General features: G+C 63.7%; 116 protein-coding genes, 2 tRNA genes and 1 pseudogene (1 of these 119 running past the window's edge). 34 read left to right on the forward strand and 85 right to left on the reverse strand.

Features of this window, described 5'->3' with window-relative positions; all coding sequences use genetic code 11:
- A protein-coding gene (locus FNB15_RS20305; protein WP_246068741.1) for an MBL fold metallo-hydrolase crosses the window boundary here: on the reverse strand, positions 1-582 show its 5' portion. The gene continues 252 nt to the left of window position 1, outside the view; the window shows 582 of its 834 coding nt (coding positions 1-582); its start codon is at positions 580-582; its stop codon lies off the left edge, out of view.
- A gap of 200 nt (positions 583-782) precedes the next feature.
- Here FNB15_RS20305 and FNB15_RS20310 point away from each other — a divergent pair, with 200 nt between their 5' ends.
- The gene (locus tag FNB15_RS20310; RefSeq protein WP_246068742.1) at positions 783-1,460 is read left to right on the forward strand and encodes an enoyl-CoA hydratase/isomerase family protein; all 678 of its coding nucleotides are present in this window, start codon (positions 783-785) and stop codon (positions 1,458-1,460) included.
- Positions 1,461-1,506: 46 nt separating this feature from the next.
- Here the strand turns inward: FNB15_RS20310 and FNB15_RS20315 are convergent, their stop codons facing one another.
- Genes FNB15_RS20315 through carA form a run of 5 tightly spaced genes read right to left on the reverse strand, consistent with a single transcriptional unit; the run spans position 1,507 to position 8,013 of the window.
- Positions 1,507-2,190 carry a response regulator transcription factor gene (locus FNB15_RS20315; RefSeq protein WP_425460274.1) on the reverse strand — a complete coding sequence of 228 codons (684 nt, stop codon included), beginning with the start codon at positions 2,188-2,190 and terminating at the stop codon, positions 1,507-1,509.
- A gap of 2 nt (positions 2,191-2,192) precedes the next feature.
- Complete coding sequence (locus FNB15_RS20320) at positions 2,193-3,053, reverse strand: alpha/beta hydrolase (RefSeq protein WP_144258467.1); 861 nt, start codon at positions 3,051-3,053, stop codon at positions 2,193-2,195.
- Between the two features lie 23 nt (positions 3,054-3,076).
- On the reverse strand, positions 3,077-3,550 hold the full coding sequence (gene greA, locus FNB15_RS20325) for a transcription elongation factor GreA (protein WP_144258852.1): 474 nt from the start codon (positions 3,548-3,550) through the stop codon (positions 3,077-3,079).
- A 21-nt stretch (positions 3,551-3,571) separates the two neighbouring features.
- A complete protein-coding gene (gene carB, locus FNB15_RS20330; RefSeq protein ID WP_144258468.1) occupies positions 3,572-6,805 on the reverse strand; it encodes a carbamoyl-phosphate synthase large subunit in 3,234 nt (1,077 codons plus the stop codon).
- A gap of 32 nt (positions 6,806-6,837) precedes the next feature.
- A complete protein-coding gene (gene carA, locus FNB15_RS20335; RefSeq protein ID WP_144258469.1) occupies positions 6,838-8,013 on the reverse strand; it encodes a glutamine-hydrolyzing carbamoyl-phosphate synthase small subunit in 1,176 nt (391 codons plus the stop codon).
- Between the two features lie 306 nt (positions 8,014-8,319).
- Here carA and FNB15_RS20340 point away from each other — a divergent pair, with 306 nt between their 5' ends.
- The 4 genes from FNB15_RS20340 to FNB15_RS20355 all read left to right on the forward strand — a co-directional run bounded on the left by FNB15_RS20340 (position 8,320) and on the right by FNB15_RS20355 (position 12,998).
- Positions 8,320-8,778 carry a GatB/YqeY domain-containing protein gene (locus FNB15_RS20340; protein WP_144258470.1) on the forward strand — a complete coding sequence of 153 codons (459 nt, stop codon included), beginning with the start codon at positions 8,320-8,322 and terminating at the stop codon, positions 8,776-8,778.
- 51 nt (positions 8,779-8,829) lie between these two features.
- Complete coding sequence (gene dnaG, locus FNB15_RS20345; protein WP_144258471.1) at positions 8,830-10,677, forward strand: DNA primase; 1,848 nt, start codon at positions 8,830-8,832, stop codon at positions 10,675-10,677.
- A gap of 60 nt (positions 10,678-10,737) precedes the next feature.
- Positions 10,738-12,837 carry an RNA polymerase sigma factor RpoD gene (gene rpoD / locus FNB15_RS20350; RefSeq protein ID WP_144258472.1) on the forward strand — a complete coding sequence of 700 codons (2,100 nt, stop codon included), beginning with the start codon at positions 10,738-10,740 and terminating at the stop codon, positions 12,835-12,837.
- A gap of 84 nt (positions 12,838-12,921) precedes the next feature.
- Positions 12,922-12,998: transfer RNA gene (locus tag FNB15_RS20355), tRNA-Ile, on the forward strand.
- Positions 12,999-13,106: 108 nt separating this feature from the next.
- On the opposite strand, the gene FNB15_RS20360 is transcribed toward FNB15_RS20355, so the two are convergent.
- The 8 genes from FNB15_RS20360 to FNB15_RS20395 form a co-directional block, all read right to left on the reverse strand.
- Positions 13,107-13,958, reverse strand: coding sequence for an amidohydrolase family protein (locus tag FNB15_RS20360; protein WP_144258473.1), 852 nt, complete (start codon positions 13,956-13,958; stop codon positions 13,107-13,109).
- Between the two features lie 2 nt (positions 13,959-13,960).
- Positions 13,961-15,022: an aldo/keto reductase gene (locus FNB15_RS20365; protein WP_246068743.1), complete on the reverse strand. Its 1,062-nt coding sequence runs from the start codon at positions 15,020-15,022 to the stop codon at positions 13,961-13,963.
- The gene (locus FNB15_RS20370) at positions 15,000-15,440 is read right to left on the reverse strand and encodes an RbsD/FucU family protein (RefSeq protein WP_144258474.1); all 441 of its coding nucleotides are present in this window, start codon (positions 15,438-15,440) and stop codon (positions 15,000-15,002) included. Before FNB15_RS20370 ends, FNB15_RS20365 begins: the two co-directional genes overlap by 23 nt.
- A 66-nt stretch (positions 15,441-15,506) precedes the next feature.
- Positions 15,507-17,084, reverse strand: a complete 1,578-nt coding sequence (locus tag FNB15_RS20375; protein WP_144258475.1) for an ABC transporter substrate-binding protein — start codon at positions 17,082-17,084, stop codon at positions 15,507-15,509.
- Between the two features lie 30 nt (positions 17,085-17,114).
- Positions 17,115-18,095, reverse strand: coding sequence for an ABC transporter ATP-binding protein (locus FNB15_RS20380; RefSeq protein WP_185973638.1), 981 nt, complete (start codon positions 18,093-18,095; stop codon positions 17,115-17,117).
- Positions 18,092-19,102, reverse strand: a complete 1,011-nt coding sequence (locus FNB15_RS20385; RefSeq protein ID WP_425460275.1) for an ABC transporter ATP-binding protein — start codon at positions 19,100-19,102, stop codon at positions 18,092-18,094. The genes FNB15_RS20380 and FNB15_RS20385 overlap by 4 nt, the downstream gene beginning before the upstream one ends.
- An 8-nt stretch (positions 19,103-19,110) precedes the next feature.
- Positions 19,111-20,007, reverse strand: a complete 897-nt coding sequence (locus FNB15_RS20390; RefSeq protein WP_144258477.1) for an ABC transporter permease — start codon at positions 20,005-20,007, stop codon at positions 19,111-19,113.
- 4 nt (positions 20,008-20,011) lie between these two features.
- A complete protein-coding gene (locus tag FNB15_RS20395) occupies positions 20,012-20,953 on the reverse strand; it encodes an ABC transporter permease (RefSeq protein ID WP_144258478.1) in 942 nt (313 codons plus the stop codon).
- Between the two features lie 248 nt (positions 20,954-21,201).
- Here FNB15_RS20395 and FNB15_RS20400 point away from each other — a divergent pair, with 248 nt between their 5' ends.
- Together FNB15_RS20400 and FNB15_RS20405 are read left to right on the forward strand one after the other, a co-directional pair.
- Positions 21,202-22,245, forward strand: coding sequence for a LacI family DNA-binding transcriptional regulator (locus FNB15_RS20400; protein ID WP_185973639.1), 1,044 nt, complete (start codon positions 21,202-21,204; stop codon positions 22,243-22,245).
- Positions 22,246-22,249: 4 nt separating this feature from the next.
- Positions 22,250-23,653 (forward strand): amidase, encoded by a 1,404-nt coding sequence (locus FNB15_RS20405; protein WP_185973640.1) that lies wholly within the window; start codon positions 22,250-22,252, stop codon positions 23,651-23,653.
- A 35-nt stretch (positions 23,654-23,688) separates the two neighbouring features.
- On the opposite strand, the gene FNB15_RS20410 is transcribed toward FNB15_RS20405, so the two are convergent.
- The 3 genes from FNB15_RS20410 to FNB15_RS20420 are packed head-to-tail and all read right to left on the reverse strand — an operon-like array spanning position 23,689 to position 27,513.
- The gene (locus FNB15_RS20410) at positions 23,689-24,957 is read right to left on the reverse strand and encodes a molybdopterin molybdotransferase MoeA (protein ID WP_144258481.1); all 1,269 of its coding nucleotides are present in this window, start codon (positions 24,955-24,957) and stop codon (positions 23,689-23,691) included.
- On the reverse strand, positions 24,941-25,468 hold the full coding sequence (gene mobB / locus FNB15_RS20415; protein WP_144258482.1) for a molybdopterin-guanine dinucleotide biosynthesis protein B: 528 nt from the start codon (positions 25,466-25,468) through the stop codon (positions 24,941-24,943). Before mobB ends, FNB15_RS20410 begins: the two co-directional genes overlap by 17 nt.
- Positions 25,465-27,513, reverse strand: a complete 2,049-nt coding sequence (locus tag FNB15_RS20420) for a 4Fe-4S binding protein (protein WP_221932697.1) — start codon at positions 27,511-27,513, stop codon at positions 25,465-25,467. Before FNB15_RS20420 ends, mobB begins: the two co-directional genes overlap by 4 nt.
- 94 nt (positions 27,514-27,607) lie before the next feature.
- Here FNB15_RS20420 and FNB15_RS20425 point away from each other — a divergent pair, with 94 nt between their 5' ends.
- Together FNB15_RS20425 and FNB15_RS21020 are read left to right on the forward strand one after the other, a co-directional pair.
- The gene (locus FNB15_RS20425; RefSeq protein ID WP_246068887.1) at positions 27,608-28,012 is read left to right on the forward strand and encodes a c-type cytochrome; all 405 of its coding nucleotides are present in this window, start codon (positions 27,608-27,610) and stop codon (positions 28,010-28,012) included.
- A 70-nt stretch (positions 28,013-28,082) separates the two neighbouring features.
- Positions 28,083-28,223: a hypothetical protein gene (locus tag FNB15_RS21020; RefSeq protein ID WP_185973641.1), complete on the forward strand. Its 141-nt coding sequence runs from the start codon at positions 28,083-28,085 to the stop codon at positions 28,221-28,223.
- A gap of 42 nt (positions 28,224-28,265) precedes the next feature.
- Here the strand turns inward: FNB15_RS21020 and FNB15_RS20430 are convergent, their stop codons facing one another.
- The 13 genes from FNB15_RS20430 to FNB15_RS20490 form a co-directional block, all read right to left on the reverse strand.
- On the reverse strand, positions 28,266-29,237 hold the full coding sequence (locus tag FNB15_RS20430) for a WD40 repeat domain-containing protein (protein WP_144258483.1): 972 nt from the start codon (positions 29,235-29,237) through the stop codon (positions 28,266-28,268).
- A gap of 97 nt (positions 29,238-29,334) precedes the next feature.
- Positions 29,335-30,306: a formate dehydrogenase subunit gamma gene (locus FNB15_RS20435; RefSeq protein WP_246068744.1), complete on the reverse strand. Its 972-nt coding sequence runs from the start codon at positions 30,304-30,306 to the stop codon at positions 29,335-29,337.
- Between the two features lie 23 nt (positions 30,307-30,329).
- Complete coding sequence (fdh3B, locus tag FNB15_RS20440) at positions 30,330-30,923, reverse strand: formate dehydrogenase FDH3 subunit beta (RefSeq protein ID WP_144258484.1); 594 nt, start codon at positions 30,921-30,923, stop codon at positions 30,330-30,332.
- A 12-nt stretch (positions 30,924-30,935) separates the two neighbouring features.
- Positions 30,936-33,848, reverse strand: coding sequence for a formate dehydrogenase subunit alpha (locus FNB15_RS20445; RefSeq protein WP_144258485.1), 2,913 nt, complete (start codon positions 33,846-33,848; stop codon positions 30,936-30,938).
- 59 nt (positions 33,849-33,907) lie between these two features.
- Positions 33,908-34,135, reverse strand: coding sequence for a twin-arginine translocation signal domain-containing protein (locus FNB15_RS20450; RefSeq protein WP_144258486.1), 228 nt, complete (start codon positions 34,133-34,135; stop codon positions 33,908-33,910).
- 34 nt (positions 34,136-34,169) lie between these two features.
- Positions 34,170-34,946: a molecular chaperone TorD family protein gene (locus FNB15_RS20455; protein WP_221932699.1), complete on the reverse strand. Its 777-nt coding sequence runs from the start codon at positions 34,944-34,946 to the stop codon at positions 34,170-34,172.
- A 329-nt stretch (positions 34,947-35,275) separates the two neighbouring features.
- Complete coding sequence (locus FNB15_RS20460) at positions 35,276-35,899, reverse strand: DUF3306 domain-containing protein (protein WP_144258488.1); 624 nt, start codon at positions 35,897-35,899, stop codon at positions 35,276-35,278.
- A complete protein-coding gene (locus FNB15_RS20465; protein ID WP_144258489.1) occupies positions 35,896-36,441 on the reverse strand; it encodes a DUF3305 domain-containing protein in 546 nt (181 codons plus the stop codon). The genes FNB15_RS20460 and FNB15_RS20465 overlap by 4 nt, the downstream gene beginning before the upstream one ends.
- A gap of 15 nt (positions 36,442-36,456) precedes the next feature.
- Complete coding sequence (locus FNB15_RS20470; RefSeq protein ID WP_144258490.1) at positions 36,457-37,473, reverse strand: DUF6352 family protein; 1,017 nt, start codon at positions 37,471-37,473, stop codon at positions 36,457-36,459.
- Positions 37,466-37,942 (reverse strand): DUF6505 family protein, encoded by a 477-nt coding sequence (locus FNB15_RS20475; protein ID WP_144258491.1) that lies wholly within the window; start codon positions 37,940-37,942, stop codon positions 37,466-37,468. Before FNB15_RS20475 ends, FNB15_RS20470 begins: the two co-directional genes overlap by 8 nt.
- Positions 37,942-38,664 carry a biotin/lipoate--protein ligase family protein gene (locus FNB15_RS20480; protein WP_144258492.1) on the reverse strand — a complete coding sequence of 241 codons (723 nt, stop codon included), beginning with the start codon at positions 38,662-38,664 and terminating at the stop codon, positions 37,942-37,944. The genes FNB15_RS20475 and FNB15_RS20480 overlap by 1 nt, the downstream gene beginning before the upstream one ends.
- Positions 38,661-39,287, reverse strand: a complete 627-nt coding sequence (gene mobA, locus FNB15_RS20485) for a molybdenum cofactor guanylyltransferase MobA (protein WP_144258493.1) — start codon at positions 39,285-39,287, stop codon at positions 38,661-38,663. Before mobA ends, FNB15_RS20480 begins: the two co-directional genes overlap by 4 nt.
- Positions 39,284-40,183, reverse strand: coding sequence for a formate dehydrogenase accessory sulfurtransferase FdhD (locus FNB15_RS20490; RefSeq protein ID WP_144258494.1), 900 nt, complete (start codon positions 40,181-40,183; stop codon positions 39,284-39,286). The genes mobA and FNB15_RS20490 overlap by 4 nt, the downstream gene beginning before the upstream one ends.
- A 228-nt stretch (positions 40,184-40,411) precedes the next feature.
- Between FNB15_RS20490 and cobF the strand changes: the two genes are divergently transcribed.
- A complete protein-coding gene (gene cobF, locus FNB15_RS20495) occupies positions 40,412-41,188 on the forward strand; it encodes a precorrin-6A synthase (deacetylating) (RefSeq protein WP_144258495.1) in 777 nt (258 codons plus the stop codon).
- Here cobF and FNB15_RS20500 read toward each other — a convergent pair.
- The 5 genes from FNB15_RS20500 to gcvA form a co-directional block, all read right to left on the reverse strand.
- Complete coding sequence (locus tag FNB15_RS20500) at positions 41,185-42,228, reverse strand: sulfate/molybdate ABC transporter ATP-binding protein (RefSeq protein WP_144258496.1); 1,044 nt, start codon at positions 42,226-42,228, stop codon at positions 41,185-41,187. The genes cobF and FNB15_RS20500 overlap by 4 nt on opposite strands.
- Positions 42,229-42,244: 16 nt before the next feature.
- Entirely contained in the window at positions 42,245-43,129 is an 885-nt protein-coding gene (gene cysW, locus FNB15_RS20505) for a sulfate ABC transporter permease subunit CysW (RefSeq protein ID WP_144258497.1), read from the reverse strand.
- Positions 43,130-43,131: 2 nt separating this feature from the next.
- Positions 43,132-43,911 carry a sulfate ABC transporter permease subunit CysT gene (gene cysT / locus FNB15_RS20510; RefSeq protein ID WP_425460276.1) on the reverse strand — a complete coding sequence of 260 codons (780 nt, stop codon included), beginning with the start codon at positions 43,909-43,911 and terminating at the stop codon, positions 43,132-43,134.
- A 124-nt stretch (positions 43,912-44,035) separates the two neighbouring features.
- Complete coding sequence (locus FNB15_RS20515; RefSeq protein ID WP_425460320.1) at positions 44,036-45,079, reverse strand: sulfate ABC transporter substrate-binding protein; 1,044 nt, start codon at positions 45,077-45,079, stop codon at positions 44,036-44,038.
- A gap of 119 nt (positions 45,080-45,198) precedes the next feature.
- Complete coding sequence (gene gcvA, locus FNB15_RS20520; protein ID WP_144258500.1) at positions 45,199-46,188, reverse strand: transcriptional regulator GcvA; 990 nt, start codon at positions 46,186-46,188, stop codon at positions 45,199-45,201.
- A gap of 256 nt (positions 46,189-46,444) precedes the next feature.
- Between gcvA and FNB15_RS20525 the strand changes: the two genes are divergently transcribed.
- Complete coding sequence (locus tag FNB15_RS20525; RefSeq protein WP_144258501.1) at positions 46,445-46,630, forward strand: hypothetical protein; 186 nt, start codon at positions 46,445-46,447, stop codon at positions 46,628-46,630.
- Here the strand turns inward: FNB15_RS20525 and panE are convergent.
- From panE to FNB15_RS20555, 6 genes are all read right to left on the reverse strand, one after another.
- Positions 46,627-47,547, reverse strand: a complete 921-nt coding sequence (panE, locus tag FNB15_RS20530) for a 2-dehydropantoate 2-reductase (protein WP_144258502.1) — start codon at positions 47,545-47,547, stop codon at positions 46,627-46,629. The two genes, FNB15_RS20525 and panE, sit on opposite strands and share 4 nt — an antisense overlap.
- Before the next feature lie 79 nt (positions 47,548-47,626).
- Positions 47,627-48,094 (reverse strand): hypothetical protein, encoded by a 468-nt coding sequence (locus FNB15_RS20535; RefSeq protein WP_144258503.1) that lies wholly within the window; start codon positions 48,092-48,094, stop codon positions 47,627-47,629.
- A gap of 11 nt (positions 48,095-48,105) precedes the next feature.
- A complete protein-coding gene (locus FNB15_RS20540) occupies positions 48,106-48,405 on the reverse strand; it encodes a hypothetical protein (protein ID WP_144258504.1) in 300 nt (99 codons plus the stop codon).
- Positions 48,402-48,725: a YggT family protein gene (locus FNB15_RS20545; protein ID WP_144258505.1), complete on the reverse strand. Its 324-nt coding sequence runs from the start codon at positions 48,723-48,725 to the stop codon at positions 48,402-48,404. The genes FNB15_RS20540 and FNB15_RS20545 overlap by 4 nt, the downstream gene beginning before the upstream one ends.
- Positions 48,726-48,820: 95 nt before the next feature.
- A complete protein-coding gene (locus FNB15_RS20550; RefSeq protein WP_144258506.1) occupies positions 48,821-50,665 on the reverse strand; it encodes a sodium:solute symporter family protein in 1,845 nt (614 codons plus the stop codon).
- A gap of 17 nt (positions 50,666-50,682) precedes the next feature.
- Entirely contained in the window at positions 50,683-50,949 is a 267-nt protein-coding gene (locus tag FNB15_RS20555; protein WP_144258507.1) for a DUF4212 domain-containing protein, read from the reverse strand.
- Between the two features lie 171 nt (positions 50,950-51,120).
- Between FNB15_RS20555 and FNB15_RS20560 the strand changes: the two genes are divergently transcribed.
- From FNB15_RS20560 to FNB15_RS20575, 4 genes are all read left to right on the forward strand, one after another.
- The gene (locus FNB15_RS20560; RefSeq protein ID WP_144258508.1) at positions 51,121-51,720 is read left to right on the forward strand and encodes a hypothetical protein; all 600 of its coding nucleotides are present in this window, start codon (positions 51,121-51,123) and stop codon (positions 51,718-51,720) included.
- 7 nt (positions 51,721-51,727) lie between these two features.
- Positions 51,728-52,459 (forward strand): 3'-5' exonuclease, encoded by a 732-nt coding sequence (locus FNB15_RS20565; protein WP_144258509.1) that lies wholly within the window; start codon positions 51,728-51,730, stop codon positions 52,457-52,459.
- Between the two features lie 4 nt (positions 52,460-52,463).
- Positions 52,464-53,924, forward strand: a complete 1,461-nt coding sequence (locus tag FNB15_RS20570) for a DUF294 nucleotidyltransferase-like domain-containing protein (RefSeq protein ID WP_185973642.1) — start codon at positions 52,464-52,466, stop codon at positions 53,922-53,924.
- A 73-nt stretch (positions 53,925-53,997) separates the two neighbouring features.
- Entirely contained in the window at positions 53,998-54,210 is a 213-nt protein-coding gene (locus FNB15_RS20575) for a hypothetical protein (protein WP_144258511.1), read from the forward strand.
- Positions 54,211-54,222: 12 nt separating this feature from the next.
- On the opposite strand, the gene FNB15_RS20580 is transcribed toward FNB15_RS20575, so the two are convergent.
- The 9 genes from FNB15_RS20580 to FNB15_RS20615 form a co-directional block, all read right to left on the reverse strand.
- On the reverse strand, positions 54,223-54,441 hold the full coding sequence (locus tag FNB15_RS20580; RefSeq protein ID WP_144258512.1) for a hypothetical protein: 219 nt from the start codon (positions 54,439-54,441) through the stop codon (positions 54,223-54,225).
- An 88-nt stretch (positions 54,442-54,529) separates the two neighbouring features.
- Positions 54,530-54,931: an MmcQ/YjbR family DNA-binding protein gene (locus FNB15_RS20585; RefSeq protein ID WP_144258513.1), complete on the reverse strand. Its 402-nt coding sequence runs from the start codon at positions 54,929-54,931 to the stop codon at positions 54,530-54,532.
- Positions 54,931-56,040 (reverse strand): PA0069 family radical SAM protein, encoded by a 1,110-nt coding sequence (locus tag FNB15_RS20590; protein WP_144258514.1) that lies wholly within the window; start codon positions 56,038-56,040, stop codon positions 54,931-54,933. The genes FNB15_RS20585 and FNB15_RS20590 overlap by 1 nt, the downstream gene beginning before the upstream one ends.
- A gap of 57 nt (positions 56,041-56,097) precedes the next feature.
- Positions 56,098-56,220 (reverse strand): hypothetical protein, encoded by a 123-nt coding sequence (locus FNB15_RS21490; protein ID WP_281287789.1) that lies wholly within the window; start codon positions 56,218-56,220, stop codon positions 56,098-56,100.
- Between the two features lie 75 nt (positions 56,221-56,295).
- Entirely contained in the window at positions 56,296-56,742 is a 447-nt protein-coding gene (locus FNB15_RS20595; RefSeq protein WP_144258515.1) for a GNAT family N-acetyltransferase, read from the reverse strand.
- A gap of 106 nt (positions 56,743-56,848) precedes the next feature.
- Complete coding sequence (moaB, locus tag FNB15_RS20600; protein WP_144258516.1) at positions 56,849-57,418, reverse strand: molybdenum cofactor biosynthesis protein B; 570 nt, start codon at positions 57,416-57,418, stop codon at positions 56,849-56,851.
- Between the two features lie 61 nt (positions 57,419-57,479).
- Positions 57,480-59,207, reverse strand: coding sequence for a lytic transglycosylase domain-containing protein (locus FNB15_RS20605; protein ID WP_185973643.1), 1,728 nt, complete (start codon positions 59,205-59,207; stop codon positions 57,480-57,482).
- Between the two features lie 146 nt (positions 59,208-59,353).
- Positions 59,354-60,556 (reverse strand): MFS transporter, encoded by a 1,203-nt coding sequence (locus FNB15_RS20610; protein ID WP_144258518.1) that lies wholly within the window; start codon positions 60,554-60,556, stop codon positions 59,354-59,356.
- Positions 60,556-61,449 (reverse strand): uracil-DNA glycosylase, encoded by an 894-nt coding sequence (locus FNB15_RS20615; protein ID WP_144258519.1) that lies wholly within the window; start codon positions 61,447-61,449, stop codon positions 60,556-60,558. The genes FNB15_RS20610 and FNB15_RS20615 overlap by 1 nt, the downstream gene beginning before the upstream one ends.
- Before the next feature lie 141 nt (positions 61,450-61,590).
- Here FNB15_RS20615 and FNB15_RS20620 point away from each other — a divergent pair, with 141 nt between their 5' ends.
- The 4 genes from FNB15_RS20620 (at position 61,591) to FNB15_RS20635 (ending at position 66,107) form a co-directional block, all read left to right on the forward strand.
- The gene (locus tag FNB15_RS20620) at positions 61,591-63,237 is read left to right on the forward strand and encodes an electron transfer flavoprotein-ubiquinone oxidoreductase (protein ID WP_144258858.1); all 1,647 of its coding nucleotides are present in this window, start codon (positions 61,591-61,593) and stop codon (positions 63,235-63,237) included.
- 5 nt (positions 63,238-63,242) lie between these two features.
- Complete coding sequence (locus FNB15_RS20625; protein WP_144258520.1) at positions 63,243-64,985, forward strand: tetratricopeptide repeat protein; 1,743 nt, start codon at positions 63,243-63,245, stop codon at positions 64,983-64,985.
- Positions 64,986-65,007: 22 nt separating this feature from the next.
- Entirely contained in the window at positions 65,008-65,892 is an 885-nt protein-coding gene (locus tag FNB15_RS20630; RefSeq protein WP_144258859.1) for a 4-(cytidine 5'-diphospho)-2-C-methyl-D-erythritol kinase, read from the forward strand.
- A gap of 140 nt (positions 65,893-66,032) precedes the next feature.
- Positions 66,033-66,107, forward strand: a tRNA-Gln gene (locus FNB15_RS20635).
- A gap of 14 nt (positions 66,108-66,121) precedes the next feature.
- Here FNB15_RS20635 and FNB15_RS20640 read toward each other — a convergent pair.
- The 9 genes from FNB15_RS20640 to FNB15_RS20680 form a co-directional block, all read right to left on the reverse strand.
- Positions 66,122-66,916, reverse strand: coding sequence for an adenylate/guanylate cyclase domain-containing protein (locus FNB15_RS20640; protein ID WP_144258521.1), 795 nt, complete (start codon positions 66,914-66,916; stop codon positions 66,122-66,124).
- A gap of 112 nt (positions 66,917-67,028) precedes the next feature.
- Positions 67,029-67,784 (reverse strand): SDR family NAD(P)-dependent oxidoreductase, encoded by a 756-nt coding sequence (locus FNB15_RS20645; RefSeq protein WP_144258522.1) that lies wholly within the window; start codon positions 67,782-67,784, stop codon positions 67,029-67,031.
- A 138-nt stretch (positions 67,785-67,922) separates the two neighbouring features.
- Positions 67,923-69,131, reverse strand: a complete 1,209-nt coding sequence (locus FNB15_RS20650; protein ID WP_144258523.1) for an ABC transporter substrate-binding protein — start codon at positions 69,129-69,131, stop codon at positions 67,923-67,925.
- Positions 69,132-69,254: 123 nt separating this feature from the next.
- The gene (locus FNB15_RS20655) at positions 69,255-69,917 is read right to left on the reverse strand and encodes a methyltransferase family protein (RefSeq protein ID WP_221932700.1); all 663 of its coding nucleotides are present in this window, start codon (positions 69,915-69,917) and stop codon (positions 69,255-69,257) included.
- Positions 69,918-69,980: 63 nt separating this feature from the next.
- On the reverse strand, positions 69,981-70,793 hold the full coding sequence (locus FNB15_RS20660; RefSeq protein ID WP_185973644.1) for a class I SAM-dependent methyltransferase: 813 nt from the start codon (positions 70,791-70,793) through the stop codon (positions 69,981-69,983).
- Positions 70,794-70,910: 117 nt separating this feature from the next.
- Positions 70,911-71,360 (reverse strand): hypothetical protein, encoded by a 450-nt coding sequence (locus FNB15_RS20665; RefSeq protein ID WP_144258525.1) that lies wholly within the window; start codon positions 71,358-71,360, stop codon positions 70,911-70,913.
- Between the two features lie 182 nt (positions 71,361-71,542).
- Positions 71,543-72,265, reverse strand: coding sequence for an acetoacetyl-CoA reductase (gene phbB, locus FNB15_RS20670; protein ID WP_144258526.1), 723 nt, complete (start codon positions 72,263-72,265; stop codon positions 71,543-71,545).
- 128 nt (positions 72,266-72,393) lie between these two features.
- On the reverse strand, positions 72,394-73,569 hold the full coding sequence (locus FNB15_RS20675) for an acetyl-CoA C-acetyltransferase (RefSeq protein WP_221932701.1): 1,176 nt from the start codon (positions 73,567-73,569) through the stop codon (positions 72,394-72,396).
- 106 nt (positions 73,570-73,675) lie between these two features.
- Positions 73,676-74,998, reverse strand: coding sequence for an alpha/beta fold hydrolase (locus tag FNB15_RS20680; protein WP_246068746.1), 1,323 nt, complete (start codon positions 74,996-74,998; stop codon positions 73,676-73,678).
- Between the two features lie 332 nt (positions 74,999-75,330).
- Here FNB15_RS20680 and phaR point away from each other — a divergent pair, with 332 nt between their 5' ends.
- The 6 genes from phaR to FNB15_RS20710 all read left to right on the forward strand — a co-directional run bounded on the left by phaR (position 75,331) and on the right by FNB15_RS20710 (position 81,833).
- Positions 75,331-75,945, forward strand: a complete 615-nt coding sequence (gene phaR, locus FNB15_RS20685) for a polyhydroxyalkanoate synthesis repressor PhaR (RefSeq protein ID WP_246068747.1) — start codon at positions 75,331-75,333, stop codon at positions 75,943-75,945.
- Positions 75,946-75,972: 27 nt separating this feature from the next.
- Positions 75,973-77,862: an adenylate/guanylate cyclase domain-containing protein gene (locus FNB15_RS20690; protein WP_185973645.1), complete on the forward strand. Its 1,890-nt coding sequence runs from the start codon at positions 75,973-75,975 to the stop codon at positions 77,860-77,862.
- A gap of 68 nt (positions 77,863-77,930) precedes the next feature.
- On the forward strand, positions 77,931-78,392 hold the full coding sequence (locus tag FNB15_RS20695) for a hypothetical protein (RefSeq protein WP_144258530.1): 462 nt from the start codon (positions 77,931-77,933) through the stop codon (positions 78,390-78,392).
- Between the two features lie 54 nt (positions 78,393-78,446).
- Positions 78,447-79,967 carry a glycerol-3-phosphate dehydrogenase gene (glpD, locus tag FNB15_RS20700; RefSeq protein WP_144258531.1) on the forward strand — a complete coding sequence of 507 codons (1,521 nt, stop codon included), beginning with the start codon at positions 78,447-78,449 and terminating at the stop codon, positions 79,965-79,967.
- Positions 79,964-80,962: a 2-dehydropantoate 2-reductase gene (locus FNB15_RS20705; RefSeq protein ID WP_246068748.1), complete on the forward strand. Its 999-nt coding sequence runs from the start codon at positions 79,964-79,966 to the stop codon at positions 80,960-80,962. Before glpD ends, FNB15_RS20705 begins: the two co-directional genes overlap by 4 nt.
- A 7-nt stretch (positions 80,963-80,969) precedes the next feature.
- Complete coding sequence (locus FNB15_RS20710; protein WP_144258532.1) at positions 80,970-81,833, forward strand: alpha/beta hydrolase; 864 nt, start codon at positions 80,970-80,972, stop codon at positions 81,831-81,833.
- On the opposite strand, the gene FNB15_RS20715 is transcribed toward FNB15_RS20710, so the two are convergent.
- The 3 genes from FNB15_RS20715 to FNB15_RS20725 all read right to left on the reverse strand — a co-directional run bounded on the left by FNB15_RS20715 (position 81,830) and on the right by FNB15_RS20725 (position 83,595).
- Positions 81,830-82,600 carry an anti-sigma factor family protein gene (locus FNB15_RS20715; protein ID WP_144258533.1) on the reverse strand — a complete coding sequence of 257 codons (771 nt, stop codon included), beginning with the start codon at positions 82,598-82,600 and terminating at the stop codon, positions 81,830-81,832. The two genes, FNB15_RS20710 and FNB15_RS20715, sit on opposite strands and share 4 nt — an antisense overlap.
- Positions 82,597-83,139, reverse strand: coding sequence for an RNA polymerase sigma factor (locus FNB15_RS20720; protein ID WP_144258534.1), 543 nt, complete (start codon positions 83,137-83,139; stop codon positions 82,597-82,599). Before FNB15_RS20720 ends, FNB15_RS20715 begins: the two co-directional genes overlap by 4 nt.
- 63 nt (positions 83,140-83,202) lie before the next feature.
- Positions 83,203-83,595, reverse strand: a complete 393-nt coding sequence (locus FNB15_RS20725; protein WP_221932702.1) for a COG4315 family predicted lipoprotein — start codon at positions 83,593-83,595, stop codon at positions 83,203-83,205.
- A gap of 141 nt (positions 83,596-83,736) precedes the next feature.
- On the opposite strand from FNB15_RS20725, the gene FNB15_RS20730 reads away from it, so the two are divergent.
- Complete coding sequence (locus FNB15_RS20730; protein WP_144258535.1) at positions 83,737-84,291, forward strand: tetratricopeptide repeat protein; 555 nt, start codon at positions 83,737-83,739, stop codon at positions 84,289-84,291.
- A gap of 3 nt (positions 84,292-84,294) precedes the next feature.
- Here the strand turns inward: FNB15_RS20730 and FNB15_RS20735 are convergent, their stop codons facing one another.
- Together FNB15_RS20735 and pyk are read right to left on the reverse strand one after the other, a co-directional pair.
- Entirely contained in the window at positions 84,295-84,648 is a 354-nt protein-coding gene (locus tag FNB15_RS20735) for a DMT family protein (protein WP_144258536.1), read from the reverse strand.
- Positions 84,645-86,066, reverse strand: coding sequence for a pyruvate kinase (gene pyk, locus FNB15_RS20740; RefSeq protein ID WP_144258864.1), 1,422 nt, complete (start codon positions 86,064-86,066; stop codon positions 84,645-84,647). Before pyk ends, FNB15_RS20735 begins: the two co-directional genes overlap by 4 nt.
- Before the next feature lie 173 nt (positions 86,067-86,239).
- Between pyk and ppa the strand changes: the two genes are divergently transcribed.
- From ppa to FNB15_RS20755, 3 genes are all read left to right on the forward strand, one after another.
- A complete protein-coding gene (gene ppa, locus FNB15_RS20745; protein ID WP_144258537.1) occupies positions 86,240-86,773 on the forward strand; it encodes an inorganic diphosphatase in 534 nt (177 codons plus the stop codon).
- 355 nt (positions 86,774-87,128) lie between these two features.
- A complete protein-coding gene (locus FNB15_RS20750; RefSeq protein ID WP_144258538.1) occupies positions 87,129-87,737 on the forward strand; it encodes a PAS domain-containing protein in 609 nt (202 codons plus the stop codon).
- Between the two features lie 100 nt (positions 87,738-87,837).
- The gene (locus FNB15_RS20755; protein WP_185973646.1) at positions 87,838-88,377 is read left to right on the forward strand and encodes a PAS domain-containing protein; all 540 of its coding nucleotides are present in this window, start codon (positions 87,838-87,840) and stop codon (positions 88,375-88,377) included.
- A gap of 158 nt (positions 88,378-88,535) precedes the next feature.
- Here the strand turns inward: FNB15_RS20755 and FNB15_RS20760 are convergent, their stop codons facing one another.
- Together FNB15_RS20760 and FNB15_RS20765 are read right to left on the reverse strand one after the other, a co-directional pair.
- Positions 88,536-90,188: a GMC family oxidoreductase gene (locus tag FNB15_RS20760; protein WP_144258540.1), complete on the reverse strand. Its 1,653-nt coding sequence runs from the start codon at positions 90,186-90,188 to the stop codon at positions 88,536-88,538.
- 108 nt (positions 90,189-90,296) lie between these two features.
- On the reverse strand, positions 90,297-91,403 hold the full coding sequence (locus tag FNB15_RS20765; protein ID WP_144258541.1) for a hypothetical protein: 1,107 nt from the start codon (positions 91,401-91,403) through the stop codon (positions 90,297-90,299).
- Positions 91,404-91,508: 105 nt separating this feature from the next.
- Between FNB15_RS20765 and FNB15_RS20770 the strand changes: the two genes are divergently transcribed.
- A complete protein-coding gene (locus FNB15_RS20770) occupies positions 91,509-91,844 on the forward strand; it encodes a YciI family protein (RefSeq protein WP_144258542.1) in 336 nt (111 codons plus the stop codon).
- Positions 91,845-91,993: 149 nt separating this feature from the next.
- Here FNB15_RS20770 and FNB15_RS20775 read toward each other — a convergent pair whose 3' ends face one another.
- Entirely contained in the window at positions 91,994-92,521 is a 528-nt protein-coding gene (locus tag FNB15_RS20775) for a hypothetical protein (RefSeq protein ID WP_144258543.1), read from the reverse strand.
- A 189-nt stretch (positions 92,522-92,710) separates the two neighbouring features.
- Between FNB15_RS20775 and FNB15_RS20780 the strand changes: the two genes are divergently transcribed.
- Complete coding sequence (locus FNB15_RS20780; RefSeq protein ID WP_144258544.1) at positions 92,711-92,938, forward strand: hypothetical protein; 228 nt, start codon at positions 92,711-92,713, stop codon at positions 92,936-92,938.
- Between the two features lie 48 nt (positions 92,939-92,986).
- On the opposite strand, the gene FNB15_RS20785 is transcribed toward FNB15_RS20780, so the two are convergent.
- The 3 genes from FNB15_RS20785 to greB are packed head-to-tail and all read right to left on the reverse strand — an operon-like array spanning position 92,987 to position 95,006.
- Positions 92,987-94,186 carry a BaiN/RdsA family NAD(P)/FAD-dependent oxidoreductase gene (locus FNB15_RS20785; protein ID WP_144258545.1) on the reverse strand — a complete coding sequence of 400 codons (1,200 nt, stop codon included), beginning with the start codon at positions 94,184-94,186 and terminating at the stop codon, positions 92,987-92,989.
- Positions 94,183-94,440 carry a ParB N-terminal domain-containing protein gene (locus FNB15_RS20790; RefSeq protein ID WP_221932703.1) on the reverse strand — a complete coding sequence of 86 codons (258 nt, stop codon included), beginning with the start codon at positions 94,438-94,440 and terminating at the stop codon, positions 94,183-94,185. Before FNB15_RS20790 ends, FNB15_RS20785 begins: the two co-directional genes overlap by 4 nt.
- Entirely contained in the window at positions 94,437-95,006 is a 570-nt protein-coding gene (gene greB, locus FNB15_RS20795; protein WP_144258546.1) for a transcription elongation factor GreB, read from the reverse strand. Before greB ends, FNB15_RS20790 begins: the two co-directional genes overlap by 4 nt.
- 36 nt (positions 95,007-95,042) lie before the next feature.
- On the opposite strand from greB, the gene FNB15_RS20800 reads away from it, so the two are divergent.
- A complete protein-coding gene (locus tag FNB15_RS20800) occupies positions 95,043-95,504 on the forward strand; it encodes a YaiI/YqxD family protein (protein ID WP_144258547.1) in 462 nt (153 codons plus the stop codon).
- Between the two features lies 1 nt (position 95,505).
- Here FNB15_RS20800 and FNB15_RS20805 read toward each other — a convergent pair whose 3' ends face one another.
- The 3 genes from FNB15_RS20805 to FNB15_RS20810 form a co-directional block, all read right to left on the reverse strand.
- Positions 95,506-95,730 (reverse strand): hypothetical protein, encoded by a 225-nt coding sequence (locus FNB15_RS20805; RefSeq protein WP_144258548.1) that lies wholly within the window; start codon positions 95,728-95,730, stop codon positions 95,506-95,508.
- A 29-nt stretch (positions 95,731-95,759) separates the two neighbouring features.
- Positions 95,760-95,936 (reverse strand): hypothetical protein, encoded by a 177-nt coding sequence (locus FNB15_RS21025; protein WP_185973647.1) that lies wholly within the window; start codon positions 95,934-95,936, stop codon positions 95,760-95,762.
- Positions 95,937-96,026: 90 nt separating this feature from the next.
- Positions 96,027-96,236 carry a cold-shock protein gene (locus tag FNB15_RS20810; protein WP_144258549.1) on the reverse strand — a complete coding sequence of 70 codons (210 nt, stop codon included), beginning with the start codon at positions 96,234-96,236 and terminating at the stop codon, positions 96,027-96,029.
- 347 nt (positions 96,237-96,583) lie between these two features.
- On the opposite strand from FNB15_RS20810, the gene FNB15_RS20815 reads away from it, so the two are divergent.
- Positions 96,584-97,690, forward strand: coding sequence for a hypothetical protein (locus tag FNB15_RS20815; RefSeq protein ID WP_144258550.1), 1,107 nt, complete (start codon positions 96,584-96,586; stop codon positions 97,688-97,690).
- Here the strand turns inward: FNB15_RS20815 and FNB15_RS20820 are convergent.
- From FNB15_RS20820 to FNB15_RS20850, 7 genes and pseudogenes are all read right to left on the reverse strand, one after another.
- Complete coding sequence (locus FNB15_RS20820) at positions 97,687-98,874, reverse strand: pentapeptide repeat-containing protein (RefSeq protein WP_144258551.1); 1,188 nt, start codon at positions 98,872-98,874, stop codon at positions 97,687-97,689. The two genes, FNB15_RS20815 and FNB15_RS20820, sit on opposite strands and share 4 nt — an antisense overlap.
- A 178-nt stretch (positions 98,875-99,052) precedes the next feature.
- Positions 99,053-100,450: an NAD(P)(+) transhydrogenase (Re/Si-specific) subunit beta gene (locus tag FNB15_RS20825; RefSeq protein ID WP_144258552.1), complete on the reverse strand. Its 1,398-nt coding sequence runs from the start codon at positions 100,448-100,450 to the stop codon at positions 99,053-99,055.
- A 10-nt stretch (positions 100,451-100,460) separates the two neighbouring features.
- Positions 100,461-100,742: pseudogene (locus FNB15_RS20830) on the reverse strand (proton-translocating transhydrogenase family protein); the annotation flags it as partial.
- 20 nt (positions 100,743-100,762) lie between these two features.
- A complete protein-coding gene (locus FNB15_RS20835; protein WP_144258554.1) occupies positions 100,763-101,914 on the reverse strand; it encodes a Re/Si-specific NAD(P)(+) transhydrogenase subunit alpha in 1,152 nt (383 codons plus the stop codon).
- Positions 101,915-101,974: 60 nt separating this feature from the next.
- Entirely contained in the window at positions 101,975-102,112 is a 138-nt protein-coding gene (locus FNB15_RS20840) for an aa3-type cytochrome c oxidase subunit IV (protein WP_144258555.1), read from the reverse strand.
- 157 nt (positions 102,113-102,269) lie between these two features.
- A complete protein-coding gene (locus tag FNB15_RS20845) occupies positions 102,270-103,145 on the reverse strand; it encodes a putative metalloprotease CJM1_0395 family protein (protein WP_246068749.1) in 876 nt (291 codons plus the stop codon).
- 83 nt (positions 103,146-103,228) lie between these two features.
- On the reverse strand, positions 103,229-103,453 hold the full coding sequence (locus FNB15_RS20850) for a hypothetical protein (RefSeq protein WP_144258556.1): 225 nt from the start codon (positions 103,451-103,453) through the stop codon (positions 103,229-103,231).
- A 177-nt stretch (positions 103,454-103,630) separates the two neighbouring features.
- On the opposite strand from FNB15_RS20850, the gene FNB15_RS20855 reads away from it, so the two are divergent.
- Entirely contained in the window at positions 103,631-105,172 is a 1,542-nt protein-coding gene (locus tag FNB15_RS20855) for an ATP-binding protein (RefSeq protein ID WP_185973648.1), read from the forward strand.
- Here the strand turns inward: FNB15_RS20855 and FNB15_RS20860 are convergent.
- The 5 genes from FNB15_RS20860 to FNB15_RS20880 all read right to left on the reverse strand — a co-directional run bounded on the left by FNB15_RS20860 (position 105,169) and on the right by FNB15_RS20880 (position 110,416).
- On the reverse strand, positions 105,169-106,512 hold the full coding sequence (locus FNB15_RS20860) for an ABC1 kinase family protein (RefSeq protein WP_144258558.1): 1,344 nt from the start codon (positions 106,510-106,512) through the stop codon (positions 105,169-105,171). The two genes, FNB15_RS20855 and FNB15_RS20860, sit on opposite strands and share 4 nt — an antisense overlap.
- Complete coding sequence (locus FNB15_RS20865) at positions 106,512-108,329, reverse strand: M3 family oligoendopeptidase (protein WP_144258559.1); 1,818 nt, start codon at positions 108,327-108,329, stop codon at positions 106,512-106,514. The genes FNB15_RS20860 and FNB15_RS20865 overlap by 1 nt, the downstream gene beginning before the upstream one ends.
- A 125-nt stretch (positions 108,330-108,454) precedes the next feature.
- Positions 108,455-108,901, reverse strand: a complete 447-nt coding sequence (locus FNB15_RS20870) for a PaaI family thioesterase (protein WP_221932704.1) — start codon at positions 108,899-108,901, stop codon at positions 108,455-108,457.
- Positions 108,898-109,401, reverse strand: a complete 504-nt coding sequence (locus tag FNB15_RS20875; protein WP_246068889.1) for a PaaI family thioesterase — start codon at positions 109,399-109,401, stop codon at positions 108,898-108,900. The genes FNB15_RS20870 and FNB15_RS20875 overlap by 4 nt, the downstream gene beginning before the upstream one ends.
- A 13-nt stretch (positions 109,402-109,414) precedes the next feature.
- Positions 109,415-110,416 (reverse strand): NAD-dependent epimerase/dehydratase family protein, encoded by a 1,002-nt coding sequence (locus tag FNB15_RS20880; RefSeq protein WP_144258561.1) that lies wholly within the window; start codon positions 110,414-110,416, stop codon positions 109,415-109,417.
- Between the last annotated feature and the right edge of the window lie 202 nt (positions 110,417-110,618).

The raw sequence follows: 110,618 nt of genomic DNA on the forward strand, positions 1-110,618 counted from the left end.
GAGCTTGAGGATATTCTCGTCATGCCCTTCGGCCGGATGCTCGGTATCGGTCAGGTAGCAGATCGACTTGCCCTGGAATTCGACGCGATAGCCGGTGGCGAGATCGGGATGACTCAGCGGCCCGGTGTGCACCTCGATGCCCGGATGCGGCTCCAGCACGGCGCCCTGGTCGAAATCATGGAAGCTGAGATTGGCCTGGAAGATTTCGAGTGGCACCGGAAACAGCGGCGAGCACATCATTTGCTTCAGCACGCCCTTGATACCGCCGTTATCGGTAACATGGCCGGCATGGATGCGGAATGTGTTGCGCGGATCGAAGGCCGGGCAGAAATGCGGCAAGCCGCAGACATGGTCGTAATGGGTGTGGGTGAAGAAAACGTCGGCATCGACCGGCTGCTGCTGGTCAGCCAGCGCCACGCCGAGCGCGCGCACGCCGGTGCCGGTGTCGAAGATAAGCAGATGCGAGCCGCATCGTACCTCGATGGCCGAGGTGTTGCCGCCATAGCGCATCACTTCCGGCGAACCGACGGCAATGCTGCCGCGAACGCCCCAGAAGCGCACGTAAAAATCCTCAACCCCCACCGTGGCCTCCTTTTTCCCGTCAGCGTCGAGGGATGGAGCACCTTGTATGCCGACTGATCCTTGCCGGCTGGCTAGGTCTGTGCGGAAATCTTTCATGAAATAGATTAAGGGCGGACAGTCGGATGTCTCAAGCATTTCTTGCCGAAATCCAAGGTTCTTTGGCGGCCATCACATTTTGCCGGCCGGAAAAGCACAATGCCTTGGAAATCGGCGATCTGGAGGCCCTTGATTCCACCCTGATCGGCCTCGCGGGACGGTCCGATATCCGCACACTCGTCTTATCCGCGCAGGGCAAAAGCTTTTGCGCCGGTGTCGATTTCGGCGCCGTTGCCGGCCATGACTGGCGCGACAATCCGCTGGAGCGCGTCAGCGACCGGTTGGAGACTATGCCCTTCCCCACGCTCTGCGTCTTACAGGGCGGCGTCTATGGCGGCGGCACCGATCTGGCGCTGGCCTGCGATTTCCGCCTCGGAGCGCGCGGCATCCGCAGCTTCATTCCGCCAGCGAAACTGGGCATTCAATATCATCCGCATGGCCTGAAACGCGCTGTCACCAGGCTCGGACTCGGTCCGGCCAAACGCCTATTCCTCGCCACCGAAACCTTCGACGACGCGGAGATGCTGCGGACGGGCTTCCTCGACTGGCTGGTCGAGGCGGAGGCGCTGACCGAGCGTGCGCAGGCGCTGGCGGCAACGCTCAGCGCCCTGGCGCCGCAGGCGGTGCGCGGCATGAAGCAGAGCCTGAACGAGATTGCAGACAGTCTGTTCGACGAGCGCGCCGCCCGTGATCGTGCCGCGGCCAGTTTCCGCACCGAGGATTTTCTGGAAGGCCGCGCGGCGATGACGGAAAAACGGCCGCCGCAGTTCAAAGGAAACTGATTGGCGGCCCTTAGTTACCCTGTCGATATCAGCTATATCGTCGTAATCAGGGCTGCAGGCGGTAGCCACCCGGATCGGTGATCAGCAGCCGGGCAGCGCCGGGATCGCGCTCGATCTTCTGGCGCAAGCGATAGATATGCGTCTCCAGCGTATGGGTGGAAACGCCGGCATTGTAGCCCCACACCTCCGCCAGCAGGGTTTCGCGCGGCACCGGCTTGGTACCGGCGCGCAGCAGGTATTTCAGGATCGCGGTTTCCTTTTCGGTCAGCCGCACCTTCTTGCCCGCCTTCTCGTTGTCGAGCAGCACCTTGTTGGCCGGCCGGAAACTGTAGGGCCCGATGGTGAAGACGGCATCCTCGCTCTGCTCGAACTGACGCAGCTGGGCACGGATGCGCGCCATCAGCACGCCAAGCTTGAACGGCTTGGTGACATAGTCGTTGGCGCCGGCTTCCAGCCCCATGATGGTGTCGGCTTCGCCATCGGCGGCCGTCAGCATGATCACCGGGGCGCGCAGGCCCTGATTGCGCAATTCACGGCAGAGATCCCGGCCATCCATGTCAGGCAGGCCGACATCGAGCAGCACCAGATCGAAATGCTCGCCCGGCGCCGCCTGCAACGCCGCGGCGGCATCATTGACGCAAAGGGTGGAGAATTCGCGTGTGGTTTCCAGCTGTTCGGCCAGCAGCCCCTGCAGGGTCTTGTCGTCGTCAACCAGAAGAACGCGCTTCATCATCATCCCCCTTGGCGCAGCATATCGGTCATCACGGTTTGCAGGACCGCGCCAGACTGCGCCATCTGGTCAACAATATCGAAATGATGCCGCTCCGGTACCGTGATGGCGGTCACGTGTCCGCCATGCGATGCCCATTTGGTCACGAAATCGTGTTGCTGCTGCAGGAAAGCCGGCGTCTCGGCGCCGCCCACCGCGCAGACCAGCGGCGGCAGACCTGCGGTGCTGGCAGGCAGCAGCGCGATCGGCGAGTTGCGCGCCGCCTCGGCCTCATCCATGCCCAGCTTGTCGTTGAGATAGCATTGCCGGATCGGCTGCAGGTCATAGAGGCCCGAGATCGACAGCGCGCCCTTGATCAGGTCGGCCGGAGCAGCAGCATCCAGCGCCGGCCAATCGGTCAGCAGCGCCATGACCGACAGATGACCGCCCGCCGAATGCCCGCTGACATAGATGCGGTCGCGGTCGAAGCCATAGTCGGCGGCGTGCTGCCACAGCCACAGGATGCCGCGGCGGATCGAGGCCACGATCTGGTCCATGCGGGCATCGGGCCCGATCGGATAGTTCAGCAGCGCCACATTGGCCAGGCCGTCGCAGACAAAGCCATTGGCGATCTGCGACGCCTCGCCCTTGCTCATCGCCTGCCAGTAGCCGCCATGGATGAAAACCAGCAGCGGCCGGCCCGGTGCGGCCAATGCAAAGAGATCGAGGATCTCGCGCGGATGCGGGCCATAGGCCAGGTCGGCATGATGCGGCAACTCGGCGCGCGCGCGCGCGCTTTCAGTCGCCCAGCGCGCGATATCCTGCGGATGCGTCGGAACGGCAGCGCGGTTGTTATAGAGCTTGTCGAGAGTCGCGCGATCCATCGGACTCCCTCGCAACAGATGCCTTACTTGAAGGCGACCGAGACGATCTCGTAGCCTTTGGAGCCGCCTGGCGTGGAGACTTCGACATTTTCCCCGGCCGACTTGCCGACCAGCGCCCGCGCGAGCGGCGCAGTGATCGACAGCAGGCCGGCCTTGATGTCGGCCTCGTCCGCGCCAACGATCTGGTAGGTGCTCTCTTCGTCGGTGTCCTCGTCAGCCAGCACAACGGTGGCGCCGAACTTCACCTTGTCTCCCGACAGCTTGGAAACATCGATCACTTCGGCGCGGCTGAGCTTGTCCTCAACCTCAAGGATGCGCGTCTCGATCCAGCCCTGGCGTTCCTTGGCGGCGTGATATTCGGCATTCTCGGACAGGTCGCCGTGCTCGCGTGCTTCCGAGATCGCACGGATCACCGACGGTCGTTCGACCGACTTTAAATTCTTCAGCTCGGCCTCCAGACGCTGGTAGCCGGTCGCGGTCATCGGAATCTTCTGCATCATCGCCTTCCTGTCAGACCGTTAAAAGTAAGCCTGCAGGGGGGTGACCGCAAGGCTCCCTGCCCGCAGCGCCTCGATCGCCCGCACGGCCGCCCTGGCACCTGCCATGGTGGTGAAGTACGGGATTTTATTCATCAAAGCGGTGCGACGAAGGTCGAAACTGTCGCGGATCGATGCAGAACCTTCCGAGGTATTGAACACCAGCTGGATATCGCCGTTCTTCATGGCATCGACGATATGAGGCCGGCCTTCCATCACCTTGTTCACACGCCTGACGGCGATGCCGTGCTCCTCGAAAAAGCGCGCGGTGCCCGTCGTGGCGACGATCTCGAAGCCCATGGCCACCAGCCGGCGGGCTGAATCCACCAGTCCCGGCTTGTCGCCGTCGCGGACCGAGATGAAGACGCTGCCCGTGGCCGGCAGTATCGTGCCGGCGGCGAGCTGCGCTTTGGCAAAGGCGGTGCCAAAATCGTGGTCGATACCCATCACCTCGCCGGTCGACTTCATCTCGGGGCCGAGGATGATGTCGACGCCGGGGAAGCGGGCAAACGGGAAGACCGCTTCCTTGACGGCGATATGGTCGACTTCGTTTTCATGCAGGTTGAAGCTGGCGAGTTTCTCGCCGGCCATCACGCGCGAGGCGATCTTGGCCAGCGGCTGGCCGATCGCCTTGGCAACGAAAGGCACCGTGCGCGAGGCGCGCGGATTGACCTCAAGGATATAGACCACGCCATCCTTGACCGCATATTGCACGTTCATCAGGCCGACAACCTTCAGGGCACGCGCCAGCGCCTCGGTCTGCTGCTTGATGTCGGCGATGATTTCCGGCGCCAGGCTGTAGGGCGGCAAGGTGCAGGCGCTGTCGCCCGAGTGAATGCCGGCCTCTTCGATATGCTCCATCACGCCGGCGACGAACTGCGTCTCGGCATCGGCCAGGCAGTCAACATCGACTTCGATGGCATCCGACAGGTAGCTGTCGATCAGCACCGGCGACGAGCCCGAAACCTTCACGGCTTCGGTCATGTAGCGTTCCAGCTGCGCATTGCTGCGCACGATTTCCATGGCGCGGCCGCCCAGCACATAGGACGGCCGGATCACGACCGGATAGCCGATACGGGCCACCACCTTGCGCGCCTCGTCTTCCGACCGCGCGATGCCGTTTTCCGGCTGCTTCAGCTTGAGCTGCTGCAGCAACTGCTGGAACCGCTCGCGATCTTCGGCCAGGTCGATGGCATCCGGCGAGGTGCCGAGGATCGGCACCCTGGCGGCCTCGAGGCCGGCGGCGAGCTTCAGCGGTGTCTGGCCGCCGAACTGCACGATCACACCGAGCAGCGTGCCCTTCGACATTTCGACGCGCACGATTTCCAGCACGTCTTCCACGGTCAGCGGCTCGAAATACAGGCGATCCGAAGTGTCGTAATCGGTCGATACCGTCTCCGGATTGCAGTTGACCATGATGGTCTCGAAGCCGGCTTCCTTCAGCGCATAGGCCGCATGGACGCAGCAATAGTCGAATTCGATGCCTTGGCCGATCCGGTTCGGGCCGCCGCCGAGGATCATCACCTTGGTGCGGTCCTGCGGCTGGGCCTCGCATTCGGCTTCGGGGCCGAATTCATAGGTCGAATAGAAATACGGCGTGGTGCTGTCGAATTCGGCGGCGCAGGTATCGACGCGCTTGAACACCGGCACGACGCCGAGCTTGCGGCGCGCCGCCGACACGTCGGCTTCCGTGGCCCTGGTCAGTTCGGCCAGACGCGCATCCGAGAAGCCCATGCGCTTCAGCGCCTGCAGCTTGTCGGCATCCTTGGGCAGGCCGTCCTTGCGGACCTGCTCCTCGGTCTGCACGATTTCCTCGATCTGCTCGAGGAACCAGGGATCGTATTTGCAGGCGGCATGGATTTCCGCGCTGGTAAGGCCATGGCGGAAAGCCTGCGCGATCACCAGCAGGCGGTCCGGCGTCGGCCGCGCCAGCGCGGCAACGATGGCTTCCTTGCCGTCCGAATCCTCGGCATTGGCGATCTGCACTTCATTGAAACCGTTCAGGCCGGTTTCCATCGAGCGCAGCACCTTCTGGATGCTCTCCTGGAAGCTGCGGCCCATCGACATCGCCTCGCCGACCGACTTCATCGAGGTGTTCAGCAGGCGGTCGGTGCCGGGGAACTTCTCGAAGGTGAAGCGCGGCATCTTGGTGACGATATAGTCGATGGTCGGCTCGAACGACGCCGGCGTCACGCCGGTGATGTCGTTCATCAGCTCGTCGAGCGTGTAGCCGATCGCCAGCTTGGCGGCGACCTTGGCGATCGGGAAGCCGGTGGCCTTGGAGGCCAGCGCCGACGACCGCGACACGCGCGGATTCATCTCGATCACCACCATGCGGCCATCGGACGGATCGACGGCGAACTGCACGTTCGAACCGCCGGTCTCGACACCGATCTCGCGCAGCACCGCCATCGAGGCGTCGCGCATGATCTGGTATTCCTTGTCGGTCAGCGTCAGCGCCGGCGCGACGGTCACGCTGTCGCCGGTATGCACGCCCATCGGATCGATATTCTCGATCGAGCAGATGATGATGCAGTTGTCCTTGCGGTCGCGGACAACCTCCATCTCGTATTCTTTCCAGCCCAGCACCGATTCATCAATCAGCACTTCGGTGGTGGGCGAGGCATCGAGGCCGCGGGTCACGATCTCGTCGAATTCCTCGCGCGTATAGGCAATGCCGCCGCCGGTGCCGGCCAGCGTGAACGAGGGCCGGATGACGGCGGGCAGGCCGACGGTGGGGAGCAGCGCGCGCGCTTCGTCCAGCGTATGCGCGGTGCCCGAACGCGGCATGTCCAGCTTCAGGCGGTTCATCGCCTGGCGGAACTGCTCGCGGTCTTCCGCCATCTCGATGGCTTCGCGGGTGGCGCCGATCATCTTGACGCCAAATTTCTTCAGGACGCCCATCTCGTCCAGCTTCATCGCGGTGTTCAGCGCGGTCTGGCCGCCCATGGTGGGCAGCAGCGCGTCGGGGCGCTCCTTCTCGATCACCTTGGCGACGATCTCGGGCGTGATCGGCTCGATGTAGGTCGCATCCGCCAGGCCCGGATCGGTCATGATCGTGGCCGGGTTGGAGTTGATCAGGATGACGCGGTAGCCCTCTTCCTTCAGCGCCTTGCAGGCCTGCGTGCCCGAATAGTCGAATTCGCAGGCCTGGCCGATCACGATAGGACCGGCGCCGATGATCAGAATGCTCTTGATGTCAGTACGTTTGGGCATGGTTCACCTGGGAGCGAAGCGCAAGCAACGGATCAACCGCGCTTCTGCTCCATCAATTCTGCAAAGCGTTTGAACAGATAGTGGCTGTCCTGCGGGCCGGGCGAGGCCTCAGGATGGTGCTGCACCGAGAAGACCGGCTTGTCGGTCAGCTTGAGGCCTTCATTCGAGCCGTCGAACAGCGAGACATGCGTGCGCACCACATTCTTCGGCAGGCTTTCCTCGATCACGCAGAAACCGTGGTTCTGGCTGGTGATCTCGACCTTGCTGGTCTCGAGGTCCTTCACCGGATGATTGGCGCCGCGATGACCGCGCTCCATCTTGCCGGTCTTGCCGCCGAGCGCGAGCGCCAGCATCTGGTGGCCGAGGCAGATGCCGAAGACCGGCCTGCCGCTGTCGACCAGCGCCTTGATCGTCGGCACGGCATATGCGCCGGTCGCGGCCGGATCGCCGGGACCGTTGGACAGGAACACGCCATCGGGATTGTGGCGCATCACGTCGTCCGCCGTGGCATTGCCGGGCACGACGGTGACCTTCGCGCCGATATCGGCCAGGCAGCGCAGGATGTTGCGCTTGATGCCGTAGTCGATGGCGACGACGTGGAATTTCGGATTGGTCAGCTTGCCGTAGCCCTTGCCGAGCTGCCAGCGCGTCTCGTCCCAGGTGTAGGTCTGGCGGCAGGTCACCTCGGCGGCGAGGTCCATGCCTTCCAGGCCCGGCCAGGTCTTGGCCTTGGCATGCAGTGCCGCCAGATCGAACTTGCCGTCCCGGCGATGGGCGATCACGCCGTTCGGCGCGCCCCTGTCGCGGATGCGCCGCGTCAGCGCGCGGGTGTCGATGCCCGATATGCCGATCAGGCCGCGCAGCTTCAGCCAGTCGTTGAGGTGGCTGTTGCTGCGGAAATTCGACGGGCTGGTGATCGGCGCGCGCAGGATCAGGCCGCGGGCGGCGATGCCCTGGGTCTCGATATCTTCCGCGTTGGTGCCGACATTGCCGATATGGGGGAAGGTGAAGGTGATGATCTGGCCGGCATAGGAGGGATCGGTGAGGATTTCCTGGTAGCCGGTCATCGAGGTGTTGAAGCAGACCTCGCCGACCGTGTCACCCTCGGCGCCCACGCCATGACCCCAGAACACGCTGCCATCGGCCAGCACCACCACGCCGGTGTAGCCCGGTCCGGGCGGTGCGGCGTATTCGGGGGTGTCGGCCATGGGGGAACTCCATCACGCAGGCGGAAACAGGTCGGCAGGCAGGCAGGCAGCAGGCCGCAAAAAACCACCGGAGGCGGGCGCATCCGGCGGTACGACACAGCTATTCATCGATGATTGCGGCGGCGGCGAACGCCGCTTCAACCGAGGCCGGACCATATCAAAACGCCCGCCCCAGTCAACCCCGGCACAAAGGTTAAAAGCTCAATTAAATCAATAATTTATTCCTTTTGCACCTGCGAGGCGTCTGGGCTATGCTGCGCCCCTTTCAAAAACGACTCCGATTCCGTTACCGCTGGGGGACATGCGATGCTGCGCGAGACGCTCAATCAGGCGCTCAAGGATGCCATGAAGGCCAAGGATGCGCGCCGTCTGGCGACGCTGCGGCTGATCCTGGCTGCCCTGAAAGACCGCGACATTGCCGCGCGGACCTCGGGCGACGACCGCACCGGCATCCCCGACGAGGCCATCCTGGGCCTGCTGCAAACCATGGTGAAGCAGCGCCGCGAGTCGATCACGCTCTACGAACAGGGCAACCGCCCGGAGCTGGCGGCCCAGGAAAAGGAAGAAATCGCGGTGATTGAGAGCTATCTGCCCAAGCAGATGTCGGAGGCCGAGATCGAGGCCGCCGCCAGGGCCGCCATCGCCGAGGTGGGCGCCCAGGGCATCAAGGACATGGGCAAGGCCATGGCGATCCTCAAGGCCAAGTATACCGGCCAGATGGACTCCGCCAAGACGGCCGCTATCCTGAAGGGCCTGCTGAGCTGAGGACGGCCGAGTCGGCCCGAGTCGTCAGCTTTTCCGGGGTCAGGGAGTCCGATGGCGTTTCCCGATTCCTTTCTGGAAGAAATCCGCAACCGGGTACCGCTGTCCGGCGTGGTCGGCCGCTCCGTGCGGCTGATCAAGCGCGGTCGCGAATATACCGGCCTGTGCCCGTTCCATAACGAGAAGTCGCCATCGTTCACCGTTAACGACGACAAGGGTTTCTTCCACTGCTTTGGCTGCGGCGCCCATGGTGACGTGATCGGCTTTGCCATGCGCAATGGCGGCCTCGCCTTCCCCGAGGCCGTCGAGCAGCTGGCGGGTGAAGCAGGCCTGGAGGTGCCGCGCGTGCGGCCCGAGGATCGCGAGAAAGCCGATCAGGTCGCCACGCTGGGCAAGGCGATGGAAGAAGCCGCCAAGTGGTTTCAGGCACAGTTCCATGGCGATGTCGGCCGCGAGGGCCGCGCCTATATCCAGAAGCGCGGCCTGAAGCCCGACACCATCGAGCGTTTCCGCTTAGGCTATGCGCCGCAAAGCCGCACGGCATTGAAGGAAGCACTGCTGGCGCGGGGTCTGCCTGAGCCTCTGCTGATTGAATCCGGCCTGCTGATCAAGCCGGAAGATGGCGGACCGAGTTACGACCGCTTCCGTCATCGCGTGATGTTTCCCATCGGCGACCGCCGTGGCCGCATCATCGCTTTCGGTGGCCGTGCGCTCGATCCCGATGCGAAAGCGAAATACCTGAACTCGCCGGAGACGCCGCTCTTCCACAAGGGCCACAATCTCTACAATCACGCGATTGCCCGCGAAGCCGCCCGCGAGAGCGGCACCGTGATCGTGGTGGAAGGCTATATGGACGTGATCGCGCTGGCGCAGGCCGGCATCGACCATGCCGTGGCCCCGCTGGGTACTGCGCTGACCGAAGAGCAGATCGCGCTGCTTTGGCGGCTCTCGGCCGAGCCGATCCTGTGTTTCGACGGTGACAATGCCGGCATCCGGGCCGCCATGCGCGCCGCCGACCGCGCCCTGCCCCTGCTGGAGCCGGGAAAATCTTTCCGCTTCGCCCTCCTGCCCGGCGGCCAGGACCCGGACGACCTGGTGAAGGCCCAGGGCCGCCGCGGCATGGACGAGGTGCTGGCGGCTGCCCTGCCCATGGTCGACATCCTGTGGCGCAAGGAGACCGAAGGGCGGCAGCTGGATACCCCGGAGCGCCGGGCTGCCCTGGAGGCGGCCCTGATGGGGGGCGTGGCCAGCCAGATCAGGAATCCGGCCGTCCAGAGCCATTATCGGGACCATTTCCGCAGTCGCCTGCGCACGCTGTTTGCACCCCCGGCGCGGACCTGGACCCCGAACCGGCCCGGCTTCGCCGGCCGCCCGGCCTATACGGGACCGGGAGCCCGCCCGCCCGAAGGATATAAAGGCCCGGTGCCGAACGAACGCCTGGAAAGGACCGAAAAGGCACTTTTGGCCGCCGTAGTGGCCCATCCGTGGCTGCTGGAGGAGCATGGTGAGGCCTTTGCAGCGCTGGCCTACCCGCCGGGGCCGCTTGACAGCCTCAAGAGCCGGATTCTAGAAGAAGCCTCCCGCCATCCGGGTCTTGACGGCGAGGCCTTTGGTGCCCATTTGAGGCAGCGAGGACTCGGACCCGCGCTGGACCTCGTAAGTGGCGAGGCCGGAAGGATTTTGGAACCGTTTGCGCGCCCGGATACGGAACCGGACAAGGTCGAGCGAGGGTGGTGGCAGGCCGTGCAACGGTACCGGTTGGCGGAACTGGAACAGGAACTGGCGGCGGCTGAAGCCGATCTTGCCAGTAATACCAACCCCGAGGCATGGCAGCGTTTCGTCGCCCTCAAGGCAGAGGTCGGCTCGGCACGCAGTCTGGTTTCGGTATCAGATACGGATTGAGGCCGTCCTCTCAATAGGGCGGCTTCGCGTTTTTTTAGACAGGAAGAGTTAGGAACCGGCATGGCGAAACAGGCAGCGGCCCCTGACACGACGGAAGCCCCCGAAAAGGAGGAAGCCGTCGATACCCCCTTGATCGATGCATCGATGGCGGCCATCAAGCGCATGTTGGCGAAAGCCAAGGAGCGCGGCTACGTCACCTATGACGAGATCAACGCCGTCCTGCCGCCCGAGCATGTCTCGTCGGAGCAGATCGAAGACACCATGGCGATGCTCTCCGAGATGGGCATCACCATCGTGGAGTCTGAAGATCAGGACGATGCCGCGGCTGCGCCCGGCGAAAAGGAAGACGGCGAGGCCGAAGCCGAGTCTGATGGCGAAGGCAGCGTAGCCACTGCCCCCGCCAAGGCCGAGGTTGATCGCACCGACGATCCGGTGCGCATGTATCTGCGCGAAATGGGTTCGGTCGAGTTGCTGTCGCGCGAGGGCGAGATCGCCATCGCCAAGCGCATCGAAGCCGGTCGCGAGAAGATGATCGGCGCGATCTGCGAAAGCCCGCTGACCATCCAGGCCATCGTGAAATGGCGCGACGACCTGGTCGACGGCAAGATCCTGCTGCGCGATGTGGTCGATCTGGAAGCCACGCTGGGCGGTGGCGCCGAAGAAGCCGCCGGCCTGGCCGAGGGCGAGGAAGGTGAAGACGGCGAACCGAAGATTCCCGAGCCGAAGCTGCCGGTGAAGCTGGACCTCAAGCTCGACGCCAAGTCGGCCAAGGTTCTGGCCGAGGCGACTGGCGCGATCCCCAAGCTGGAAAAGAAGAAGCTTGACGCGCCCGGCGGCGAAGGTGAAATGGTCACCACGCCCGAAGAACTCGACGAGGAAGACGAAGCCAATCTGTCGCTCGCCGCGATGGAAGCCCAGCTCAAGCCGCAGGTGCTTGAGGCCTTCGACGCCATCGCCAAGCATTACAAGAAGCTGCAGAAGACTCAGGAAGAGCGGCTGCAGGCGGCCCTTGTGCATGCCGATATGGATGCCAAGAAGGACAAGACCTACGCCAAGCTGAAGCAGGAGATGGTGCACCTGATGGAATCAGTGCACCTGAACAACACCCGCATCGAGATGCTGGTGGAAAACATGTACGGCCTCAACAAGCGTCTGATGATGCTGGAAGGCCGTCTGCTGCGCTGCGCCGAGAGCTACAAGATTCCGCGCGACGAGTTCCTCAAGAACTACGACGGCCAGGAACTCGATCCGAAGTGGCTGGCCAAGGTCGGCAAACTGAAGTCGCACAAGGGCTGGGTCAAGTTCGGTGAGCTTGGCGCCCGCGAAGTGACTCCGATCCGCGAGCAGGTTGCCGCAATCGCCACCGAATTCGGCCTGCCGATTTCGGAATTCAAGCGCATCTACAAGCAGGTGCGTGAAGGCGAGCGCGAAGCCAGCGTGGCGAAGAAGGAAATGGTGGAGGCCAACCTGCGTCTCGTCATTTCCATTGCCAAGAAATACACCAACCGCGGCCTGCAGTTCCTCGATCTCATTCAGGAAGGCAATATCGGCCTGATGAAAGCGGTCGATAAGTTCGAATACCGCCGCGGTTACAAGTTCTCGACCTATGCCACCTGGTGGATCCGGCAGGCGATCACCCGTTCGATCGCCGACCAGGCCCGCACCATCCGTATTCCTGTGCATATGATCGAGACGATCAACAAGCTGGTGCGCACCAGCCGCCAGATGCTGCACGAGATCGGCCGCGAGCCGACCCCGGAAGAGCTGGCCGCCAAGCTGGGCATGCCGCTGGAGAAAGTGCGCAAGGTCCTGAAGATCGCCAAGGAGCCGATCAGCCTCGAGACGCCCATCGGCGACGAGGAAGACAGCCACCTGGGCGATTTCATCGAGGACAAGAACGCCGTCCTGCCGGTGGATGCCGCGATCAACTCCAACCTGCGCGAGACCACGACGCGTGTACTGGCCACGCTGACGCCGCGTGAAGAGCGCGTGCTGCGCATGCGCTTCGGCATCGGCATGAACACCGATCACACGCTGGAAGAAGTCGGCCAGCAGTTCTCGGTCACGCGCGAACGCATACGTCAGATCGAGGCAAAGGCTCTGCGCAAGTTGAAGCATCCGAGCCGGTCGCGTAAATTGCGCTCGTTCCTGGATACCTGAGCCGGATCCGGAACCACGGAACCAAAAGCCCCGGCCTCATCGCCGGGGCTTTTTCTTAAGCCGGGGGTTTTGTTGGGGGTTAGTGGGCCTGTAGCTCAACTGGTTAGAGCCGGCCGCTCATAACGGTCTGGTTGCAGGTTCAAGTCCTGCCGGGCCCACCAAACCACCAATCTCTGGCGAGTTGTCGGCGCAGCTTCGAGCACACGACATTTACCGCGCGGGGAGCCAGGGGCGGATTTTACATCCGTCAGCAGATTGTCGGACGAATATCAGATCGGCACTTCAAGCTTGTAAAAGCTGATGGCATTCGCTGCACAGACCTGCTGCCTTTCGGCCTGCGTCAAACCTGTCAGCGCGCGATCGCTTAACCTTGCCCAATCAGAATAGTCCCCTGCCAAGGTCATGACAGGCCAATCACTCCCCCAGATCAGCCGCGACGGCCCAAACAGATCCAGCAAAGCATCCATCGCTGGCAACAGATTTTGATCTTGCCAGCCCACGCCCGCCTCGGTCAGAAGACCGGACAGCTTGCAGTAAACCCGGCCATGCTGCGCGAGCTTGCGCATGTCATCGCGCCAGGCATTGAATGCAGCCGCATTGCCGCGCCATGCCTTCAGCTTCGGTTTGGCGCCATGATCGATCACGACCGGCAAATCCGGGTGGCGTCGCACCAGAGTCTCAAGCGCTGGCAGATGTTGCGGATGGACCAGCGCATCGAAGGTCAGCCCGTGCTGCACCATGGCGCGCAGCACCGGTTTAAAATCAGATCGCAGGATCCATTCCGGATCGGGGATGAATTCCAGCATCGGCCGCAGGCCACGCAGCTTGCCCTGCCCTGCCCGATATTCGACCTGTGCAACGGCATCAGCGGCGGTGAAGTCGATCCAGCCGACCACGCCGAGCACATTGGGTGTGCCGGCGGCAATCTCCAGCATGAAATCGGTTTCGCGCGCCGTGGCATCGGCCTGCACCAGCACGGTGCCGTCGACGCCGGCCGCTTTCAGCAGCGGCGCCAGATCAGCGGGCAGGAAATCGCGCCTGATCGCCGCATGCGGCGTCTGCATCCAGGCATAGTCGCTGCGGTCGAGCTGCCAGTAATGCTGATGCGCATCGATCCGCATGATTACGCCCTGCCGGTCGGCACCGGTGCCTCGGCCGGAAGCAGGCCTTCCTCATGCAGCTCCTGCCACAATGCCGGCGGAATGGTGCGGCTGAACAGATCGAGGTTGGCGGCCATCTCGGCTGCGGTGCGCGCGCCAGGTATCACCGACACCACTGCGGGATGGAAGGAGGGAAACTGCAGCGCGGCTGCTGCGAGCGGCACACCATGCCGGCGACAGACCGCATCCAACCGCGCAGCACGCGTCATGATCTCAGAGGATGCCGGCTGATAGTCGTAACGTGCGCCGGATACTGGGCCGGTGGCGAGAATACCGGAATTGAAGGCACCGCCGATCACCACGCCGACACCGCGCTTCGCACAGGATGGCAGGAAACTGACGAGTGCTGATTGATCAAGCAGCGAATAACGGCCGGCCAGAAGGAAGCAGTCCGGATCGGCATCGGCCAGCAGGCGACCACAGACCTGCCACTCGTTGACGCCCAGGCCAATGGCGCCGACCACGCCGTCGTCGCGCAGTCTGGCCAGCGCGCGATAGGCGCCGTTCATTGCCTCCGTGTAGCGTGCGCCCAACGCCTCGCCATGGCCGGCAGTATCCAGATCGTGGATGTAGACGATATCGATATGATCGAGACCCAGCCGCAGCAGGCTGGCCTCCAGTGAACGCAGCGTGCCGTCGTAGCTGTAGTCGCACTGGCGCGGGCCGCTTTCGAGCCCCACATAGGGTCCGTCGCGGCGCACGCCATCGCCCGGTCCGATCAGCCAGCCCACCTTGCTCGACAGCACAAATTCGTCACGCGGCCGGCGCGCCAGCGCGCGGCCCATGCGGCGTTCGCTCAATCCGCTGCCATACAGCGGCGCGGTGTCAAAATAGCGGATACCACCCTGCCAGGCCGCATCGACCACGTGGTCCGCCTCGGCTTCGTCTACGGCCTGATACAGGTTGCCGAGCGGCGCGCCGCCCAGGCCAAGTCCGGTCAGGGTGAGGTTGCCTCGGCCGAGAATCCGGCGTCGTGCGGCGCGGTTGATGGTATCGAGCATCTCAGGCGACATAACCAGGCGCATTCAGTGCGATCACGCCCTTGCGCAGGATCACATTGGCATACGGCCGGGCATCGGCGGTGGCCACAATCGCGAAAGCCTGAGTCGCCCGTTCGTAAAATGCATTGCGCTCGACCTGCTCGATCTTGCCATACGACGCCAGTGCCGCCGAAAGCTCAGCCAGCGCCAGTGCATCTTTATCCTGGGGGCGCGCCGCAGCCATCAGGCCCAGCGGTGCAGCCACGAATTCATCCAGTGGCAGCAGCGTAAGTACAGCTTTGGCCAGCCGCGTGGTGCTGTCGGCGGTCGTCTGCACCAGCCGGCGCGCCAGTTTCGCGGCAGGGAAATTCGCGTCGGCGATCACCAGTTCGTCGCCATGACCCATGCTGGCCAGCACATGCAGCAGATCCGGTGACAGCTGGGCAGAAATTCCGGTCAACATCTGTTGTCTGCTTTCATCATGGGAAAAGTCCCGGGCCGCCGGGAGCGGCCCGGGATGGAAGACAACTCAGTTCGCCTTCTTGATATTCCAGTAGACCGGGATCGCGGCCCTCGGGATATCGGTCAGGCTGGTCGAGACGCCGCGCACCAGATGCAGCTGACCCAGCGGCACATAGGGTACGACTTCGTTGGCGCGGAGCTGCAGCGCCTTGGCGATGTCCTGCCGTTTGGCCAGATCCGGCGTTACCGCGAATTCGCTGCGCATCTTTTCGATCTGCTCGTCGCAGGGCCAGCCGAACCACGAGGAATCGCAGTTCGAACGCAGGCCGAGATGGCCAAGCGGATCCATCATGTCGGCGCCGGTCGGCGCCGAAATGAACAGCGACCAGCCGCCCTCGCTTGTCGGCTTCTTGCTGGTGCGGCGCGCGGTCAGCGTGCCCCAATCCATCGCCTGCGGATCGACCTTGAGGCCGATGTCGCGCATCAGCTGTTCGGCCACCGAGGAGAAGGTATTGGTGATGCCGGCTTCGGTGCCATGCAGCACGACAACCGGCGTGCCGTCATAGCCCGACTCCTTCACCAGCTGGCGCGCCTTGGCCAGATCCTGCTTCACCCACCCCGCATCCGTGTAATACGGCGACGAGCACATGTAGAAGGACGGGCAGTCTTTGTAGAGCGCCGGGATGTCGACATAGGCACGCATGAAGACATTCTGGTCCACCATGTAACGAATGGCTTCGCGGATCTTCGGATTGTTGAACGGCGGCTGGATGCTGTTCATGCGGAATACCACCTGCACGCCGAGCGAATCCTGCGGCGCCACCTTCACCTTCCGGTTCTTCGACAGGAGGGTGAGCATATCCGGCGGCACTTCCTCGAAGATGTCGATCTCGCCGGCCTGCAACGCGTTCAGCGCAGTCTGCGCATCCGGCATGTAGAGCCATTCGACGCGATCGACATTGGCCTGCTTGGCGCCGGCCATGCCCGAAGGCGCATCGCTGCGCGGCTTGTAATCCGGGTTCTTCACATAAACTACCTTCGAACCCGGCACCCATTCATCCTTTTTCATGATGAAGGGACCGGAACCGACCGGATCGGTCAGCGATTCCGTTGCCGGAAGTTTGGCAATGCGTTCCGGCATGATGAAGGGCACGCCCGAGCTGGGCTTGCCCAGCGCGTCCAGCACCAGGCCCCATTTCTGCTTCAGCACCAGCTTGGTGGTCTTGGCATCCACCGCTTCCAGGCTGGCGGTGTTGGCGAACAGCTGCTGGCCCAGGCCATCGCGCTGGCCCCAGCGCTTCAGTGAAGCGACCACGTCGGCTGAGGTCACCGGCTGCTTGTCGTGGAAAACCAGGCCGTCACGCAGGGTGAAGGTCCAGGTCAGGCCATCGGCGCTGGTGTCGTACTTTTCCAGCATCTGCGGCTTGATCTGCAGCTTGTCGTCCATGGCGAACAGCGTGTCGTAAATCATGTAGCCATGATTACGTGCCATGTAATCCGAATTGGTGACCGGATCGATGCCCTTCAGATCGCCGAAGGGACGAATTCGCAGTACATTGCTCTGCGCAGCGGCAATACCAGTCTGCAGCAGCAGCGCTGCGATGGCAGTAACCGCCAGAAGTTTCAAGCTCTTTGTCCTACGCATGGTTTCCTCCGTTGTTTTTTTGATGACTCGTTACGCAGTCTCGATGTGGTGACAGGCGACAAAATGCTGTGGAACGATCTCGCGCGCGGCTGGCGCCACTTCGGCGCAGAGATCGGTGGCTTTCGGGCAACGCGTGCGGAAACGGCAGCCACTGGGCAGGGCACTGGCGCTGGGCACTTCGCCCTGCAGCAGGCTGCGGCGTTTGCGGCGGGCCGGATCGGGCGACGGCACGGCATCCAACAGAGCGCGCGAATAAGGATGTGCGGCGGCACTGAAAAAACGCTGGCGTGGCGCAACTTCGACAATGGCGCCGAGATACATCACCGCCACTGTAGTGCTGACATACTCGACGACGCCAAGATCGTGGCTGATGAAGAGATAGGAGAGACCTAGATCACGCTGCAGGTCGGCCAGCAGGTTGAGAATCTGCGCCTGCACCGAGACATCGAGTGCCGAGACCGGTTCGTCGGCAACCACCACGGAGGGATTGAGCGCAAGGGCGCGGGCAATGCCGAGTCGCTGGCGCTGGCCGCCGGAGAACTGGTGCGGATAACGGTCGCGCTGGTGATGCGCCAGGCCGACACGGTCGAACAGTGCATCGACTTTCGCACTGCGGGCCATGGCAGTGCCATGATCGTAATTGACCAGCGGTTCGCCGACGATATCGGCGGCACTGAGCCGGGGATTGAGCGAGGCGAACGGGTCCTGGAACACCATCTGGATTCGCTGGCGTGCCTGACGCAACGTCTCGCCCTGCATGCCGGCCAGATCCTGGCCATCCAGCAGCACGGTGCCGGCCGTCGGCTCGATCAGACGCAGGATCAGCTTGGCGATAGTGGATTTGCCGCAGCCACTTTCGCCAACCAGCGCCAGCGTTTCTCCGCGTGGCACGGCGAAAGACACGCCATCCACGGCGTGCACGGCGCCCTGCCCGCCCCGACCGAACAGGCCACGGCGGAAGGGGTAATGTTTCACCAGATCACGGACTTCAAGCGCCGGTGCCACCATCATGCACCTACCTTCAACAGAAGGGGCTCCGCCGCATGCCAGCAGGCGACGGCGTGGCCGCCGCCAGAATCCTGTAACGCCGGCACCGCCGCGCAGGCGTCATCGGCCAGCGAACAGCGTGGCGCGAAGGCACAGCCGGGCGGCATGTCGAAGGGCGACGGCACCGTGCCCTTGATTTCCTGCAGCCGCGCAACCGGCTGGCCGCTGCGGTGCAGCGCCATATGCGGGACCGATTCCATCAGGCCGCGTGTATAGGGATGGCGCGGATTGGCAAAAAGCTCGGCCGCGGTCGCCTGTTCGGCGGCGCGGCCGGCATAGAGCACGACCACGCGATCGGCCACTTCGGCCACCACGCCCAGATCATGTGTGATCATGATGACGGCCGTGCCGGTCTCGGCACGGATTTCATCCAGCAGCGCAAGAATCTGCGCCTGAATGGTCACGTCGAGTGCGGTGGTCGGTTCGTCGGCAATGAGAAGCTGCGGACTGCAGGCCAGTGCCATAGCGATCATCACGCGCTGGCGCATGCCGCCGGACAGCTGGTGTGGATACTGGCCCAGGCGCCGCCTGGCATCCGGGATTCGCACGCGCTCCAGCAGGCGGATGGTCTTCTCGTCGGCCTCATGGCGGGTCAGGCCCTGATGCAGCCGCAGCACCTCGCCGATCTGCCGCCCGATGGTCAGTACCGGGTTAAGCGAGGTCATCGGCTCCTGGAAGATCATGGCAATACGGTTGCCGCGAATCTGGCGCATGGCAGGCTCGTCCAGCGTGGCCAGATCGGTGCCGTCGAACAGGATGCGGCCAGCGGCGATGCGTCCGATCCGCCTGGGCAACAGGCGCAGCAGGGCAAGCGCCGTGATGCTCTTGCCGCAGCCGCTTTCACCCACCAGCGCCAGCGTTTCACCGTGATTGACGGTGAAGGACAGGTTGCGCAGGACCTGCATCGTGCCATGCGGCAATGACAGGCTGACGCTGAGATTTTCAACACTGAGAATAGGCGCACTGTTCACAGGGGGACTCATTTCTGCCTCCCCGCCAGGCGCGGATCTATGGCATCGCGCAGGGCATCGCCAACCACATTCACCGTCAGCACCAGAACGGCGAGCAATATCCCCGGAAATGCCGCCATCCAGGGCGCGCGCTGCAGATACTGGCGGCCCTCGGCCATCATGTTGCCCCAGCTGGCCACTTCGGGCGGCGTGCCGGCACCGAGGAAGGACAGCACGGCTTCGAGGATCATGGCCGAGGCAAAGACATAGGTGGCCTGTACCAGCACCGGCGCCATCGTGTTGGGCAATACATGCCGCTCCAGCAGACGCGGCAGTTTCGTGCCATTGGTGATGGCGGCATCGATATAGGGCTGCTCGCGGATGCTGAGCACGGCGCTCCGCACCAGGCGCGCCATGCGCGGGATTTCCGGAATGCTGATGGCGATCACCACATTCTGCAGGCTGGAGCCGAACAGCGACATCAGCGCGATGGCCAGCAACACGCCGGGAATTGCCATGATGCCGTCCATCACGCGCATCACGATGCTGTCCAGCTTGCGCAGGAAACCCGAGATCAGCCCGATGGTGACGCCGGCGAAAGTCACCACCGTTGCCACCAGGATACCGACCGCGAGCGAGACCCGCGTACCGTTCAGGCTGCGCGACAGGATCGAGCGGCCGAGGTGATCGGTGCCGAACCAGAATTCCTCGCCCGGTGGACGCAGGCGGTAGATCGGGTTGATCGCCTTGGGATTCGGCAACAGATACGGCGCCAGCAGGGCAACCGAGATGGCGACCAGCACCACAACCAGCCCGAACAGGATGGTCGGGTGGCGTCGCAGGAAGCCGGCGAAGGCTGCGCCACGCCGAAGCGCAAGCGCTAGCCAGCCGGGAGACAACTCAACAGTCTGATCCGACAGGGCCATGGTGCTACAGCCGGATGCGCGGGTCGAACAGCATGTAGCTGAGATCGACCAGAAGGTTAACGACAACATAGACCGCTGCGAACAGCAGGATCAGTCCCTGCACCACCGGATAGTCGCGCCGCATGATGGCATCGGCGGTCAGGCGTCCGAGGCCCGGGATGTTGAACACCGTTTCGGTCACCACCACGCCACCGAGCAGGGCGGCAATGCCGACACCGACGACGGTGACGATGGGGACTGCGGCATTTTTCAGCGCATGGCCAACCAGCACCGGCTGCGGCGCCAGCCCCTTGGCATGGGCGGTACGGACATAATCCTCGGCCAGCACTTCCAGCATGCTGGCGCGGGTGACGCGGGCGAGCAGCGCGGCATAAAGCAGCGCCAGGGTGATCGCCGGCAGGGTCAGGCTGCGCAGGCTGTCGAACAGGCCCTGCGCCAGCGGCACGTATCCTTGCGTCGGGAACCACTCCAGCCCGAGTGCGAAGACATAGACCAGCAGGAAGCCGATGACGAAGACTGGCGTGGAGAAGCCCAGCACGGCAAAGCCCATGACCGCCCGGTCGATCCAGCTGCCGGCGCGATAGGCCGCCAGCACGCCAAGCGGCAGGGCAAAGGCGATGGAGAGCACGACGGTATAAAGGGTCAGCACCAAGGTCGGCTCGATGCGCTGGGCGATCAGGCTGGTGACCGGCAGTCGCGAGAAAATCGAGGTGCCGAGGTCGCCCTGGGCGAGGCGGCCGAACCAGGAGAAGAGCTGCTCCAGCATCGGCCGGTTGAGGCCAAGCTGCTGCCGGATCGCCTCCACCTGCTGGGTGGTCGCATAATCACCGGCGATCACCACGGCGGGGTCGCCGGGCGTCAGCTGAAGCAGGAAGAAGACGAAAACCGCGACCAGCCCAAGCACCGGGATGGTGGCCAGAATCCGCCGCGCGACATACCCGACCAAAAAATTGCCCTCTGCGTCCCGGAGGTGCCGCCCCTCGGCCAGCCACTCCATTCTCCCATGTAAAACGTTTCAAAGATCAATGCCAGAAGAATGCCTGGCTCGCAAGATATCAAAAAGCATCAAATTACATTCCATGTCCCGCACCTGCGAAGGGTTTACGCGCTTGCAGCAATGCAGCTGTCCTTGATTGGAACGGCGCTCTCTGGCATATCTGGATGAGATTTTTAAACGTTTTAAGTACAGGACAGATGGTCACTATCCGCGATGTCGCCCAACTTGCCGGGGTATCCGTTGCCACGGTGTCGAATACCGTCAACGACCCAAATCGGGTGAGCGATGCGCTACGCGAACGCGTGCTCAAGGCTATTGAAACGCTGAACTACGCCCCCCGGGCCGCCGCCCGCAGCCTGCGTAAACAGTCAAGCGGACTGCTCGGGCTGATCGTCGCCGATATCACCAATCCCTTCTTCACAGAACTGGTACAGGCCGTGGAAGCCATCGCCAGCCAGCACGGTTATTCGGTGCTGCTGTGCAACAGCGACGAAGACGCTGTCCGCGAGGAAAAACATCTGCAGGTGCTGCGGTCGCAGTGGGTCGACGGCATCATCCTCGCTACCACCGGCGAGGCCTCGCTCAGCCGCACCAGCCTGCTGTCGCAAAGCCGCGTCCCCGTGGTGCTGGTCGACCGCGCCTTCGATGGTCTCGGCCTGGACGCCGTGGTGCTGAACAACCGTCTTGCCGCCCATCAGGCCACGCAGCATCTCATCCATCGCGGTCATACCCGCATAGGCCTTCTGTCCGGCCCGACCAGCGTCACCACCGGCGCGGACCGTCTGGCCGGCTATCGCGAAGCGCTGCTGGCCAGCCAGCTGCATTTCGAACCGGGCCTCGTGCGTGAAGCCGGCTTCCGCGAGCAGCAGGCGTATGACGCGACCGTCGAGTTGATGCGTCTGCCGCAGCCGCCGACCGCGGTCTTTGCCGCCAACAACCTGATGGCCATCGGCATGATGCGGGCCCTCAGCGACCTCGGCCTGCGTTGTCCCGACGATGTCTCGGTGATCAGCATCGACGACTTTGCCTGGGCCAACGTGTTTCGCCCCAGACTGACCACCATCGCCCAGCCGGTGCGCGAGATGGGTGAAATGGCAGTAAAACTGCTGACGGACCGGATCGGTGGCAAGCGGACCGGCACCGGCAAGACTCATTTCCTGGAATCGCGGCTGGTGGTGCGCGAATCCTGCGCCGCACCCATGGATGCTCCACTGCCCATCCCCGCCACTTCCTCGCCGTAACAGCATGACTGATCTGATCAGACAGTCTGCCCGGCAGGTGCATGACCTGCTGACCCGCCGCGAGATCACGCCGGCCGATCTGGTCGAGGTTGCGATTTCGCGTATCACCGAGGTCGATGGCGCCGTGAATGCCGTGCCGATCCGCTGCTTCGACCGCGCCCGCCAACAGGCGAAGAATCCTCAGCTGCCGGCGTCGAAGCTCGGCGGTATCCCGTTCGTCATCAAGGACAACGCCGCAGTGGGCGATGTGCGCTGGACTGGCGGCACGCCGATCTTTGCCGACCGCATGGCGACCGAGTCTGATCGCACCATCGCGCTGATCGAGCGCAACGGCGGGATTCCACTTGGCAAAGCGAACCTGTCCGAACTTGGTGGCGCCAATACCACCAATGCCGTGCTGGGTACCACGTGCAATCCCTGGAATACCGCGCTGACCTGCGGCGGCTCCTCGGGCGGTTCGGCCGTGGCGCTCGCCACCGGGCAAGTCTGGCTCGCGCATGGCAACGATGTCGCCGGCAGTCTGCGCATTCCGGCCAGCTTCTGTGGCGTGGCTGGCTTGCGCCCCACGCCCGGTCGTGTGCCCCGCCGCAGCATCCTCAATCCTTTCGACACGATCTTTGTCGACGGGCCGATGGCACGCGATATCGGTGATCTCGCCTTCTTCTTCGATGCCATGACCGGCTTCGATTCCGCCGATCCACTCTCCGCACCCTCCCCTGATGCGCCTTTCCTGCCGATGGCGCTGACGCCGGACCGGCCGCTGCGCGCGGCCTGGTCAGCCGATCTCGGCTGCCTGCCGGTCGATGACGAGGTACGTGCTCTGGGCGAGGCTTTTGTCACGGCACTGCAGAAAGACGGCACGCGGATCGAAGCGGCCTGCCCGGATTTCGCCGGCGCGCTGCCGGCATTGCTGACTCTCCGTGGCGTCAACTACGTGACAAACTGGGAGCCCGTCCTGGAACAGCATCGTCACCGGTTCACGCCCGAAGTCATGGGCGATATCGAGCATGGCTTACGCCAGACACCGTCCAGCATCGGGGCAGCTGAACGCTATCGCGCCGAGATGTATCGTCGCGTGATCGGCTTCCTGAACGAATATGAGGTGCTGATCACACCGTCGACGCCGATCCTGCCCTTCCCGGTCGAAACCATGTGGCCGCAAGAGATCGCCGGCGTGCGGCAGGAGACCTACATCGACTGGATCGCCATCACAGCGATCACCTCGCTCCTGGCCTGTCCGGTCATGGCCATGCCGGTCGGTTTTTCGCGCGGCGGCCTGCCCTTTGGCGTGCAGATCATCGGACGACCGCGTTCGGAGGCCAGGCTGTTTCAGATTGGCGCTGCCATTGAACGCCTGTTTGGCTTGAAGCCGACGATAATTTCGCCAAAACAGGCGGAGATCGGCTGAACTGGGCCGTCTGCTGCCGTTCCTGATCGCGACGATCAGAGACCGAGCGAGTCGTAAGGATAGAAGCGCGCCGTCTCGCCCGGTTCCAGCCGCAGCAGGTCTTCCGGCAGTTCGATCAGTCCGTCGGTGCGCGTCAGCGACGTGAGCACGCCGGCGCCATCAACAGCGTATTTCTCTGCGCGCCAGCCGCCCTTCCCATCCTCCTGCAGCGAAACCCGCACCCATTCGCGACGGTCGGCTTTCTTTTTGTAGGAAAAACCCGCCGTCACCGGGAAGCTGCGCGGCTGTCTGGGCGATGCCCCATTCAGAAGCTGAAGCAGCGGACGGGCGAAGAAGCAGAAGGTGAGCATCGCCGCCACCGGATTGCCCGGCAGGCCGAAGAAGGGCACGCCACCGATCAGGCCCAGCGCGACCGGTCGTCCCGGCTTGATCGCCAGACGCCAGAAATCCAGCCGGCCCTGCATCTCGATGGCAGCTTTTACATGGTCCTCGTCGCCGGTGGAGACACCGCCCGAGGTGATCACCGCATCATGGTCGCGCGCCGCATCGGCAAAGACTTTGGCAAGATGATCGCGGCGATCCGGCTGGATACCAAGATCGCTGACCCTGCAGCCCGCAGAGGCAAGCAAGGCAGCGAGCAGCGGCCGGTTGGCATCGTAAATGCCGCCATCGGGCAGTGTGCTGCCCGGCTCGTGGACTTCGTCGCCGGTGGAGATCAGCGCCACGCGCAGCGGCCGGCGAATGCTGAGCATGGCATGGCCGCCGGCAGCCGCCAGTGCGAGATCCGGTGCCGCCAGGATACACCCAGCCGATAGCACGGTCTCGCCGGCCTGAAGGTCTTCCCCGGCCAGCCTGCGATTGGCGCCGCGCTTGATGCCCGGTTTGACGATCACGGCATCGCCGTCGCGCGTGCAGTCTTCCTGCATCATCACGGTGTCGGGATCGCCGTTTTCACCACGCGGCATAACGGCACCGGTGAGTACGCGCACGGCGGTGCCACGTGGCTGCAATGATGGATAAGGATGCCCGGCGGCAGCGCGGCCGATCACCGGCAGCCGCGTGTCGCCATCCTTAGACAGCTCATCATGATAGACGGCGTAGCCATCGACAGCGGAATTGTCGCTCGGTGGCACGGCCACCTTCGCCACCAGCGGCTCGGCCAGGATGCGGCCATGACACAGCGCCAGCGGCAGGGTTTCAACAGGTGCAATCGGGATCAGGCGTTTCGAAAGCTCTGCCAGCGCGGCATCCAGCCGCAGCAACGCGCCGCCATGCGCGAAACAGTCGTCACTCAGCTGCGCCACGGCGCGCCTCATCCTTGTCGTCTGCCAGCCAGGCCATGATGAAATCAGCCACCTGCTGTGGCCGGTTGGCATCCAGCATCGGAACCTTCAGTCCGGGCACAGAAGTATCGCTGGCCACGGCAATCACGCTCGGATCGTCCGGCTGCAGCATCGGCTTGCCGACCGACGCGCGCCAGACCTCGATCTTGGCATGAGCGGATTTTTTGAATCCTTCCACCAGCACCAGATCGACCGGGCTGAGACGGGTCAGCAGTTCTTCCAGCGTCGGCTCGGCGGCGCCGCGATGCTCGTGCATGATCGCATAACGTTTCACCGAGCTGATCAGCACTTCCGCCGCACCGGCCTCGCGATGGCGATAAGAATCCTTGCCGGGCTTGTCGACATCGAACTCGTGATGCGCGTGTTTTATGGTCGAGACCTTCACCCCGCGCGCCACCAGCAGCGGGATCAGCTCAGCCAGCAGGGTGGTCTTGCCTGCCCCGCTCCAGCCGGAAATGCCCAGGACTTTCATGACGGCTTTTTACCAGCGGCCTTCAGTTCCGCCATTGCCCGCTCCGCTAGATAATCGTCGGTGGTACGCACCTCGGGGCGCGGCGCACCGGCATAGGGGTCGATCTTGTTTTCGCTCTGCGCAATCACGCGGCAATCGGCGCACATGCGCATACGGTCGGCAATGCCGCCGCTCTCGCCATACATCCAATGCTTGCCTTCGAGTTTGGCGATCACCTTTTCGATGGAAGACTTGGTGCCGAACGGCTTGGCGCAGCGAATGCAGTGGAAGGGTTCTTCCTCTTTCACCACACGCTGCTGCGCCGATGCGGCGGTGAAATTCACCCGCGGCTCCAGCGCGATCACCTTCTCCGGACAGGTATTTTTGCACAACCCGCACTGCACGCAGGCGTCCTCGGTGAACATGAGACGCGGCCGCTCAGGATCATCACTCAACGCGCCGGTCGGGCAGGACGAAACGCAGGCCAGGCAGAGGGTGCAGTTCTCAGCATCCACCAGCAGATTTCCGAATGGCGCACCCGGCGCCAGCGCCACGGTATCGACCGGCTGTGGCGCCATGGCATGCAGATGACGGAACGCCAGCCGCGACAAGTCGCGGTTGCGCCCCATCGGCAGATGGCTTGACCCGCTCGGCCCCTCGCGTCGCGGCAGATTGCTGAGCGCTGCGCCAAGCTGATCCGGGTCATCAGTCTCGATCAGCCCGACCCGGCCGCCTTCGTAGCCGAGGCCAACCAGCACGCTTTCGGCCAGCGCCATCTGCTGACCCACCCCCGCGATATCGTCACTGCGTTTGGCCGGCACCAGCATCCGCAGATCAGCGGCGCCGTAAGCGAAAGCCGAAGCGAAGAACGCCACGTTGCATTCGCCGAGCGCATTCACGGCAAAGGGCAGCACGCGGGCCGGCAGACCATCGCCAAAGCGCGCCAGCGCATCGATCAGCGGCGCGCCGTGTTTGGCATCATGCAGCAGAACCACGGCCTGGCGGCCACCGGCCTCGCGATAGGCCAGCAGCAGGGCGCGCAGCTGCTCGGTCAGGCTGGCCGGCGGCGGCAGGCGATATTCCGCCGCGCCAGTGGGGCAGACCGCACCGCAATTGCCGCAACCGCCGCAGATAAAGGGATCGAAGGCAACCTTGTCGCCCGCTGGCGTGATCGCACCGGTGGGGCAGACATCCAGGCAGCGCGTGCAGCCGGTCTTTTTCGACCGCGAATGCGCGCAGATCTCAGCATGATAGGCCACGTAGATCGGCTTCTCGAAACTGCCGGTCAGGTCGCTGGCCTCGAACAGGGCTCTCTGCACGGCGGCCGGATCTTTCGGATCGGGCCGGAAATAGCCATCGCGCTTTTCATGCGCCGGGAACAGCGGGGTGCCGCCGGTCAGGTCGATGATGATGTCGCAGGTGGAACTTGCGCCGTTGCGCGGTGCGCCGAACGCCAGATGCCGGCGCGAGGACGGCAGCGGCAGCGCGTAATTGTCGACCACCAGCTCAAAGGCACCGAGATGCCCGCGTGCCCCAGCAATGTGCCCCTGCACGATCGGCAGATCCATGATCGCCGGCGCAGCCACATCCTTTGGCCGGTCGAGCATAATGGTGACATCAAGCCGGTCACTGAGCTGGCGCGCGGCGGCGATCGCCACCTCGTCGCGGCCGTAGATCAACGCGACGCCTTCGGATTTCATCGTCACGGTCGGCAGCGCCGGCACCGGCACGGCCGCGGCAGCAATCAGCGCGGCGATTTTCGGTGTGGCGCTTGCTGCCTCCGACGACCAACCGGCGGTTTCCCGGATGTTGACATAGGTCACCGGCGTGGCGCTCTGCAGGGCTTCGCGCTGTTCATCGAAGAGCGGGCTCTCTTGCGTACAAGCGACGGTCAGCGGCTCGCCAGCCTTCAGCGCCGTGTGGAATCGCCCGATCTCGGCGCGGCAGAGCTGATTGGAAATCTCAGCGGCGTCGCCCGTGCCACAGACCTTGGCCAGCGCCTTGCCATCCAGCGGCATGGTGCCTTCGCAGTTGCACACCAGCAGGCGTTTTCCGTCGAACCGCATAACCCGTTTTCCACCCGACAATCTGGTATTCTACGCTTCTCAACTATAGTGTTGAGGAGACAGGAAAACCAGCCGGAGGTCCGGGTTGCGCATCGTGATTTGGCTGCTGATTCCGGCCGTTTTCGCACTCTTCATGTTCATGACCGATACGGCGCTGGCGCAAGCTGCGAATGCCGGGCAACTGGAACCACCGAGCCTGGAGCGCGGCAAGGAGCTCTGGGGCAAATGCCGCGCCTGCCACACGCTGGAAGCCCAGGGCCGCAATCTCGTCGGCCCGCGTCTGCATGGCGTGTTCGGCAAGAAGGCCGGCAGCGTACCCGACTATCGCTATTCCGAGGTGATGAAAAACTCGAAGGTGGTCTGGACCGATCAGACCATGGACGCCTATCTGGCCGCCACGCAGGACTTCATGCCGGGCAACAAGATGTATGGCGGACTGGCCATCGCGCAGGACCGGGTCGACCTGATCGCCTGGCTGAAGCAGGCCGCCGCCAAATAGCCACGCCGCTTCCATTTTGCTTGGAAAATCCTGTATAATTCAGGTCTATCAAGACCTTGGAGATGCCCCCATGAAAGCCTTCGTCGCCGGCCTGGTTGCCGCTCTCATCATTGCCATCGGTGCGGCCTTTATCCTGCAGACCGTCAACAAGCCGGCTGACGTCGCCTTCAGCACGGGCGGCGCGCGCGTTACGCACGAGCATCAAAACTAAGTTTCGGAGTCTGTCAGAACCGGCGCAGCTTTGCTGCGCCGTTCAACTTTTGGGGGCCGGAATTTGTGCGCCGGTTTCCAGCGACCAGACTTTGATCACCATGTCGTAGCCGCCCGAGACGGCACGTTTGCCGTCGGGCGTGAAGGCCACTGACCAGACCGGCTTTTCATGGCCGGCAAACTGTTTCAGCTGGCGACCATCCTTCAGGTCCCACAATCGCATCAGCCGGTCGCCGCCGCCCGAAAGCGCAAAGCGGCCGTCCTTCGAGATGGCAATCGAGGTGATGAACGCAGCGTGCCCCGGCAGACTGCCGATCTCGCGCTGCTCAAGCAAATCCCAGCGTTTGATCTGGCCATCCGTGCTGCCAGTCAACGCCGTCTTGCCGTCTGGCGTCACGGCTACTGCATTCACACTGGCGCGATGCCCCGTGAGCGAGAACAGCTCCTTGCCACTCGCCACCGACCACAGCCGCACGGTCTGGTCATAGCCGACTGAGACCAGCTGCGTGTCCTCCAGGGCGAAGGCAACCTGCATCACATTCGCTTGGTGACCTTCGAATGTATGCTCGACGGCGTTGGTCGAGAGATTCCAGAGTTTGATCGTGCGGTCCCAGCTGGCGGTGGCAAGTTTGCGACCATCACGACTGAGCGCCATGCCGGCGATGTTGTTGACGTGACCGGTGAGGCGCGCGGTTTCCTTGCCGCTGTTCAGATCCCAGCGAATCACGGTGTGATCCCAGCTGGCCGACAGCGCGGATTTTCCATCGGGCAGGAAGGCAACCGCATTGACGCTGGCGGTATGGCCGTCGAAGACCTTCAGTTCGCTCTGCTTCGCCAGGTCCCACAGCCGCACGGTATAATCCCAGCTGGCGGAGAGCAGGCGCCTGCCATCGGCAGAGACCGCGACGGCGTTGACCATGGCGCCATGGCCAAGCATCTCGGCACGCACCGGCACGGCATGGCCGGCCAGCCCCAGGATCAAAGCCGTCACGGCTGCCAATCGCTGCATGTTCATCCGTCTATCATGCCGGCGGGCGGCTGCATTGCAAGCAACCAACGAAAAAAGGGCGGGGGAAATCCCCGCCCTTTCGCTTTACCCAGACTTGGCAGGCCTAGTCGTCGCCCGCGCCGCGCGTCGTCACATCTCTGGCCCACAGGCTGTGATGTTCCTTGGCCCAATTGGTATCGACCTGACCGGTGCCCATCGCATCGAAGGCGCCTTCCATGCCGATGGTGCCGATATAGATATGCCCCAGGATCACCGCCACCATCACGATGCCGGCAATCGCATGCACCAGCTGCGCCAGCTGCATGCCGGCGATGTCGGTGACATAGAAGGGGAACATCAGGATATAGCCGCTGACCGCCAGTGCGAGCGAACCGATCACCACCGACCAAAAGATCAGCTTCTGACCTGCGTTGAACTTGCCGGCCGGCGGATGCACGCCCTTCTTGAAGATGCCGCCACCCTGCTTGATCCATTCCACATCGATGGCATTCGGGATGTTGTGGGCAATCCACATCACCGCCATCAGGAAGACACCGAGCACGAACGGGAAGCTGAGAAAATTATGCGACAGCTTGCCGAAGGCGCTGAAGGCCGTGAAGGCTTCGGGGCCGATCACGGGCAGCAGCAGGGTCTTGCCGAAGGAAATGTTGAGACCGCTGATACCGAGGATGACGAAGCAGATCGCCGTCAGCCAGTGCGCGAAGCGCTCGACACCCTTGAAACGCTCGATGGTGCGGCCCGACATGCCATGCTCGACCTTGATGCGGCCGCGGATCGCCAGGAAAGCGGCGAGCGCCACCACCGTCAGGACCAGCAGCCAGCCGCCGACGGACTTGACCGGGCCTTCCAGCGTCTGGCGCCATTCACGGCCCTGCGGCTGGATCAGCACACCGGACTTGGCATCGGGGATCGAGACGCGGCCGGCGACCGGCGCGCCCTTGAGCTGCTGCAGCAAAGCGGCTTCGTCAGCCTGCTGCGTTGCCTGCTGGGCAGCAGCCGGCGCGATGCTGCCGACACTGAGCAGGACACCGAGAGCCAGCGCGGCCCAGATGTTACGCATGTTGAAAAGATTCATGGTGTTTCTCCTTCCAACCGCGATCAGGCCGCAGAGCCCTTGTAGGCTGTTGCCCAGCCCCAGGCACCCGAACCATAACCACGACGGCTGACGCGCTCCTTGTAGATCTGCGCGATCACGTCGCCATCGCCGGCCAGCAGCGCCTTGGTCGAGCACATCTCGGCACAGAGCGGCAGCTTGCCTTCGGCCAGACGGTTGGCACCGTACTTGGCGTATTCTTCCTTGCTGTTATCGGCTTCCGGGCCGCCAGCGCAGAAGGTGCACTTGTCCATCTTGCCGCGGCTGCCGAAGTTGCCGACCTGCGGATACTGCGGCGCGCCGAACGGGCAGGCATAGAAGCAGTAACCGCAGCCGATGCACAGGTCCTTGGAGTGCAGGACCACGCCTTCATCGGTCTTGTAGAAGCAGTCGACCGGGCAGACGGCCATGCAGGGCGCATCCTCGCAATGCATGCAGGCCATCGAGATCGACCGTTCACCCTTCTGGCCGTCATTCAGCGTGACGACGCGGCGGCGGTTGATGCCCCAGGGCACTTCGTTTTCGTTCTTGCAGGCCGTGACGCAGGCGTTGCATTCGATGCAGCGCTCGGAGTCGCAGAGGAATTTCATGCGAGCCATGATGATATCTCCTTACGCGCTCGGCCCGGCCGCTTCGATGCGGCAAAGCGTGGCCTTGTTCTCATGCATGTGGGTGACCGGGTCGTAGCCGTAGGTGGTCACGCCGTTTACGGACTCGCCCAGCACGATCGGATCGGCGCCCGGCGGATAGTTCTTGCGCTGGTCCACACCCTGCCAGAAGCCGGAGAAGTGGAAGGGCATGAAGGCCACGCCCTTGCCGACGCGCGGCGTCACCATCGCCTTGACCTTCGCCTTGGCGTTGTTCTCGGGACCGTAGACCCAGACGTTCTGGCCTTCCTTGATGCCAAGTCGGGCCGCGTCTTCCGGATTGATCTCGACGAACATGTCCTGCTGCAACTCGGCCAGCCACTTGTTCGAGCGGGTTTCTTCGCCGCCGCCCTCGTATTCGACCAGTCGGCCGGAGGTGAGGATGATCGGGAAGTCCTTGCTGACATCCTTGTCCTGGATGCTCTTGCCCAGATGCGGCAGACGATAGTCGCGCCGGTCGGCCATGGCCGGATACTTGGCAACCAGATCGCGCCGCGAGCTGTAGATCGGCTCACGATGCACCGGGATCGGATCGGGCAGGCCGAAGGCATTGGCGCGCGCCTTGGCGTTGCCCATGGCCTGCACACCATGCGCCATCGTCACGCGGATGATGCCGCAGCTGTAGTCGATCGCCCAGCCAACTGCATCCGGATTGTTGCCGCCGATCTTCTCGATCGTGGCGCGTTCCGTGTCGGTCAGTTCCTTGTCCCAGCCCATCTTCTTGAGCAGGCCGTAGGTGAATTCGGGATGACCGTCCTGGATCTCCGAGTCCTTCGGATAGGAACCGTCAGCCAGCAGCGACACACCGTTGCGCTCGACGCCGAAGCGGGCACGGAAGGCGCCGCCGCCGTCCTTCACCGGCAGGTTGGTGTTGTAGAGCACATGGGTGCCCGGATGCTTCATCTCAGGCGTGCCCCAGCACGGCCAGGGCAGGCCGTAGAACTCGCCCTTGAGCGGGCCCTTGGTGGCGCGCAACGTGACGACATCGAAGTCGTCCTGATGTGCCATATGCTCCTTCAGGCGCTCGGGCGACTGGCCCGAATAGCCGATGGAGACGGTGCCGAGGTTGAACTCGCGGGTGATGTCCTCGACATTCGGCTCGTCGCCTTCGTCGATCTTGATCTTCTTGAACATCTCCTGCTCGAAGCCGAGCTTCTTGGCCAACTTGTACAGGATCCAGTGGTCGGGCTTCGATTCGAAGACCGGCTTGACGATCTGCTCGCCCCACTGCAGCGACCGGTTCGACGCCGTGCGCGAACCGCGGGTCTCGAGCTGGGTGCAGGCCGGCAGCAGATAGGTGCCGTTCTTGCGGTCAGGCAGCGCGGCGGCCGTGGTCGGGTGCGGATCGACCACCACCATCAGCTCGACCTTTTCCATGCCGGTGCGCATCTCTGGCATGCGCGGCACGGTGTTGCCGCCATGGCCCCAGAAGAACATCGCCTTCACGTTGTCCTGCTGCTCCAGGTCCTTCTTGTCGACCAGGACGGCATCGAACCAGCGGGTCGACGGAATACCCTTGGTCTCCATCATTTTCTTGTCCTGGAAGCGACCGAGCATCCAGTTGTAGTCGACATCCCAGACGCGGCACCAATGCTTCCAGGCGCCCTCGACCAGGCCGTAATAGGCTGGCAGGGTGGTGACGTCGAGGCCAAGGTCGGTGCAGCCCTGCACGTTACAGTGGCCGCGGAAGATGTTGGCGCCGCCGCCTTCGATGCCGATGTTGCCGAGCGCAAGCTGCAGGATCGACAGCGCACGCACGTTGGCGGTACCGACGGTGTGCTGGGTGACGCCCATGCACCAGATCAGCGTGCCGGGACGGTTCTTGGCGAAGGTCTCGGCAACGCGCTTCATCTGCGCACCGGGCACGCCGGTGACGCGCTCGACCTCTTCCGGATTCCACTTGGCAACTTCGGCGCGGATGTCGTCCATGCCGTAAACGCGCTGACGGATATATTCCTTGTCTTCCCAGCCATTCTCGAAGATGTGCCAGAGCAGGCCGTAGATGGTGGGAATATCGGTGCCCGGGCGGATGCGCACATATTCGGTGGCATGCGCGGCCGTGCGGGTGAAGCGCGGATCGATCACGATCAGCGGCGCCTTGTTCTGCTCCTTGCCGCGCAGCACGTGCTGCAGCGACACCGGATGCGCCTCGGCGGGATTGCCGCCCATGATGATCATCGACTTCGAATTATGGATGTCGTTGTACGAATTCGTCATCGCGCCGTAGCCCCAGGTGTTGGCTACACCGGCAACGGTGGTCGAGTGGCAGATACGCGCCTGGTGGTCGATGTTGTTGGTGCCCCAGAAAGCCGCGAACTTGCGGAACAGGTAACCGCCTTCGTTGGAGAACTTGGCCGAACCGAGCCAGTAGACCGATTCCGGACCAGACTTCTGGCGGATATCGATCAGCTTGTCGCCGATCTCGTTGATCGCGGTATCCCAGCTGATGCGGGTCCATTTCCCGTCGACCAGCTTCATCGGGTATTTCAGGCGGCGGTCGCCATGGGTCAGTTCACGGATCGAGGCGCCCTTGGCGCAGTGGGTGCCGAGATTGATCGGGCTTTCCCAGCTCGGCTCCTGGCCGACCCAGACACCATTCTCGACTTCGGCGGTGACGGTGCAGCCGACCGAGCAATGCGTGCAGATATTCTTCTTCTTGACGAGATTGGCGCTGGCGGAGGGCATCGCCTTGGCCTGCTTCACCATCGCGGGGGTCAGCGCGGATATCGCAGCCAGACCGCCGGCCGCCAGGCCAGACGCTTTCAGGAAACCACGGCGATCCATGGTCTGCAGCGTGGCGCCGGCGAGGATGCCGGACAGTTTCCCGCCGGCCTTCTGGGGCGCGGCACCGGTGGTGGAACTCTTCTTGATCAACATGGGGCTCTCCGTAATGGAGTTTAGTTCTTAAGGGCTGATCGCTCTGGGACGAGGCGGGCTCAGCGCCGGTTGCTGTCGTAGTAGCGCTTCACGTGCTCGGTTTCCTTGTAGCGCTGCTTCTTGCGGGTCTCGGCATTCTCGGGCGCGGCAGCAGCCTGCTCCGGCACGATTGCGACGGCTGCCACGGCAGCAGCGGCAGCGCCGGTGCCGGCGGCGCGCAGGAAGCCGCGACGGTCGAGCGTCTCTTTCTTCTCGGCTGTCTTCTCTGGGGTCTTGTCCTTGCTCATGGCAGGTCCTCCATTCCAATTCGGTGCAGGCCGCTCACGCGGCCATGGCAAATGCCTGGTTTTCGACAGTCATGAACAGCCGGCCGGCGACGCCGAGCGGCCGATAGAGTTTGGCGCCGGACGCCTGTTCGAGATCGGCAAAGAAACGCTCGGCCCAGGGCGCGAGATGCTGGCGGAACAGACGCTCCTGCGTCTTCAGTTCGGCCGGACCACGTCCCTCGCCGCCACGGATCAGCAGCGCCATCAATTCGCACAGCGCGCCCATATGATCCTCGGGTTCGCTGACATGATCGGCGCGGGCATAACCCAGCCGCTCCATATCGACGCGCAGCTTGGCCAGCGGGCGCTCGTAAAGGAAGCCTGTGCGGTAGAAGGAAGCATAGGGCACCAACTCGCCACGCGGCAGGCCGATGAACAGCATGTCGTATTCGTCCTGCGCACGCTCGAGCGACGTGTTGCGCGCGCCGTCTGCCAGCTCGGCCAGCGCGGCACCAATCGGCGTCGTATCACCTTTCAGCTGGGCCAGCGCAGTCAGCAGCGCGGTATCGGGGCGGCGCGCGAGGCTGCGGCCCAGCAAGGCATAGATCTGGGCGCGCCAGATTTCTTCCTCGGCGATTTCGGGCAGGGCATCGGGTGCCTGGGCATCGGGATAGAGGTCAGGGCGCAGATCGTGGCGCGTCACCTGGCTGCCGGTGGCGGTCTCGATGGCCAGGACATATTCGCCGGGCACGCGGTCAGCCTTCTTGAGCCAGTGCCAGACATTGGCCTGTTTGACGCCAAGCAGCCGGGCGAGCTGAGTCTGCCCGCCCACGACGTCTATTGCTCTTTCGAGTGCACTGCCCACGAATCCCTCCCACCGGCTGTTAACTTACAAACTTGTTTGTTGGCCGCCAACCGAAATCCGCGTAACTCGCTGATTTTTCAGGGATTTTGCTGCAGCTGCGAAATTTTGCGAGCGACTCTCAGTCGCAGAATTTTATCAGGATTTTATGCCGCAAAATGAGCACCGCGATTGCACTGCAACCACATGTATTGCTTCGATGGTTCGGGCAGGTGCGTATGGTTCCGCCGCTATACCGGCATTCCGCCCGCTGCCCGCAGACATGCCGCGACTCTTCACAGTCGAGAGTGAAGGCTGCCTTAGCTCGGCAGTGCGCCGCCATGACGGCGGCGTGGCGCGGGCGCCGCCGGCGCATCCGCAACAGGTTCAGCTCTGGCTGGTTCGCCCTGAATCTCGGCGACCGGCTGCTCTTCAGGTGCAGGCAAAGCCTGCTGCGGGTCCTGCGGTTGCTGACCCGGGTCTATCTCGGACTGCTGCGGAGCATCTTCCGGTTTCGGCTCTTGGCTGAAGCCGGAGAAGATGTGCTTCGCCATCTTCGCGACATCGTCGGTCGGCAGCAATTCGCCGTAGCCCGGTGCGGTGAAGTCCCAGTTGTATTCGACCAGCGCCTTGTAATTCACCACGCTGGGCTCGGTCACCCACAACTTGCGCAGCGCCGCGGTACGCAACGCGGTCGGCACGCCTTTTTTCAGGAAGACGCTGAAATCGCTCTCGGCAGTCAGGCTGTCGATGGGGGGCAGCGTGGCGGGATCGAACTCGGCTTCGGCTTCCGGTGCAACAGCAGGCTCAGCCGAGTCTGATGCTGGCGGCTGGACGCGTTCCTGCTCGCGCACTTCCGCCTTGCGGCGCGACCAGCGCGACAGGAAACCGCTGCCCTCGCCTTCGGTCGCCAGATCGTCAGGCTTGTCGCGACCGGCGGTCATTCATCCTCCGGCATCTGGCGCAGCGGATCGGATTCATACAGCCGCGTGCGACGTGCCAGTGCTTCCGGATTGGCGCGATCGCGCTTGCGCTTGTAATGCTCCTTGGTCGGCGGATGACGCCGGACATAATCCTGCATCCAGTCCAGGATTTGACCCGGCATCGGCACGAAATCGACGATGTCGTCGCCGGTGTCGTTATGGGCATGCGCCTCACCCGGATCGACGGAAGCGCCATGTAGGGCAATGCCCTGCTCGGTATCGCTGTTGCGCAGGAAGACCCAGACGGCCGGCTGCGCGCTTTCGATATTATAGGCGTAGGTCTCGCTTTCATGGCGATACAGAGCCAACTCGGCCGGGCCGGCATAGAACTGCACCCAGCCCTCACCCTCGCCCAGCTTGGTCCATGGCGGCACTTCGGGCGCGCCGGGCAGCACCTGCACCGGACGCCAGCTGAACTCCTTCCAGGGATTGTCCAGCTTGCGGCGTTCGAGGATGACCCCGACGGTACGGATTTCTGTTTCTGGCGGCAGGGTATCGGCCATCAGCGGTGTTCCGGTTCAGCTTCCAGCATTCAGCGGCAGATTGACGATCAGGTTCTGCGGCTTCAGCCGCAGCTTACCATGATGATCCATGGCGACGCCGAGATAAACCGGCCGGCCGGCCACACGCGGCAACATCAGTGATGGATCGCGGAATTCCAGGCGAAACAGCGCCAGCACCTGCCGCATGTGATCCTCATCGACCGATTTGCCCTCGTACAGCGCATTCATGATCGCCGTGGAGGTCGTATCCAGCCCGATATGCCAGACCCAGCGTTCGTCGCGGATGGTCTGCACCGGCGACACCTGCACGGCCGCACCGGTCAGCCGTTCGACCCAGGCCTCGATCACGCGGGCGAAGGCATCCTGGCCGGGTCGCGTGAAACCGAAATCCAGCACGAAATCGTGCTTGTCGCTGCGTGCCCAGTAGTCCGGCGCGTTTTCCTTGGTGAGGATATCCATATCGACGTTGCGCAACGCCGTGCCGGACTCGGCGACCAGCGCACCCAGCGAGCCGAATCCCTTGCCGGCCGACAGCATCTCGACGGTTTCGTCGTCGGCCAGCAGCATGCGGCTGTCCTGGATCGTTACTTTCTGCACGCGAAAGAACAGTTCGGCCGCACGCGCCTGGAAGGCATTGTCGCGTCCATCCAGCAAATCGCGCAGTATCGCGGCTGCCAGATGGTCAAGGAACATGGCCGGCACGGCCGGCGCACCGTGCCTGAGCAGGCCAACATAGGCAGTTTCAAGGCTGCCGCTTTTCACCAGGTGATCACGGAAGCGCAGGAAGATCGCATAGTTCTCCTGCGCATCGGCATCGGCCAGTGCAGCCAGTTCGCCCGCCCCGACCGTGCGCAGCGGATCGCCCAGAAGGCCCGCATGCAGCGCGCGTTCGGCAGCGCAGGCCTCATCGGGCGGCGACATTTCGGGACGGCTGAGATAGGCGCGGATGAAATCGCCGCTGACACCAAGCCTGCCGTCAGGGCCGCGATCCAGCAGGTCGTAGCCGCTGCTGATCCAGAAGGCTTCAGGCATCGGGGGTGATCTCCCAAATCTTGGCATGCGGCTTTTCGCCGGGTGGCGACACGATGCGGAACTGCTCGCGGATCGCATCGCCTTCGATGAAGCGGCTTAAGCTGAGCAGCGTGTTGATGGGATGCTCGCAGAGCGACGCGGCATAGTCGATCTCTTCCTTGGCAGCCGCCTTGGCAGTAGCGAAATCCGGCGCGCCGAATTCCTGCTGCAGGTGGCGTGCGAGAGCTTCGATCACGACCTCGTAGTCTTCACGTTCGATGGAGGCAACCGTCACCAGTGTCGACCAGCCAAAACTGTCCAGCCCGAGGAAGCCGTTGGCGAAGGCCTGGCGTTCCTGCCGGTTCAGCTGTTCCGGATCGGCATCGGCGAACACAAACGTGCCCGGCACGGCCCATTCGCCCGGATCGGCCGCTTCGGCGAAGACGCGGGTGTCGGATTCGTCAAAGCGTATGGTGCGCAGCAGTTTCATCAGACAACTCTCGTCACTTCCGGCAGGCTCCAGGTCGGTCGCCGCAGCCGTTCGCGCAACGGATAGACCGTTTTCGCGCCACCAGTCTCGAGCCAAGCATCGCCATTGGCCTCGATCTTCAGCGCCTTGTCGTCCAGATCATGCAGCGCGGCGCGGCGCAGCGGCTCGAAACCCTCTTCCTGCCAGCGGTCAAGCCAATGCAGCAGATGCCGGGCGAAAGATTCCACCAGCCGCGGCACGGTGATCTCCCCGCAGCCCTCTTCCTGCAGGTTGGTATAGGCCAGTTCCAGACCCGGATCGTCGTCGTCCTCATCACCGACCATCTGGACGGCAATGCCGATCACCAGCCAGTCGGGCACATCGCTCATGCCTTCCTTCTCGACCAGCGGGCCGTGTTCGACACGCACGCCGCCAACGCAGGCGGCATTGACCAGCAAGCGATCCGGCCAGCCGATGCTGGCCGGCGTTTCCGCCGGCGCAAGTGCTGCAAAACCGTCATGCAGGCCGAGCAGCGCGGCATAGGCCAGCGTCAGCGACGGCTGAATCGGATCGAGCGGCCGCAGCACCAGGGCAGCCTCGCAGCGATCGCCGCGTTCCACCATCAGCATGAAGCCGTCTTCGGCACCCGACTGCGCCGCCTGGCAGGCAGTGGCGAAAGCATCCGAGGCACAGAGCTTCAGGCTATAGCCGGGTGGCAGATCGGGCCATTCGGCGGGATTCATGCGACATCTCCAAACTTCGCCAGCAGGTCTTCCGCAGCGGCCAGGTCTTCCGGCGCATTGGCGTTGAAAAACGGATCGACCGGCTGCGCGGCGAACTCCACCTGCACCAGTTTATGCCGCGCCGTCCAGCGGTCCACCTTGCGGATATCTTCCTCCACCACGGCGCGGCGCAGATCGTCATACAGCCGCACGGGCCAGAGGCCCACCACCGGATAGGCCTGTCCTGCCGACACCGCGCAGGCGAGATCGGCCTGCGCCTCTGCTCGCGCCGCCGCCATACGGGCGACCAGATCGCGCGGCAGGAAGGGGCCATCGCCCGGCACGGTGACTATATCGGTGACATCGGGACGGTTGGCGCGCGCCCAGGAAAGACCCGCCAGCACGCCGGCGAGCGGCCCGACGAAACCTTCGACGGCATCGCCCGTCACCGGCAGATTCCATTCGGCAAAACGCGTCACATCGCCATTGGCATTAAGGATCACGCCCTCGACCTGCGGCGTCAGCCGATCGAGGATATGCTGCAGGATCGGCTTGCCGCCGAGCTGCTGCAGCCCCTTGTCGCCGCCACCCATGCGGCGCGCAAGCCCACCGGCCAGCACTACACCGAGAATCGTCTCACTCATTCTGCGGCAGCCTCGTCGTCGCTGCCGCCCTTGCGCTGGCTGCGTTTGTCTTCATCGCCAACCGTCGAGGGATCGGCATCGAAACGCAACCGCTCGGCGCCGCTCAACGCGACGAAACGCTTGCCCTTGGCGCGGCCGATCAGGGTCATACCGATCTGGCGCGCCAGCTGCACGCCCCAGGCGGTGAAGCCCGAGCGACTGATCAGGATGGCAATGCCCATCTGCGCCGTCTTGATCACCATCTCCGAGGTCAGGCGCCCGGTGGTGTACATGAGCTTCCCGGTCGCCGGAATGCCGTGCACGCGCATATAGCCGGCGATCTTGTCGATCGCGTTATGCCGGCCAACATCTTCCATATAGATCAGCGGCCGCTCGCCCTCGCACAGCACGCAGCCATGGATTGCACCAGCTTCGAGATACAGCGACGGCGTCAGGTTGATCTGCTTCGACAGGCTGTAGATCCACGAGGTCTTCAGCTCGGCCTGCGGATCGAGCGCCACGCTTTCTACCGCATCCATCATGTTACCGAACACCGTGCCCTGGGCGCAGCCCGAGGTCTGGGTCTTTTTCTTCAGCCGCTCTTCGTAATCGGTGCGCCGCGCGGTGCGCACCACGATGGTTTCGATCTCGGCATCGAAATCGATACCGGTCACTTCGTCCTCAGGCAGCAGCATGCGCTGGTTGACCAGGTAGCCCAGCGCCAGATAGTCGGGATAGTCGCCGATCGTCATCATGGTGACGATTTCCTGCCCGTTGAGGAACAGGGTGAGCGGACGCTCGACGGGCACCCTGGTATCGACAGCACGGCCGTCCTGGTCGATCCCCTGCACGGCTTCGGTGAGCGCAGGATCGAGCGGATTCGGCTGGACAAGATAGTCGGATGGCAGCGGCTTCATGCACCCTATATAGGACAGAACTCGGCCCGTGGCGACGTGCTGCCGCCGCACCCGTTTGCGCCCCCCCGATTCCGGCGGCGCTTTGCAGAGATATGGCCTCTTGCTGGCAGGAAGAGGCGATTTATGCTCAAGTCGATATCAGGTTATGCTGCCGTCATGGACGGCATAACGCTTTGATTTCTTTTAGGCGCCGGCGTCACTCTCTGAGCCGTCGGCAACCAAGGTGCGATGAAGACCATCCTGATCATCGGCATTGGTGCCGGCAACCCCGAGCACATCACCATTCAGGCGGTGAATGCGCTGAACCGGGTCGATGTCTTTTTTATTATGGACAAAGGTGAAGCGAAAGGCTCGATGATCGACCTGCGGCGGGACATCTGCGCGCGCTTCATTACTGCCAACCGCAAATACCGCTTCGCCACGGCGCAGAGCCCGCAATGGGATCGCCACAGCGGTGAATATAACGCCGTGATCGGCGGCCTGAACAGTGACAAGCAGGCGGTGTTCGAACAGATGATCGCCGGTGAGATGCAGGACGGCGAAACCGCCGGCGTGCTGGTCTGGGGCGATCCTTCGCTCTACGACAGCACCATCCGCATCATGACGGATATCGCAGCCGCAGGACGGCAGGCCATCACGTATGACGTGATCCCCGGTATCAGCAGTCTGCATGCCCTCACCGCGCAGCATCGCACCACACTGAACACGGTGGGACAGCCGGTTGAGATCACCACCGGCCGCCGCCTGACCGAGGGTGGCTTCCCGCCCCGCACCGACAGCGTCTTTGTCATGCTGGATGGCGACGAGACCTACCGGCATTTTGCCGAGGACGACAGCCTCGACATCTACTGGGGCGCCTATGTCGGCACGCCGGATGAGATCCTGATCGCAGGCCGGCTGAAAGATGTCGCCGGGCAGATCGCACAGGCCAGAGCGGCGGCAAAGAAAACGCACGGCTGGATCATGGACAGCTACCTGCTGCGTCGCAGGCGCCAGAAGGATTAAGCGGCGAAGACCTGCGCGCGGTAAAGCTTCAGGGCGACTTTCACGCCGATGGCCAGCGGCTCTTCGTTCTGCTCTTCGCGCGTGCGCGTCAGCTCGACGATCCTTCCATCCGGCAGTTCAGCTTCGAGGCGCACGAAAGCGCCCACCGTTGAGACGAAACGGATCGACGCCTCGCCGTTTTCATCGGGCATCACCGCGAGGTCATGCGGCCGGACATAGATCCGGGCCGGGCCGTTCGGCACCTCGACGCGCTCCAGCGCCGTGGTGTCGATGCCAGGCAACAGCACCGAACCGGCCGCCACATGGCCGTCCAGCGCATTGTTGTCGCCGAGGAAGCCGCTGACGAAGGGCGTGGCCGGATTGTCATAGAGCTGGGCCGGCGTATCGATCTGTTCGATACGGCCCTTGTTCATCACCACGACGCGGTCGGCCAATTCAAGCGCCTCTTCCTGGTCATGCGTGACGAAGACCGAGGTCATGCCGAGTTGTTCGTGCAGGCGGCGCAGCCAGCGGCGCAATTCCTTGCGCACCTTGGCATCCAGCGCGCCGAAAGGTTCGTCCAGCAGCAGCACGCTGGGCTCGATGGCCAGTGCGCGTGCCAGGGCGACGCGCTGGCGCTGACCACCGGACAGCTGCGCCGGCATACGATCAGCCAGCCAGTCGATCTGCACCAGCTGCAACAGGCGGTTGACGCGTTCGCGGATCACCGGCTCGGGCAGCCGCTGCTGACGCGGACGCACGCGCAGGCCGAAGGCCACATTCTCGAACACCGTCATATGGCGGAACAGCGCGTAATGCTGGAAAACGAAACCGACCTGGCGGTCGCCCACCGAACGGTCGTTGGCGGTGACGCCGTTGAATTTGATGTCACCACTGTCGGCCCAGTCCAGTCCGGCGATGATGCGCAGCAAGGTGGTCTTGCCCGAACCGGACGGACCCAGCAGGGCGACAAGCTCGCCCGTTTTGATCGTCAGATCGACATTGCGCAGGGCGTAGAAATCGCCAAAGACGCGGGTGAGGTTGTTCACATCTATACGCATATGTCGGTATCCGTAATCATTCGCCGGCCGGTGCGGACTCTGGCGCGCGCTCGCGGCTCAGCTTCCATTCCAGCAGTGTTTTCAAGGCAAGGGTGATGATGGCGAGCATCGCCAGCAGCGACGCCACCGCGAAGGCTGCAACGAAGTTGTATTCGTTATAGAGAATTTCGACATGCAGCGGCATCGTATTGGTCAGGCCGCGCACATGGCCCGACACCACCGACACGGCCCCGAACTCGCCCATCGCACGGGCATTGCACAGCAGCACGCCATACAGCAGCGCCCATTTCACGTTGGGCAGTGTGACATACCAGAAGGTCTGCAGGCCCGAGGCATTGAGCGTGAAGGCCGCCTCCTCTTCCAGCGTGCCTTGCTCCTGCATGATCGGGATCAGTTCGCGCGCCACGAATGGGAATGTGACGAAGATGGTGGCCAGCACGATGCCCGGCACGGCGAAGATGATCTGCAGGTCGTTGTCGCGCAGCCATGGCCCGAACCAGCCCTGCAGGCCGAACATCAGCACAAAGACCAGGCCGGAGATCACCGGCGATACCGAGAACGGCAAATCAATCAGGGTGATCAGGAAGCTCTTGCCGCGGAATTCAAACTTGGTGATGGCCCAGGAGGCCACCAGGCCGAAGACCAGGTTGAGCGGCACCGATATGGCTGCCGTGATCAGCGTCAGCTGGATGGCCGAGACCGCATCCGGTTCGGTCAGCGCCTCGATATAGGCTTCCCAGCCACGGGCGAAGGCCTGCAGAAAGACCAGCAGCAGCGGCAGCACGATGAACAGGCCGAGGAAGGCCAGCGCAATGGTGATCAGAGCCGCGCGGCCAGTCCTGCGTCGCGCGCTGATGATTTCCCGGCGCTGGTTGGCGGCGATCGAAAAGAGCGTGCTCATCGCTATCTCCGCCGCTCACGTCGTTCCGCCCAGCGCTGCAGGATATTGATGCAGAGCAGGAGGAGGAAGGCGGCCAGCAGCATCGTCACGGCGATCGCCGTGGCCTGGGCGTAGGCGAATTCTTCCAGCTTGATCACGATCAGCAACGGCGCAATCTCGGATTTCAGCGGCAGGTTACCGGCGATGAAGATGACCGAACCGTATTCGCCAAGCGCACGGGCAAAGGCCAGTGCCATGCCGGTGAGCGTGGCGGGCATGATGCTGGGCCAGATCACTTTCGAGAAAACCTGCCACGGATTGGCGCCGAGGCTTTCGGCTGCGTCTTCCGACTCGCGCTCAAAGTCCTCCAGCACCGGCTGCACCGTGCGTACCACGAAAGGCAGGCCGATGAAAATCAGTGCGACCACGATGCCGGCCGGTGTGAACGCGACCTTGATGCCGAACGGCGCCAGCAATGCACCCAGCCAGCCATTCTCGGCCCAGAGCGTGGTCAGCGCGATGCCGGCAATGGCGGTCGGCAGCGCGAAGGGAATATCGACCAGCGCATCAACGATACGCCGGCCGGGAAACCGATACCGCACCAGCACCCATGCAACGATCAGGCCGAAGACCGTGTTGATACCGGCGGCAATCGCTGCAGTGCTGAAGCTGATCTTCAGCGCCTGCAGGACTCTGGGTGTCGAGATCGCCGTCCAGAATGCATCCCAGCCCAGCGTCGCCGATTTCAGGAACAGGCTGGACAGCGGGATCAGCACGATCAGGCTGAGCCAGAAAATCGTCAAGCCCAGCGTGAGCCCGAAACCGGGGATCACACTGGGCTGAGCGCGGAATGGTATACGCGATATGCTTTGTGTCACTTCAATCCGTCATTCATCGTATGCCATCCAAATCCGTCGATAGGTCGGCTCAGTTGCTCGGCTTGTAGATCTGGTCGAACACGCCGCCGTCGCCGAAATGCGCCTTCTGCGCCTTGGTCCAGCCACCGAACTGCTCGTCGATCGTGAACAACTTCACGTTCGGGAAGATCTCGGCATACTTCCGGGCCACTTCTGGATCGCGCGGGCGATAGTAATGCCTGGCAGCGATCTCCTGCCCTTCCTTGCCATACAGGCCCTTCAGATAGGCTTCGGCCACCTGGCGAGTGCCCTTGCGGTCCACCACCTTGTCGACGACGGCCACCGGCGGCTCGGCCAGGATCGAAATGCTCGGCACCACGATCTCGAACTTGTCCTTGCCGAGTTCGTTGATCGCGAGGAAGGCTTCGTTTTCCCAGCTCAGGAACACATCGCCCAGATTGCGCTGGGTGAAGGTGATCAGCGAGCCGCGCGCGCCGGTATCCAGCACCGGTACGTTCTTGAACAGCTGCTCGACGAATTTGCGGCCATCGTCGGCCTTGCCGTTCTTGCGTTCCGCATAGCCCCAGGCCGCCAGGTAATTCCAGCGCGCACCGCCCGAGGTCTTCGGGTTCGGCGTGATCACCGAAACACCGGGCTTCACGACATCGTCCCAGTCTTTGATACCCTTGGGATTGCCCTTGCGCACCAGGAACACAATGGTCGAGGTATAGGGCGAGGCGTTATCGGGCAGGCGCTTCAGGTAGTCCTGCACGATCAGGCCGCGCTCCGCGATCTCGTCGATGTCATAGGCCAGCGCCAGCGTGACCACATCGGCCTCCAGGCCATCGATCACCGAGCGTGCCTGCTTGCCCGAGCCGCCATGGCTCTGGCGCACGGTCAGCTTGCCGCCGGATTGCGCTTCCCACAGCTTGGCGAAGGCCTTGTTGTAGTCGTTATAGAGTTCGCGCGTCGGATCATACGAGACGTTGAGCAGCGTGACATTTTTGCCCTGCGCAAAGGCAGCGCCCGCTGCGAGCGGAACAGCCAATGCCGCAACTGCGACAGCCAGCACTGCGCGGCGGCCGATGGCATTTCGAGACAGGAATTTCAGCATGGCACCCTCTTTCGTGGATTTGGTCATGCTCAATCTTGTCATTGGTTCCACAAACGACAATTGAAAGGAATTTGCCGCATCCGTAAACCGCGCTGTTCCGGCTGCAGTATACAACATTCTCAGCGCACCGCCGCCACATGCGGCAGGTTTTCGTTTCCGGCCTTGTTAGTCTCGTTGGAGGCTTCGCTGCGTAACCAGGCGGCAAATGCCGCTACCTTGGGCAGTGACAGCAGGCGATGCGGCGCCACGATATAGTAGGCGAAATCCACCGGCTGCGGAGCTTCGAACAGCTTCACCAGCCGCCCTTCACGCAGATCGTTTTCCACCAGCGTCGCCTTTGCCAGCGCCACGCCGCTGCCCTGGATCGCCGCATCCAGCACCAGGCTGGACTGCGTGAACCGTGGACCGCGCGCCACATCCACGCTCGTCGCACCGCGGGCGCGCAACCAGGCTTGCCAGCTTGGGCAGGTCGGATCGCTGTCGGGACTGTCGTCATGCAGCAAGGTAGTGGTCGAGAGATCCTTGGGCTGCTGCAACCGCTTTTCCTTCAGCAACACCGGGCTGCAGACCGGGATCACGGCTTCGGACAGCAGATGCTCCACGGCGAGATCGGGGTAGCTGCCTTTGCCATAGCGGACGGCGATATCAACATTGTCGCTGGTGAAGTTGCTGAGCTGCGTGGTGGCCGCCACGCGCACGTCGATATTGGGATGCAGTTTCTGGAAGCGATCCAGCCGCGGCATCAGCCATTTCACCGCAAAGGATGGCGCCACACTCACGGTCAGCACGCTGGCCTGGTTCAGGCCTTCGAGTTGCCCCACGGCTTCGCTCATCATCTCGAAGCCACCACGGATGCCCGGCAGGAATGTCTGGCCGGCATCGGTCAGTGCGATGCTACGGCCGGCGCGGCGGAACAGCGGCACACCCAGATGCGCCTCGAGTGTCCGGATCTGGTGGCTGACCGCCGCCGGCGTCACGCAGAGCTCGTCGGCCGCCTGCACGAGGCTGAGATGGCGCGCCACGACCTCGAAGGTGCGCAGCGCCACCAGCGGCGGCAAACGGCGCCTGGAAGGCCGGCCGGCAGCAATCCCGTCTGGGGCGAATGTCATAACCTGAACTTGGCGCATGTTCCGATCCGAACGTCGCAAGGCGCCAAAGATAGCAAATCAGTAGTCTAAGTGTATATCATAATGATATACATATAATTTTAGTTATTATATTTTCCCGATATTCCGGCCTTCCAAAACCCGGATGTGCCGATCCGCAAAAGACATTCAATCGACAGCGGGGCCGAATCCGCCGACTTTGTCGACGCGCGTCGATATCGCGCCGCCTGCATCACGCCCGTCAGATCCGGAGGATGCCATGACCAAGCCCCCTGTTACGGACCGGCTCCGCGCCGAACATATGAACGGTTGTTGCGATAACCACAGTGACCTGTCGCTGCCGCGCCCCATTTCATGCCTGGGCGAACCTGACGACATCGCAAACGACAACACGCAGCGCTGTCGCCGCTCCGGTGTCGCGATCGACCCGATGTTTCTGAACTAGGCTGCCCGACGGCTCTGATAGACACAGAGATTGGCGTAGGCGAGTGATAGCAGTGGCATGGCAATACCGGCCTGCTGCGCCCGCCTGAGCAGGTCGCCGACAATCTGGTCGGCTTCCACGGCTGCGCCCTTCTGCAGGTCGCGATACATCGACGAGGTATGCGTCGAGCCGACCTTGGTCAGCGCCTCACGCGTGCTGGCTACGAAGCTCTCGCTCGGGGCCTTGCCGACCGCGCGGACGGCACCAACCACTTCATCGACGATGGCGGCAGAGAAGTCGCCTCCGCCCGGCGCGGCCGCCACTTCGCCCACCGTGCCGCGCATCAGGCAGCAAATGCCGCCCAGCGCCGCCAGCAGAGTCCACTTCTCCCACATCTCGCGTTCGATCTCCGACGTCAGCTTGGCGTCGAAGCCGGCATTTTTCAGCGCGGCATCCAGTGCGGTGATGCGCGACGACGTGCTGCCATCCATCTCGCCATAGGCCAGATCGTGGAACTTGCCCATCTGGATCACACGGCCGGCGTCATCCAGTTGCGCCGGGATGCGGCATAGCCCGCCAACCAGCGTCTGCGCACCGAAGCGCGCCCGGATTGCCTCGACATGCCGCATGCCGTTCAACACCGGCAGGATCATGGTCTGCGGGCCGATGGCGGGCGCCAGATCTTCCAGCGCGGCCTCAAGCGAATAGGCTTTCACCGTCAGGATCACAGCGTCATAGGGGCCCCTGATCTGCCCCGCGGTCACCAGCTTCGGTGTGCAGGTGAAATCGCCATAGGGGCTGACGATCTGCAGGCCATTCTCCTGCAGCTGCGCCGCGCGGCCGGGCCGCACCAGAAAGGTGACATCGCGGCCGGCCTGGGCCAGACGACCGCCATAATAGCCGCCGGTCGAGCCGGCACCGACAACCAACAGACGCATATTTCCCCCACATCCTTGTCACTGACACTCACCTACCGCATTGGCAGAGCGGATCAAGTGTCGCAGGGCGACCATCCGGCTAGGGACCGGCCCACCAGCCGATCAGGCTGCCCACTGCGCGCCCGGCCCACGAGGGTACACCGCTCGCGCTGCCCCACCAGCCTCTTGCGCCGGACAGCCAGAACAGCAGCGCGCAGAGCCAGAAACCGCCCGCAGCGACAGCGGCGTAAAGCGCGTAACGCAGATAGACGTCGCGCAGCGTCACCGTGATGATGCGCTGCGCCACTTCCGGACTGAGGTCGATCCGGCGGTCAAGCAGGATCCATACCTCGGTTTTCTTGTACGACGCACGCGTTACGTGCCCCGCCTTGAGCAGGAGCACACAGGCAGTGATCATGGTGAGGATGGCGCCGGACTTGAGCGACTGGAACGGCTCCGAGATCAGCCCGATCATCACGCACCAGATTGCCAGGGCCGCGAAGAAGCAGCCGCGTCCGACCGACTGAACCGCCAATGCCCGCACCCTTTGCTCGACGGGCTCGGCCATGGCGACTCCCGTCAGAGCAGTCCGGGCAGCGTCAGCAGGATAGCTGCGCCCAGCCAGATGAACATGGAGGTCTGATCAGTCTCTTCGCGGCCGGTCAGACGTTCGAAAATACCCGCCGGCACTGCCGACAGCATCAAAGTGGTGACCGAGACGATCAGAGAGGTGCCATAGAGCAGCACGATGCGGGTTGGCGGAACAAATTCCGGCAGCCAGACCGGCGCCATGATGAAGACCAGCGGCACCATGGGCGAGATGAACCCGTTGAGCAGCGTTACGCCCAGGATACCAACAAAGATGGTTTGCGGAGTCATGAGGCGGCCTGCACGAGGCTGGGCGCCATGCCGTTGGCGGCAAAGATGAAGTGCGCAACATAGCGCAGGGCGAATGCCCAGAAGGCCGTGACCAGCGGCACAAACCGCAGGCCGATGAAACGCGGCGTGATCCAGTCGGTCAGCCAGACCGCCCAGTTGGTCAGCAGACGAAAGAACTTGAAAATGTAATTCGGATGATCCGGCGGCAGGAAACCCGTCATCAGGAAGCGGCCGATGCAGGTCCAGCCGATCAGTGCAAGGCCGTAGCTGACTGCCCAGTACGGCAGGTAACTCCAGAAGAAATCAGGCTGGGCGGTCATTGGAATCCAAGAAAAAAGCTGACTACGGAGAGCACCCTACAAAAGAAAACGGCGGGGGCCAATGGCCCCCGCCGCTCTTACCGTTAAGCCACGACTTAGTGACTGATGGCGTCCGAGGCATTCGCCAGCTTCACGTCACCCTTCGGCACGCGGATGCTGTCGATGAAGTCCTGCATCTCCTTCGACGGGGCCGCGGTCATCAGACTGACGACATAGGTCACGATGAAGGCCGCCGGAATACCGAACAGGCCACAGGAGATGTTCTTGACCCCGAACCACAGCGGCATGCCATAGAACTGGGTCATCACCAGGTAGTACACGCAGACGCCGTAACCCGCGATCATACCGGCAACGGCGCCGGTATTGCTGGTCCGCTTCCACCAGATACCCATCACCAGCGCCGGGAACAGGCCCGAAGCAGCGATCGAGAAGGCCCAGGCCACCATCGCAAGGATGGTCGAAGGCTTCGTCGATGCCACATAGGCCGAGGCGATAGCCACGATGATCAGCAGCACACGGCTGATGATCAGGCGCTTCTTCGTCGCGGCATGCGGGTCGATCATGCGGTAGTAGACGTCGTGGCTGAGGGCGTTGGCGATGGCGAGCAGCAGGCCATCGGCCGTGCTGAGCGCTGCCGCCAGACCGCCGGCCGCAACCAGGCCCGCGATGACATAAGGCAGACCGGCGATTTCCGGCGTGGCGAGCACGATGGCATCCGCCGCGATACGGAACTCGCTCAGTTGCAGGATGCCGTCCGCGTTACCCTTCACGCCCTTGCAGAGGGCGAAAATGGTGTCCGCGTTGGCCGCATCGCAGGCGCCGACCAGACCGATCGCCCCCCACGACTGCACCCAGCTCGGCAGGGCCGTGATCTGCTGGCCGATCACGTTCTGGTACACTTCCAGCTTGGCGAAGGCAGCATAGGACGGCGCGGTGAAGTAGAGCAGGAAGATGAAGAGCAGGCTCCATGCCACCGACTTGCGGGCATCACGCACGCTGGGCGTGGTGAAGTAGCGCATCAGGATGTGCGGCAAAGCGGCCGTACCCACCATCAAGCACAGGATCAGCGCGAAGAAGTTCATGCCGTCCGTGAAGTTCATCACGCCCTTGGCGTCGGCAAAGGCGGAGGTGTGTACCTTCACCACCCCCAGGGCCGGCTCCAGCGCCGCGATCTTCTCCAGCGCCTGACCATACATCAGCTGCGGGATCGGAACGCCCGTCACCTTGGCCGACATGATCACAACCGGGATCAGGTAGGCGATGATCAGGATGATGTACTGCGCCACCTGGGTCCAGGTGACCGCGCGCATACCGCCCAGCATCGAGCAGACCAGGATGCCCGCCAGACCGACGAAGACCGCCAGTTCGAAGGAGATACCCAGGAAGCGCGAGGCGATGATGCCGACGCCGAAGATCTGCGCCGTCACGTAGGTGAACGAAGCCGAGATCAGCACGATGACGCCGGCAAACCGGGCAAGGTTGCCGCCGTAACGGGCGCCGAGGAAGTCGGGCACCGTGTACTGGCCGAACTTGCGCAGGTACGGCGCCAGCAGGATCGACACCAGCAGGTAACCGCCGGTCCAGCCGAGCACGAAGGCGAGACCGTCGTAGCCGAGCAGGTAGAGCGAACCGGCCATGCCGATGAACGACGCTGCCGACATCCAGTCGGAACCGGTGGCCATGCCGTTGTAGAAGGCAGGCACCTTGCGGCCGGCGACATAGTATTCGCCCATTTCCGCCGTGCGCGAGATCACGCCGATCAGCGCGTAGACACCGATGGTCAGGAACACGAACAGGTAGCCGATGACCTGGTTGGAGACGCCCATCTGTTCAAGGATGGCGAGGAAAATCACGAAAGCGGCAAAGCCGCCCGTGTAAATTCCGTAAATCTTGCCGAGGTTGTTAATAAAACCCCCGCCGCTTTCACTATTGTTTGCCATGGTGGCGTTCCCCCTCTTTATTCGTCTTCGGCGACGCCGAACTCTTCATCGATGCTGTTCTGTTTCGAAGCGAACCAGAAGAGCGATACGACGAAGGCGATCAGCGAACCCTGAGCGGCCATGTAGAAGCCGAGCGGAAAACCGATGATGCGGATATTGTTCAGCTGCGGTGCGAAGAAATGCACCACGAAACCGAAGAAGAACCAGATGCCCAGCATCGTCCACATGAGGCTGGATGTTCTGGCCCAATAGGCCTTAGCCTTTTCCGGAGTTAGGTCTGACATGAAGCGCTCCTGCCCCTTGTTGTTTATGATATCGTTACGTCCGGCGACGCGGTTTTTACGCACGAACCGGCTTCAGGCAGTATACGGGCGGCGTTTTCTGGGGACCCATTAGACCAAAGGCTAAATCCTTATAAGGGTTTGTTTACGCGGATTATGCATCAGGGGGGCGTTTTGCTGCATCGCATCAAAGAGTATTTCTTTCCACCTTCGGTTTCGACTCGCAGTGATCTGCGGGCCTTCGTTGCCGGGGAAGCCAGCTATCTGACCCAGAAGACCGTGATCGGCTATTGCCGGGTCAAGACCATGCTGGACTACGAGAAGTTGCTGACTGAACCCGCTTTCCGGGAGGCCCAGGAGAATTGCCGCTGGGAAGCCTATGCCAGCACGCTGAGCGATATCGTCATCATGGTCGAGGGCTGGCTGCGACCGGAGAATGCCGGGACGCGCCGGCGCGTGGCCGATTCGCTGGCTACCCTCTACGTCACCATCCTGACCGAAGAGTTGCCGGCGCATCGCCAGACCTGGGCCGACCGTATTGAAGCTTTCAATATTCGCTTCTCCCAGACGCGGGAGGCCGAGCCGCAGGCGCCGGAAAAGCTCATCACCGGGTCAGCGGCGCTGATTCACGAACTGGTGCCGATTGCCGACCGGCTGAAGCGCAACGACCGCGAGGTGATTACCGGCGATCTGAGCCTGCATATCCTGGCGGCGCATGCCTCGATGCTGAAACGCTTCCGCCGCGACGCGCTGGTGGCGGCGCTGACGCAGTGAGGCCGGCATGCGGCGGTCGCTGATCGGCAGCGTCAGCCATATCCTGGCCCGGCTGCGCAGCGCCGCACCGTCGCCACCGGCCTTCACCCTGGCCGACGACGAACCGCTCGCTACGTTGCCGGCCCTGCTGTTCGATACCGAAACGACCGGTCTGGATGTGATGCGCGACCGCATCATCTCCATGGCCGGCCTGCCCTATCACGGCGGCGGCGCCGACGACGCACCGGCGCTCGACCTGCTGCTGCATCCCGGTATCCGTATCCCGAAAGCCTCCACCGCGATCCATGGCATCGACGATCGCATGGTGGCCACGGCACCTGCGCTGGCCCTGTTGTGGGGCAGCATCCAGCATGCGTGGCAGGGCCGTGTGCTGGTGGGCCACAATATCGGCTTTGACATCGCCCTCCTGCAGCATGAGGCATCGCGCTATCGCCTGCCCTTCCATGCGCCGGCCGGTGCACTCGATATTGGCCTGCTCTATGCCGGGCTGAAGCCGCGCGTCGCGCATATCACGCTGGAGCGCATCGCCGAGGACTTCGCCGTGTCGCTGGAAGGCCGCCATTCCGCCACCGGCGACGCCGAAGCCGCGGCTGGCATCTGGCAGCGGATGCTGCCGGCGCTCGGGCGGATCGGCATCGCTACGCTGGGTGATGCGCGACGGCTGATGCAGCGCCAGCGCGATCTGCTGCATGGCCAGGACCGCGCCGGCTGGGCACTCGACTTGTTGCTGCCGCGCTGACGCCATGATCACACCAGGACCCGCCCTGCCCGATCTTGAACCCTATCGCCGCCGCGTCAGCGCGGTGATGCGAAAACCCGTGAATGACATCGCCGACAACGCCACGCTGGCCGAAATCGCCCGCCATATGAGCGACAGCGCTCATGGCGGGCTGCTGGTGCGCGACCGCTTCGACCGGCATGTCGGCATCCTGACCGAGCGCGATGTCACCCGCGCGCTCGGTCGCGACGGCGCCGCCGCCCTGCAATTGACCGCCGCCGACCTGATGACCCGCAGCATTGTCGCCATCCACGAAGGTGCTTTCCTGTTCCGCGCCATCGGCCGCATGCGTCGGCTGAACCTGCGCTACCTGCCGGTGACCGACAATGCCGGCCGCTTCACCGGCATGCTGACCGCCCGCACGCTGCTGCGGCTGCGCGCGCAGGACTCGCAGATGATTGCCGACGAACTGGACATCGCGCAGACGGCCGACGAGCTTGGCCATGCCCGCGCCGCCCTGCCGCAGCTTGCCGCCACCCTGCTGGCGGAAGCTCCGGATGCGCCTGCTGTAGCCGCCGTGATCTCCGGCATCTATGCCGATATCACGGCGCGCGCCGCCGCCATCGTCGAAGCGGAATTCGACAGGGCCGGAGATCCGGCCCCCGCACCCTGGTGCATGCTGATCCTCGGTTCCGGCGGGCGCGGCGAAAGCCTGCTCAAACCCGACCAGGACAATGCCATCATTCATGCCGGCAGCAGCGAGGACGATGGCTGGTATGCCCGCATCGCCGAACGCATCAATGCCCTGCTGGATGCTGCGGGCGTGCCCTTCTGCAAGGGCGGCGTGATGGCGAAGAACACCGCCTGGCGCGGCGCGCAGGGTCAATGGCGCGGTCGCGTCACCGAATGGATCGGCCGTCATACGCCCGAAGCGCTGCTCAATGTCGATATTTTTTACGACCTGCAACCGGTCTATGGCGCACTGCGCCTGGGCGAAGCCCTGCGTTTCGAGGCGCTGGCCGCGGCACGCAGTTCGCCGGTCTTCCTGCGCCTGCTGGCCGAACAGACCGCGCAGTTACAACCTGCGCTGAATTTCTTCGGCCGGTTGAAGACCGACGATGATGGCCGCGTCGACCTCAAACGCGGCGGCCTGCTGCCGCTGGTCAGTGCCGCGCGCCTGATGGCGCTCAAACTCGGCACACCCGCCACCGGCACGGCCGAGCGCCTGCGCGCCGTCGGCGCGGCCGGGCTGATCGGCGAAAGCGACATCACCGGGCTGACCACAGCCCATGCCCTGTTGCTGGAAATCATCCTGCGTCAGCAGATTGCCGATCTGAAGGCCAGCCGCGAGCCAGGCAGCCGCATCGATCCGGCCAGCCTGACCCACCTGCAGCGCGACCGGCTGAAGGCAGCGCTGAGGCATGTCGCCCTGCTGCCCGACATGGTGCAGGACGTGCTGACGGCTTCAGCCGGCAAAGATGCCTGACGGGATTGTCTCACATCAATGAATTTGCCATCGGATATGCCATCCTCCAGCACCCGACAAGCTGGATATCCTTATGAGCACCTGGGAAATCGTGAACCGCCACGTCGAAGCCGTTTTGGCTGAGGCATTAACGACAGGCATACCGCCAGAAACGGTTGCCAGCACGCTGATTACGGAGGCGATACGTATTCTGAAAACCCGTCGGCCGGTAAACGACATTCGTGCCGAACTACAATTCGCGATCGAGAATCTTGTGGACCGCGACTATGAATTCATGCGGCCCTGAGTGGCCGGATCTTCAACCCTTGCGCCGACCTGATTCCACCTGCACCACGCGCATGAACAAGGTGCGCGGCGGCATCTGGTCGAGGCCAACCTCGCCCACCGGGTGAACGGCTGCCATCGTGCCGGCGGCGCCCGTGGCGAAATTGTCGTCGAACATGGCGTCGATGCTGCGTTCGATGCCCCGGAAGGGATTGAGACTGCGGCTGAAGGGAGTGAATTCGTCCTTGGCCATGGGAGGGCTCCGGCAGACAGAACTGGCTGTCGGACGAACGCGGCAAACCCGCCGGCGTTCCGTTGCGCTGTAAAATAATCAGCCGGGCTCACCCCGCGTCGAGTCGGGCTACCAGCTTCTTCGGCGCGATCAGGCGGTAGCTGCGACGCACCAGTTCGGCCACGTCCTTCCAGTCAGCCTTGCGATCCAGCCACATGCCGACCCAGCCCTTGTGACCCAGATAGGGCGGCACGAAGAAACGGTCGGGATCGGCCTGCACCAGCAGTTCCTGGCTGCCCTCCTGCGCCTTGCACCAGACCGCGTCGCGTTCGTCGATGGCGCTCTGCAGGGCGAAGATCTTGCCGCGGATCCGATAGGTCGGGATGTCCCAGGTTTCGCGCTCCTCGGACTCGGGCAGCGCCAGGCAGATGGCGCGCAGCCGGTCGGTCGGTCCACGCGGCTTCAGCTTGCGGACGTCGTTCTTCTTCGGCACCTGGTATTTCTTCGCCATCAGAATAGCATCCCCTGCCGGTCATCCAGCGGTGGTGCGCGGAACAGGTCCTTGCGCAGACGCAGACGCCGCTCGTTAAAGCCGATGCGTTTGATCGCCTTGCCGAAACGCTGCGCGATCAGGTCGGCATAGGCGCCCTCGCCACGCATGCGTCCGCCGAAATCGGCCACGTAATCCTTTCCGCCGCGCGACTCCTGCACCAGCTTCATCACCTTGGAGGCGCGATCAGGATAATGCTCCTGCAGCCATTCGCGCCACAGCTCCTTCAGCTCGTACGGCAGGCGCAGCAAGACCCAGCCGGCTTCGCGCGCACCCGCCTGCCATGCGGCTTCCAGCAGGTTTTCCAGCTCCATGTCGTTGATCGCCGGAATCATCGGCGCCGTCATCACGCCGGCCGGAATGCCGGCCTCGTTGAGCAGGCGAATGGCTTCCAGACGCTTGGGCGGCGTCGAGGCCCGGGGCTCCATTTTTCGCGCAAGCTGCCGGTCCAGCGTGGTGAGCGACAGGTACACCTTCACCAGATCCAGTTTGGCCATTTCGGACAGGATGTCGATATCCCGCGTGACTAAATGGTTCTTGGTGACGATGCCGAGCGGATGGCGGGTTTCCAGCAGCACCTGCAGGATCGAGCGCGTGATCTTCTGGTCGCGCTCCACCGGCTGATACGGATCGGTGTTGGTGCCCATCGACATGGTGGCGACGCGATAACCGCTTTTCGCCAGTTCCTTGCGCAGCAGGGCTGCGGCATCGGGTTTGATCACGATCTGCGTTTCGAAATCCAGCCCGGGTGAATAGCCGAGATAGGCATGGCTCGGACGTGCGAAACAGTAGATGCAGCCATGCTCGCAGCCGCGATAGGGATTGATCGAACGATCGAAGGGAATGTCGGGCGACTTGTTCCAGGCGATGATGCTGCGGCTGCTGTCGAGATGCAGCGTGGTGCGCAGCGGATCGGCGGTTTCCAGATTGTCCCAGCCGTCATCCTCGCGTTGCCGGGTTTCAGTGTCGTAACGGCTGCGCACGGCAGACACCGCCCCGCGCCCGCGCCGGGCGTCGGGATGCGCATGGTCAGCCGCCGTGGAAACCGCTCGATCCGTGAATTTCGCCATGGCCACAACAATAGCGCGACCATGAGAACATTTCAAGAACCAGGGTGAGCGGTGTTTTTAAAAGCGGAACATCGAACCGACGCGGCCGCCGCCCGAGCCGCCATTTTCACTGCCGCTGCCATTCAGCGAGGCGTTGCTGTTGGCGCAGCCGCCCATAACCAGCAAAACAGCGCAAATCATCAAGGATCTGGTAACAGTCATTGTTTCAATTCTCCCCGAGTGATGACCGAAGTATACGTTCGGCGGCTCGGATGGTCAAAGTTCGACGTTGTAGCGGACGAAAGGAGCGCGCTTGGCGACCCGCTCATAGAGCCGTCGAGCTGTGCCGTTGAACTCCTCGGTCTGCCAGTAGAGCACGGCGGCACCCTTCGCCCTCGAGGCCTCGGTGACGGCCGCGATCAGGCGGCGGCCGATGCGTTTGCCACGCGCCTCCGGCACCACGAACAGGTCCTGCAGATAGACATTGCCGCCCATATTCCAGGTGGAAGCGTGCAGCAGGTATTGCACCAGGCCCAGCGCACGCTCGCCTTCCCAGGCCATCAGCCCCTCGATTGCATCTTTCGGATCGTTTAGGCGCGCCCAGGTGAAATCGGTGACGGCCCCGGGCACGGACTTTTCGTAGAAGGCGAGATAGCCGAGCCAGAGCGGCTCCCATTGCGCGCGTTCAGAGGCGGCAACCGGACGAATAACGATATCGGACATGGAGGCGGGATTCCTTCGGATCAACTGTAATCCGATTACCCCGGTGCCGGCCCCAGGGTAAGCACCAGTTCCGGCAAATCCGATGGAGCCAGTTCTACAGGATGGCTTACTGGCCGCCGCCGCGCCGCTCATGTTCGCGCAGACGCGGAAACAGCTCGACGAAATTGCACGGCTTGTGCCGGTAGTCGAGCTGGTCTTTCAGGATCATGTCCCAGGCATCGCGGCAGGCGCCGGGCGAGCCGGGCAGCGCAAAAAGATACGTCCCACGCGTGACGCCGGCGGTGGCGCGCGACTGGATCGTGGAGGTGCCGATCTTCTGGTAACTGAGCATGCGGAACAGCTCGCCAAAGCCGGGGATGCTTTTCTCGTAGATGCCCTCGAAGGCTTCCGGCGTCACGTCGCGACCGGTGACGCCGGTGCCACCGGTGGCCAGGATCACATCCACCGTTTCGTCGTCGATCCAGTCGTTGAGCTGGCCCTGGATCTCTTCGACGTCGTCTTTCACGATGGCGCGCGCCGCCAGCTGATGCCCGGCCTCGGTCAGCCGCTCGGCCAGCGTATTGCCGGATTTGTCGTCGTCGAAGCTGCGCGTGTCCGATACGGTCAGCACGGCGATGCGCACCGGCACGAACAGGCGCTTACCCTCGGTATCGATGAAGGATTGGAGATCGGTCATGGCGGCTCCCGGGACTGAGACGCATTTAAGTTAGGATGAGGGGCGCCGCACGGCTAGGCGTTCAGTTCTTTTTATCCGCGCGCTGGTCGCCCCGATCCAGCCCGCGATAGAGCGGCCATTCGCCGGTCATGGCGGCCGCCAGAGAATTATCGCTCTGGCCAATACGCGAACGGTAGATCCAGTAATTGGTCAGCACGCGCTGCACGAAAATCCGCGTCTCACTAAGCGGAATCGTCTCGATGAACAGGAACGGATCGTTCGCCGCCACATCGGGATTGGCGCGGATCCATTTCTGCAGGTTGCCGGGGCCGCCGTTATAGGCAGCGGCCAGGTGGAACAGGTTGCCGCGGATCATCGGCATTTCCAGCAGATGCTGCAGATAGCGCTGGCCCAGCTCGATATTGTATTCCGGCGCGAACAGCTTATGCCGGCCCTTCTTGTGCCGCAGGCTGCTGTCACCCGCCACCGCACCCGCCGTGCGCGGCATCAGCTGCATCAAGCCGGTCGCGCCGGCCGTGCTCATGGCACGCGCGTTGAAAGCACTTTCCTGCCGCATGAAGGCGAAGACCAGCGCGCGGTCCACGCTGAAACCGCCTTCCGGTTCCCAGGGCGGCAGCGGATACAGCGCGTGATCGTGGCTCTCGCCCTTCACGTTGTACCAGGCGATGGCGATACGCATGGTGGAGGCCGGCGCCTGCATGCGGCTGACGAGGCCGAGCAGCGCCGAGGCCAGATCATCGCTCGCCTGGGCGAACAGCCGCGTCACCTCGCGGTCGGCCGGCACAGCCTCGCCTACCTCCGACAGCGCCAGCGCGCGGCGGATGGCGGGAATGTCTTTCAGTCGGCGGATTTCATCGGCCGACAACGGCGGCGGCGTCCAGGCAAAGGGCTGGTCGGTGCCAAGCTGCGACAGGCTGAGCTGGCCATAGAACGTGCGTTCTTCCTTGGCGCCGACTTCGAGCAGGCGGATCGCCTCTGACGGCTGGCGCAGGCGCAGCATCACGCGTGCGCCCCACCAGGCCCCGGCCGAACGGTCCCAAGCCGTCGCGTTCTTGGAGAAAGCGAGATTCTCGAAATGATGTGCCGCGTTGTCGTAGCGGCCGAGACGCCAGGCTGCCAGACCGGCGATCCAGTCGGTATCAGCCACACGGGCACGCGAACGCTGGGCTGCGGGCGCCGCCAGCACCAGCGCCTTTTCGTCGTTGCCTTCCAGCACATGCAGCCAGGCCAGCCGTTTGCGCCACTCATCGTATTCGGACGCACTCACCTTGCTGCGGATATCGGGCCTGTTCAGAAACGCTTCAGCCTCGCCGAGCCGCTCACGCTTCAGCAGCGCGGCGTACTGACCGGCGGCCTGGCTGATCTCGCGCGCATAGGCGGGATCGCGGTCACGCGGCTGCGTCCGGCGGCGCGTGGTGGCGACAAGGCCGGGATCGCCGTCATAGTCACCCACTTCAACGCCGATCGGCGCCGGCGGCGCCTTGTCCTTGCGCGGCTTCTTGCGCATTGCGATGCCGTAGACCTCCTCGGCGCCCGGATGGTCGCGATACTGCTTCAGCCAGGCGAGCAGTTCGGGATACGAACTGTTGTAGGCGGTGGGATGCAGATAGCGCTGCTGCAGCACATGGCCGAGTAGCAGCTTGTCGGAAAGCTTCGCGATCTCGCGATCGGCTTTCGCCCAGTCCTGATCGGCCTGATATTCAAAGATGCGTTCGTAGCGGGCGATATCGTCGGCGCGCAGCACAGATGGCAGATCGGTCTGCGCCGCAGCCGGAACCGCCGCAGCCAACAGAAGCCCCGCAAAGAGGACGAGCCCCCGCAGATGCCTATTCTTCCCCGCCCCGTTTTTCATCGCTGCCTCGCATAGCGCAGATGCGCTGCAGGCACAACTAAACTTGCCGCAACCGAGAGTCGCGATTGTGGTTTTTCAAGGACTTAGACGCGAGGTAATTTCCACACCATCAGCGCCGATACCACGCAGCCGGCGGTGCAGATCAGGATCGGCCAGGTGTAGCTGCCGGTCGTATCGAAAACCCAGCCGGCCAGCGTGGGCCCCAGCAGCGTGCCGAAGGCCACTGATGTGTAGAGCACGCCGAGCACGGCCGACATCGCGCGCAGACCGAAGAGATCCGCAGTGAAGGCCGGCACCAAAGCGACGAAGCCGCCATAGAACAGGCCGAAGACCAGCGCGAAAATGGCGAGCGCGGTAAAGCCCTGCGCCACGCTCCAGTAGGCCAGCGCCGCGCCGTTCAGCAGCATAATCAGCGCCAGGCTGCGGTCGCGACCGATGCGGTCGGCGAGACCGCCGAGCACGAAGCGACCGAGCGTGCTGCCGACGCCGATCAGGCCGACCAGCCAGACGCCTTCGATGCGGCTCAGGCCCTGATCGGTGGCATAGGGTGCGAGATGCACGAAGGGCACGAAGGTGCCAATGCAGTTGAGCGCGCAGGCAAGGTATAGAAGCCAGAACACCCGATGCCGCAACACCTGACCAAGCTCAAGCCCGGCAGGCGCGGTCGGTGCCGTGTTGACCGGAGCAGCAGCGCCATCGGGCTGCAATCCCATGCTGGCCGGCGAGGCCCGCAGCAGCAGCGTGGCCAGAACGCCCAGCACCAGCGTGGCGAAACCGAAAGCGATGTAAGCGCCGCGCCAGCCAAACACTTCGATGGCATAAGCGGCCGCCGGCGGTGCAGCCATGGTGCCGATGCCGATACCCGCCACCGCCCAGCCCGAGGCCTGGCCGCGCTTGGCGACGAACCAGCGCTGCACCGTGCCGATCGCCGGCACATAGGCGAAACCGACGCCAATGCCAATGCCGACGCCGTAGAAGATGATGATCGCCGTCAGGCTGTCGGCGAAGCTGGTGGCGAACATGCCGGCAGCGACACAGGCCAGACCGAAACCGACAACGGGCTGTGGTCCGATGCGATCGGCCAGCCGGCCGCTGATCGCGCCCAGTGCGAAATACAGGAAGCCGGCGGCAGAGAATACCAGCGAGACCGTGCCGCGCGTCGCGCCGAATTCACGGCTGAGCGGTTCGAAAAAGGCCGGGAAGCTGTAGGCCGCGCCGAAGCAGGTGAACATCGTCAGGAAGGCAGCCGCCACCACTACCCAGCCGTAAAAAAATTTCGCGGGCATCAGACGCCCAGTTCGTCCAGCTTGGCAGCAAGCTCCAGCATGTCGCGCCAGGCTTCGCGCTTCACACCCGGCTGGCGCAGCAGATAGGCGGGATGCAGCATCGGCATGGCAGGGACAGTGACATCGCCGCGCGTATAGTCATGCCAGCGGCCGCGCACGCGGGTGATGCCCTGCGTGGTGCCGAGCAGTGTGGCGGTCGAGAACTTGCCGGTGCAGACCAGCACCTTCGGCTGCACCAGCTCGATCAGCCGCTCGATGAACGGGCGGCAGGCGACAATCTCTTCGGTCGAGGGATCGCGATTGCCCGGCGGCCGCCAGAACAGCATGTTGGAAATGTAGACATTGCTCTCGTCACGGCCGATGGCCTTGAGCATCTTGTCGAGCAACTGTCCGCTCTCGCCCACGAATGGCAGCCCCTGCGCATCCTCGTCACGGCCCGGCGCCTCGCCCACGATCATCAGTCTGGCCTGCGGGTTGCCGCGCGCGATCACCGTGTTGGTGGCGGTGGCTTTCAGCCCGCAGCCTTCGAAGGCGCGGATGGCGGCTTCGAGTTCCGCAATGCTGTCGCAGGCACGGGCCGCGCTGGTGGCGGCGGTTTCGGCGGCCTGGGCTGTCAGGCTGACCGGCTGTGGCGCGCGGGCGGCCAGGGCGGCCTGCACGCCGCTCCCCAGCGTCACCTGTGGAGGGGATGGCTGCGCGGCTGCCCCCAGAGCTGCCGCTACGGCAGCCGGAACTGCTACGGCTGGCTGCTGTTTGGCTACAGGTTTGGGCGGTGGCGCAACGGTCCGGTCGACCGGCTGCTCGCCAATGGCCTCATCCACCCCCGCCTCGGTATAGAACAAGGCGATGTCGAGCAGAGAGGGAGGAAAATCAGAGGTTTCCGTGGCGTTCATAAGGGCTGTTGCGGGTCCCGCCGATTGGCTTGCCCCCTATAGTCTGGTAAGCAGGCAGGGAGCGTCAAGCTGACCGGCCCTGACGTTCCCAAATAAAAAAACCAGCAATATCTGAGGTGCCCCGTGTCGGAACGCGAATCGATGGAATATGACGTGGTGATCGTCGGTGCAGGCCCGTCCGGCCTGTCCGCCGCGATCCGCCTGAAGCAGCTTGCTGCCGAGCAAAACCACGAGATTTCTGTTTGCGTGATCGAAAAAGGCTCCGAGATCGGGGCCCACATCCTGTCTGGTGCGGTGATCGACCCGATCGCCCTGAACGAACTGATCCCGGACTGGAAGGCCAAGGGCGCGCCGCTGAACACGCCGGTGACCGATGACCGTTTCATGATCCTGACCGAAGCGAATCATATCCCGGTCCCGAATTTCATGCTGCCGCCGCTGATGAACAATCACGGCAACTACATCGTCTCGCTCGGAAATGTCTGCCGCTGGCTCGCTGCCCAAGCCGAAGAACTGGGCGTGGAGATCTTCCCCGGCTTCGCCGCCGCCGAAGTGCTGTATGGCGAAAAGGGTGAAGTCGTCGGTGTTGCCACCGGCGACATGGGCATCGGTCGCAACGGCGAAAAGAAATCCGGCTATACGCCCGGCGTCGAACTGCGCGGCAAGTACACGCTGATCGGTGAAGGCGTGCGCGGTTCGCTAGCCAAGGAACTGCAGAAGAAGTTCAACCTGCGCGACGGCGTCAGCCCGCAGAAGTTCGGCATCGGCATCAAGGAACTGTGGCAGATCGATCCGGCCAAGCATAAGCCCGGTCTCGTCGTCCATACGCAGGGCTGGCCGCTCGACAGCGCCACCGGTGGCGGCAGCTTCATGTATCACCTGGAAGACAACCAGGTGGCGGTCGGCTTCGTGATCCATCTGAGCTACGAGAATCCCTATCTCTCGCCCTTCGACGAATTCCAGCGCTTCAAGACGCATCCGTCCGTGCGCGATTTCTTCGAGGGCGGCAAACGCATCTCCTATGGCGCGCGCGCCATCAACGAAGGTGGCCTGCAGTCGATTCCGAAGCTGACTTTCCCGGGCGGCGCGCTGATCGGCTGCTCGGCCGGTTTCGTCAACCTGCCGCGCATCAAGGGCAGCCACAATGCGATGAAGACCGGCATGCTGGCCGCTGAAGCTGCGTTCGAGGCCCTGAAGGGCGGCGCCACCGGCGGCGACGAACTGGCGGCTTACCCCGAAGCTTTCAAGGCCTCATGGTCGTTCAAGGACCTGTGGAAGGTGCGCAACGTCAAGCCGTCGCTGAAACACGGCATGTGGATCGGCACGCTGCTGGGCGGCATCCATATGTGGCTGAACGATCTTGGCCTGGGCTTCCTGGTGCCCTGGACCACACCGCATGCCAAGGCCGATCACGAGACCTTGAAGCTGGCCAGGGACTGTCAGCCTATCGCCTACCCCAAGCCGGATGGCAAGATCAGCTTCGACAAGCTGTCTTCGGTGTTCCTGTCGAACACCAACCATGAGGAAGACCAGCCGATCCATCTGCAGCTCAGAGACCCGTCGATTCCGATCGCCAAGAACTTGCCGATGTATGACGAGCCCGCGCAGCGCTATTGCCCGGCCGGCGTGTATGAGGTGCTGCGCGACGACAGCGGCAACAATCCGCGCTTCCAGATCAATGCCCAGAACTGCGTCCACTGCAAAACCTGTGATATCAAGGACCCGGCGCAGAACATCAACTGGACCGTGCCGGAGGGGGGCGGCGGTCCGAATTATCCCAACATGTGAGACAGATGCACGATAGAGCCTCCCGCCGTCACGTTTCCCGTTCGCTGCGCGCGCTTCTGCTGGCCGTCGGCCTGCTGCCGCTCGTCGCCTGCAGCAGCAATCCGAGCATGATGTCGGGCGCGTCGTCGCGCGGCAATTACCGGCTCGACAGCCCCTATGGCAACTTCCTCGCCGCGCGTCATGCCCGGCAGATGAACGACAACACGGCAGCGGCCAACTACTACATGCGGGCGCTGCGCGAGGACCCCCAGAGCTCCCTGCTCACCCAGGGCGCCTTCATCGCCCTGCTGGCCGACGGCCGCGTCGGCGAAGCGGTCGTGCTGGTGCCCGGGCTGCGGCAGCTCAACCCGTCTGAATACCTGCCGCGCATGACGCAGGCCTCGGCGCTTATGCTGGCGCGTGATTACGATGCCGTGCTGAACCTGGTGGCCGAAGGGCCGAATGGCGGCATTCACGCCGCCTTCAATCCGCTGTTCTCGGCCTTTGCCCATGCCGGCAAGGGCGAAGCCGATCAGGCAATGGCCAGTCTGCAGCGGCTGGAACGTCATCCGCTGATGAGCGGTGTCTATCTGCATCTTCGGCCGATCCTGCTCGATATCCTGAATCAGGCCGGGCCGACCGAGGCCGCCTATCGCGAAGTGACCGAAGGCCGCGAACGCGCCGGCACGCGTCAGGTGGACGGTTTCGCCCGTTTCCTCGAACGTCAGGGCCGCCCGGCCGAGGCGCGCCGCCTGCTGGAAGAGCAACTGGCGGTGAACCCGGACAACCCGGTGCTGCTCGCCGGTCTGCGCCGCCTCGACACGCGACGCAGCATGCCGAGCGAGCCGCTGGTCGGCAATGCGGTTGAAGGCCTGGCCGAAGCGCTGTTCGCCTCGGCCACCGCACTAGGCCGCAGCGACGGCGGCGATCTCGCCGAACTTCATCTCCAGCTGGCGCTGTTCCTGCGTCCGGATCTCGACGATGCGCGCATGCTGCTCGGCGACATCTATGAAAGCCGCGAGCGCTACGACCAGGCGCTGGTGATGTATTCGCGCGTCTCGACCGGCTCGCCATATGCCGAAAGCGCGCAGCTGCGTCAGGCCTGGTGCATCAACGAATTGGGCCGCCACGATGAAGCCGTGCGCATCCTGCGCCGCATGGCGAGCGCCGTGCCCGAAAGCCCGCGCGCCCTGCTCACCCTGGCCGACATGTATCGCCAGATGGAGAAATGGACCGACGCGGCGAAGGAATACACCAACGCGCTGTCGCGCATTCCGCGCGTGGAGCAGCGGCACTGGACCATCCTGTTCGGCCGCGGCGTGTCGTTCGAGCGCTCAAAGCAGTGGGACAAGGCCGAGGCCGACATGCTGAAGGCGCTGGAACTGCAGCCCGAACAGCCGCTGGTGCTGAACTATCTCGGCTATTCCTGGATCGACATGCACCGCAATATCGATCAGGCGACCAAGATGATCGAACGCGCCGTGCAACTGCGGCCCAACGATGGCGCCATCGTCGATTCGCTCGGCTGGGCGCTCTATCGCCTCGGCCGCTACGACGAAGCCGTCATCCAGCTGGAGCGCGCGGTCGAACTGAAGGGTGGCGATCCGGTGATCACCGATCATCTGGGCGATGCCTACTGGCGCGTCGGCCGGCAGGAAGAAGCCAAGTTCCAGTGGCGCCGCGCGCTCGGCCTCAAGCCGGAGCAGGACCTCGTCCTGCAGGTGCAGCGCAAGCTGGACAATGGCCTTGCCCCGGTCGCGGCGAAATAGCTCGCCACGATAGGGGCCGATGATGAGCTCAGCGGGCCTGAGCCGGCTGGCACCGGCCAAGATCAACCTGTTCCTGCATGTCACCGGCCGGCGGCCCGCACAGGGTCCGCAGGCTGGCTATCATGAACTCGAAAGCCTGGTGGTTTTCGCGCAGGACGCTGAGGCCTGCGACCGCATTGCCGTCGCGCCGGCCGAGACACTGAGCCTGACGATTGAAGGCGCTCAGGCCGCGGCCCTGACTGAGACCAGCGACGACAATCTGGTGCTGTGCGCAGCAAGGCAGTTGCAGGCGATGAACGGCAGGAATGCGGCCATCACGCTGACCAAGACGCTGCCGGTTGCCTCTGGCATCGGCGGCGGGTCGGCGGATGCCGCCGCCACGCTGCATGCACTGCGCGCGCTGTGGCAGATCGAGGTGGATGACGACACGCTGGGCCGCATGGCCGCGCAGCTCGGCGCAGATGTGCCGGTCTGCCTGTTCGGCCGCGCCGCGATGATGACGGGGATCGGCGAGCAGATCGTGGCGCAGCCAGCCCTGCCGCCGATCTGGCTGGTGCTGGTCAATCCCGGCGTCGCGCTTTCGACCCGTGATGTTTTTACTGCGCTGGCCGGACAGTTCAGCCCGGCGATGCCGCTGGAGCGCCGACCGAACAGCGCCGCCGATCTCGCCATCCTGCTGCGTGCGCGTCGCAACGACCTTGAAGCGCCGGCTCGCTTTCTCGCCCCCGAGATCGATCCGGTGCTGGCCGCGCTGAAGGCACAGAACGGCTGCCTGCTGGCGCGGCTGTCCGGTTCCGGCGCCACCTGCTTCGGTCTTTTTGCTGCAAAGCGCGATGCCGAATTCGCGGCGCGCAACCTGTCGCGCGCCTGTCCGAAATGGTGGACCGTGGCGACGGCGGCAGGCTGAAAAACCAACAGATTCCCAACAGATTTAGAGACTTGGCGGGGCCTAAAATCCCGGCTCAGGCGATGGGCAAAGGCTGGATATTTCCCATCGCCTTGCCTATTGTCCGCCCGCGTCGCGTTCCGCTCTCCAGGAACGTCTGCTGGGGCGTAGCCAAGCGGTAAGGCAGCGGTTTTTGGTACCGCCATTCGGAGGTTCGATCCCTCCCGCCCCAGCCATTCTCTTGCCTGAGCTACTCCCGTCGCGACGGCCACAGCCGGCGTGGGTCGATGCCGGCGGGCCAGCGCAGCATCAGCACCAGCCCCATGCCGAGCCACGGCCAGATGAACCAGAAATAGCGCGGACTGGTGATCAGGTTGACGATCATCAGGAAAGCCGCGATCACGGCGAACCGCCAGGCAAAGCGCCGCCACTTGATGAAAGCCGCCTCGGCATCGTCGGTCGCCGCAGGCTGCTGCGGCATCTGGTGCTTCGGCGCTGTACCGACCTGAACGCCGCCGAGCAGCACGCGATAGGCCGACACCGGCTCGGCGCTATTCTTGATCTCGCGATCGCCGAGGAAATCGAAACCGATATCCAGCTTCTTGCGCACCTGCTCGAACACCGCGCCCGAGATGCATATGCCGCCGGCCTCGGCGAGCGATTCCAGCCGCGCGGCGATATTCACGCCCTCGCCGTAGATATCGGTGCCTTCGATGATGACATCGCCAAGATTGATGCCGATGCGGAACTGCATCGGCGGCGCCAGTGGTTCCTCGGCATTGCGGGCGGCCAGCCGACGCTGGGTCTCGACGGCGCAGAACACCGCTTCGACCGGCGAACCGAACTCGGCCACCAGTCCGTCGCCCCAGGTATTGATGAGACGGCCGTGATGCCGGCCGATCAGATCGACCATGATGTCGCGATACTGCTTCAGCCGCGTGACGGTGCCGACCTCATCGCGCTCGACCAGGGCGGAGTAGCCCTGCACATCGGCACAGAAAACGGTGGTCAGCTTGCGGCGGATATCGGCGGTCTGGTCGGTCATGAGGACATCTGAGGATGGATCAATCCAGCTTACAGGCCGCAGCCTGCGGGATAAAGGCCAGTCAAGCCAATCTGTAACCGGCCTTACAAACCGGAACAGTTCCGGACCCTGCCTATTCTGCGTAAATCATCTTCACGCTCATGCCCCCATCAACGATCAGGTTCTGCCCGGTGACGAAACCGGCCTCGGCCAGATAGAGGCAGGCCTCGGCAATATCCTCAGGGGTCCCGACGCGGCCGACCGCATGCTGCTCGCGATCAGCCTTGGAATGCCTGGGCTGTTCCGCCCGGGCGCTGTATTGCCAGTCGCGTGTCTCGATCCAGCCCGGGCTGACGCTGTTCACCCGGATACGCTGACTGGCCAGGCTCATCGCCATGCCATGGGTCAGCGCCACGATACCGCCCTTCGACGCCGTGTAGCCTTCGGTATCCGGTTCCGACATGAAGGCGCGCGTGGAGGCGACGTTGACGATGGCGCCATGGATCTCGCGTCTGGCCATTTCGCGCGCCACCAGTTGCGAACAGATGAAAGTGCCGCGCAGATTGGTCGCGATCACGGCATCGAAATCTTCCAGCGGCAGGTCGAGGAACGGCTTCCGGATCATGAAACCGGCATTGTTGACCAGCACGGTGGGACAACCGAGGTCGCGGATGGTCTGCGCCAGCCAGGCCTCCACCGCGGCGGGATCGGCCACATTGGTGACGGCGAAGCTCGCCTTCGCCCGCTGTTCGTTCAGAATGCCCAGCAGTTCCTCGCCGGCGTCGGCAGCGGGATCGGCCAGCGACACGGCATAGCCATGGGCGGCGAAATGCAGGGCGATACCACGCCCGATGCCCTGTGCCCCGCCGGTGATTGCCACCACTTTCATTGCCGTGCCCTCCACTCCGGCATCAACGCCGGGCCAGCAAGTTTGGTTGCCGGCCCGACAAAATGCAAACCGGCGGCGATATCGCTATCGCCGCCGGTTCAGGTCTGGAAATGGCCAGGTCTGGAAAGGGACTGTTGCTTATTTGGCCAGGGAACAGTTGCCCTCAGCCAGCGGACGGAAAGCCTTGTCGGCCGGCACCGTCGCCGCGACTTTGAGGAAATCCCAGTCGCCCTTCGACTCTGCCGGCTTCTTGGCTTCCAGCAGATACATCGGGTGCAGCTTGCGGCCATCGACGCGGATCGTGCCCTTGCCGAACAGCGGATCATCAGTCGGCAGTGCCTTCATCGCCGCCACCACGGCGCGGCCATCGGTCGCCTCGCCCACCTTGTCGACCGCTTTGAAGTAATGCATCAGGGCGGCATAGACGCCCGCATGCATGTCGTTCGGCATCATCTTCTTGGAATGCCGCGCCTGGAAGCGCTTCGACCAATCGCGCGTACCATCGTTCAGGTCCCAGTAGAACGGCGCCACCGACTGAAGGCCCTGCACGGCCTTCAGGCCAAGCGCCGGCACATTGGTCACGCCGAAGATCAGCCCGACTATCTTCTGCTTTTCCGCCATGCCGAATTCGGCGGCCTGCTTGAGCGAGTTGGTAAGGTCGCCGCCAGCATTGGCGAAGGCGACGACATCAGCGCCCGACGACTGTGCCTGCAGCAGGAAGGAACTGAAATCGGACGCGCCGATCGGATGGCGCACAGCGCCGATAATGGTGCCGCCCAGCGTCTTGATCTCGTCGCTGGCCTGCTTTTCCAGGTCATGGCCGAAGGCATAATCGGCGGTGATGAAATACCACTTCTTGCCGCCCTGCTCGTAAGCGGCGCGGGCCGCCGAATGGCCGTAGGACCAGGTGTCGTAGGTCCAGTGCACGAAATTGGGCGAGCAGCGTTCGCCGGTCAGCACCACGCTGCCGGCACCCGAGCCGAGCACGGCCTTGTTCTTGTCGCGGGCGATTTCGTTCACCGCAAGCGCGACGGCCGAATTCGGCAGGTCGACGATCACATCCACCTTGTCGACGTCATACCACTGGCGCGCAACGTTGGCGCCGATATCCGGTTTGTTCTGATGATCAGCGAAGATGATCTCGACCTTGCGCTTCGAGGTCTTCATGTAGTCCTCGGCCGCCATCTGGGCAGCCAGCAGCGAGCCCGGCCCCTGGAAATCGGCATAGACGCTCGACATGTCGTTGAGCACGCCGACTTTCACCGGCTTCGGATCGGCAGCGAAAGCAGGTGACAGAATGACACCGCCGGCAACGGCCAGCAGTGCAGCACGAATAATGGTGCGCATCGCGGTTTCCTCCAGTTTTTTGTTATGGAGGAGTATTGTTTGTTTTACAAACGATCGTCAATTGCTATTTGGGCCGACCAGACGTTTTTGACGTCGTTCTTTCGTCTACACCTGCCCCTTCGTTTACGGCAGATGCAGCAACACCGGCAGCCAGCCCTCCGCCTGCGCCCATTCCACCGCCTCCAGCACGGGAATCGCCAGCAGAAAGCCCAATGCATCGCGGAAGGTGACGAGCACGAAACGCGGGCGCACCAGCAGTTCCTCGCTGGACTGCCAGCGTGACAGCCGCGGACCCCAGCGCGGCACGCGCGCCGCATAAGCTGCAAAGGCGGCAGGAAAGCGCGACTTCAGAAAAATCTCCTCGCGCTGGATCACCGTGTTGAAGATGGCGAAGACGAACAGGCCGCAAACCAGACCGGCGGTAAGATTGCCGGCCTGCAAACCGATGCCAATTCCGCCCAATACCGAAAAAAGATAAAGCGGATTGCGGCTGATCGAATAAGGGCCATCATCCACCAACTGCGTTTTCTTGCGACCGCCGATATAGAGCGAGCACCAACTGCGGCCGGTGATGCAGAGGAAGATCAGGGCATAACCCAGCATCTCGCTGCCCTCATGCGGCAGACTGCCTGACGGCCAGAGCGAGTCCGAGAACAGCAGCGCGATGAGCATCAGCAGGCCGCTGATCAGAACGATGCGTTTGCGGCGCTGCTGCAGGCCGGACAGCGAATCCGGCGCGATATCCGCACCTGCGGACTGGGGCAGAGGCAGGGCGTGCATGGACATGGGAAAGCCTTCTCATGGTGGGCCCTGTCCTGCTACCGCACCTGCCTTGCAGCAGCCTTACAATCAGCGGGCCAAACGGCGGCGCAAGGCGCGGGCATAGGGTCCGGCCGGTGTGGCCTTGATCCACTTGATCACGCGCGTCTTCAGCGAAAAGGTCCAGGGCTGCGTGCCGAAGATATCGAGTTCGCTGCCCAGCAGGCGCGCGCTTTTTTCGTAATAATAGTCATTCCGGCTGCGCAGGCTGCGACGATAGAAAGCGACATCCTCAGCGGCGGCGAAATAGGTCTTGTTCGGCGTGATGGCGAACGGCCGCAGGCTGGCGGCCGGATCGAGCAGGTAGCGTGCGACGCCGGATGACACCTCCGGCCAGAATTCGTTGAAGTGGTCGTCCAGGATCACCACACCCTTCGGTCCCAGCACCGACTGCACCAGCATCAGGTCGTTGATCACGCAATCCTCGGTATGGCCGCCATCGATTGACGCCATGCGGACGCGGCCGCTGCGTTCCAGTATCTCCTCCGGTCGCACATCCAGAGACGAGCGCTGCAGCACGTCAAGACGTGCGCTGTCGGCACCGAGCCAGCGCCGCGTATTGTTCAGGAATATTTCGCGATCGCCGGCGCCGGAGTCATCCCGGTTCAGATGCTGGTCACCGAACACATCGATGGCGAAAGCCGCCTCGTCCGGCCGGCGGCCCAGCGCGAGCAGGATAAACAACTTACCATGATGCACGCCGATCTCGCCGACCGAGCCGCGCACGCCTGATTCCAGCTGCAGGTCGAGCAGCGAATTGATGAACCTGGCGCTGTAGGGGAACAGCCAACCGCCGACGCGGCTGTAGCCGCGCTTGAGATACGCCTGCCGCAAAGTCGTCACGCCGCTCTCCTCTACAATGACCATGCAGGAGAGTTAGGGACGCCGCGGCTATTTGTGCGTGACTATCGTGTGGTCACGGCCAATGACAGTTCGATGGCGCCAAATGGGGCAGCAGTTTCAGTTCACCACGCGCCAGGCACCGTCGGGCATCAGGCAAGCGGTGCCGTAACTCGGCTGCACGCGGCCAGCTACCGTCACGCCGGACTGGTATTCGCGACAATACTGCCCGTTCGGTGCCTGATAGACCGGCGAGGCCGGCACGGCGGAAAGCTGGCCGTGTGGCTGCGCATAGACCACCGGAGGTGGCGGTGCATAATACGCTGGCGGCGGCTGCATCACCACGACGCGTGGCGGCGGCGCGTAATAGGCTGGCGGGCCCCAGTAGCTGCGATAGCTGTAGTAATTGTGATGCCGGTGGCCGTAATCGCGATGATGCCGGTGGCCGTGATAGCCGCTGGAATAGCCGAAGGAAAAACTGTCGGCGATCGCCGGTGTGGGCACGACCAGCAGGCCTGCGCCCAGCGCAACCGCAGCAACCAAACCAAAACCGACCACAGGGCGGATCATGACACAGCCTCCTGGACTGCACCTAATTCCAGACCTCATCGGCCCAGACTTCACTGGCGACAAGCTGTGCTGCGATGATGGCGGATTTGTGAAGAACGCGGCTGTGACAAAACAAAAAAAATCGCCGCCGGGCAGCGCCCCGGCGGCGATTTCAGAACTTGGCGGAAATCCGCCAGAGCGCCTCAATACATATGCTGGCCGCCGTTGATGCTGAGCGTCGAGCCGGTGATGAAACCGCCTTCATCGGCAACCAGGAACAGGACGCCGCGCGCGATTTCCTCGGCGCGTCCCAGCCGGCCGACCGGAATCTTGGCAACGATCTTTTCCAGCACATTGGCCGGTACCGCCGAGACCATGTCGGTATCGATATAGCCCGGCGCAATCGCGTTCACGGTGATGCCGCGTGCGGCACCTTCCTGCGCCAGCGCCTTGGTGAAGCCATGGATGGCCGACTTGGCGGCGGCATAGTTCACCTGGCCATACTGACCGGCCTGGCCGTTGATCGAACCGATATTGACGATGCGGCCAAAGCCGCGCTCGCGCATGCCGTCAATGGCGGCGCGGCACATGTTGAAGCAACCACCCACGTTCGTGTCGATCACCGTCTGCCACTGTTCGGGGCTCATCTTGTGCATCGTACCATCGCGCGTGATGCCGGCATTATTGACGATGACATCGACAGGACCGAGATCGCGCTCGATCTGCTTCACGTTCTTGGCGCATTCCTCATAGTTCGCGACATCGAACTGGTACGTCTTGATGCCGGTTTCGGCCTCGAAGGCCTTGGCGCGCTCGGTATTGCCGGCATAATTCGCCGCCACCTTGTAGCCGCTCTGATGCAGAAGCTTGGAAATCGCGGCGCCGATTCCTCGGGTGCCGCCAGTGACGATCGCTACGCGGGACATGCACGTTCCTCCTGTTGACTTCTTTTCTTACACGCTGCGACAGGCGTTATTAGGTGTCAGATGGCGCCGCGCAGCCCTGATATAACGCAAAGGCCGGGATACCCCCTCCCGGCCTTTGGTCGAATGCGTCAGTCGCGCTCAACACACATCGCGATACCCATGCCGCCGCCGATACACAACGTGGCAAGGCCCTTCTTGGCATCGCGGCGCTGCATTTCATACAGCAAGGTCACAAGCACGCGGGCGCCCGAGGCGCCGATCGGATGGCCGATGGCGATGGCGCCGCCATTGACGTTCACCTTGTCGGTATCCCAGCCCATATCCTTGTTCACCGCGCAGGCCTGCGCGGCAAAGGCTTCGTTGGCCTCGATCAGGTCGAGGTCGCCGGCCTGCCAGCCCGCCCGCTTCAGGGCTTCGCGCGATGCCGGAATCGGGCCCGTGCCCATGATCGAGGGATCGACGCCCGACTGCGCCCAGCTGACGATCCGCGCCAGCGGCTTCACACCACGCTTCTTGGCTTCTTCCGCGCTCATCAGCACCACGGCCGCGGCACCGTCGTTGATGCCCGAGGCATTGCCGGCGGTGACGCTGCCATCCTTGGCAAACGCCGGACGCAGCGCCTTCATCGCATCGACGGTGGCGCCATGGCGGATGTATTCGTCATTCTCGACCACAGTATCGCCCTTGCGACCCTTGATGGTGACCGGAACGATCTCGTCCTTGAACTTGCCGGCCTTCTGTGCGGCTTCGGCCTTGTTCTGGCTCTTCACCGCGAAGTCATCCTGGGTCTCGCGGGTGATCTGGAACTGCTTGGCCACATTCTCCGCGGTATTGCCCATGTGGTAGCCGTTGAAGGCGTCCCACAGGCCATCACGGATCATGGTGTCGACGAAACCGAGATCGCCCATCTTGTGGCCGGCACGCAGGTAAGCCGCATGCGGCGCCTGGCTCATGCTTTCCTGGCCGCCGGCAACGACGATGGCGCTGTCGCCGTTCTTCACCGCCTGGAAACCGAGCGCCACCGCGCGCAGGCCGGAGCCGCACAGCATGTTGACGCCCCAGGCCGGCACTTCCACCGGCAGGCCGGCATTGATCGAGGCCTGGCGCGCCGGGTTCTGACCCTGCGCTGCCGTCAGGATCTGCCCCATGATCACTTCGCTGACTTCATTGGGCTGTACGCCGGCGCGCTTCAGCGCGGCATCGATGGCGACCTGGCCGAGATAATGGGCCGGCACGCCACTGAGCGCGCCGTTGAATGAGCCGACGGGCGTGCGCGCAGCGCTGGCGATGACGATATCGGTCATGGGGTCCTCCATGGAGCGTATTATTCAGGGCGAGACGATTTATGACGGAAACGATACCGGCTTTTTCGCAAGTGCAGCAAGGCCCCTGCCTGTGTAAAAACGGCCTTTATCGCTGCACTTTGGTCGCACGCTTGCGAAGTTTCTCCGCCTGCGGCGCAGTCTTCGTTACTGGCGTTACGGAAAGCAGCCAGTCGGCCAGCGGCCGCCACAGCCCGGCCTCGGCGCGCGGGCCTACCATCATGCCGATATGGCCACTGGGCGAGTCCAGCCGTGTTGCCTGCGGCATCTGCGCCAGCAGCGCGGCAGCGCCTTCCTTGGGCACCAGCTTGTCGCGTTCGGGCAGCACGACCAGGGCCGGCTTTTTCCAGTCCTGCGGTCGCACCGCGCGGTCACCCACCATCCAACGACCGGCGACCGGGCGGTTCTCGCCATACCAGCCGATCAGGCATTCGCGCGCCACATCCCCGGCCAGCGGCACGCCGTCGTTGAGCCAGTCTTCCATCGCGACGAAACGCCGCTCGGCCTCGCCGCCAGCGGGCAGCGTGGCGAACTGCGTGAATTTCTTCAGCGCGGTGAAAGGATCGAGCGCCCAGAAGAACGCCTGCAGCATGTCGACATCCAGCATCGGCGGCGCGTCGCCGGCTTTTGCCGCCGGCGGCACCAGAGCGGGCGCCAGCGCCTGCACCAGGGCGGCCTGATGCGCGCCACCGGCATGGAAATCCCATGGCGTGGCGAGCAGCGCGAGGCCTGCGACATCCTCGGGTGACGCCAATGCCGCAGCGAGCGCGAGATTGCCGCCCATACAATAGCCGACCAGCAGCGGCGGTTGACCGGTGGTGTCATGCAGATGGCGCAGCGCATGGCAGATGCGTGCAATATAGGCCGCCAGATCGAAATGCTGCTCGGTCTCGCCCGGATCGCCCCAGTCGAGCAGGAAGGGTCGCAGGCCCTGGCTGGGAAGCCAGCGCGCCAGACTCTGGCCCTCGGCGAGATCGAGCACATAGGCGCGATTGACCAGCGACGGCACCAGCAGCACGGGCGAGTTTTCCTTGTCTTGCCCTTGCTCGCCATATGCGAGCAGCCGCGAACTGCCCTCGCGCCACGCGACCGGCGGGTCCGGCAGATCGCGCCGCCAGCCATGACTGCGATAGCGTTGCAGCCCGGCTGTCATCACGCCCATCCGCGCCAGACCGGCGCGGATCAACGCGGCGTTGAATTCATTTGGATCGACGCTTGCGAGCTGGGGCAGCAGGCTGCTGAAGGGCTGCTGCAAGTGCGCCTTCCAGGGCAGCGAGCCGTCTTTCGCAATCGGCCAGGCGGCGAGCGAGCTCAGCAGCATCAGGTTGGTGGTGGCCAGGTGCAGCGGCAGCGGCCTTGGGCCCGGGCGTGTGTCCGGGCGTATTTCCTGGCGAGCTTCCCGGGGCGCCATGTCCGCCTCCCTGCTGTGTCGCGGCGGCGGCTGCGGCCTGCTGCGCATTCTGGGCGCCCTGCTGCCAAAGCGTCAGCCAGTTGGCCGAAAGCTCCGCCAGTTTCGGATCGGTCGCCAGCAACCCGGCCTGTTCCTGCCAGAGATCCAGGAAACGCTGCGCCAGTCCCTGGGCATCGCCTCCGCTGCCAGCTTTTGCCTTCGGATCGTCCATGCCCGCCAGCCTACACCGCCGCCCCGCGCCGGGCCATCTTTTCGCGCCGCACAAGACCCTTGCGTATACATACGATAATGATGTGAAATACTTTTTAACAAATCCGAGGGAGCGCAGCACCGTGGCCGAGACCGACCAGACGACAGGGGCTCAGACGACAGGGGCGCCGGTCGTAAAGATCAAAAAGTATGCAAACCGGCGGCTGTACAACACGGCGACGTCTTCCTACGTGACTCTGGAAAACCTGTGCCAGATGGTTAAGGACGGCCAGGATTTCCTCGTTGAGGACGCCAAGTCCGGGGAAGACATCACCCGCGGCGTGCTGGCCCAGATCATTTTCGAGGAAGAGTCCAAGGGCGGCCAGCAGCTGCTGCCGATCGGCTTCCTGCGCCGGCTGATCTCTTTCTACGGCGACAGCCTGCAGACCCTGGTGCCGAGCTATCTCGAAATCTCGATGACCTCGTTCCAGCGCAATCAGGACCAGATGCGCCAATATATGGCGGAATCCTTCGGCGAGATGTTCCCGTTCCGCAGCATCGAGGAAATGGGCCGTCAGAACATGCAGATGTTCCAGCGCGCCATGACCATGTTCAATCCCTTCGTCGCCGGAGCCGATGGCGACAAGGCGGCCGGCACGGGCGACAAACCCGGCGAGCCGGTCGAGGTCGATGTGCTGAAAAAGCAGATGGAAGAGCTGCGCAAGCAGGTTGAAGCGCTTGCCCGAACCAAGGGGTAAGCAGCGCGTTCCGCTGCCCATCCGTCTTTGACTGAACCCCTGCCAACCGTCAACCCGCCGCCCGAGGCGGGCCGCCATCGTGTGCGCCTGTCGATTTCGCGCGTGCTGACCGTCGGCGTCGGCGCATTGATGCTGCTGGCCGGCCTCGCCTATGGCATCGCACTGGTCAGCGGCCGTCTCAACACCGTTGAACTGCTGCGCGACCGCAACGACCGCATCGTCAACCGGCTGACCGAGCGCACGCAGCAGCAGCTCGATCCAGCCGCACGCCAGGTCGAGATGCTGCGTCAGCGGCTGCAGACCAGGCAGATCGGCATCAACGAAATCGGCCGCCTGACCGATTACATGGTGGCGACGCTGGATGCGCTGCCGCAGGTGGATGCCATCGCCTTCCTGCGCAACGACCTGATCGCAACGCGCGTGCAGCGCCACCCGGGCGGGCGCTATGAACCGCTGCACGACTCGATTGCCGACTATTTTGACCGGCCTGCCCGCGAGGAAGCCGTGCGGCGCCTGCGCGAAACTGCCGGTCGCACCGACGCATACCGCAACCCGGTCGGCTGGGGCGCGCTGATCTGGAACCCCGATATCGGCCAGGCACTGATCAATGCCCATGCGCCGGTGGTGCTGGACAACATCTTTATCGGCGAAGCGCTGGCCGTGGTGTCGCTCGGCACGCTGACGCGCCTTTTGGAAACCGACAGTACGGATGGCGAGGCCGTCAACTTCATCCTCTACGGCGATGATGCCGTGCTGGCGCATCCCACGCTGCTGAACCACGACTACAAGCTGTCGATGGAAAAGCCCGTGCCACGGCTGCAGGATATCCATGATCCGGTGCTGCAGAATATCTGGAGCGGACAGATCGACATGCTGGCGGCCCGCGCCATGCTGGGCAGCGACGGCGCGCATATCGTCGAGGCCGAGAATCGTCGCTGGATTTTCGTCTACCGCCGCCTCAACGTGTATGGCGAAACGCCCTGGCTCGTCGGCCGCTACTTCCCCTTCGATCTGGTCGAAACCGAGGTGAACCGCCTGCGGGTATCGGTGGTCGTCGGCGGCATCAGCCTGATCCTGTCGCTGCTGGTGGCATGGCGTCTCGGTCATCTGATCCGCAAGCCGCTGCTGGCGATCGGCGATGCCGCCAACCGCCTGCGCAACCTGGATTTCGACACACCTCCGCTGGAACGCACACGCCTGCGCGAACTGGACGACGCCGCCCAGGCGATCAACGCCGCCAATGCCGCGCTGCGCTGGTTCGGCAACTATGTGCCGCGCAAGCTGGTCAACCGGCTGGTGCGCGAGGGCGAAGACGCGATCAATACCAGCAAGGAGCGCCCCGTCACCGTGATGTTCACCGACCTGGTCGGCTTCACGGCCATGTCGGAGCAGATGAGCGCGCAGGAAACCGCCGATATCCTGAACGAGCATTTTGCGCTGGTAACCGCCTGCATCGAAGGCACCGGCGGCATCGTCGACAAATTCATCGGCGACGCGGTGATGGCCGTCTGGGGCGCGATCAAGCGCGACGAGGACCACGCCGCCAATGCCTGTCGTGCGGTGGACGAAATCTGCAAGGCGCTGGCCGCCGACAATGCGCGCCATGCCATGCTGGGCAAACCGATCCTGCGCATGCGCATCGGCCTGCATTCCGGTCCGGTCGTGATCGGCAATATCGGTGCGCCCGGCCGCATCAACTACACCGTGGTGGGTGACACGGTGAATACCGCCCAGCGGCTGGAACAGCTTGGCCATGACCACCAGCAGGACAGCGAGCAGTTCATCGCGCTGGTCAGTGCCGAAACTGTGACGTCAGCCGGCTTCGACCCCCGCCCGCCGTATGTCGGCCGCATGGCGGTGAAGGGCCGCATGGGTGAGATCGAGGTCTATCGTCTCGACCGGCTGGCAAAATCGTGAGTCTTCTGCCCGGTTAACCCGTTATTTACCGAATCCCTGCTTGAGTCCGGCCCGGATAACGGGGCGGCATGAGCAGCATTTTCGGCATCGGCACAGCACTGACACCTGTGGGTGGCCAGCAGTCCGATTCCGCCTCCGAAATCGCCCAGCGCAAACGTCAGACCGCCGCCTCACAGCGTTTCAGCACGACTGACGAAGCCGGCGAGCAGACCGCGCCCAAAACCGGCCTGTTGCAGAAAACCCGGGATGCAGCCGGAGCTGCCATCAGCCAGCTGATGCGCCGTCGCACCGATCGCGGCGAACCGGCGGCCGAAGCCGGCAGCATTGAAATTCCGCCCCATCTGGAACGCCGCCGGGCCTGGCGCGAGGCCTTTGGCCTCAACACCTGGCATACCCAGCAGATCGCCCAAACGGAGGAAACCCCGATTTCCGACGAGGCACGGGCGGAGGCCATCCAGGCCTACCGCAGCGGCGGACGGCGCGGCCGGCTGGACCTCGACCTTGCACAGCAAGTGAGCATGAACGTATAAAGGCCCCCTCCAGTTTTCTTGGCCCGCCTTCCCACGGTTTTGTCAGGTTTTCCTATGTCTTCTGAACCGGCCGATCTCCTGATCATCGGCGGCGGCGTCAACGGCACGGGCATCGCCCGCGATGCCGCCGGACGCGGCCTCAGCATCATCCTCGCCGAGCGCAACGACCTCGCCGGCGCCACCTCCTCGGCCGCTACCAAGCTGATCCATGGTGGCCTGCGCTATCTGGAGCATTACGAATTCCGTCTGGTGCGCGAGGCACTGGGCGAACGCGAAGTGCTGATGAAGATGGCGCCACATATCATCTGGCCGCTGCGCTTCGTCCTGCCGCACCATCCCGGCCTGCGTCCGGCCTGGATGATCCGCATCGGCCTGTTCCTCTATGACAATCTCGCCGGCCGCGTCACCCTGCCCGGCTCCGTCAGCGTCGACTTCACGCAGGGCGATGCCCGCGGTCGTCCGCTGAAGAAAGAGTTCAAGCGCGGCTTCGAATATTCCGACTGCTGGGTGGACGATGCCCGCCTGGTGGTGCTGAACGCCATGGCGGCGCGCAGCATGGGCGGGCAAATCTTTACCCGCACGGCCGTCACCGCCGCCCGCCGCGACGGTGGCCTGTGGCATGTCACGCTGACCGACCAGATCACCAACGTCAGCCGCGAAGTGACTGCGCGCGGCATCGTCAATGCTGGCGGCCCCTGGGTGCGCGAGACGCTGACCGGCGCGTTTGGCCAGAATCCGAAAAACAGCGTGCGTCTGATCAAGGGCAGCCATATCGTTACCAAAAAGCTGTTCGACGGCGATCACTGCTACATCTTCCAGAATGCCGACAATCGCATCATCTTCGCCATTCCTTACGAGCGCGATTTCACGCTGATCGGCACCACCGATATCCAGCTGGAAAAATGGGAAGGTCCGCCGCGCATCAGCGAGGAGGAGACCACCTACCTGCTGGACGCTGCCAGCGAGTATTTCAAGCAGCCGGTGACGCGCGAACAGATCGTGTGGTCCTTTGCCGGCGTGCGGCCGCTCTATGACGACGGCGACAGTGATCCGTCCGCGATCACGCGCGACTACGTGCTCGACCTCGAGGGCAAAAGCGGTGAGCCGCCGCTGCTGTCGGTTTACGGCGGCAAGCTCACCACCTCGCGCCGCCTGGCCGAGCACGCGTTGCAGAAGCTGGCGCCCTTCTATCCGAAGATGGGCAAGCCGTGGTCGGGCACCAAGCCGCTGCCCGGCGGCGAACTCGGCATGGCCTTCGACGCTTTCGTGGCCGACCTGCGCCACAAATATCCCGGCCTCGATCCGGCCTGGCTGGCGCGTCTGGCGCGTCGCCATGGCAACGCCGCGCATGAAATCCTGGGCGATGCGCAATGGGCCAGCGATCTGGGCGAGAGCTTTGGCGGCGGCCTCTATTCGCGTGAAGTCGACTATCTGATGCGCCGCGAATGGGCGCGCGAGGCCGATGACGTGCTGTGGCGCCGCACCAAATGCGGCCTGTGGGTCAGCGCAACTGATCGCGAGCGGCTCGCGCACTGGATGGCGCAGCATCGTCCCAACGTGGAAACCGGGGCATGAAGATTGCCCCGATGCGTATAGCCATCGTCGGCGCTGGCGCCATTGGCGGCTATATCGGCGGCCTCCTTGCCCGCGGCGGCCATGATGTCACGCTGATTGCGCGCGGCCCGCATCGCGACGCGATCCGCAGCAATGGCCTTACTATTGAGAGCAAAGGCGGCGAGCGTTTCGTCACGCATCCGGCCTGCACGGACAATCCGGCCGAGGCAGGCGCACAGGATCTGGTCATCCTCAGCCTGAAGGCCCCGGCGGTGCCCGCCATGGCCGAGAAGATGCAGCCGCTGTTCGGCACCGACACCGCCATGATCACGGCGATGAACGGCGTGCCCTACTGGTATTTCCACAAACATGGCGGCCCGCTTGATGGGTCCCGCATCGCGTCGGTCGATCCCGGCAGCCGCCAGTGGGATCTGATCGGGCCGCAGCGCGCCATCGGCAGCGTGGTCTGGATGGCCGGCGCGATCTCCGCGCCCGGTGTGATCCAGCACGGCAATGGCAATCGCCTGCCGATCGGCGAGCCCGACAACAGCCGCAGCACCCGCATCCAGCGCATCAGCGCGGCGCTCACTGCGGCCGGCATCGACGCGCCGGTGCATGACAATATCCGCCAGGAAATCTGGACCAAGCTGTGGGGCAACCTGTCCTACAATCCGGTCAGCGTGCTGACCCATGGCACGCTCGAAGGCCTGTCGCGCGACGACGATGCGCGCGCCGTGCTGGGCGCGATGATGGTTGAATCCCGGCTGGTCGGCGAAAAGATCGGTATCAGTTTCCCGGTCAGCGTCGAGGAACGCATGGGCATGGCCGAGAAGGTCGGCCCGCACAAGACCTCGATGCTGCAGGATCTGGAAGCCGGGCGACCGATGGAAATCGGCGGCCTGATCGGCGTGATTGCCGAACTGGCGCGTAAACTGGATATCGCAACCCCGACCATCGACACCGTGCTGGCACTGCTGAAAGTGCGCGCCCGCGTCGCAGGGACTTACAACGAGTGAGGCGGATATGAGCTTTGACTGGCGTAAACTTCCTCAGGACCAGCTCGAAGCCCAGTATAATCCGCGCTCCGCTGTGCCGGATTTCCAGCAGCATTTCGATGCCTATGTTGCGAAATCCTCGGCCACCCGCGCTGCCATTGGCGGCGACTACGACCTGCGCTATGGCTCTGGTCCGTTGCAAACCTATGACCTGCACAAACCGAAAGATACCAAAGCCGGCGCGCCGCTGGTGGTGGTGATTCATGGCGGCTACTGGCGCGGCCTCGACAAGAACACCATGACCTTCGCGCTGCCGCCCTATCTCGATCGCGGCGCAGTCGTTGTGAACCTGAATTACGATCTCTGCCCGCAGGTGACACTGGATGCCATCGTGCGCGAGATGCAGGAAGCGCTGGCGCATGTCGCGACCAAAGCCGCCGACTGGGGCGCCGATCCGGCGAAGCTGCATGTCATCGGTCATTCGGCCGGCGCACATCTCGCCGCCATGATGGTCGCCGCGCCCTGGCCCAAGGATCTTGGTCCGCAGCCGGCGGTGGCGTCCCTGGGCCTGATCAGCGGTGTCTATTCGCTGGAACCCGTGCTGCAGATCAGCGTGAATGAGTCGATCAGGCTGGATAACGCGATGGCCACGCGCAACAGCGTCACGGATTTTCCACCGAAGATCAAAGGTCCGGTGCTCGTTGCCTACGGCGCCGACGAGCCCGAGGCCTGGCGCAACCAGAGCATCGACTTCCATCAGGCCTGCCGCGACGCCGGGATCCGCTCGAACCTGCTGGTGATGGCGAACGGCAACCACTTCACCATCAAATTCGCGGCCGCCGATCCTGAGCATCCGCTCGGCGCGGCGCTGCTGAAGCAGATTTTCAGTTAGCGCGTCAGCTGCTCGTAGACGGCGCGCGCCGCCGGCAGCAGGGCCTCGCGGCCAGTCTCGCCCGTCAGCGCATAGCCAAACCCGTCTTCCACCCAGTAGAAGGCCACTGCGTTGCCTTCGCCGGTGAAGCGGAACGACGTGTCGCCGCCGCCTTCGCCCGAGCGCACATAGAGCGTGAGCCGCTGGCCCTGGCGATTTTCATACATGAACTGCGCGGCAGCATGGTTGCCGCTGGAAGCCGGCAGCAGGCGGCCGCCAACCAGCCCGAAACCCTGTCCCGACAGGCTCGGCACTTTCAGCGCGGTACCCAGCCGCTTCGACAGCCAGGCCACCAGATGCTGTTCTTCCTTGGCTGTCACCTCGACCGGATGCAGCACTTCACGGCTGTAGACCAGATGCGCGCGCGTCGCTTCCTGCGGCAGCGCCGCCACAATTTCGACCGGCGCAAAGACACCACGGCCGTACCAGCCCGCACCTGCGCCCAGCAGCACCAGCGCCAGCACAGCGGCCATGCGCAACAGAGGACCCGGCATAGATGGGCGCTGCGCGAACAGCGCCGCCATTTCCGCCGGTACGGGTTCATTCAGATCGCGGTCGAAATGCACGCGCAGATCGTCGGCCTGCTGCTGCCAGGCGGCGACGCGCGCGGCATCCTCGGCATTCAGTGCCAGATGCGCCTCGACATCGGCGCGCCGCTCGGACGGCAGCCGGTCATCGACATAGGCCACCAGATCGGGCTCGGTGATGGCTGCTGGCTTGCCGGTCATTTCACCCTCCTCAGATGCGTGCGTCCGCCACTCTCACTGGTTTGCGGCGGCTCGCCGTCCATCAGGCTCCGCAGGCGATCGCGCGCCCGCGCCAGCCGCGACATCACGGTGCCGATCGGAACGCCCTGCACGCGCGCGGTCTCCTCGTAACTCAAACCTTCCACGCCAACCAGCAGCAGCACGGCGCGCTGCTCCTCGGACAGTTTCGCCAGGGCGGTGTCCAGGTCGCGCAGTTCCAGTGCTTCCCACTGGCCGCCGCTGATCTCCGGCCCCTCGCCGGCATCCTCCAGCGACACACGGTCAGGCCTTGCCCATTCACGCTGCTGCCGCGTACGCCAGCGGTTGTGCAGAATGGTGAACAGCCAGGGCCGCAAGGCCGCGTCGTCGCCGTGCCGCGTTGCCCAGGCAGCCAGTGCGCGGGTCACGCAGTCCTGCACCAGGTCGTCGGCGGTTTCGCGGTCGCGCGCCAGCGCCAGCGCAAAACGCCGCAGCCGGGGAATCTCGGCTTCGATCGGGTGCGGTGGGCGACGGAACAGCATGGGCCTGCAGTATAGGCCCGGCGGGCGGCAATGGCAGCCGCCGCCCGCCGGATCCTGCTTTCGTTACGGCTTGGCGACGTGCCAGGCGCCGTTCAGGAAGCCGTCGCCGGTGGTCTCGCCCGGCTTGGTGTCCTTGACCCAGCCATAGAGCGGCTTGCCCTTGTAGGCCCACTGCTTGCTGCCGTCGTCACGGGTGATGATGGTCCAGTCGCCCTTGGCCATGTCGCCGGCATTGGCCACCAGCGGCGGCCAGTTGGTGGCGCAGGGACCGTTGCAGACCGACTTGCCCGGCATGGCGTTGTCGCGGTCGAAAGTATAGAGCGTCATGCGCTTGGCATCGACCAGCACGGGACCCAGCGCGGTATCGCCCGGCACGGCGGGCGCAGTGGCCTGGGTGGCGCAGGCGGCAAGGCCCGTCACCAGCAGGGCGGACAGCATCAGGTTGCGGATAGTCATTGGGAACTCCCCTTTTCCGGTTCGCGGCCGGCCAGCATGGCCGCCACTGAAGGGGAAGACCGGCGAGCCTCGGGTTTATTCCGTCGGGTGGACAAGATTCCGTGACTTGCCGGGCCGCCACGACGGACCTACCATTCTTCTATGCGGTTGATCGCGACTCTGGCGCTTGTCCTGCTGCTCCCCGCCCTGCTGCTGCCGACCATGGCGGCGCAGGCGCAGTCAGCCGTCGATGGCCTGTTCGAGAAACTGCAGGAAACCCAGAACCCCGTCGAAGCCAAGCAGCTCGAGCGCCAGATCTGGGCAGCCTGGTCGAAGTCGGAATCCGATACCCTGGATGCCCTGCTGCAGGGCGGTGTCGCGGTGATGGAAAAAGGCGACTATGCCCGCGCCCAGGAGATTTTCTCCGTCATGATCGAACTGAAGCCCGATTATGCGGAAGCCTATAACAAGCGCGCCTCGGTGCGTTTCCTGGCCGGCGACTATGCCGGCTCGGTGGCCGATATCGAACGCACGCTGAAACTGGAACCGCGCCACTTCGGTGCGCTGTCCGGGCTTGGCACCATCATGGAGCGGCTGGACAACCTGCCCGAGGCCCTGAAGGCCTATCGCCGCGCGCTGGCCGCCAATCCGCATCTGAACGACGGCGCCGACAAGCTGAAAGAGCTGCGCCGCAGGATCGACGCCAAAGAGCTTTAAGCGCTACTTCTGGAAAATGAAAAAGACGGCGCCGATCAGGCAGGCGAATGCGGCCAGATAGTTCCAGCGCAGACCTTCCCCCAGATAAAAAACCGCAAACAGCGCAAACACGCCGAGCGTGATCACTTCCTGCGTGATCTTGAGCTGCGCCGCGGTGAAGCCGCCGGTCGTATAGCCGATGCGGTTGGCCGGCACGGCGAGACAGTATTCGAAGAAGGCGATGCCCCAGGAAATCAGGATCACCTTCCACAGGGCATGGTCCTGGTATTTCAGGTGCCAGTACCAGGCGAAGGTCATCAGGATGTTGGAACCGATCAGCAGCAGGATGGTCGGCGAAAACACCACGGCCAGGTTCATACGGCATCCACCCGGGCGATGCGCAGCACATTGGTGTTGCCGGGCGAGCCGAACGGCACACCGGCGGTGACCACCAGGTTATCGCCCGGCTTGGCCAGGCCGCTGGCGCGCGCCAGCGCGGTCGCCTTGGCGATCATGTCGGCGAAGTTGATCGCGTCCGGCGCCACCACGGTATTGACGCCCCAGGCGAGCGTCAGCCGCCGCGCCGTATCGACCAGCGGGGTGAGGCACAGGATCGGCGAACGCGGCCGTTCACGCGCCGCACGCAATGCGGTCGAGCCGGACATCGTATAGGTGACGATGGCGGCGGCGTTGATGGTTTCCGCCACCTGTCGCGCCGCCGCCGTGATGGCGTCCGACGCGGTGCTTTCCGGATTGTTGTGTTCGGCATCCATGATGCCGCGATAGAGCGGGTCGCGTTCCACCTGGCGCGCGATCTGGTCCATGGTGCGCACGGATTCGACCGGATAATCGCCGGACGCGGACTCCGCCGACAGCATGATGGCATCGGCGCCGTCATAAACAGCTGTCGCGACATCGGAGACTTCGGCGCGCGTCGGCACCGGCGCCTTGATCATGCTTTCCAGCATCTGGGTCGCGACCACGACGGGCTTGCCGGCGCGCCGCGCGGTGCGGACGATGCGCTTCTGCAGTCCGGGCACCGCCTGCAGCGGCATTTCGACGCCGAGATCGCCGCGCGCCACCATCAGCGCATCGCAGAGCAGGACGATTTCATCCAGGCAATCCACCGCCGAGGGCTTCTCGATCTTGGCCAGCAGCGCGGCGCGGCCCTGAATGAGCTCGCGCGCCTCGCGCAGATCGTCTGGCCGCTGCACGAAGCTCAGCGCCACCCAGTCGACGCCATGCGCGAGCGCAAAGGCGAGGTCGGCGCGATCCTTCGGTGTCAGCGCCGACAGCGGCACGACCGTATCGGGCAGGTTGACGCCCTTGCGATCCGACAGCCGGCCGCCGACCATCACCTCGGTCATCGCCCAGCCGGAATGGACGTCTTTGACGCGCAGGCGGATCTTGCCGTCATCCAGCAGCAGGTCTGTGTCGGGCTTGAGGCTGGCCAGCACTTCCGCATGCGGCAGCGTCACGCCGGTGGCATCGCCCGGCGTGCCTTCGATATCGAGACGGAAATTCTGGCCCGGCAGGAGATCGACGGCGCCATCCCTGAAAGCGCCGATGCGCAGCTTGGGGCCCTGCAGATCGGCCAGCAGCCCGATCGGCCGGCCGGTCTCCTGTTCCAGCGCGCGCACGGCATGGATGCGGACCAGGTGATCGTCATGGCTGCCATGGCTGAAATTGAGGCGGAAGACGTCGGCACCGGCCTCGACGAGCGCCCGGATGCGATCCGGTGTACTGGACGCCGGCCCCAGCGTGGCGACGATCTTGACGTTGCGTTCCCGATGCATACCCACCCCGCTGAATTCCGCCCCATATTAGTCACCGGCCGTTTCTTTTGAATTAAAGACTTTGCCCGCAAATGCGACGAAAATATTAGGGATCAAGCGGTTGCGTTTTTTGCTGCATTTGCGAAAAGGGGCCCGCCTTATTGCATCCCCCATGAGTCCAAAGGACCGCCCAAATGGATATCGCCCGCATTGCGGTGGGTAAGAGCCCGCCCTATGACATCAACGCCGTGATCGAGATCCCGGCCGGCGGCGTGCCGGTGAAATACGAGCTGGACAAGGATTCCGGCGCGCTGTTCGTCGACCGTTTCCTGCACACCGCCATGTTCTACCCGGCGAATTACGGCTTCATCCCGCATACGCTGAGCAATGACGGCGACCCCTGCGACATCATGGTGGTGAGCCATGTGCCGGTGGTGCCCGGCGCCGTGATCCGCTCGCGCCCGATCGGCGCGCTGAAGATGGAAGACGAGGCCGGCGGCGACGAGAAGATCATCGCCGTGCCGGTCGACAAGCTGCATCCCTTCTACACCAACGTGGCGACCTACAAGGACCTGCCGGCCAGCCTGATCGAGCAGATCGAGCATTTCTTCGTCCACTACAAGGACCTGGAAAAGGGCAAGTTCGTGAAGTCGGCCGGCTGGGTCGGCCCCGACGAGGCCGCCAAGATGATCACCGACGGCATCGTGCGGGCGGCCGGTATCCGCTAAGCCTTACCTCATTTTTGGTATACCTGACGGCGGCCGGATCATCCGGCCGCCGTTTGCATGTCGGCTCGCAGCGGTTCGCGGGTGTTCGTGGCGCTTCGCCCGGGTTCGCCAGCGTTCGTGGGGGTTCGCTGGCGTTCGTGGCGGTTCGTGGGCGTTCGCGGCGGTTCGTTCGCCTGCAGCCTGCTGATCCGCGGGGGCCGCACTACCAGAACGTATATGGAACACGACGACCGGATTTCAAGTTCCGCGTGGTGACGAGAATGGTGCAGACATTTCCTCCCGCACAGGACGAAAGCCCTTCCGGATTGCGCGGTTTCCCCGCAAGATCAGTGGGAAACGGAGGACGCGATCCCGCATGACCGGCGACGTGCATAAAACAGCAGGCCTTGCTGCGGCCGGCCCACAGCCGGACGGCCTGCCGCCCGGGCTGTCTGACGCACTGCGCCGCGCTGCCGATCTGTCACGCGTGAGCGATCCGCGCCTGACCCGGGCGCTGGCCTGGTGGCAGGGCCTGCAGGAGGATTCCGCCCTCATCCCCGACCGCATCCGTCTCGACCCGACCCAGATTCCCGACCTGCTGGCCTGGGCGATCCTGTGGGATGTGCTGCCGGCTGCGGAGGGGACCGCTACCGCACCGGGCCGCCTGCTGTATCGCTGCCGCCTGGCCGGCACGATGCTGAACGATTTCTACGGCCGCGAGGCGCGCGGCCAGTGGCTGCATGAACAGTATCGCGACGAGAGCGTGGCGATGCAGGTGGAATACGATGCGGTGGTGCGCCTGCGCCGTCCGCTCTGCAGCGAGCACCGCATGAGCTGGGCCGACAAGCCCTTCTACCGCTATCTGCGCCTGATGCTGCCGTTCACGCATCGCGCCGCGGCGGGCCGCAGCGACACGCCCGCCTTGCGCAACGCCCCCGACCGCGTGGCGCTGATCTTCAGCGTGATCAGCTTCATCGGCGAGTGAGGCGGCCGCCTCGTGGCAGGCGGGATGATTACCGTGAATTAATGCCGCCGCGCCGGTGCCCTGCGGCATGATGCGACATCGTTCCCCGCACTCCGCCCCGATGATCCAGCCCCCGCCTTCCGAGTCCCATCCTGGCGCCGACACTGGCGCCATTCGCGCCGGCGCCGACATGTCGCGGCTGCGCGATGCGCCGCTGCTGCGCGCGCACACCTGGTGGCAAAGCCTGCCGCGACAGCGTGGGGCCGCCCAGGGCCTGACCCTGCCGGACCGGACGGAGATCGATCCGCTGGCCATTCCTGACCTGCTGCCGCATGTGGTGCTGTGGGCGGTGCTGCATCAGCCCGATGGCGGCTTGCGCTATCGCTGCCGCCTCGCCGGCACCGGGATGGTGGAGGTGCATGGCCATGAATTCACCGGCCAGTGGATGGAGGAATTTCACGGCGCCGAGAATGCGCGCATCCAGCCGGAATACGATTTCGTTTCACGCAGCGGCCAGCCACATTATGTGGAGCGTTCGCTGTTCTGGATGAACCGCGACTATCGCCGCTATCGCCGCCTGCTGCTGCCCTTCGGAGACGCATCCGCCACGCATGGCGGCGTGGCGAAAATCCTCAACGTGGCGCATTTCCTGACGGCGTAGCATACATGGGCATTCCACTCTCCCGTCATGGCCGTGGGTGAGCCACTCCGTCGACCTCGGCCCCTCCCGTGAGAGTCATCCTCGGGCTTGACCCGAGGATCTCTCTCAATCCTGCCTGAGCTCCTCGGCTCAAGGCCGAGGACGACGACTGGTTTTTCCTACCCCTTATTATCCTGCAGGATGAACTCGGCGCCCTTCTCGGCGATCATCAGCGTCGGCGACGCGGTATTGCCCGAGGTGATCAGCGGCATCGCCGAGGCGTCGATCACGCGCAGGCCATCCACGCCACGGACCCGCAACCGCCCGTCCAGCACCGCCATCGGATCGCTGTCGACGCCCATTTTCGCGGTGGCGACCGGGTGGAAAATCGTGGCGCCGATCTGGCCGGCGGCCACGCGCATATCCTCTTCGGTGTTGATCTCCGCGCCCGGCAGGTATTCCTCCGGCTGGTATTTCGCCAGGGCCGGCGCCGCGACCAGGCGGCGCGTCAGCTTCAGGCTGTCCACCGCCACGCGGATATCGTCTTCGGTGCTGAGATAGTTCGGCTGGATCGCCGGCGCCGCATGCGGATCGCGCGACTTGATGCGGACATGGCCGCGGCTGGTCGGCCGCAGGTTGCAGACCGACGCCGTGAAGGCCGGGAAGCTGTGCAGCGGCGAGCCAAAGGCATCGAGCGACAGCGGCTGGATATGGTATTCGACATTCGGCGTCGCATGGTCAGGGCTGGAGCGCGTGAACATCCCGAAGGTGCTGGGCGCCATGGTGAGCGGGCCGCGCCGGCGCAGCATGTAGTCGAGCCCCATCAGGCCCTTGCCGAACCAGCCCGTCTCGTTGATGGTTTTCAGCCCCTTCACCTTGTAGATGGTGCGCAGCTGCAGATGGTCCTGCAGGTTCTCGCCCACGCCGGGCGCATGATGCACCACGTCGATACCGTGCTGTTTCAGCAGCTCGCCCGGCCCGATGCCGCTGAGCTGGAGAATCTGCGGCGAGTTGATCGCGCCGGCCGAGAGAATGATCTCCTTGCGCGCGACAAAGCGCTTGCGCTCGAAATCATCGGACACGATCACCGAAGTGGCGCGCGGGCGGCCGTTGTCTGTCGAAGTGTCGAATTCGATTGTCTCGACATGCGCCTTCAGCAGCAGGGCGATATTGTTGCGCTGGTCGATCACCGGGCGGAGGAAGGCGGCGTTGGTGGACCAGCGCATGCCTTTCTTCTGGTTGACCTGGAAGTAGCCCGAGCCCTCGTTGGTGCCGAGATTGAAATCCGACACGCGCGGAATGCCGATCTGCGTGCCGGCCTCGGCCACCGCCTCGATCAGCGGCCAGCGCACGCGCGCGTTTTCCACGCGCCATTCGCCGCCCGAGTTATGCATCTCCGACTTGCCCGCTTCGTGATCCTCATGCTTGAGGAAATAGGGCAGCACATCGTCCCAGCCCCAGCCGCTGAGGCCCATCTGCGCCCAGGTGTCGTAATCCTGCACCTGGCCGCGCATGTAGACCATCGCATTGATGGCCGTGCAGCCGCCGATCACCTTGCCGCGCGCATAGCCTATGCTGCGGTTGTTCAGCCCCGGCACCGGCTCGGTCCTGTAGCACCAGTCGGCGCGCGGATTTCCGATGGCGAAAAGGTAGCCGATGGGGATGTGATGCCAGATCCAGTTGTCGCGGCCACCGGCCTCGATCACCAGCACCTTGGTGCGCGGATTGCGCGACAGCCGGTTGGCGAGCAGCAGGCCGGCCGTTCCGCCGCCGACAATGATGTAATCGAAGGGCGCACCTTCGGTGACCGGTTTTTGATCTTGGGCCGACATGGCCGGGCGTTTCCTTGTTTTGGAGCACCCAATCGGGGCCACTATTTGCCAGTCTTGATGCCTTGGCCGGCAAGGTCAAGCCTGACTCGCCGAGCATTGGACCAATCGCTACACCATCGCACACTGGATGAACTTCGGCCGCGTTCTCAGCACGCTGCCGGCATCCATACGCAGCCGGTAATCTTTTGCCGTTTCATGCAGGGTTTTGAGTTCAACCTGGAAGCGGGCAGGATAAATATCTGGCTGAGTCTGGTGCATCAGGCAGATCAGCGCTACGCCGGAGCGCTGCATGTAAACGGAGGGCGACTGGAGTGCTGCCCGCGCCACGGTTTCCGGCTCATCGATCAGCAAAGGGCCGAGCTTGTCGCCATCGGTGAGCGAGGCCTGTTTCGGCAGCGGAAGATCCGTGAGTAGGCTGACGGCCGTGCCGAAATCGTCCGAACTGATGGCGATCGGGATGGTGAAAGCTCCAATCCCAACTGGCACGTAGTAAATCTTGAAGGCAAAGACGGGCGGGAAAGTTGGCAACGCGACCCGCCAGACGGGCTGACGCAACAGAACTTCGCGCTCCCCACCGGCAATCCGCGAAATCTGCCAGACACGACGGCGCGGGTCTTTGTCTTCCATCCAGACCCTTTGCCAGATTTCGATCCCGTCCGCCGGCCGCTCTAACCGTGTGCCGGTGAAGCAGTAGCCCTGCGCCAGCAGCGCGCGATAGCGAGTATGCTCCACCATGTTTTCCTGTATCTGCATGTCGTCGCAGGCACCCGGCCGGTTGGTCAGCCGCCATTCCATCACAGGGGCATCGGCCGGCGATGGCTCGTCTTTAAAAGAGACCCAGGGAAAACGCGGCTCATTACTCAGGGCAGCCGGCGTATAGACAGCGGAGACTCGCCCGCTCAGCAGCAGCTTGGCGCAATCCCGTGTGCAGTATTTCGAATAGGGCAGATACACCGGCTGACCGTCAGCCAGCTTCACAGGATCGCCACGCTTGGTTTCGGCGATGAGCCAGGGACCACGTGAGACAAAATCATAGATGGGTCCACCGTAGACAGCGGCGAGCAACAGCAGGGCGATGGCGATGGCGAAGAAACGCCGCCGCCGGCTTACCGGCCGCCGCAACAGCCGGCGATACAGGAAGAACAGTATGAGATAGACAATAATAGACGGGAGCAGGATGAAGACAGCGGCCCCCACATATCCCCCCACGCTCACGTCACGCTCCTTCCATATCCTTCATCGCCCCCGGTTTACGCCATCATTCTGATCTGCAAGTCTGGATTATACCAGTCACCCACCTCTACTTCTCCGGAATCCCCCATGCCCTTCATCATCTACGCCAAAGACAAACCGAACAGCCCGCTGCGTGCCCGGCATCGCGGCGCGCATCTGGCGTTCGTCGCCACCTGCCGCGAGGTGTTCCTCTATGGCGGGCCGATGCTGGACGAAGGTGGCAAGGTGGTGGGCAGCCTGATGGTGCTGGACCTGCCCGACCGCAAGGCGCTGGACGCGCATATGGCGCGCGATCCCTATTTCGCGCAGGGCATCTTCGCCAGCGTGGAGATTTTCGAGAGCCGGCAGATCGTGCCGGAAGTCACGCCCGGCAGCCTGGATGCCGAACTGGCGAAGCAGCGCGCGGCCGAGGCGGCGCAATGACCATACGTCGTCCTCGGACTTGATCCGAGGACCTTTCGCCAGTCTGCATGAGATCCTCGGGTCAAGCCCGAGGATGACGTATTGGCCCGAGGATGACGGCTTATGGGAAAGCTGGATGCCCGCCTGCGCGGGCATGACGCGTTCAGCCTTTAATCGCCGGCTTCGTCGCCTTCGGACTGCGCCATGGCCGGCTGCAGCTTGCGGCGGCTGCGGGCGATCACGCTGCGCCGCGCATCCGCCATGTCAATCGGCAACTGGATCGCGCTGAGCTGCAGCAGGCGGCGGCGCATGCCGTTGCGGTCGAGCCGCTGCGGCAGCGCGCTGGCCTCGCTCGTCTCCACGCGCAGGATCGCGGTCAGGCCCGCCGTGTTGCGCGTCGCCGGCCGCCGGTCCGGCGGCGTCAGCATGCGCTCGATCTCGTGATAGGCATGCAGCGGCGCCCGGGCGGCCAGATGGTCGACCGCCGCCGTGAAGGCCGCCGACTCCCAGTCGCTGGCATTCAGGCCGGCCAGTTCCAGCGCCGTGAGATAGAGCAGCAGGGTCTGGCGGAGCAGGGTTTCCTGCGCGCCGGGCTCAAGCTTGAGGAAACTGTCGCGGTCGATGAGGCCCCGGGTTCTGGCCGGGGTATCCGTGTCGGGGGGCGACTGCAACCTGGTGGGGTGATCCGGATGGGACATGGCCATCTCCTTGACCCCGATTTTAACCGGACAGCCGGAAATATCTTAATGTTATTAATAACTTAAACTGAGCCATGGGTGCAGTTTGCCCATTTTGGGCAACTGGCTCAAAAACTGGCCGAGCTTGGCCTTGAAAACTTACTCATAAAGCATTATTTACTCATAAACCTGATCCACGCGAGAGCGACCATGAGTGACAGCCAGGCGAGGGGCGAAAGGCTCCAGATCATGCTGACCCAGGAAGAGCTAACCGCTCTGGATGACTGGCGTTTCAAGCGCCAGATGCCGAGCCGGGCGGCGGCCGTGCGCGAGCTGCTGCGCCGCGGGCTGGCGGCGGAAGGCTTCGATCTGGCCGAGCGGACCCAGAAGTCGAAGACCTTCGGCGTGATCGACACCAACGCCAGCAGCAACGACTAAATCCGCACGACCGCTGTGACCAGACTGTGTCTGGCGGGCGGCGCCCCCTTACAGCGCCTGGCCACAGGCGAATCCGGACGACCAGGCCCACTGGAAATTGAAGCCGCCGAGATGGCCGGTGACATCCACCGCCTCGCCGATCACATGCAGGCCGGGCACGGCCCTGGCCTCCATGCTCTGCGACGACAGCGCTGCCGTGTCGATGCCGCCCAGCGTGACCTCGGCCTTGGCGTAACCTTCGCTGCCGGCCGGCGTGACCTGCCAGGTCTTGGCCAGTGCCGCCACCGCCTGCAGCCGGGCATCGCTCAAATCCGCGATCCGGCCCGGCGCGTTGGACAGCTCGACGATACGCCTGGCCAGCCGCGCCGGCAGATGCTTTTCCAGCTGCGTGGCCAGCTCCTGCTTCGGCGCCGTGCTGCGCGCGGCTTTCAGCTCCGCGAAAAGGTCCACGTCCGGGCAGAGATCGAGCGTGACCGGCTGCACCCTGCCCGCTTCATCTCGTCTGGCCTGTTCCCAGTAGCTTGAGATCTGCAGAATCGCCGGGCCGCTGAGGCCGCGATGGGTGAACAGCACGGCCTCGCGGAATCTGCGCTTGCCGATACTGGCGACCGCATCGGGCACGGCGACGCCGGCCATGCCGTCCCAGCGCGCGGCATCGACGCCGGAAAAGGTCAGCGGCGCCAGCGCCGGCCTGGGCGCGATCACGTTCAGGCCGAACTGCTGCGCCACGTCATAGGCAAAGCCGGTGGCGCCCATTTTCGGAATGCTCGGCCCGCCGGTGGCCAGCACCAGTCTCGCCGCCTCGAACACGCCGCTGCCGGTGCCGACGCGGAAGCCGCTCCCGGTCTTGTCGATCGAGGTGATGGGTGATGAGAGTCGAATATCCGCGTCGCGTGCCTCGTCCAGCAGCAGCTGGATGATCTGCCGCGAGGAGCCGTCGCAGAACAGCTGGCCGAGGGTCTTCTCATGCCAGGCAATGCCGTGTTTCTCGACCAGCGCGATGAAGTCGTGCTGCGTGTAGCGTTTCAGCGCCGATTTGGCGAAATGCGGATTGTCGGAGAGGAAATCGGCCGGCGAAGCGTGGAGATTGGTGAAATTGCAGCGTCCGCCGCCCGAAATGCGGATCTTCTCGCCGGGCGCGGCGGCATGGTCCAGCACCAGCACGCGGCGGCCGCGCTGCGCGGCGATGCCGGCGCAGAACAGCCCGGCGCCGCCGGCACCGAGGATGATCGCGTCATAGGCGGTCAAAACTTCCGCGCCGCCACGATGTAGCAGGCAATCGTCGCCTCGCCGAGCGCGCGCATCGCTTCCAGCCGGTGCAGGCCGGCGATCAGCACGTAGCGTTTCTGCGTCTCGTCGCGGCGCACCTGGATCGGCACCTTCAGCTCGCCATCGCCGACGATCTCGTCAGCCAGCGCCGCCACCTTCGCCGCATCCAGCTGGCCCTTGAATTTCGACGGCACGTAGATCTCCGCCACCTTGACCGGAATCGCCTTCATCATGTGGCGTCATCTCCATCCTGATAGGTGATCTCCAGCACCTCGATCTGCTCCGGCCCATGCGGCGTGCGCAGCTCCACCACATCGCCCGCGCGCGCCTTCATCAGCGCACGCGCGATGGGCGCAATCCAGCTCACCTCGCCGTTTTCCAGCCGCGCCTCGTCGATGCCGACAATGCGCACCCTGCGCTCGGTGCCGTTATGCTCATAGGTCACGGTGGCGCCGAAGAAGACCTGCTCGCGGTTCTTCTGCAGCTTGGGATCGACCGGCTCGGCGATTTCCAGCCGCTTGAGCAGGAAGCGGATGCGGCGGTCGATCTCGCGCAGGCGCTTCTTGCCATAGAGATAGTCGCCATTCTCGGACCGGTCGCCGTTGCCGGCAGCCCAGGAGACGATGTCGACCACCTTGGGCCGCTCGACCGATTTCAGCTGGCGCAGCTCGTCCTGCAGGCGGCGCAGGCCGGCCGGCGTGATGTAGTTCTTCGCCCCGGCCGGGATCGGCGGCGCGACATCCTCGAGATCCTCGTCGATCTCGGGTGCATCGCTCTCTTTGGTGAAGGCCTTGCTCATGGCGCGATCCTAGCACGGCATGGCATAAATTCAGCCATGACGACGATCTATGTGGATGCCGATGCCTGCCCCGTCAAGGACGAGGTCTACCGCGTGGCCGAGCGCCATGGCGTGGCCGTGGTGGTGGTGGCCAACAGCTGGCTGAACGTGCCGCGCAACCTGCCCTGGCTGCGGCTGCAGGTGGTGGCCGAGGGGCTGGACAAGGCCGATGACTGGATCGCCGAGACGGCGGCCACCGGCGATGTGGTGGTGACATCCGATGTGCCGCTGGCGGCGCGCTGCGTGAAGACGGGCGCGAAAGTGCTCAGCGCCACGGGCCGCGAATTCAGCGAGGCCTCGATCGGCATGGACCTGGCGTCGCGCAACCTGATGAGCGACCTGCGCGCGGCCAATCCGACCGAAAGTTTCGGCGGCGGACCGCGGCCGTTTTCACAGAAAGACCGCTCGGCCTTCCTGCAGGCGCTGCATGTGATGCTGGAGAAGCTGAAGCGCGGCTAGTTCAGCCGACTCTTTCAATGGCCTTGATCGGGCCGCGCGGGCGGCCCGACTTGTCGGCGATCTCGCGGTCCTGCGCCTCGATGAAGGCGCGGGCCACGTCTTCCTCTTCATCGAACTGGCCGAACTTGTCGATCGGCACCTTGCGGTTCGAGGTCTGCGCGCCATCCTGGTAGGTGACGTTGAAGACCGCAAACGCGGAATTGGGATTGAACTTTTTCTTGGCCATGACGGCGAACTCCGGGGATGTAAAACAGATCAGTCCTGATCGGGCTTGTCGCCGTCCGACGGCGTCGCCTCATCCTCGGGCGGCAGGCCGGCCGCCTTGCGGCGCTCGGCTTCTTCCTGCCGGCGCTCCAGCTTTTCCTGCTTCTTCTGTTCCTTGGCGCGATTGCGATCTGCGCGCTGCTGGCCGTAATTCGGCTTGAACGCCATCACACCCTCCTGACCCGGAAATCGGGATTATAATAAAAACGAAGGGGCGCCCGCTGCCGGACGCCCCCCGAAATGCTTCGGCTGAAAGCCTTACATGGCCTTGAGATTGACCGCCGAGCTCTTGCCGCGCTTCGGGTCGTTCTGGATCTCGTAAGCGACCTTCTGACCTTCGTTGAGGCTGCTGAGGCCAGCGCGCTCAACCGCAGAGATATGCACGAACACGTCCGCGCCGCCTGCTTCCGGCTGAATGAAGCCGTAACCCTTGGTGCCGTTAAACCATTTCACAGTGCCAGTGGCCATGTGGGTATTCCTTCGTCTCAGATGTAGCGGCGACGCACTCATGTACGGCGCATCAGACTTGTCCAGGGCTAGAAGGTCTGGACGCCCATCCGAAACGAAAGCTCGAACGAAGGGGTAACAGGCCGGTAGTCCGTAGTAGAATGACCGCCCTAAAATAGGGGGTTTTCTCATTCCTGCAAGGCCGAGGACCGAACTCCTCCCCGCCCTGGCATAAGTCGACCAACAAAAACGCGAAAACCGGCCCGGAAGTTCCCGGGCCGCGACGCTAAAGTTGCGGTTTTGTCGTTGATTCCCGCCCGCGCCGGCGGTACACAGCCCGGCCGCCCCGCGCCGGACCCATCCCCGCAATGATCGCCGATAACCGCCATATTTCCCACGAAGAGGCCGTCCTGCAGCAGCGGCTGCATGCGATCTTCTTCGACCTTTGGCGGTTCGGCAGCAATGCCCTGGTCGGCTGGCGCCCCAGCCGGAACGGCATCGAGGTGATCACCCTGCCGAAAGTACGGCTGTTCGCCGACCACGGCCGTCATCTTCCCGTATTCAGCGAGGGAACCCTGATGGAGGGCGCGGCGCTGGACGACGCCGCCCGCCTGCTGGACGTGCAGCCGGTCGAGCTGCGGCTGGAACAGCGCATCGGCGAAGCCGCCGGCGACATCCCGCCGGCCCTGGTCGAGCGGGTCTTCCGCCTGTTCACCGTGCGCAAGGTGCTGCACCGCGCCGTGCTGCTGATCGACATCGTCGGCTTCTCCAAGGCCGAGCCGGAGGCGCAGGCCGCGCAGCTCACCACGCTGGAATTCTCGCTCAACCTCGCCGAGGAGATGGCGCGCGCTCAAGGGTTGGCGGTGACGTTTGGCCGCACCACGACGGGCGACGGCTTTTATGTCTGGAACGAGCGTTCAGGGCTGCGGGCCGATATCGACTTCTTCTGCGCCGTCGCCATTTTCCAGATCGTGTTCTCGGCACTGAAGCGCACCTCGACGCATAGTGAGGCCGTGCCGGTGCTGCGGCTGTGCCTGAGCATCGGCAGCCATTTCGTCTACCACCAGCCACGCAAGAACGGCAGCGATGCCGGCGCCTTCATCGTCGGCGACGTGACGATCCAGGTGGCGCGCCTGATCGGCACGGCTCTGCCCGACCAGATGCTGGTGGGTGATTTCCAGCGGCCGCTGGGGCTGGGGCAGAACCACGCCAATGCCGAAACCTTCCTGCTGGCCGTGAGCGAGCGGCTGGCCGCGCTGAAGACTTTAAGCGTGCTGGGCTATCGCATCAACCGCGTGGCGTTTTACCTGACCGGTCCGCGCGACGCAGAGGGCCGCCATGTGCCGGCGCTGATGACGATCACCGACAAGCACGGTTTCGAGCATCGCTGCTACAATGCGAAGCTGAATGCCTTTGCCGAACAGGGCGAGCCCTATTACTGCGGGCTGCAGCACGGCGATTTACAGAAAGACTAGCGCCGGCAGGCGGCGAGGTCGAAGCCGTCGAGTTTGGCCGACTCAAGTTTTGCTGCCGTGAAATCAGTGGCGAGATGCCGGCCGCTGAACCCTCCGTTGCCGAGATAGATCGGCAACTGGCCCGGCACGGCCTGCTGCAGGTCGGCCCAGCGCAGGTCAGCCTCGTTGAAGCGCACGCCGGCGATCCGCGCCGCCTGGAAATTCGCGCCGGTCAGGTTGGCGCGGGCAAAGCTGGCCAGCAGCAGGCTGGCACGCGCGAAGCTGCAGCCGCGCAGGTCGCAGCCGGCGAACTCGGCACCATCCAGTTCAAGGCCGGAGAAATCGTGATACGGCAGCCGCTGACCGGCCAGATTGAGCTGGCGACCGGCGACGCCATCGGACTGCATCCAGGCGCGATGCTGGGCGATCGCGCCCAGCAGGTCGGTGGTGAAATCGGCAACTGTCACCAGCGGCGGCGCGGCCTTGCTGAAACCCGCCGCATCGACGCCACGCAGGGTCGCGCCGGAGAAGTCAGCGCCGTAGGCGCTCACATTCTCCACCGTGGCATTGACGATCTGCGCACCGCTCAAATTCGCGCCGGTCAGTCGCGTGCCGATCAGGCGGGAGTCGCTTAAATTCGCGCCGCTCAGGTTGGCGTAAGAGAGATCGGCGCCGCGCAAACTGCTGCCGAAGAAATTCGCGCCGGACAAATCCGCGCCGACCAGCGAGGCGCCGCTCAGATCGACGCCGGAGAACTGCGCACGCGAGGCCGTGGCATAGTCCAGCAGGCAGTTGCTGAGATCGGACATATCGGTGCCGGCGCGCGGCTGCGCATGGGTATCGGCATTGGGGCGCATCATCACGCCGCCGCGAAAATCGGCCTCGACCAGGATCGCGTTGTTCAGATTGGCGCCGCGCAGGTTGGTGCCGCGCAGGATGGCGCGGGTCAGGTTGGCCTGCTGCAGGTCGGCACGGGCCAGATCGGCCCCGAACAGATCGGCTTCGGCCAGGTCGGCGCGCCCGAACCGCGCGGCGCGCAGATTGCTGCCGGCCAGTTTGGCGCGCGCCATGGCGCGGCCTTCGAAGTTGGCGTTTTCCAGATCGCGATGCGCCAGATCGACGATATCCGCGGCAATAGCTGCCGGATCCCAGATCAGAGGATCACGGGAGGAAAGCGGCTGGCGCTGGCTGTAGGCGGTCGACATGGCGGGCGGCCAAAATAGGCGGGGGTCTCGAAGCGGGCGCCTGTTTAGCACGATTCATATGTATGCAAAGGACTATGTTTTATAGCCGTTCCAAATAAGAAACGGCCCGGACTGGTGGCCCGGGCCGCTGGATTGGCTCAGTACAATTTCGTCGCGTCAGGACAAATGTTTGGAAGGGCTATAACCCCTTCACGATGTCCTCGACCATCTTCTTGGCGTCGGCCAATAACATCATCGTGTTGTCCTTGTAGAACAGCTCGTTGTCGATACCGGCGTAACCAGAGGCCATCGAGCGCTTCACGAACAGCACGGTCTTGGCCTTGTCGACGTCGAGAATCGGCATGCCGTAGATCGGGCTCTTGGGGTCGTCGCGCGCGGCCGGATTGGTCACGTCATTGGCGCCGATCACGAAGGCGACGTCGGCGGTCTGGAATTCGGAGTTGATCTCCTCCAGCTCGAACACCTCGTCATAGGACACATTGGCTTCGGCCAGCAGCACGTTCATATGGCCCGGCATGCGGCCGGCCACCGGATGGATGGCGTATTTCACTTCCACGCCCTCTTCCTTCAGCTTGTCGCCCATTTCGCGCAAGGCATGCTGGGCCTGCGACACCGCCATGCCGTAGCCCGGCACGATGATGACCTTGCCCGCATTCTTCATGATGAAGGCGGCGTCGTCGGCCGAGCCCTTCTTGTAGGCGCGGTCGACCTTCTCGCCGCCGGCAGCCGCCGAGGTGTCGCCACCGAAGCCGCCGAGGATGACGTTGAACAGTGAGCGGTTCATGCCCTTGCACATGATGTAGGACAGGATCGCGCCCGAGGAGCCGACCAGCGCACCGGTAACGATCAGCGCCGGGTTCTGCAGCGTGAAACCGATACCGGCCGCAGCCCAGCCCGAATAGCTGTTCAGCATCGAGACAACGACGGGCATGTCGGCGCCGCCGATCGGGATGATGATGGTGAAGCCGACGATCAGCGCCAGGATGGTGACGGCCCAGAACAGTTCGCGGCTCGGGTTCATGCAGAAGGCCACGGTCAGGGCCAGGATGGCCAGGCCGATCGCGGCATTGACCAGATGCTGGCCCTTGAAGATCACCGGACTGCCCGAGACCAGGCCCTGCAGCTTGGCAAAGGCCACCAGCGAACCCGAGAAGGTGATGATGCCGATGATAACACCGAGCGCCATCTCGATACGCGCGGCCACCGTGATCTGGCCGGCGGCATTGAGGATGCCGTAGGGCGCCGGGTTGTAGAAGGCGGCGGCCGCCACCAGCACGGCCGCGAGGCCGACGAGGCTGTGCATCGCGGCCACCAGCTGCGGCATCGCCGTCATCTGGATGCGACGGGCCAGCACGGTGCCGACGCCACCGCCGATCACCAGCGCGACGAGCACCCAGACGATGGAGCCCGACAGATCGCCGAGATTGGCAATGGTGGTCAGCACGGCAATGCCCATGCCGACCATGCCGTAGGTGTTGCCCTTGCGGCTGGTTTCCGGCGAGGAAAGCCCGCGCAGCGCGAGGATGAAGAGAATCGAGCTGATGAGATAGAGCAGCGCGGTCAGTTGGAGCGACATGGCGCGGCCCTCACTTCTTTTCTTTTTTCTTGTACATCGCCAGCATGCGCTGCGTGACGAGGAAGCCGCCGAAGATATTCACGGCAGCCAGCGCAATGGCGAGCAGACCGAAGATCTTGGACGCATCGAATACGGCCGAGGCGCCGGCGGCGATCAGCGCGCCGACGATGATGACCGAGGAGATCGCATTGGTGACGCTCATCAGCGGCGTATGCAGCGCCGGCGTCACGCTCCAGACCACGTAATAGCCGACGAAGCAGGCCAGCGCGAAGACCGTGAGCAGCGAGAAAAAGGAGTAAATCTCACCCATGATCAATTCCCCTCTTTCAGCTGCGGATGAACCACCTGGCCGTCGCGCACCACACAGGTGCCCGTCACGGTTTCGTCTTCCAGGTTGAACTTGAAGGTCTTGCCATCCTTGTCCCAATGCGGCGACAGGAAGTTCCACAGGTTCTTGGCATAGAGATTCGAGGCATCGACCGGCACGCGGCTGGGATAGTTGCTGTAACCCACCACCTTCACGCCGTTCACATTCACCACCTCGTCGACCTTCGACAGCGGGCAATTGCCGCCGGACTCGACGGCCAGATCGATGATCACCGAACCGGGACGCATGGTCTTCACCATTTCCTCGGTGACCAGCACAGGCGCGGCGCGGCCCGGGATCAGCGCGGTGGTGATGATGATGTCCTGCTTCTTCACCGTCTCGGCAATGAGGGCGGCCTGCTTGGCCTTGTACTCGGCCGACATTTCCTTGGCGTAGCCGCCAGAGGTCTGCGAGGCGCGGGCTTCTTCGTCATCGACCCAGACGAACTTGCCGCCGAGGCTTTCGACCTGTTCCTTGGTGGCCGGGCGCACGTCGGTGGCCGAGACAACCGCGCCGAGGCGCTTGGCCGTCGCAATCGCCTGCAGGCCGGCGACGCCGACACCCATGATGAACACGCGCGCCGGCGCAATCGTACCGGCCGAGGTCATCATCATCGGGAAGGCGCGGCCGAAATGCTGGGCTGCATCGAGCACCGACTTGTAGCCGGCGAGATTGGACTGCGAGGAGAGGATGTCCATCGACTGAGCGCGGGTGATGCGCGGCATCAGTTCCATGGCATAGGCCGAGATGCCGGCGGCGGCATAGGCCTTGACCTGTTCGCGCTGCTGCAGCGGCTGCAGCGCTGAGACAAGAACCGCGCCCTTCTTGAGCAGCGCCAGTTCGTCGTTGCCCTCGGCGGCCGTCATCGGCCGCTGCACCTTCAGCACCATATCGGCATCGCCGACGGTGGCGCGGGCATCGGCCGCGATCTGCGCACCCATGGCGGTGTACTGGTCGTCGGGGATGTCTGCGGCGAGGCCAGCGCCGGTCTCGATCACGACCGTGCAGCCAAGGCCGACGAATTTCTTCACCGTTTCCGGTGAAGCCGCAACGCGCTTTTCGCCGGCGCGGCGTTCCTTCGGTATTCCGATTTTCATGATCACTCCCCCCAACTCAGAAAACGAAGACGGCGCCGAAGAGGCGCCGTCAAAACTGGGTCAGACGACGAAGATCGCCATCAGGATCAGCAGGACGATCACCGAGACGGTGCCCCAGGTCGTCATCTTCATGAAGCCTTCCCAGCCCGCCTTGTGCTGGCTGATGTCCATGCTGCCCATCTTGTGTTCTTCGGCCATAATACCCTCTGGTCGGTTTGAATGTTGAATCGGCGGGGATATTACGCTGCCGGCCAAAGCCGGCACAACCCCTGCCCGGCTGTCCGGCCCGCTTCCGTGACGATGGAAGGGCCTGTTTTAGCAGCTAAATCCGGACACAGGGGCCCGGGCGTGGGGCTCAGGCGACCAGACCGACCAGCCGGCCGATCTGCTGGTGGGCCTGGGTGGTCTGGATCTGGGCGGTGCCGGACTCTCCTGGCACGGGTGCCTGCCCACCGGCTTCGGCGCGCGCCGCCTTGGCCTCGGCGGCCTCGGCCTGCTGCTGCTGCTGTTCGGCGCGCTTTTCTTCGCGGATCTGGGCCAGGGCCTCCAGCCGAAGCTGAGCAGCTGCAGCGGCCACGGCGCGGTCCTGCCCCGAGGGGTCGGCCGGCGCCAAAGCAGCTGCGGCCACCTGCGTGGCCTTCTGCAGCGTGGCCTCGGGATCGCTCTCGGCGCTGAGATCGATGGCGACCTCGCCGGCCGTGGCATACATCTGGCCGTCGGGCCCGCGGGTATAGGTGTAGCTCGGCGCGCCGGCATGGGCGCCGCCAGCCGCCGCATGCGCGCGTTCATGCGCGCGCACCTTGGCATCGATCTGCTTGAGCTTGGCGACCTGCGCCTGCTCTTCCTCGGTCAGGTCACTGGCAGCCGCCGTGCCCGAGGACTGTCCCCCCGACGACTGACCCTGGCCGGCTTCCTGCGCCGTGAGCAGCGTGGTCCCGGCCAGACGGCCGCCGCCCGTGGCAAGGCCGCCCTGACTGGTATTGCCCTGGCGACGCGCGCCGAAGCCGGATTGCTGCTGTTGTGCCTGGGCGGCTTGCGCAGCAGCAAGCGTGAGACCCGGGAACTGCGCCTGCAGATTGGCGCGATTGAGCGCACCATGCTCGCCGCAATCAAGCGCACCGCAAACAGCACTGCCGTCATTGGCCATGCTCTGCGGCGTGGCGACTGCAGATGAAGATGCGCCGTAACTCTGGATCGAGCCCGGCGAGAAGAGCGACAGACTGCCGATCATGCGCCCCGCCTCGAGGTTTCGGCGTATTTTCCGCGCAAAATCCGGCGACAGCAAGCCCGGTTCAGCCCTCGATCAAGCGAAAGTCAGCGGCGCCGGCGCACTCCCACCCGGCTCAGGCCCCGGCTGGCGCGGCCCGCGCCGGGCTGGAAGGCGGTCTCGCCGGGCTCGGGCTGCACGCCATGCGAGCCATACACTTCGTCCACACTGGCGCGGTGGCGGTCGAGATCGGATTCAAACGCCGGCGGTTCGTGACCCGCGTCCAGTGTCTGCTGCGGTGTCGTCTGCCGGGATGGCGTCTGTGGCGGCATGGCGATATCCTTCAGGCCAAGTCTCCCTGCAACACGGCAGATGCGTGAAAAGTTCCGCTTTTGTCGGCCCTCAAATCGTATGCACTCAAACCGTCCCCGCTTTTCGGTTTGAATGTGCGCGGGAAAGGTCAACAATAGGGGCCGGAGAGGATGCCGGACGCAATGCGAGCGGGCGAGATGGACACCGATCAGGCCAGCACCAGACCGCAGACTGTCGATGGCGCGATCAACCAGCGGCTGTTTGAAACATCGCTCGACCTGATCCTTGTCGTCGATCGCCAGGGTAACCTGGTTCGCGTCAGCCCCAGTTCGCAGGCCATCCTCGGTCGCCCGCATTCCGCGATGAATGGCCGCAACGCCGTCGACTTCCTGTTCGCCGACGATCTGGAAAACACCCGCAACGAAATGCGGCTCGCCCGGCGCGGCAACCAGATGCGCAATTTCCAATGCCGCTATGTGCACAAGGACGGGCATCCGGTACCGCTGGTCTGGACCGGCGTGTGGTCGGAGTCGGAAGGACAGTATTTCTTCATCGGCCGCGACATGACCGAGCACAGCGCGCAGGAAGAGCGCCTGCGCCGCGCCCAGCGGCTGGATGCGGTCGGCCAGCTTACCGGCGGCATCGCGCATGATTTCAACAACCTGCTGGCCGTGATGATCGGCAATCTCGACATGATCATGGCCGACACGCTGGTCGACAAAAGAACCAAGGATTATGCCGAGAGTGCGCTGCATGCCGCGCTGCGTGGCGCCGAGCTGACCCGCCAGCTGCTCGCCTTTGCGCGCCGCCAGTCGCTGAAAGCCGAACGTTTCGACCTGAACAGCCGCGTCGCCGGCACCATCGACCTGCTGCGGCGCACGCTGGGCGAAACCATCGAGATCAAGACGGTGTTCGCCGCCGATCTGGAGGATACCTTCGCCGATCAGTCGCAGTTCGATGCTGCGCTGATCAACCTCGCCATCAATGCACGCGATGCCATGCCGGCCGGCGGCCGCCTGACCATCGAAACCGAAAACGTGATGCTCGATGAATATTACTGCCGCGCCAATGCCGAAGTGGTGCCCGGAAATTATGTGATGACCGCCGTGTCCGACACCGGCATGGGCATGACGCCCGAGACGCTGTCGCGCGCCTTCGAACCTTTCTTCACCACCAAGCCGGTCGGTGCCGGCACCGGGCTCGGCCTCAGCATGGTCTATGGTTTCGCCCGCCAGTCGCGCGGCCATATCAAGATCTATAGCGAGCACGGCCATGGCACCACCGTGCGGCTGTATCTGCCGCGCGCACCCGACAGCGCCGCCGAAGCCGACCGGATCACCGCAGCCGCACAGCCCGAACCGCGCGGCGGTGAATGCGTCCTGGTGGTGGAAGACAATCCCGATGTGCGCAAGGTGGTGGTGACGCAGCTCAAGCAGCTCGGCTACCAGACGCTGGAAGCCGATAACGGCCAGGTCGCGCTCAACATCCTGAAGCACGAGGCCACTGTCGATCTGGTCTTCAGCGACATGGTGATGCCCGGCGGCATCAGCGGCGCCAAGCTGGTGATGCTGGCGCGCGGCCAGCGGCCGGGAATCAGGATTCTGCTGACATCAGGCTTCGCAAAGGGCTCGGTGCAGGGCAGCGAGGAAATCCCGCCGGGAGTCGAGTTCCTCAGCAAGCCCTACCGGCGCGCCGAACTGGCCGAGAAGCTGCGCAGCGTGCTGGACGCCAAGAGTTAAGACGGCGACTGCAGTCCGGCGACTTTCAGCGCCGCGGCCTGGCGCTTCTCCAGTGCCGCCACATCGAAACCCTCGATCAGGTCGTGGAACAGGCGGTGCCAGTTGATCTCGGCGTCCAGGTGCAGGAACACGCCGCCGAGGCCGATGGCTGCACGGTCCATGAAGACGAATTCGCGCGGCGGCGTGACGCCGCCCAGCGACTTGAGCTGATGATGCACCTTCTCGGCCACTTCGCGGCCATAGACGCCTGAGGATTCCATTTCCTGGATCCGGCGCGGGCGATCTTCCAGCAGCGGGGCATAGACGAATTCGGCCCAGAGGTTGAGCGTGTCGATCACCTCGTTGCTTAAGCCCGTGAAGCCCCAGGTCTCGTAGGCATGCACGGCCAGTGCGCGGTCGTTGGTGGAGATGGCGCGATAGAGATCGATCACGCCGCCGACGAATTTCGACGGGAAAATGCGCACGCAGCCGAAATCCAGCAGGTTGATGCCGAAATCGTCACGCACCGTGTAATTGCCCAGATGCGGATCGCCGTGGATCACGCCGCAGTAGTAGAATGGCACATACCAGGCGCGGAAGAGATTGAGTGCAATGGCGTTGCGGGTTTCGATCGGCGCATCCTTGAACTCAAGCAGCCGGCGGCCCTCCAGCCAGGTCATCGCCAGCAGGCGTTTGGTGGTGAGATCGGGCACCACCTCGGGCACATGCACGCCGGTTTCTTGACCCAGCATCGCGCCGTAGAGCCGCATATGGCGGCTTTCGAGTTCGTAGTCGAGTTCTTCACGCAGCCTTGCCGCGATCTCGTCGTGGATATGACGCGTGTCGATGGCGGCGTCGTAGCGACGGTAGATGCCGAAGATCAGCTTGAGCTGCCGCAGGTCGGCCTCCACCGCCGAGGCCATGTCGGGATACTGCAGCTTCACGGCAAGTTGTCTGCCGTCTTTGGCGGTGGCGCGATGCACCTGGCCGAGGCTGGCGGCAGCCGACGCGGTCAGGTCGAAGCTGCTGAACCTCGACTGCCATTGCGGCCCGAGCTCGGCCACCATGCGGCGCCTGACGAAGGCCTGGCCCATCGCCGGCGCATTGGCCTGCAGCTGCGCCAGTTCCTGCACGTATTCCTTGGGCAGCGCGTCGGGGATGGTGGACATGATCTGCGCCACCTTCATCAGCGGGCCCTTCAGCCCGCCCAATGCGGTGCGCAGATCGGCCGCATGCTGGGCGCGATCCATCCTGACGCCCAGCACACGCTCGGCGCCGAGCCTTGCGGCCAACCCACCGACCGACGCGCCGACCTTGGCGTAGCGGCGGACACGGCCGAACGGGCTGTCCTGATCTGCCATCAGGAAAGCTGCTCCAGCTCGTCGATGAAGCCTTCGATCACGCCAAGCCCCTTCGACCAGAAGGCCGGATCGGAGGCGTCGAGGCCGAAGGGTTCGAGCAGCTCCTTGTGCCGCAGCGTGCCGCCGGCGCGCAGCATGGTGAAATACTTCTCCTGGAAGCCCTGTTCGGCATCCTGGTAGCGCGCATAGAGCGCATTCACCAGGCAGTCGCCGAAGGCATAGGCATAGACATAGAAGGGCGAATGCACGAAATGCGGGATGTAGCACCAGAATGAATTGTAATCCGGGTCGAGCTTGATCGCCGGGCCGAGGCTCTCGCCCTGCACGCCCATCCAGATTTCGCCGATGCGATCCGGCGTCAGTTCGCCGTCGCGGCGCGCGGCATGCAGATTGCGCTCGAATTTGAAGAAAGCGGTCTGGCGCACCACGGTGTTGATCATGTCCTCGACTTTCGAGGCCAGCATGATCTTGCGGCGTTCGGGACCTGCGGCATCCAGCAGCGCGCGGAAGGTGAGCTGCTCGCCGAACACGGACGCGGTTTCCGCCAGCGTCAGCGGCGTATCCGACATCAGCGGGCCCTGCTCGGCGGCCAGCAGCTGGTGCACGCCATGGCCGAGTTCGTGAGCCAGAGTCATCACATCACGCGTGCGGCCCTGGTAGTTGAGCAGCAGATACGGATGCGCGCTCGGCACCGTGGGATGCGCAAACGCACCCGACGCCTTGCCCGGCCGCGCCGGCGCGTCGATCCAGGCATTGTCAAAGAACTTTTTGCCCAGATCGGCCAGCTCCGGCGAGAAGCGGCCATAGGCCTTGAGCACGGTGTCGCGCGCCTCGTCCCAGCCGATCATGCGGTCGCTGTCTTCCGGCAGTGGCGCATTGCGGTCCCACCAGTTGAGCTTTTTTGTGCCCATCCACTTCGCCTTCAGCTTGTAATAGCGATGCGAGAGTTTCGGATAGGCCGCCGTCACGGCATCGGTCAGCGCATCGACCACTTCGGGCTCGACGCAGTTGGACAGGTGGCGATAGGCCTCCGGCGTCGGATATTTGCGCCAGCGGTCTTCCACCTCTTTGTCCTTGATCAGCGTGTTGCTGATCAGGGCAAACAGCCGGATATTCTGCTTGAACACTTTCGCCAGCGTCCTGGCCGCGAGTTTACGCGTCTTCGCGTCCTTGTCCGACAGCTTGTGCAGCACCTGCTCGGCGGTCAGCTGCTCCTTGCCCCAGGTGAAGCGCAGCCCGGCCATGGTTTCGTCGAACAGGCGGTTCCAGGCCGCTCTGCCAGCCACCGATTTCTCGTGAAGAAGCCGTTCGAGTTCGTCATCGAGCTGGTGATCGCGGAACAGCCGCAGGTCGCGCAGCCAGGGGCGATAATGCGCCAGCTTGCCCGACTCCATGTATTTCTTCTCAAGCGCAGTCTCTTCGATGCGGTTGATCTCGAGCGTGAAGAACAGCAGCTTCGTGCCGATGTCGTTCAGCTTCTCCTGCATGTCCTGATAGAAGCCGGCAATCTTCGGATCGGCCATGTCGCCGGCATAGGCCAGCGAGGCATAGGAATACATCCGGCCGATCAGATCATGCAGCTCCTCGTATTCGACGATCACGCCGGCGAGCTGTTCGCCGCTGGCGCCGGCAACCTTGCCCTTCCACTGCTGCTCCAGCTTCACGGCGCGCTCGGCCACACTGGCGAGATCGCGCTTCAGTTCAGGGGATTCCAGACCGGGATAAAGATCGGTCAGGTCCCAGACCGGCAGCGTACCAAGATCGTTGGCAGGCGCGGTGCTGGCGGTGGAAACGGCGGGAGAAGGCTGGGGCGCCATCGGGGAGATACCTCTTTTTATAACCGCTCCAGTATATGGGCAGAGCCGACCGGTTTGACCAGACCGGCGAACGTGACAATCCCGTCAATCAAGCCGGGAAATTGGGCAGAAATACGCCGGAACTCTTATGGGGCCAGCAGGAAATGGGCGTGCGCCGCGGCCACCGGCCTGGCCGGGTCGTCCTGCCAGGCCTCGGCGCGCACATTGGCGACGCGGCGGCCATGCTTGGTGATGATCGCCCGGGCAAAGGTTTCGACCGGCCGGGCCGAGCGCAGGTAATCCACCTGCAGGTCGATGATCTTCGGGATGCGGTCGGCATCGGCCGACCAGATCAGCTGCACGATGGCGGCCGATTCCAGCAACGCCCCCACGACGCCGCCATGCAGCGCCGGCAACCGTGCATTGCCGATCAGTTTGGGATCGGCCGGCAGCACACAGATCAGCTCGCCATCCGTCTCACCCGGCTTCACGGTGAGGCCAAGGAAGCGGAAATACGGCACGGCTGCCAGGAACGGCGAGAAATTGCGTTGCGCGCGGGCTTCGGCGATGAGCTTTTCGAAATCGACGCTCACGGCTTCACTCCCGGCACCTTGGCATCTTTAGGCAGCGGCGGTTTGTCGGACGAGCCGATCATGAAAGTGCCGACACAGTTGGCCACCAGATCGTCCGGCGTTTCCGGATGATAGGCACGGCCGCGAGCAAAGGCGATCGAGCGCGTCAGCTTGTAGCATTCGGCCGTGGCGTAGAGTTCCTTCTGCGCCAGCGCGGGCTTGAGATAATCGATGCGCAGGTCCAGCGTGGCGATGGCCTGCAACTTCTGCTGCGCTGCGAACAAGGCGGCAAACACCGCCATGCCGGCGACACTGTCGATCAGCGAGGTGACGGCGCCGCCATGCAGGATGCCGCTGACCGGATCGCCGACCAGATCGGCATTATAGGGCAGCGACAGGGTCACATGGCTCGACCGGACCTCGATCACGCGCACGCCGAGCGCCGCGCAATGCGGAATGCCCTGCAGCACCATCGCCTCGACCACCTTGGGGTCGATGCTGTCGGGGCTGATCTGCGGCACTTCGCTCAACGCATTATCCGATCAGGTTGTGGTAACGGCGATACCAGTCGACAAAGCGCGGAATGCCGACATCGATCGGCGTGGTCGGCGCAAAGCCGGTATCGCGCTGAATGGCAGAGATATCGGCGAACGAGGCCGGCACATCGCCTTCCTGCAGCGGCAGGAACTCTTTCTCGGCCTTGCGCCCGACTTCCTTCTCGATCAGCTCGATCATGCGCATCAGCGGCTCGGACCGATTGTTGCCAATATTGTACAGCCGATACGGCCGGCCCTGTTCGTTCGGCGGCGGCGGATTGTCCAGCGTCTTGATCACGCCATTCACGATATCGTCGATATAGGTGAAATCACGCTTCATGTTGCCGTGATTGAACACCTGGATCGGGCGGCCTTCATAGATCGCCTTGGTGAAGATGAACATCGCCATGTCCGGCCGGCCCCAGGGGCCATAGACCGTGAAGAAACGCAGGCCGGTCTGCGGGAAGCCGAACAGATGCGAATAGGCATGGCTGATCAGTTCATCGGCCTTCTTGGTGGCGGCATAAAGCGAGACCGGCGAATCGACGCGGTCTTCGACGGCAAACGGCAGCTTGGTGTTGCCGCCATAGACCGAAGATGACGAGGCATAAACGAAATGCCGGCAGTTTTTCAGGCCACGGGCGAATTCCAGCATGACCGTATGGCCAAGTACATTGGCGCGAATATAGGCGTAAGGGTTGATCAGCGAGTAACGCACACCAGCCTGGGCGGCGAGGTGAATGACGCGGTCGATTTCAAACCCTCCGCTTTTACATGCAGACTGGGCAGCATCCCGCACCGCATCAGGCTCGGCGATATCGATCTGAAAGAAATGAAAACCTTTATTGGCCTTTAACTGCTCAAGTCGTGCGCGTTTCAGCGTCGGATCGTAATAATCGTTCAGATTATCCAGGCCGATTACATCTTCACCGCGCTGCAGCAAAACCTGCGCGACGTGATAGCCGATAAAACCGGCGGCGCCCGTGAGCAAAATGGCCATTAATTTCGATCCAAGTTGGGCTGTGCTGCGTTGACTGTATGGCGCTATCTACCAGAATCACTTGAAAGAGCAACCGGCCCTGCCTCAAGCGGTTTTCCCTCGACCGAGGGAAGCTATCGCCCTATAATTAGGTAAGCAATGCTGACCTAATTGGCGGAAGTCAGAAGGGATCGGCGCTTACGGTAGCGGGAGGAGCACCGGG

It is taken from the genome of Ferrovibrio terrae (assembly GCF_007197755.1).
Lineage (GTDB): Bacteria > Pseudomonadota > Alphaproteobacteria > Ferrovibrionales > Ferrovibrionaceae > Ferrovibrio > Ferrovibrio terrae.

What these genes read in the sequence shown, in the direction of transcription:
- FNB15_RS20315 (WP_425460274.1), bottom strand. Translation starts at nt 2,190, where the DNA reads ATGAAGCGCGTTCTTCTGGTTGACGACGACAAGACCCTGCAGGGGCTG.
- FNB15_RS20320 (WP_144258467.1), bottom strand. Translation starts at nt 3,053, where the DNA reads ATGGATCGCGCGACTCTCGACAAGCTCTATAACAACCGCGCTGCCGTT.
- greA (WP_144258852.1), bottom strand. Translation starts at nt 3,550, where the DNA reads ATGCAGAAGATTCCGATGACCGCGACCGGCTACCAGCGTCTGGAGGCC.
- carB (WP_144258468.1), bottom strand. Translation starts at nt 6,805, where the DNA reads ATGCCCAAACGTACTGACATCAAGAGCATTCTGATCATCGGCGCCGGT.
- carA (WP_144258469.1), bottom strand. Translation starts at nt 8,013, where the DNA reads ATGGCCGACACCCCCGAATACGCCGCACCGCCCGGACCGGGCTACACC.
- FNB15_RS20340 (WP_144258470.1), top strand. Translation starts at nt 8,320, where the DNA reads ATGCTGCGCGAGACGCTCAATCAGGCGCTCAAGGATGCCATGAAGGCC.
- dnaG (WP_144258471.1), top strand. Translation starts at nt 8,830, where the DNA reads ATGGCGTTTCCCGATTCCTTTCTGGAAGAAATCCGCAACCGGGTACCG.
- rpoD (WP_144258472.1), top strand. Translation starts at nt 10,738, where the DNA reads ATGGCGAAACAGGCAGCGGCCCCTGACACGACGGAAGCCCCCGAAAAG.
- FNB15_RS20360 (WP_144258473.1), bottom strand. Translation starts at nt 13,958, where the DNA reads ATGCGGATCGATGCGCATCAGCATTACTGGCAGCTCGACCGCAGCGAC.
- FNB15_RS20365 (WP_246068743.1), bottom strand. Translation starts at nt 15,022, where the DNA reads ATGCGCCTGGTTATGTCGCCTGAGATGCTCGATACCATCAACCGCGCC.
- FNB15_RS20370 (WP_144258474.1), bottom strand. Translation starts at nt 15,440, where the DNA reads ATGTTGACCGGAATTTCTGCCCAGCTGTCACCGGATCTGCTGCATGTG.
- FNB15_RS20375 (WP_144258475.1), bottom strand. Translation starts at nt 17,084, where the DNA reads ATGCGTAGGACAAAGAGCTTGAAACTTCTGGCGGTTACTGCCATCGCA.
- FNB15_RS20380 (WP_185973638.1), bottom strand. Translation starts at nt 18,095, where the DNA reads ATGATGGTGGCACCGGCGCTTGAAGTCCGTGATCTGGTGAAACATTAC.
- FNB15_RS20390 (WP_144258477.1), bottom strand. Translation starts at nt 20,007, where the DNA reads ATGGCCCTGTCGGATCAGACTGTTGAGTTGTCTCCCGGCTGGCTAGCG.
- FNB15_RS20400 (WP_185973639.1), top strand. Translation starts at nt 21,202, where the DNA reads ATGGTCACTATCCGCGATGTCGCCCAACTTGCCGGGGTATCCGTTGCC.
- FNB15_RS20405 (WP_185973640.1), top strand. Translation starts at nt 22,250, where the DNA reads ATGACTGATCTGATCAGACAGTCTGCCCGGCAGGTGCATGACCTGCTG.
- mobB (WP_144258482.1), bottom strand. Translation starts at nt 25,468, where the DNA reads ATGAAAGTCCTGGGCATTTCCGGCTGGAGCGGGGCAGGCAAGACCACC.
- FNB15_RS20420 (WP_221932697.1), bottom strand. Translation starts at nt 27,513, where the DNA reads ATGCGGTTCGACGGAAAACGCCTGCTGGTGTGCAACTGCGAAGGCACC.
- FNB15_RS21020 (WP_185973641.1), top strand. Translation starts at nt 28,083, where the DNA reads ATGAAAGCCTTCGTCGCCGGCCTGGTTGCCGCTCTCATCATTGCCATC.
- FNB15_RS20430 (WP_144258483.1), bottom strand. Translation starts at nt 29,237, where the DNA reads ATGAACATGCAGCGATTGGCAGCCGTGACGGCTTTGATCCTGGGGCTG.
- FNB15_RS20435 (WP_246068744.1), bottom strand. Translation starts at nt 30,306, where the DNA reads ATGAATCTTTTCAACATGCGTAACATCTGGGCCGCGCTGGCTCTCGGT.
- fdh3B (WP_144258484.1), bottom strand. Translation starts at nt 30,923, where the DNA reads ATGGCTCGCATGAAATTCCTCTGCGACTCCGAGCGCTGCATCGAATGC.
- FNB15_RS20445 (WP_144258485.1), bottom strand. Translation starts at nt 33,848, where the DNA reads ATGTTGATCAAGAAGAGTTCCACCACCGGTGCCGCGCCCCAGAAGGCC.
- FNB15_RS20450 (WP_144258486.1), bottom strand. Translation starts at nt 34,135, where the DNA reads ATGAGCAAGGACAAGACCCCAGAGAAGACAGCCGAGAAGAAAGAGACG.
- FNB15_RS20460 (WP_144258488.1), bottom strand. Translation starts at nt 35,899, where the DNA reads ATGACCGCCGGTCGCGACAAGCCTGACGATCTGGCGACCGAAGGCGAG.
- FNB15_RS20465 (WP_144258489.1), bottom strand. Translation starts at nt 36,441, where the DNA reads ATGGCCGATACCCTGCCGCCAGAAACAGAAATCCGTACCGTCGGGGTC.
- FNB15_RS20470 (WP_144258490.1), bottom strand. Translation starts at nt 37,473, where the DNA reads ATGCCTGAAGCCTTCTGGATCAGCAGCGGCTACGACCTGCTGGATCGC.
- FNB15_RS20475 (WP_144258491.1), bottom strand. Translation starts at nt 37,942, where the DNA reads ATGAAACTGCTGCGCACCATACGCTTTGACGAATCCGACACCCGCGTC.
- FNB15_RS20480 (WP_144258492.1), bottom strand. Translation starts at nt 38,664, where the DNA reads ATGAATCCCGCCGAATGGCCCGATCTGCCACCCGGCTATAGCCTGAAG.
- mobA (WP_144258493.1), bottom strand. Translation starts at nt 39,287, where the DNA reads ATGAGTGAGACGATTCTCGGTGTAGTGCTGGCCGGTGGGCTTGCGCGC.
- FNB15_RS20490 (WP_144258494.1), bottom strand. Translation starts at nt 40,183, where the DNA reads ATGAAGCCGCTGCCATCCGACTATCTTGTCCAGCCGAATCCGCTCGAT.
- cobF (WP_144258495.1), top strand. Translation starts at nt 40,412, where the DNA reads ATGAAGACCATCCTGATCATCGGCATTGGTGCCGGCAACCCCGAGCAC.
- FNB15_RS20500 (WP_144258496.1), bottom strand. Translation starts at nt 42,228, where the DNA reads ATGCGTATAGATGTGAACAACCTCACCCGCGTCTTTGGCGATTTCTAC.
- cysW (WP_144258497.1), bottom strand. Translation starts at nt 43,129, where the DNA reads ATGAGCACGCTCTTTTCGATCGCCGCCAACCAGCGCCGGGAAATCATC.
- FNB15_RS20515 (WP_425460320.1), bottom strand. Translation starts at nt 45,079, where the DNA reads ATGCTGAAATTCCTGTCTCGAAATGCCATCGGCCGCCGCGCAGTGCTG.
- gcvA (WP_144258500.1), bottom strand. Translation starts at nt 46,188, where the DNA reads ATGACATTCGCCCCAGACGGGATTGCTGCCGGCCGGCCTTCCAGGCGC.
- FNB15_RS20525 (WP_144258501.1), top strand. Translation starts at nt 46,445, where the DNA reads ATGACCAAGCCCCCTGTTACGGACCGGCTCCGCGCCGAACATATGAAC.
- panE (WP_144258502.1), bottom strand. Translation starts at nt 47,547, where the DNA reads ATGCGTCTGTTGGTTGTCGGTGCCGGCTCGACCGGCGGCTATTATGGC.
- FNB15_RS20535 (WP_144258503.1), bottom strand. Translation starts at nt 48,094, where the DNA reads ATGGCCGAGCCCGTCGAGCAAAGGGTGCGGGCATTGGCGGTTCAGTCG.
- FNB15_RS20540 (WP_144258504.1), bottom strand. Translation starts at nt 48,405, where the DNA reads ATGACTCCGCAAACCATCTTTGTTGGTATCCTGGGCGTAACGCTGCTC.
- FNB15_RS20545 (WP_144258505.1), bottom strand. Translation starts at nt 48,725, where the DNA reads ATGACCGCCCAGCCTGATTTCTTCTGGAGTTACCTGCCGTACTGGGCA.
- FNB15_RS20550 (WP_144258506.1), bottom strand. Translation starts at nt 50,665, where the DNA reads ATGGCAAACAATAGTGAAAGCGGCGGGGGTTTTATTAACAACCTCGGC.
- FNB15_RS20555 (WP_144258507.1), bottom strand. Translation starts at nt 50,949, where the DNA reads ATGTCAGACCTAACTCCGGAAAAGGCTAAGGCCTATTGGGCCAGAACA.
- FNB15_RS20565 (WP_144258509.1), top strand. Translation starts at nt 51,728, where the DNA reads ATGCGGCGGTCGCTGATCGGCAGCGTCAGCCATATCCTGGCCCGGCTG.
- FNB15_RS20570 (WP_185973642.1), top strand. Translation starts at nt 52,464, where the DNA reads ATGATCACACCAGGACCCGCCCTGCCCGATCTTGAACCCTATCGCCGC.
- FNB15_RS20575 (WP_144258511.1), top strand. Translation starts at nt 53,998, where the DNA reads ATGAGCACCTGGGAAATCGTGAACCGCCACGTCGAAGCCGTTTTGGCT.
- FNB15_RS20580 (WP_144258512.1), bottom strand. Translation starts at nt 54,441, where the DNA reads ATGGCCAAGGACGAATTCACTCCCTTCAGCCGCAGTCTCAATCCCTTC.
- FNB15_RS20585 (WP_144258513.1), bottom strand. Translation starts at nt 54,931, where the DNA reads ATGGCGAAGAAATACCAGGTGCCGAAGAAGAACGACGTCCGCAAGCTG.
- FNB15_RS20590 (WP_144258514.1), bottom strand. Translation starts at nt 56,040, where the DNA reads ATGGCGAAATTCACGGATCGAGCGGTTTCCACGGCGGCTGACCATGCG.
- FNB15_RS21490 (WP_281287789.1), bottom strand. Translation starts at nt 56,220, where the DNA reads ATGATTTGCGCTGTTTTGCTGGTTATGGGCGGCTGCGCCAACAGCAAC.
- FNB15_RS20595 (WP_144258515.1), bottom strand. Translation starts at nt 56,742, where the DNA reads ATGTCCGATATCGTTATTCGTCCGGTTGCCGCCTCTGAACGCGCGCAA.
- moaB (WP_144258516.1), bottom strand. Translation starts at nt 57,418, where the DNA reads ATGACCGATCTCCAATCCTTCATCGATACCGAGGGTAAGCGCCTGTTC.
- FNB15_RS20610 (WP_144258518.1), bottom strand. Translation starts at nt 60,556, where the DNA reads ATGCCCGCGAAATTTTTTTACGGCTGGGTAGTGGTGGCGGCTGCCTTC.
- FNB15_RS20615 (WP_144258519.1), bottom strand. Translation starts at nt 61,449, where the DNA reads ATGAACGCCACGGAAACCTCTGATTTTCCTCCCTCTCTGCTCGACATC.
- FNB15_RS20620 (WP_144258858.1), top strand. Translation starts at nt 61,591, where the DNA reads ATGGAATATGACGTGGTGATCGTCGGTGCAGGCCCGTCCGGCCTGTCC.
- FNB15_RS20625 (WP_144258520.1), top strand. Translation starts at nt 63,243, where the DNA reads ATGCACGATAGAGCCTCCCGCCGTCACGTTTCCCGTTCGCTGCGCGCG.
- FNB15_RS20630 (WP_144258859.1), top strand. Translation starts at nt 65,008, where the DNA reads ATGAGCTCAGCGGGCCTGAGCCGGCTGGCACCGGCCAAGATCAACCTG.
- FNB15_RS20640 (WP_144258521.1), bottom strand. Translation starts at nt 66,916, where the DNA reads ATGACCGACCAGACCGCCGATATCCGCCGCAAGCTGACCACCGTTTTC.
- FNB15_RS20645 (WP_144258522.1), bottom strand. Translation starts at nt 67,784, where the DNA reads ATGAAAGTGGTGGCAATCACCGGCGGGGCACAGGGCATCGGGCGTGGT.
- FNB15_RS20650 (WP_144258523.1), bottom strand. Translation starts at nt 69,131, where the DNA reads ATGCGCACCATTATTCGTGCTGCACTGCTGGCCGTTGCCGGCGGTGTC.
- FNB15_RS20655 (WP_221932700.1), bottom strand. Translation starts at nt 69,917, where the DNA reads ATGTCCATGCACGCCCTGCCTCTGCCCCAGTCCGCAGGTGCGGATATC.
- FNB15_RS20665 (WP_144258525.1), bottom strand. Translation starts at nt 71,360, where the DNA reads ATGATCCGCCCTGTGGTCGGTTTTGGTTTGGTTGCTGCGGTTGCGCTG.
- phbB (WP_144258526.1), bottom strand. Translation starts at nt 72,265, where the DNA reads ATGTCCCGCGTAGCGATCGTCACTGGCGGCACCCGAGGAATCGGCGCC.
- FNB15_RS20675 (WP_221932701.1), bottom strand. Translation starts at nt 73,569, where the DNA reads ATGACCGATATCGTCATCGCCAGCGCTGCGCGCACGCCCGTCGGCTCA.
- FNB15_RS20680 (WP_246068746.1), bottom strand. Translation starts at nt 74,998, where the DNA reads ATGGCGCCCCGGGAAGCTCGCCAGGAAATACGCCCGGACACACGCCCG.
- FNB15_RS20695 (WP_144258530.1), top strand. Translation starts at nt 77,931, where the DNA reads ATGAGCAGCATTTTCGGCATCGGCACAGCACTGACACCTGTGGGTGGC.
- glpD (WP_144258531.1), top strand. Translation starts at nt 78,447, where the DNA reads ATGTCTTCTGAACCGGCCGATCTCCTGATCATCGGCGGCGGCGTCAAC.
- FNB15_RS20705 (WP_246068748.1), top strand. Translation starts at nt 79,964, where the DNA reads ATGAAGATTGCCCCGATGCGTATAGCCATCGTCGGCGCTGGCGCCATT.
- FNB15_RS20710 (WP_144258532.1), top strand. Translation starts at nt 80,970, where the DNA reads ATGAGCTTTGACTGGCGTAAACTTCCTCAGGACCAGCTCGAAGCCCAG.
- FNB15_RS20715 (WP_144258533.1), bottom strand. Translation starts at nt 82,600, where the DNA reads ATGACCGGCAAGCCAGCAGCCATCACCGAGCCCGATCTGGTGGCCTAT.
- FNB15_RS20720 (WP_144258534.1), bottom strand. Translation starts at nt 83,139, where the DNA reads ATGCTGTTCCGTCGCCCACCGCACCCGATCGAAGCCGAGATTCCCCGG.
- FNB15_RS20725 (WP_221932702.1), bottom strand. Translation starts at nt 83,595, where the DNA reads ATGACTATCCGCAACCTGATGCTGTCCGCCCTGCTGGTGACGGGCCTT.
- FNB15_RS20730 (WP_144258535.1), top strand. Translation starts at nt 83,737, where the DNA reads ATGCGGTTGATCGCGACTCTGGCGCTTGTCCTGCTGCTCCCCGCCCTG.
- FNB15_RS20735 (WP_144258536.1), bottom strand. Translation starts at nt 84,648, where the DNA reads ATGAACCTGGCCGTGGTGTTTTCGCCGACCATCCTGCTGCTGATCGGT.
- pyk (WP_144258864.1), bottom strand. Translation starts at nt 86,066, where the DNA reads ATGCATCGGGAACGCAACGTCAAGATCGTCGCCACGCTGGGGCCGGCG.
- ppa (WP_144258537.1), top strand. Translation starts at nt 86,240, where the DNA reads ATGGATATCGCCCGCATTGCGGTGGGTAAGAGCCCGCCCTATGACATC.
- FNB15_RS20750 (WP_144258538.1), top strand. Translation starts at nt 87,129, where the DNA reads ATGACCGGCGACGTGCATAAAACAGCAGGCCTTGCTGCGGCCGGCCCA.
- FNB15_RS20755 (WP_185973646.1), top strand. Translation starts at nt 87,838, where the DNA reads ATGATCCAGCCCCCGCCTTCCGAGTCCCATCCTGGCGCCGACACTGGC.
- FNB15_RS20760 (WP_144258540.1), bottom strand. Translation starts at nt 90,188, where the DNA reads ATGTCGGCCCAAGATCAAAAACCGGTCACCGAAGGTGCGCCCTTCGAT.
- FNB15_RS20770 (WP_144258542.1), top strand. Translation starts at nt 91,509, where the DNA reads ATGCCCTTCATCATCTACGCCAAAGACAAACCGAACAGCCCGCTGCGT.
- FNB15_RS20775 (WP_144258543.1), bottom strand. Translation starts at nt 92,521, where the DNA reads ATGTCCCATCCGGATCACCCCACCAGGTTGCAGTCGCCCCCCGACACG.
- FNB15_RS20780 (WP_144258544.1), top strand. Translation starts at nt 92,711, where the DNA reads ATGAGTGACAGCCAGGCGAGGGGCGAAAGGCTCCAGATCATGCTGACC.
- FNB15_RS20790 (WP_221932703.1), bottom strand. Translation starts at nt 94,440, where the DNA reads ATGATGAAGGCGATTCCGGTCAAGGTGGCGGAGATCTACGTGCCGTCG.
- greB (WP_144258546.1), bottom strand. Translation starts at nt 95,006, where the DNA reads ATGAGCAAGGCCTTCACCAAAGAGAGCGATGCACCCGAGATCGACGAG.
- FNB15_RS20800 (WP_144258547.1), top strand. Translation starts at nt 95,043, where the DNA reads ATGACGACGATCTATGTGGATGCCGATGCCTGCCCCGTCAAGGACGAG.
- FNB15_RS20805 (WP_144258548.1), bottom strand. Translation starts at nt 95,730, where the DNA reads ATGGCCAAGAAAAAGTTCAATCCCAATTCCGCGTTTGCGGTCTTCAAC.
- FNB15_RS21025 (WP_185973647.1), bottom strand. Translation starts at nt 95,936, where the DNA reads ATGGCGTTCAAGCCGAATTACGGCCAGCAGCGCGCAGATCGCAATCGC.
- FNB15_RS20810 (WP_144258549.1), bottom strand. Translation starts at nt 96,236, where the DNA reads ATGGCCACTGGCACTGTGAAATGGTTTAACGGCACCAAGGGTTACGGC.
- FNB15_RS20815 (WP_144258550.1), top strand. Translation starts at nt 96,584, where the DNA reads ATGATCGCCGATAACCGCCATATTTCCCACGAAGAGGCCGTCCTGCAG.
- FNB15_RS20820 (WP_144258551.1), bottom strand. Translation starts at nt 98,874, where the DNA reads ATGTCGACCGCCTACAGCCAGCGCCAGCCGCTTTCCTCCCGTGATCCT.
- FNB15_RS20825 (WP_144258552.1), bottom strand. Translation starts at nt 100,450, where the DNA reads ATGTCGCTCCAACTGACCGCGCTGCTCTATCTCATCAGCTCGATTCTC.
- FNB15_RS20835 (WP_144258554.1), bottom strand. Translation starts at nt 101,914, where the DNA reads ATGAAAATCGGAATACCGAAGGAACGCCGCGCCGGCGAAAAGCGCGTT.
- FNB15_RS20840 (WP_144258555.1), bottom strand. Translation starts at nt 102,112, where the DNA reads ATGGCCGAAGAACACAAGATGGGCAGCATGGACATCAGCCAGCACAAG.
- FNB15_RS20845 (WP_246068749.1), bottom strand. Translation starts at nt 103,145, where the DNA reads ATGATCGGCAGTCTGTCGCTCTTCTCGCCGGGCTCGATCCAGAGTTAC.
- FNB15_RS20850 (WP_144258556.1), bottom strand. Translation starts at nt 103,453, where the DNA reads ATGCCGCCACAGACGCCATCCCGGCAGACGACACCGCAGCAGACACTG.
- FNB15_RS20855 (WP_185973648.1), top strand. Translation starts at nt 103,631, where the DNA reads ATGGACACCGATCAGGCCAGCACCAGACCGCAGACTGTCGATGGCGCG.
- FNB15_RS20860 (WP_144258558.1), bottom strand. Translation starts at nt 106,512, where the DNA reads ATGGCAGATCAGGACAGCCCGTTCGGCCGTGTCCGCCGCTACGCCAAG.
- FNB15_RS20865 (WP_144258559.1), bottom strand. Translation starts at nt 108,329, where the DNA reads ATGGCGCCCCAGCCTTCTCCCGCCGTTTCCACCGCCAGCACCGCGCCT.
- FNB15_RS20880 (WP_144258561.1), bottom strand. Translation starts at nt 110,416, where the DNA reads ATGGCCATTTTGCTCACGGGCGCCGCCGGTTTTATCGGCTATCACGTC.